Source organism: Sinorhizobium sp. M4_45 (assembly GCF_002885915.1).
In the GTDB taxonomy this organism is placed as follows: domain Bacteria; phylum Pseudomonadota; class Alphaproteobacteria; order Rhizobiales; family Rhizobiaceae; genus Sinorhizobium; species Sinorhizobium meliloti_A.
The window spans coordinates 55,578-166,808 of the sequence record NZ_NWVE01000007.1 but is presented as its reverse complement, the minus strand read 5'-3'; the positions used below and the strand labels follow the sequence as shown (position 1 = coordinate 166,808).

Sequence of the window (111,231 nt, the reverse complement as noted above, 5' to 3'; positions counted from 1 at the left end):
ACTGCCGGCCGTGCGCTTGCAGCCGCTGCAGGCGATGATCGGCTTCGAGACGCTCTCCGACGACGACATGGTGATGCTCCAACGCCGCCTGCTTATCGATCCAGCTTCGCCCAACCCGTCGGTCGAAGCCATCCTGCATGCGATCCTTCCCTTCAAACACATCGATCACACCCATGCGAATGCGATCGTTTCCCTCACCAATCAGCCGCATGGCGAAGAGTTGATCCGGGAGCTCTTTCCCGAGTCGATCATCGTTCCCTATGTGATGCCGGGCTTCGATCTGGCGAAGGCCTGCGATGCCGCCTTCAAGGCAAACCCGAAGGGCGATGGCATGATCCTGCTGAAGCACGGCATCTTCACCTGGTCGGACGAGCCGCGAGAGGCCTATGAGGACATGATCGCCAAAATAGACAAGGCCGAGCGGCGTCTTTCTGAGGGCAGGGCGAAGCCGTTCGCGGGCATCGTCCTCCCCGACAACCTGGCCTCCGCCGCGGAGGTTGCGCCGATCCTGCGCGGGGCTTTGGCGATCGAGACGGGCCTCGAAGGTACGCCGAAGCGGTTCGTTCTGGAGCACCGTACGGGCGAGAAGATCCTCGAATTCTGCAACGCCGAAAACGTCGACAGCCTGACGCGCCGCGGCAATGCGACACCGGAGCACGTGATCCACATCAAACGCTTCGGAGTGGCACTGCCGGCGCCGCAAAAGGACAGGCTTGGCGAATGGGCAGAGCAGGCGCGGGCGGCGGTTGCCGCCTTCGAGGCCGACTACAGGGACTATTTCGAGCGCAACAATGCCCGTGTCGGCGGTGGCAAGCGGATGCTCGACCCGAAGCCTCGGGTGTTTTATGTCGCCGGCATCGGACTCTTCGCCGCCGGCGCGGCGCGAAAGAATGCGATCGTCGGTGCGGACGTGGCGGAAGCAACCATCGACGTCATCACCAAAGCGGAAGGCATCGAGGCGTTCGAGGCGCTCTCTGAGGCCGATCTCTTCGACATCGAATACTGGTCGCTTGAGCAGGTGAAGCTGGCAAAGGTGCAGGAAAAGCCTTTGACCCGACAGGTGGCGATCGTTACCGGCGCAGCAAGCGGGCTGGGCCTCGCGGTGGCAGAGGCACTGAAGGCGGAGGGTGCCGAACTCGCGCTCTTCGACATTTCCGAGGACGCGCTGAACGCGGCTGCGAAAAAGCTCGGCGCGCTGCCGGTGCTGTGCGACGTGACCCATCCGGAGGCGGTAGACGCAGCCGTCGCCAAGGCCGTGGCGCATTATGGCGGTGTCGACATTCTGATCTCGAATGCCGGGGCCGCCTTCCAGGGAAAGCTGCTTGGCGTCGACGAGGCGACCTTCCGCAGAGCCTTCGACCTTAACTTCTGGAGCCATCACTATGTCGCGCGTGCCGTGGTACGCGTCATGGAGCAGCAGAAAACGGGCGGCGCGCTGGTGTTCAACGTCTCCAAACAAGCGGTGAATCCCGGCGCGGATTTCGGCCCCTACGGGACTTCAAAGGCGGCGCTGATGGCGCTGATGCGCCAATATGCGATCGAGCACGGCGGCTCCGGCATCACCTCGAACGCCGTCAATGCAGACCGTATCCGTACCGGTCTTATGACCGACAAGATGGTGGAGGAACGCTCGAAGGCGCGGGGCGTGACGCCTGAGGACTATATGCGAGGCAATATGCTTCGCCGCGAGGTGACAGGCGCCGACGTGGCGGCGGCCTTCGTGCATCTGGCCAAGGCACGGACCTCCACCGGCGCGGTCGTCACCGTCGACGGCGGCAATGTCGCCGCGATGATGCGCTGAACAGTCGCGGGGGGCACATATGGCAACGATCCTCGTTTTAGGGGCAGGCGTCATGGGTACTGCCCTTGCCGTGCCTGCCAGCGACAACGGCCACAGGGTACTGCTGGCCGGCACGCCGCTCGACACGCTGCCTGTCACCAGGATGAAGGCAGGTGAAATCCATCCGAAGCTCGACGCGACGCTTGCCGAAACGGTGACGATCCTCGCGGACGAGGAACTCCGGCCGGAACATGCCGACACGGCGGATCTCATCGTCGTCGGCGTCAGCAGCCCGGGTGTCGCCTGGGCGGCCGACCGGCTGAGCGGTCTGCTGCGCTCGAAAAAGCCGGTGGCTTTCGTGACGAAGGGTCTCGACCGCGAGGGTGAGCGGATCGTCACCTATGCCGAGACGCTGCCGCCGCGGATCGCCAATATGGAGAGCTTCATCGGCATCGGTGGGCCATGTATCGCGCGCGAGCTTGCCAACCGCTATCCGACGTCCAGCATCTATGCCAGCCGTGACAGGGCGGCCGCGGACTTCGCCGCGGGCTTGATGCGGACACCTTATTACCGGCTCGCGGTGGGTGAGGATGTGACCGGCGTCGAGGCCTGCGCGGCGCTCAAGAATTTCTTCGCAATCGGTGTCAGCGCCATGCAGACCCGCTATCCGGACGGGCTGCGCGCCGACGGCCAGTCAAAAAACCCGACTGCGGCGGCCTTCAATCAGGCGGCTCAGGAAATGGCTTTGCTCTGCGAACGGATCGGCGGCAACCGTGCTTCCGCCTTCGACCGCGCCGGCATCGGCGATCTGCACGTGACGGTGGGCGGCGGACGCAACAGCCGGCTCGGTCACGGCCTCGGGCTTGGCCGAACCGTTGCGGACGTGATGTCGGGCGAGCTCGGCGGCGAGACGGTCGAAGGCATCGACACCGCACGAATGGTCGGCTCGTTGCTGCGGCAAATCGACGATGCCGCCACCCTTCTGCCTCTCGCAACCGCCATTACGAACGCCATAGTCGAGGACGGCGTATTCGCCTTCGACTTCGGGAGGATTTAGGTCGCGGCGATTCCGGGTCGGGAATGGCGCTGTTCTACAACCAACCTTCCAGCTCGCGGCGCACGACGTGGTTGAGCACCGCGATGCCCTCGGGGCTGTCGTTCAGGCAGGGGATATGGGCGAATTTTTCGCCGCCATTGTGGTGGAAGCTCTCGGCCGCCTGCCCGGCGATCTCTTCGAGCGTCTCCAGACAGTCGGAAACAAAGCCCGGATTGATGACGGCGATCTTCTTCACACCCTCCTTGGCCAGCCGTTCCACGGTGGCGTCGGTATAGGGTTGCAGCCACTCCTCGGGGCCGAATCGCGACTGGAAGGTCACCTGCAGCTTTTCTTTCGCCCAGCCAAGTTTTTCGCGCAGAAGGCGTGCGGTCTTCTGACACTGGCAATAATAGGGATCTCCCTTTTCGAAATAGCTTTTCGGGATCCCGTGGAACGAGGCGAGCACCAGCTCCGGCTCCCAGTCGAGCGTCGCGAGATGCTTGGTGATCGAGGTGGCCAGGGCGTCGATGTAGACCGGGTCGTCGTGATAGGGCGGCACCGTTCTGAGCGCCGGCTGCCAGCGCATCTTGAGCAAGGCTTCGAAGGCCTTGTCGTTGACGGTGGCGGTGGTGGCGGCGGCATATTGCGGATAGAGCGGGAAGACGAGAATCCGCTCGCATCCGGCTTTCTGCAGCGCCTCTATGCGCGACGCGATGGAGGGCTGGCCATAGCGCATCGCCCAGTCGACGACGACCTGCGGCCGGCCGCCGAAGGCGTCCGCCATCAGTGCCGCCTGATTGCGCGTATAGGTTCTGAGCCAGCTTTCGTTCAGTTCCTTGTTCCAGATGAGCTCGTAGGCCTTGCCGACCTTGCGCGGACGTGTGTTGAGCACGATGCCGTAGAGGATCGGGTACCAGAAGAGACGCGACCATTCGATCACGCGGCGGTCGCTCAGAAACTCCCGCAGATAGCGGCGCATCGAGGCGACGTCGGTACCGTCCGGCGTGCCCAGATTGACGAGGAGCACGCCGACCTTTCCGTAGCTGACGGCGGGGTGATTGGTGTTCGGCTCGGCATCCATGGCGGTCATTTCGGTCCTCGTGAGGCGCGCACCTTTGCAAGGTGGTGGTCGCGCCGGCAGTTTCAAAGCCTTCTAAGAAGAAAAACCGGCGCGGGAAAGCCCGCGCCGGTCCCAAATGTCGAGGCAAATCGTCTTACTCGGCGGGGATGTCCAGCTCGCGGCCGATTTCAAGCGCTCGCGGCGCCGGATCCCCGTTGGCGGCCGATATTTTTCTCCATTCGGTGCCGCTGCCGTAAAAGGATTCCGCGAGGTCCCACAGCGTATCGCCGCGCGCTATGACGTGCTTGCGTGGGCCTTCGGCAGCGGCTGCCGCCGGGGGCGAAGCCTCGGGGGCAGTGGTGGCCGCTTCGCTTTCCGCCGGCTTTGCGGCGGCCTCCGGCTCCGGCGCGGCGGCTTCCGGCTCCGGTGCAGCGCTGGGCGCGGCCTCCGGGGCCGCGGCGGCCACTTCCGTGATACGGCCGTCGGTGTAGGGCTTGAAGGGCTGGTGGGCGGCGAGGTAGTCGGCGAGCACGGTTTCGAGGCCCGGACCGTAGTCATAGGCATTCTCGCCCTTGTCCTTGAAGACGGCGTAACCGTCGCCGCCGCCGCGCATGAAGTTGTTGCTGACCAGCGAATAGGTCTTTTCCGGATCGAGTGCCGCGAAGGCGTCACCCTCCTTGACCTCGACGCTGACGAGGCGGCTGCCGGCGGGCTTCGAACGGTCGAACGAATATTTGAGGCCCGCGACCTGCGGGAAGCGCCCGCCGCCCTCTTCGACCTGGCTGAGGCCGTTTTCAAGGGCTGCGCGGATGTCGGAGCCCTTCAGCTGGAAGGTGGAAAGCGTGTTCTGGAAGGGCAGGACGGTGATGACTTCGCCCATCGTCACGTCGCCGCCGTCGATCGAAGCGCGCAAGCCTCCGCCGTTGGTGATGGCGACCGTCACGCCCTGGCCCTTGACGCGATCGAGCATCGCGTCGGCCACGAGACTGCCCATCTCGCACTCCTTGGCGCGGCAGGTCTCGCGCGATCCGTCGATCGGCGCCTCGGTTTTGGCAATCACTTTCGATCGCAACTCTTCGATGGGCTTTGCGAGTTCCTTGATCCGTGCGGCCACGGCCTCGTCCGGTTTCACCGAGGAATCGACGAGGATCGGGTCGCCCTTGGCGGCCTTGACGACGCCGTTGTCGTCGAACGTCACCACGAGGTCGCCGAGATATTTGCTGTAGGAGCCGGCCTGTACCACCGGCACCTGGTAGCCGCCGGGGTTGTCGACCATGGTGGGATATGGCCCCTCGGCCTTCTCGTCGGTGTTGGACAGGAGACTGTGGGAATGGCCGCCGACCACCACGTCGACGTCCGGGATCTTGGCGATCGCCGCGAGGTCGCGCGGATAGCCGACATGGGTGAGCGCGATGATCTTGTCGACGCCCTGCTTCTTGATCTCTTCGATCGCGCTGGTGATCGTCGCCACGTCCTCGCCGATCAGAATGTCCGGCCCGACCGAGGAGAGCTCGGGCGTGTCATTTGCGACCGCGCCGACGATGCCGATCTTTTCGCCGCCGACATCCAGAACGATCGACGGCTTGATCCGATCGCCGATCTTCGATTTGTGACTCGGCAGGACATTGGCGGTGACGACGGGGAAGGTGACCTTGTCGAGGAAGCTCGCAAGGCCATCTTCGGCTTCGTCGAATTCGTGGTTGCCGACGGTCATCGCGTCGAACTTCATCAGGTTGAGGAACTCCGCTTCCGCGGTGCCCTTGTAGGTGGTGAAGAAGAGCGAGCCCTGGAAATTGTCGCCGGCGTTGAGCAGGAGCACGTTCTTGCCCGTCAGTTCCTGGCGCTTCTCGTCTATCAGCGTCTTGAGGCGGGCGACGCCTCCGAAGCACTCGTTCTTGCCCTCTTCCTCGGCCGAACAGGTCGAATCGAATTTGTTGATCGATTCGATGCGCGAATGAAGGTCGTTGATGTGCAGGATGTTCAGTTCATAATCGGCAAAAGCTGCGCCCGAAGAGAGCGCGAGAAGGGAAGCGGCAACGAGGCCGGTCCGCATGTGTCTGATCATGGTGTGCTCCTGTGTGCTGCCGGCCGAGTCGCAGGTAAGACCCGCCGCGCTGCAGCGGATGTTTTCACCAGTCGGGATCGACTTCAAGCCGCAAACGCATGCCGACGCCGCCGGATTTCAGACAAGGTTAAGCCGTCCCGGCAAGAAAAAGGGCCCGTCCAGGGCCCTCGTTCATCATCTGGCGCCGTGTCAGCCGCGGCGCGCCAGCGAGAACTGTGCGCCGGAGTCCGTCGTGCAGTTCAGTTGCGCCGGCGTTGCCAGCGCACAGTTGACCTTGGACTGGGTGTTGCGCACCAGCGAGGTCATGTTGATTTCCACCAGCGTCGGGCTGACGTTCACATAGTTGCCGGAGGCGAGAAGCTGGTTGGTGTCGGTCGTGCGCGTCGAGAAGGTGCCGCCTGCGAAAGTGGAGACGATGCCGTTCGGATCGACCCAGGAACCCTCGACACCCGTCGCCTGCGGCGCCGACGACATTGGCCGGAGTTCCCGAGGCTGAGACTGACAGGATGCCAGCGCGGCGGCAGTTGCCAGGAGGGTGAGGATGGCGAATGGCTTCATCGGCGTTTCTCCCGCGTCACGAGTTGAGCGGGATGCGAACGCAAAACCGCTTCATACTTTCCTGTCCCGCTCTACCGCATAATTCCGTGAATCGAAACCGATCGACGCACAATTGTGCGGCGTCTCACAGCACCGCAACGACCGTTGTGCGTCTTTTGAGACACGCGTGCGCGAAACATGCCGCGATCATGAGTTGAAAGCAAGAGCGGGCATGCGCGCGCCGCGCTAGGCATTCGAAAAGAAAAGGCCCGGAGCACTGCTCCGGGCCGATAGGGCGTGCTTCGTCGCGTGATCCTCAGCGGACGAGGATGTTCCTGAACTGCCAGGGGTCCTTCGTGTCGATGTCTTCCGGGAAAAGGCCCGGGCGCCCGTCGAGCGGCGTCCAGTCGGTGTAATGTCCTTCGACAGGGCCGAGATAAGGCATCTGCACTTCCAGGCAGCGCTTGTAGTCCATCTCGTCGGCTTCGACGATGCCGGCCTTCGGGTTCTCCAAAGCCCAGACCATGCCGGCAAGAACGGCGCTCGTGACCTGCAGGCCGGTGGCGTTCTGATAGGGCGCGATGCGGCGTGTCTCTTCCAGCGAGAGGCGGGAGCCGTACCAGTAGGCGTTCCTGGCATGACCGTAGAGCAGCACGCCGAGCTCGTCGACGCCGTCCACGAGCTCGTGCTCGTCGAGGACGTGCAGCTCCGGCTGCGCCGTGCCGCCGTTGCCGAACATCTCGTGCAGCGAGAGAACGGCGTCATTGGCCGGGTGATAGGCGTAATGGCAGGTCGGGCGGTAGGAAACGTCGCCGTCCTTATCGCGGACGGTGAAGAAGTCGGCGATCGAGATCGCTTCGTTGTGCGTGACCAGGAAGCCGTATTGCGGGCCGGGCGTCGGGCACCAGCTGCGCACGCGGGTGTTTGCACCCGGCTGCTCCAGGTAGATCGCCGCCTTGCAGCCCTTCTTGTGCTTCTTGGCGTTTTTCGGCATCCAGTTCTCGTGGGTGCCCCAGCCGAGCTCGGCCGGCTGCAGGCCTTCCGAAATGAAGCCTTCCACCGACCAGGTGTTCCAGAAAACGTTGAGCGGTTTCGGGTGCTTGGCGCGCTGGGTGTCGCGCTCGGCGATGTGAATGCCCTTGACGCCCGCTTTCTTCATCAGCTTCGCCCAGCCTTCCCGGTCGTCCTGATGCGGCTCTTCGTATTTCAGGCCGAGATCGTCGGCGAGATTGAGAAGGGCCTTCTTGACGAACCAGGAGACCATGCCGGGATTGGCGCCGCAGGTCGAAACCGCCGTGGTGCCGCCCGGGTTCTTTTCCTTCTCCCGGCGTACCGTTTCGCGCAGGGCGTAATTCGTGCGCTCGGAATTGTCCATTTCGGCATCGAAGTAGAAGCCGAGCCACGGTTCGACGACCGTGTCGACATAGAGGACGTCGAGCTTGCGGCAAAGCTTCATCAGGTCGAGCGACGAGGTGTCGACAGAGAGATTGACGCAGAAGCCCTGGCCGCCGCCTTCCGTCAGGAGCGGCTTCAGCAGTTCCTTGTAGTTGTCCTTGGTGACGGCCGCCCGCACGTGCCGCACGCCATGGCGCGCGAATATTTCCGCGTCCTTGGCGTCCTCACGGGGCTCCACCACGATCAACCGGTTCTTGTCATATTTGAAGTGGCGCTCGATCAGCGGCAAGGTGCCGTGGCCGATCGACCCAAAGCCGATCATCACGATCGGGCCGGCGATCTCGCCATAAACCGGATAGGTGGTGTCTGCCATTTTTGTCTTTCTCCTGAGAAAACATCCCTGTGCGATGCTTGGATGCGCGCGAGAAGCGAGCCTCGAATTCCTGATGAGGACTGCATGTCGGGCAGAACCACTCAGGCAAACTATAGAGTGCAGCGGACTTTCGTGCGTCTGGATAGATGCGCGGCGCTGTAGAGCACAGTTTCCTGTCACAATAAAGAGCGGTCCCGTCAAGGCGGCACCTGCGACTTTGCTTAACCGGCTATCTTCCAGGGGCAGCGATGCCGCGGCCGCACCGGCACGACTTCGGGTCGATTCCGAAATCATCGCGAATGCGGGCAGCTTGCCGCAAGCGCATCGTGCTATAGCTTCAACAGAGCCCATTGCCTCGCATCGCGACCGAAGTTCCTGGAGCAGACCAACGTGACTGGTGATCACCTCAAGGCCCTGATGGGCTTGCAAGCCGCAACGCCGGTGCTCATCGCGCTCTATGATCCGCAGGATCGGCTGCGCTACGCCAATGAAGCCTTTCGGTCGGCCTACCACGTCGGCGAGGGCGAAGCGCCGACCTGGGCGGAGATCATGCGCCGCAATCATGCCGCGGGCAGGGGCACCGTTCTCAAGACTGACGACCTCGAAGGCTGGATCGCCGCCACGGTCCACCGGCGCGGGAAGGTGCCTTTCCGCACGGTCGAGACCGACCTTCACGACGGCCGCTGGCTTTGGATGACGGAGACCGTGGACCAGAAAGGCTGGATGCTGTGCATCGCCGTCGACATTACGGAGGTGCGGGCGGGGGAGCGCAAGCTTCGCCAGGACCGGGATTTCGCGCTCAGGGCCTCACAGGTGGACGAACTCACCAGCGTGCCCAACCGGCGCTACACGATGGAAAGGCTCAACGAGTTCATCCGCAACTGCGCCGAGAACCCGCACATGTGGGGGTGCGTGGCAATCATAGACATCGACTATTTCAAGGCGATCAACGATCGCTATGGCCATCATCGCGGTGATGAGGTCTTGCTCGACTTCGCCCGGCAGATGCAGGAATTCGTGCGGCGCTCCGATTGCTTCGGGCGGATCGGCGGCGAAGAGTTCATGCTGATCCTGCCGGACACCACCGTCAGCGAAGCGAACCTCATCCTCGATCGGCTGCTGGACAGGGTCCGCAACGCCAGACCGCTTTCGAACATACCGGAGTTCTTCTACACCTGTTCGGTCGGACTTGCGGAGTATCGGGAGGGCGACAGCGTCAGGGACATTTATTCACGCGCGGACGATGCCCTTTACATCGCCAAGCGTGAAGGGCGCGATCGCGTCAAGCGTCATACGCTACCCGGATCAGACCGTGAGTTCAGCCCGGATCAGTCCCCTTAGGGAATTGCCGATGTAAAGACGGCCGCTTGCGAGATCGGCGGGAGCCAACCGCTCGACCCGTGCCCGCCGCTGGCAGATGAGCTCCGTGCGCAGAACGCCGGCGAGAAGGCCGCAGGCGATCGGCGGCGTCTTCAAGTACCCGCTGCCGTCATCGAGAAAGACCGAAGTTATCGTCCCCTCACAGACCTCCCCCTTTTCATTGAGCAGGATGACCTCGTCGGCCTCGGCCGTGGAAAACTCGCTGCGTGCCGCCTCGTAGCGGCTCCGGCGCGTGGTCTTCATCCGGAGGAGGCGGTCGCTGGAATCGAGCCGCGTCGAGGCGATCCGCACCCGCCACGCCGCGCCGTCGGCAAGCGGCACGAAGGGCGCCGTCGTCACGTCGATGCTGCCGTCGCGGTCGAGCGTGAGGCGCACGCGCAGCGGCGCTCGCGCGCCCGAAACGGCTCGCCCCAGCGTCGCCTCGGCTGCGGCCGCACCTGAAAAGCCGAGGCGTCTGGCGGAGCGCGTCAGTCGCGCCAGATGCAGCCGCAGCCTCGTAAAGCCATTCTCCGGTTCGTAGCGCAGCGTCTCGATCAGGGAAAAACCGGTCATCGGGCGATCTCGGCATCGCCGACGGCGAAGCGGGCCTTCAGCAGGCATTCCTCGTACTCTGCCTCGGCCTTGGAATCGAAGACGATGCCGCCGCCGACATTGAACACAGCCCGGCCCCCGGCAAAGAGCGATATGGTGCGGATCGCGACGTTGAAGCGCATGGTGCGGTTCGGGGCGATGTAGCCGATCGCGCCGCAATAGGCGTCACGCGCCCCGGGCTCCAGATCGTGGAGAATTTCCATCGCCCGAATCTTCGGGGCGCCGGTCACGGAGCCGCAGGGAAAGAGCGCGGCGAAAATGTCGGCGATGCCGATCTCGGGCAGAAGCTTCGCCCTGACGTGGCTCACCATCTGGTGGACCGTCGGATAGGTCTCGATGTCGAAGAGCTTCGGCACGTCGAGCGTGCCGACTTCGGTCACGCGGGAGATGTCGTTGCGCAGAAGGTCGACGATCATGCGGTTCTCGGCTTGCGTCTTCTCGTCGGCGCGCATCGCCGCGATGATCGCGTCATCCTCATCAGGGCTCGCGCCGCGCCGCGCCGTGCCCTTCATCGGATGCGTCTCGATCCAGCCGTCGGCGTCGACCCGGAAGAAAAGTTCCGGCGAGCGCGAGATCAGGACCGGGCCGTCGAGGGCGACGAGCGCGCCGTATTTCACCGGCTGACGCTCGATCAGCGACCAGAATGCGGCAAGCGGATCGCCGGACCAGCGCGCATGGATCGGCATGGTCAGGTTGGCCTGGTAGCAATCGCCCTGGCGCAGATGCCGGTGCAGCTTTTCGAAGCGCTGGCGATAAGCAGGAAAATCCCAGCCTGCACGAGGCTCCGCGAGGAGGGGCTCGTTTTCGATGCGCCGCTGCGGCACCGCAAGCGGATGGTCCTTTGCCGGCGCGTCGAAGACGCCGAAGGACATCAGCGGCGTTTCCCGGTTCTCCGGCGCGAAGGGGGCCAGTTTCTTCTCGAAAAGATGGCCCGCTTCGTAGGCCATGAAGCCCGCGATCCATTTGCCGGCACGATGGGCCGCCTCGATTTCGCCAAGGCCGCGGTGGAACTCAGCCCTCGTCCGTGCCGTGATGACGCGCAAAGGCTCGGCGAAAACCGTCGTGCGGTTCTCGCTGTCGTCCCGGAAGAGGACATAGGGCGCGTGTTCGATCATCGAGGTCGGTCGCTGTCAATTCGGTCCGACGGGGGCCGATACGGCCCGAGCGGGTCACGCCTTATCAAGCGCCTCCAGTTCGTCGATGAGCCCTTCAATCATCGACAGGCCCTGTGCCCAGAACGACGGATCGGTGGCGTCGAGCCCGAAGGGCGCGAGAAGTTCGGAATGATGCTTCGTTCCGCCCGCCTTCAGCATCTCGAAATATTTCTCCTGGAAGCCGCGCTCGGCGTTCTGATAGACGGCATAGAGGGAGTTCACCAGGCAATCGCCGAAGGCATAGGCATAGACGTAGAAGGGCGAATGGATGAAGTGGGGGATATAGGCCCAGTAGGTCTCATAGCTCTCAGAAAGCCGGATCGCCGGGCCGAGGCTTTCGCTCTGCACCGATAGCCATATCCGGCCCAGGTCCTCGGCCGTCAGCTCGCCTTCCTTGCGGGCCGTATGCACCTTGCGCTCGAAATCATAGAAGGCGATCTGCCGGACGACCGTGTTGATCATGTCCTCGACCTTCTGCGCAAGCATCGCCTTGCGTTCGCGCTTGTCCTTGGTCCGGTCGAGGAGCGCGCGGAAGGTCAGCATCTCGCCGAACACGGATGCGGTTTCCGCAAGCGTCAGCGGCGTCGAGGCCATCAGCGCGCCCTGGGCGCCGGCAAGGACCTGATGGACGCCATGGCCGAGCTCGTGAGCGAGCGTCATCACGTCGCGCGGCTTGCCCATGTAGTTGACCAGAACATAGGGGTGCACGGAAGGGACGGTCGGATGCGCGAAAGCGCCCGGCGCCTTGCCCGGTCGGACCGGCGCGTCGATCCAGCTATCGTCGAAGAAGCGCCGCGCGATCGCCGCCATTTCCGGGGCGAAGGCGTGATAGGCGGAAAGGACCGTATCCCTTGCTTCGTTCCAGGGAATAAGCGCGTTCGGCGTTTCCGGCAGAGGGGCGTTCCGATCCCAGAAATCCATCTGCTCCATGCCGAGCCACTTGGCCTTCATCGCATAATAGCGGTGCGAGAGCCGGGGGTAGGCGGCCTTCACCGATGCGGCCAGAGCGTCCACGACCTCACGCTCCACCCGGTTGGCGAGATGGCGGCTGTCGGCGATATCCTCGAAACCGCGCCAGCGGTCGGAGATTTCCTTGTCCTTCGCAAGCGTGTTGGTGACGAGGGTGAAGGTGCGGATATTCGCTTTGAAGGTTTCCGCGAGCGCAAGCGCGGCCTTCTTGCGCACTTCGACTGAAGGGTCCTGCAGAAGGTTGAGCGTCACTTCCAGCGGCTGCTCCTTGCCGTCCACCGAAAAGGTCAGCGATGCGATCGTCTCGTCGAAGAGCCGGTTGAAGGCGTTTGCGCCGGTCATGGACTTTTCGAGGAAAAGCTGCTCCAGCCTGTCGTCGAGCTGGAAGGGCTTGTCCTTGCGCAGGTCGAGGATCCAGGGCCGATAGTGGGCGGCAAGGCTGTCGGTCGCGAGGGCGGCGTCGATCACCTTGTCGTCGATGCGGTTGAGTTCCAGCGAGAAGAACAGGAGATGCGCCGATATGTCGGTAAGCTTCGACTGGACGTCGCCGTAGAGCTTTCCGTTCGCCGGATTGGACGTATCGGAGAAATAGGTAAGCCCCGCAAAGGAGGCGATGCGGCCCATGAGGTCCTCCAGCGCCTCGAATTCCTTCACGGCCGCGCCGATGCCCTGATCGCCGGTTCGGCCGGCGGCCTCCTTGAGCTTGCCCTTCCACTTCGCCTCGAAGGCGATCGCGTCGGTTTCCGCCTTCGCGAGGTCCGAGCGGAATTCCTCGGAAGAGGGCGAGAGGTAGAGGTCCGTGAGCCGCCAGGACGGCAGCTCGCCGAGCTCGTCCGGCGCTGCTGAAGCCTGTCCGGCCCCGGAATTCACCAGCGAGGCGCGCATGAGGGATTGCCCGGAGGCGGCAAGGCGTGGCGAGGCAAAATTCATCGTCGGTTCTCTCGTTTTGAACAGGCCTTAACCCTGAAGCGAGGCAACGGCATGGCGCCCATTGCTACCGCCCGCGATGGATAAAATGCAAGCATTTCTCAAAACAGGATGTTCAGCCGTTTGTGGGACGAATGGCCGGTATGATTTGGCACATGATGCTGGCCAAAGGTACCCCGCGTGTCCCAAGCAGGAGGCTTTCGTGACATCTCATATTCTTGTCATCGACGACGATCCGGTGCAGCGGCGGCTGTTGACGAACATGATCGAGCGGCTGGGCCATGTCGCGCATCTCGCCGATAACGGGCGCAGCGGGCTCGAACTCCTGCAACGCAAGGGGGGGATCATCAACGTCATCCTGCTCGATCTTCTGATGCCGGAAATGAACGGGCACGGCCTTCTCGAGGCGCTCGCCGAGCGTGGCATCGACATCCCGGTCATCGTTCAGACAGGGCAGGGCGGCATCGAAACGGTGGTCCAGGCGATGCAGGCCGGCGCCTTCGATTTTCTCGTAAAGCCGGTTTCGCCGGAGCGGCTGTCGATCGCCTTGGGCAACGCGCTGAAGATGGCGAGCCGCGACGGCAAGGTCAAAACCGCACGGCGTCCGCGCGGCGGGGCAGTCGGTTTCGACGATATCGTCTCGGCAAGCCCGGCGATGATCCGCGTCATCGATCTCGCGCGCCGCGCTGCCCAGTCGAACATTCCGATCGTGCTCGAGGGCGAGTCGGGCGTCGGCAAGGAAATGGTGGCCCGCGCCATCCAGGCGGCGAGCGACCGGGCGGCGAAGCCTTTCGTCACCGTCAATTGCGGCGCCATTCCCCACAACCTCGTCGAGAGCATTCTCTTCGGTCATGAGAAGGGAGCGTTTACGGGCGCAAGCGAAAAGCACAGCGGCAAGTTCGTCGATGCCGATGGTGGCACCCTCTTTCTCGACGAGATCGGCGATCTTCCGCTCGAGGTCCAGGTAAAACTGTTGCGCGCCGTCCAGCAGGGCGAGATCGAGACGATCGGGGCGCGTCAGCCGCAGAAGGTGAACGTGCGCCTCATCTCGGCCACCAACAAGGACCTCATCACCGAGGTTCGCGAGGGCCGGTTCCGCGAAGATCTCTACTATCGGCTGAACGTTTTCCCGATCACCATTCCGGCGCTACGCCGGCGCAAGGAGGATATCCCCGTTCTCGTACGCGCCTTCGTCGAGCGCTTCGCCGCCGAGCAGAGGCTGGATCAGAGGCTGACGGTATCGAGCGGCGCGATGGCGCTGCTGACGTCCTACGACTGGCCGGGCAATATCCGCCAGCTCGAAAACGCCATCTTCCGCGCCGTCGTCCTCGCCGAAGGTCACGAACTCACGGTCCGGGACTTTCCGCAGGTCGCCACCCAGATACCGGGATACATCGTTGCCGATCGCAGCGGTCTCTCGTGGGGCGAAGCCGGCCCGGAACGCCGTCCCGCTTCCGCTCAGCTCGCCGCCGCCCCGGCCGACGCGGGCCCGCGGGAACAACCGCATTCCGAAACGACTCCGGACGGCCGCCTGGAAAACGCCATCGCCAGCCTCAGCGAGGGCGGCGAGGTCAGGAAGCTCGCCGAGGTCGAGGAGGAGCTGATTCGCTTTGCCCTGAAATTCTACCGCGGCCAGATGAGCCAGGTGGCGCGCAAACTGGGAATCGGCCGCTCGACTCTCTATCGCAAACTCAAGGATTACGGCATCGATCCCGACAATCCCCTGCGTGAAGCGGCATAAAATCGACGCATTCACACCTCATTTGCCGTGCAAATCGTCCACCGCCGTTTAGACCTTGTTAGCAAACTGTTCACTATATTATAAGGGGCGGTGAACACTGTGGCATAATTGCCATGCTGTCACCTTATTTGACAGTCATCTGAGACAGCAAAGCACGGTTGTCCGTCGGACGGGGATTGAATGCCAAATTTGTTCGGTTTGGAGGAACCAGTCGGTTCCTTTGCGCGCAGACTCTGCTCGGCGGTCGCTCGAAAGGCGCCCCAGGTCCTGGCGTCCATCGCGCTGGTTTGCTCCCTCGTCACACCCGGGATGGCACCTCCGGTCGAGGCCGCCGGCCAGACACGCACCCTCAAGCTGTATTTCATCCACACCAAGGAAAAGGCGCAGATCACCTTCAAGCGCAACGGTCGCTACGATCAGAAGGGTTTGCAGCAGATCAATCGTTTCCTGCGCGACTGGCGGCGGAACGAGCCGACCAAAATGGATCCGCGCCTGCTCGATCTCGTCTGGGAAGTCTACCAGAAGAGCGGTTCGCGCGACTATATCCACGTCGTTTCCGCCTATCGCTCGCCGGCCACGAACGGCATGCTGAGGTCGCGGTCGAAGGGCGTGGCGAAGAAGAGCCAGCACATGCTCGGCAAGGCGATGGACTTCTATATACCGGACGTGAAGCTCAAGGCACTGCGCGAGATCGGCATGAAGTTCCAGGTCGGCGGCGTCGGCTATTACCCGACTTCCGGTTCGCCCTTCGTCCATATGGACGTCGGCGGGGTACGCGCCTGGCCGCGCATGACGCGCAACGAGCTCGCGCGGCTCTTCCCGGACGGCAAGACCATGCATATTCCCTCCGACGGAAAGCCGCTGCCGGGCTATGAGCAGGCTGTGGCCGATTACAAGCGCCGCGTCGGCGCATCGGCGATCCAGGTCGCAGGCGGCGGCGCCAAGGGGCCGGGCGATACCGGCAAGCGCCGCAACCTCTTCGCCGCGCTCTTCGGCGGAGGCGGCGACGAGGATGAAGAACCCGCGGCAATCGCTGCCGGCGGCGCCGAAGAGGAAGCTCCGGCCAGGGTTCAGACCGCATCGGCGCCGGCGGCACAGGATGCTCTTCCCGGTGTTGCAGGTTCCACTGCGGCGCCTGCCGGGCAGCAGGATATCAACGCACCGGTGCCGGCCGTGCGACCGGCATTCAAGGAAACCCCGGCTGATGGCGGCGTAGCGGTTGCACTCGTCGCGCCGGAAAAGAACAGTGCCCAGGAGGCGCTGGCAGCTGCCATGCCGCAGACAGCGGCCGTGCCGTCGGAATTCGCGGATCTGAGCACCCTCAAGGTTCCGGTTCCGCAAATGCTCGACCGTCGCGACATGAACGCCTTGATCGCCAACGAGACGCTCGTCGCCTCCGCCGACGGCCAGGCACAGGAGTTCGGCTTCGTGCCGGTGCCGGGAATGCGTCCGGCCGGCGAAGAGGCGCTCGCGGCCGTGGCTCACGCCGAGGTCACCATTCCCGCTTCTGCGGATGGGCCTGCGCTCGCTTCCGCGGCGCAGCCGCCGAGTGCCGCCGGTACGCGCGTTGCCCTCGCAGCGCCGACCAGCGAGGATCGGGCGCCTGCATTTTCTCCGGCGATCGAGGTCGCGGCCTATGCGCCGCAGTCGGGTTCCGCTTCACGTGAGGCGATCTTCGACAGCGTCTTCGACACGGAGGCCGATGCTCCCTCGAAGGGCGCCCGTCCCAAGAGGCAGGATGCCCAGGCGAAGAGCCGGTCTTCCGTACGCACGGAACCGAAACTGACGCAGAAGATCATTTCCGAGTGGGCACTCTCGGCGGGCCGTGTGGCTACCCTGTCGAAGCCGGTCAAGGCGCCGCGCTTCGTCAGCAAGTCGCTCCGCGTCGCGCCGACGACCGTTTATGCGGCCGGCTTCACCAGCAATAGCGGAGCGGTCGATACGGCGCGCTTCAGCGGCAGCGCGGTCAACTTCATGGAAGTGAAGAAGTTCAGCACAAACTGAGCCTTCGATTGCCGCTTGAATATAAAAAGCCCGCCAGGTCAGTCCGCCGGCGGGCTTTTTGCCGAGTTGTCAGGCAGCGTCCTCGGATTCGGCGGCAGGGATCATGCCCAGCGCCTGGAGGTAGGTGTCAAGGATCGCTTCCTGTTCCATGCGCTCGTCGGCGTCCTGCTTGCGGATCGAAATCACCTTGCGCAGGATCTTGGCATCGAAGCCCATCGATTTTGCCTCGCCATAGACATCCTTGATGTCGTCGGCGATGGTCTTCTTCTCTTCTTCCAGCCGTTCGATCCGTTCGATGAAAGCGCGAAGCTGGTCGCGGGCAATGCCGTGAGCATCCGACATGGTCGTCTCCTTGTGGGGATGAATTTTCCGGGTGCTGTGAACTGCCGTGAACGGCCGCCGAGGTCAAGGGCGATTGCGCAACAACACAGGCATTTCCCGCGCAGGTCTTACTCCTTCGGGCGATTGCGTTCGAACGCGGCTTTCTGTTCGGGCGAGGCCTCAGCCTGGTTCTGCGCCCGCCATTCCTCATAGGGCATGCCGTAGACGATCTCCCGGGACTCCTCCTTGCTCATCGGCACGCCGGAGGCCTCCGCCGCCTCGCGATACCAGTTCGACAGGCAATTGCGGCAGAAGCCGGCGAGGTTCATCAGGTCGATGTTCTGGACGTCGCTGCGTTCGCGCAGATGTTCGAGCAGCCGGCGGAAAGCCGCGGCCTCGAAAGCGGTGCGCTGTTCCGGGTTGATTTCGCTCATCGGGGTGGCCTCCTCTTCTTCAGTCGCTGTAAGCGCCCGTGCGGGACGGGTGGCGCTGGTAGGCATGAAGCTCCGGCAGGGCGTTGAGCGCCGCAAGGATGGGCGCCAGACGCTCCGCCCAGGCGGCGACACCCGCGGCATCGGCGATCAGGTCCTGTCGGACCTCGATCAGCGCATGCGCGATCCCGGGAGCCATGCAGTGCCGGTACATGGTATCGCCACGCAGCGCGCCGTCATAGGGCTCGTTGTTGCCGACGACGATGTCGCCGGCGGCCTCCAGCCGTTCGATCAGCGGAAATACGGCGCGCGGGTCGTTATCCCAGAGAACCGAGGCATGCCAGGGGCGTGCCACGCCCTTCCAGAAGGGCGTGAAGGAATGCAGGGAAATGACGAGAGGCGCTCTTCCGAAGGCCGCGGCGGACCGGGCGATGGTTTCGGATACGGCCTCGTGGTAGGGGCGGTGAAAGCGCCTTATGCGGTTCTGCCACTCCTCGTCCGAGATCGGGTGGTTGCCCGGAACGATCGCGCCATCGGAAATCTTCATGATCAGGGTGGGGTCGTCTTCGCCACGATTCGGATCGATCAGGAGGCGCGAGAAACAGCCGAGCACGGCCGGTGCGCCGAGTGCGTCCGACAATCGCCGCGTCAGCGGTTCGATGCCGATATCGTAGGCGATGTGACGCTCGAAGGCGCTTTCGGGCAGGCCGAGCCGGCCATATTCCGGCGGCAGCCGGTTCATTGCATGGTCGGCAACCAGCACGAGACCCTTTGCCGGATCGCCCCCGGTGATCTCGTAAGGAGAGTAATGGTGCATTCGGCTCCTGCCAGGCTAAAGGTACCCACCTGATTGCACGCAAAGCCGCCATTCGCAAGAAAAACGCGAAGCTCTTATGCCGTTCCGTCACAGGAATGACGATTATAATCGATTAGAGTTGCGTTGACTTTCAGGGCTGGGCGTCGCAAGAAAGTGCCACGCAAATCAAAACGGAGTTCCGTAGGAAGCCGTGTCTAGATATCCTTTTTCCAGAGTGAAGCCGGGGTCGATGACGTTTGGATCCATCCTCCTGTTTTCCTTGGCAATTTCCGCTTCATTTCTCTCTGCCGGCGATGCCCGCGCCGATTTTCGAGTCTGCAATGGGACGCAGACTCTGGTCGGCGTGGCGATCGGTTATCGGGCCAAGGAAGGCTGGGTGACCGAAGGCTGGTGGCAGGTTCCGGCGACGACCTGCGCCACGCTGATCGAAGGCGAACTTCAGTCCCGATATTATTATCTCTACGCGGAAGATGCGGCCAAGGGCGGCCGTTGGACCGGCGACGTCAACATGTGCGTGGCCGAAAACGAGTTCAAGATCGTCGGCGTGCAGGACTGCTTCGCCCGCGGCTTCCAGCGCATGGGATTCAAGGAATACGACACGGGGCGGCAGGGAAGCTGGATGGTTCAGCTTTCCGACACGCCCGGCACGCAGGAAAGCCAGAATTGATGAGACGGAACAGGAAAGTCAAAATCCTCGCGACACTCGGGCCGGCATCGGCCGACGAGCAGATGATTCAGAAGCTGCACGAGGCGGGGGCCGATCTGTTCCGAATCAACATGAGCCATGCAAGCCATGAGGTCATGCGCACGCTGATCGAACGGATCCGTGTGGTCGAGGCGCGCTGCGGCCGTCCGATCGGTATCCTCGCCGATCTGCAGGGGCCGAAGCTGCGCGTCGGAAAGTTCGCCGAAGGCAAGGTCGAACTCAAGATCGGCCAGACCTTCACGCTCGACAACCGCGATGTGCCCGGCGACAGCCGCCGCGTCTATCTTCCGCATCCGGAGATCCTCGAAGCGGTGAAGCCCGGCCATCGCTTGCTCATCGACGATGGCAAGCTGCATCTGCGCGCCGAAAAGTCCGATGGCAAGAGCATCGTCACCACGGTCGTTTCCGGCACGCGGATTTCGGACCGCAAGGGCGTCAGCCTGCCCGATACGCTGCTTGGCGTCGGCGCGCTGACCGACAAGGACCGCGTGGACCTCGACGCCGTGCTGGCGACAGGAGAGGTCGATTGGGTGGCGCTTTCCTTCATCCAGCGCCCTGAGGACCTTGCCGAGGTTCGCAAGATCGCCCGCGGTCGCGTTGGACTGATGTCGAAGATCGAGAAGCCGCAGGCGATCGAGCGGATCGACGAGATCATCGAGCTTTCGGATGCGCTGATGGTGGCACGCGGGGACCTCGGCGTCGAAATGCCGCTCGAATCCGTACCCGGGCTTCAGAAACAACTGACGCGTGCCTGCCGGCGCGCGGGCAAGCCGGTCGTCGTCGCCACGCAGATGCTCGAATCGATGATTTCCTCGCCGGTGCCGACGCGCGCAGAAGTGTCGGACGTGGCGACCGCCGTGTTCGAGGGGGCCGATGCGGTGATGCTTTCGGCCGAATCCGCCTCCGGCGAGTACCCTGTCGAGGCGGTTTCGACCATGGCGTCGATCGCCAGCAACGTCGAGCGCGATCCGCATTATCCGGGGATCATCTACGCTCAGCGCACGCCGCCGGAAGCAACGGGCGCGGACGCCATCTCGCTTGCCGCTCACCAGATCGCCGAGACGCTCAAGCTTGCCGCAATCGTGACCTACACCTCCTCCGGCACCACCGGGCTGCGCGCTGCGCGCGAGCGCCCCCAGGTGCCTGTCATCGCACTTTCGCCGATCGTCCAGACGGCTCGCCGGCTTTCCGTGGTGTGGGGGCTGCACTGCGTCGTCACAGGGGATGCGACCGATCTCGACGATATGGTCAACCGCGCCTGTCGAATCGTCTCGACGGAAGGCTTCGGGAAGCCGGGAGACCGAATCATCGTAACCGCCGGCGTGCCGCTCGGTACCCCCGGCGCCACCAACATGCTGCGCATCGCCTATATCGGCTCGGACGGCCAATCGGGCATCTGAGCCGCCGCCTGCTCGATCGAGCGCTTTTCGACGCAGCCCCTCATCCGCCTGCCGGCACCTTCTCCCCGCAAGCGGGGCGAAGGGGCTCGCGGCGCCGACTTCGTCCGCTCTCCACGTTCACAGCGCGTCTTAGAGCATTTCAACGCTTCATAGAAACACTGAAATGCTCTAACCATTTGATTCAACGCACTTCCGGACGGCCGGTGGCGACGCCTTGCGCCTGCGGCCGGACGAGGGGCATTCTCGCGTCCTCAGGTGCCGGTCACGTGCGGCTGCCTGCAAGCTTTTCCGCGAGTTCGCCAAGTTGCTCCTGCGCCTTCCGGTCTGAGGGGTAGATGTCGAGGAATTGCTGCCATGCGCGCATGGCAAGTTCATCCTTCCCGGCGGCCTCGAGCATGGTGGCCATGCCGGCGAGCGCGCCGAAATGGCGAGGCTCCAGGGCAAGGACATGATTTATGTCGGACATCGACTTGCGGAAGTTGCCCATCTGGTAGTGCAGCGTGGCGCGGCGGTTCCAGCCTTCGACATAGTCGGGGGCGAGGGCAAGCGCCTGGTCCAGAAGATCGAGTGCCGCCGACTGCTTCTCATCGGCAATCGCCTTGTTGGCCCATTGCATCAGGAGATTCACGGTCGCGCTACCGGAATCCTGCCATTCGAGACGGATGCGATCGGCCACCTGCCGGGCCTTGCCCTCATCGCCTTCCTTCTTGAGATCGGCGAAGAGGGCATCGACGCGCTCTTTCGGAGTGGTAAGCGCAGCGACCTCGGCCTGAGGCGAGGGTTCTGCCGCACTAAGCGGCGCGGCGGCCACTATCGCGGCGGCGGTCACGGCAAGAGATGCCAGTATCAGCTTCATGAAAACACGCATGGCGGACATCGTAGCCCGCCATGAAACAAGATCAAATCAATTTTGGGAAATCGGCGAGCAAGCCGCCGTGTTCCGGATTTTCCTTGAATCACGCCGATTCAGGAGACGTGCAGCAAGCCGAGTGCTACGACCTTTGCGCATCCGCCAAGACGCGCGGCGCTGCAGGCACGGCCTGCAGCAAGCATCAGCCCTGGCGTGCCTTGAAGCGCGGGTTCAGCTTGTTGATGATGTAGACGCGGCCCTTGCGACGAACCAGACGGTTTTCGCGGTGACGGGTCTTCAGGGACTTGAGCGAATTCTTGATCTTCATTTTTCCTGATCCGCAGGGTTTCGGGGAACGAAAATTCGCCCGGTAATTCCAACAATCAAAAGCGCGCCGTTCAGCGCGCTGTTCAAGTAGGCAGGCACATACCGTGTCGCCCCAATCGTGTCAACCGCATGACGGGGATTTTGCCGACTGTCCCCGCCTTCCATGACGTCCCGGTCAGAGCAGGCGGGTGAAGTGCCCCATCTTGCGGCCGGACCGCGCCTCGGCCTTGCCGTAGAGATGAAGGAGCACATTGCGTTCGGCAAGCAGGTCCGGAACGCGGGCGATGTCGTCGCCGACGAGGTTCTGCATCACGCAGTCCGAATGGCGCGACGGGTCGCCGAGGGGCAGGCCTGCAATCGCGCGGATATGCTGCTCGAACTGCGAAACGACGCAAGCGGCCTCCGTCCAGTGGCCGGAATTGTGTACGCGCGGCGCGATCTCGTTTGCGACGACGCCGCCGTCGGCCAGAACGAAGAACTCGACACCGATGACGCCGACATAGCCGAGCGCGTCGAGAATGGCGGTTGCCGCCTTGCGGGCGGCCTCCGTGGTCGACCCGCCGACGGATGCGGGCACGGTCGATGTGTGAAGAATGCCGTTGCGATGCACATTTTCGGCAGGATCGAAACAGGCGGTCGTGCCGTCGGGCGCGCGTGCGGCGATGACCGAGATCTCCCGGTCGAACGGCACGAAGCTTTCGAGGATCAGCGGGACCTGTCCGAGCGCGATATAGGCGCCGGCCGGATCGTCGGCAGCGGAACGGAAGACGCGCTGGCCCTTGCCGTCGTAGCCGAGCCGGCGGGTCTTGAGCACGCCGGCCCCGCCGAAGTCCGCAAGGGCGGCCTCCAGATCGGCCTGGCTGTCGACGGGATGGAATCCGGCGGTGGCGATGCCGCAGCCGTTGATGAAGCGTTTCTCGACGAGACGGTCCTGCGCCACTTCCAAGGCCTTCGGCGGCGGGAAGACCGGCCGCGAACGGGCGAGTTGCTCGGCGGCCGAGACCGGGACGTTCTCGAATTCGTAAGTGATGAGATCCGCCACCCGCGAAAGCTCGTCCAATGCGCGCGGATCATCATAGGCGGCAATGATCTGGTCGTTCGCCACCTGCGCCGCCGGACAGTCCGGCTGCGGCTCGAGCACCACGGTGCGGAAGTTCAGGCGGGCAGCGGCCATGGCCAGCATGCGGCCAAGCTGGCCGCCACCGATGATGCCGATGGTCTTCATGCCTCGTCTACCGGATATTCCGCGACCGATACGGTCTGCTGTTCGCGCCAGTCGTCGAGGCGGTCGGCAAGATCCTCGTCACCCAGCGCGAGCACGGCGGCGGCCAGAAGTGCCGCATTGATGGCGCCCGCCTTGCCGATCGCAAGCGTGCCGACCGGAATGCCGGCCGGCATCTGCACGATCGACAGCAGGCTGTCCTGGCCGGAAAGCGCTCTCGACTGGACCGGGACGCCGAAGACCGGAAGCGGCGTCATGGCCGCGCACATGCCGGGAAGATGCGCCGCACCGCCGGCGCCGGCGATGATCACCTGGAACCCCTCGTCGCGCGCGCCCTTGGCGAAGCGGACCAGGCGGTCGGGCGTGCGATGGGCGGAAACGATCCGGGCTTCGTAAGCGATGTCGAGCGCCTCGAGCGTGTCGGCCGCGTTCTTCATCGTCTCCCAGTCCGACTGGCTTCCCATGATGATGGCGACGGGCGGGGGCGTAGTGTCGGTCACGTCTCGATCCATTTCAGGCGATGATGTCGGGAATGATCTGGTCTTCGATCTTGGTGATCTTGTCCTTGATGGCCAGCTTCTTCTTTTTCATGCGCTGGACGCGCAAGGCGTCGCAACCCGTCTGGATCATCGCGTTGATTGCCGCGTCGTAGTCTTCGTGTTCCTGCCTCAGGCGCGCGATAGTCAGTCTGAGTTCGGCCTGGTCCTGGTCCGGCATGCAAAGCGATCCCCATAAGCCCGGCTTCGCCGATCCGCGATCCGGAAATTCCTGCGTCGCTCTACCACATCTTGGTTGGCGACGGGAAGTTACCACGCGTCATCATTTCGCCTTCGACAAATGAAAAATGGCATGGCACATTAAAAAGGTTTCAACCATGGAACATCCGGCATTTGCGTGCCGGATGCAAGCTAAAGGGAAGGGACTGCCAATGACCATTGAGGCTCATCTTGCAACGCTTGAGAAAAAACATGGCGTCCTTGAAGAGGAGCTACACGAGGCTCTGAACTCTCCGTCCTGCGAGGACGAACTGATCAGCGAACTCAAGCGACGGAAGCTGCGCATCAAGGACGAAATCGAAAGACTCCGTTCCTCGACGCACTGAGCGTGAACGGTACTCCCGATTGAATCGGGATGCATCGCCACGCGGAACTGCAGAGGCGATGCAACGATAGGGTCAAAACAATCCCGAAAAGATAGATTGCATTGCTTGACCGGACCAAGGTCCGGTCGGCTTTGCGCGGCCGGACGGAATGCATCAGGACCAGAATTGGTCCAGCCACAGGTTGAGCCGGTCGAAGCCCGGCTTGTTGATCGCGTAGATCCGCCGTGTGCCGCTGGTCGAAACTGATACCAGGCTGCTGTCAAGCAGGGCTTTCAGATGCTGGGAGACGGCGGGCCGGCTGATCGGCAGACCTTCGGCGAGCTCGTTGACGGTTCTTGGCGCGCGCCTGAGTTCCTCCAGCAGATGGCGCCGGTTCGGATCCGCAATGGCATCGAATGGGTCCGCGATCGTCATGCGCGGACGTTAGGCGAATTCCCCCGGAGCGGCAAGAAAATTGTGCGGTGCGGAATGTGCTTCGCACAGCAGCACCCGCTACACTCCTCCCGATACGATGCTCCGGAGCCCATCCCATACGAGCTTCGAGCCGGCGAGGAAGGCCATCGTGTACATGAAGGGATAAAAGACCTGCGGCTTCATCCGCCGGACGGTCCAGGCGCCGCAGGCGGTCGCGACCATGGCCAGCGGGAAGAGCGTTGCCGAGGTCTTGAGATTGCTGAGATCGAGTTGGCCAAGGGCGAAATAGGGGATGAGCTTCACCGCATTGAGGGTCGCAAAGAAGCGCACGATGGTGCCGGTATATTCGCGCGGCGCGAGCTTCAGCGGCAGTGCGTAAATCTGGAAGGGCGGACCGCCGGCATGGGCGACGAAGCTGCCGTAGCCGGCGAAGGAGCCCCAGAGTGCTGCCGGACCGGCGCGCTGCGGTTTCGGCTGGATGGGCGGACCATTGCGGCTGCGCCACAGGGTGTAGACATAGCGCAGTACGAAGACGACGGTGATGAGCCCGATGATCAGCCTCAGGGCGTCGCGGGGCACATAGGCGGACGTGGCCCAGCCGACCGCGATGCCGGCGAGGGCGCCCGGGAGGAGCATCACGAGGGTTTGCCGATCCCCGTGCTTGCGCCAGATCAAAAGGGAAACGATGTCCATGGCGATGAGGATCGGCAGGAGCAGCGCCGCGGCCTGTACGGGCGAAACGACCATGGACAGGATCGGGACGCCCATCAGCGACAGGGCCTCGCCCATGCCCCCCTTGGACAGGCCAACGAGCACGACGGCCGGAACGGCAACGAGATAGAAGTCGATGTCGGGAAGCATTGGCGGCGGTTGATCCTTTTGTCATCTCCGTCTATCGGTTTTCCGCAATGAAATCGAGTGCCGGCTTCCGGCCCGAAGCGAGATCGCCAGGATTGACCCATGAGCAACATTGAAGACCGCTGCCGCCTCGTGCTGGTCGTTCCGGATATCGCAGATAGCGCGGAACGCGCGAAACTCGTCGGCGAGGCGCTGAGGGGCGGCGACGTAGCGTCGGTGATCGTGCCGCAATACGCGCTCGGCGATGCGGATTTCCAGAAGCATGCGGAAGCGCTCGTACCGGTGATCCAGCAAGCCGGCGCCGCGGCCTTGATCGAGGGCGACACGCGGGTCGCCGGACGGGCGAAGGCGGACGGTCTCCACATCGCCGGCGGTCCGGATGCGCTTGCCGATGCGATCGAGCGGCACGCGCCGAAGTTGATCGTCGGCGGCGGCAACGCCACCGACCGTCACCATGCGCTCGAGATCGGCGAGCTGCGGCCCGATTACGTTTTCTTTGGCCGCACGGATGGCGACATAAAGCCGGAGGCGCATCCGAAGAACCTGGCACTCGCCGAATGGTGGGCGTCGATGATCGAAATTCCCTGCATCGTCATGGGCGGCACGGATCCGCAATCCGCGCTTGCGGCCGCCGAAACCGGTGCCGAGTTCGTGGCGCTCCGCCTTGCCGTCTTCGGCGAGGCCGGTCAGGCGCCGTCGGTGGTCGCGGCCGTCAACGCATTGCTTGACGAAAAAGCGCCACGGTTTGAAGGTTAAGACCTGCCGATGGTAGTCCGCTCTCTCCTGAAATCCAGCCGGCCCGCAGCCCTTGCCGCCGCGATGCTTCTTGCAGTCGCGCCCGCAGTGGCTCAGCAACCGGTCGCGCCTGCGACGGCCGACGAGGGCAGCGCGTCGAAGCGCGGGCGGATCACGCCTTTCAACGGCGCGGTACTGCCGGAGGATGCGGAGCGCAAACCGGCAACGGCCGCTCCGGAAAAGCCGAAGCCCGGCGACGGCAGTGCGCCTTCGAAGGGCGTCACCGTTTTCGATCGCATGGGAGCCGAATTGCCGGCTCTTCCCGAGGAAAAGCCCTTCACCGGCAAGATCGACGAAGCCTACGGCGCCTTCCAGCGAGGGTACTACCTGACGGCGATCGACCTTGCCTTGCCGCGGGCCCAGCTCGGCGACCCCGCCGCCCAGACGCTTGTCGCCGCGATCCTGGAACAGGGTCTCGGCGTTGCACGCGACGCCAAGGCGGCGGCCTTCTGGTACGGTCAGGCGGCGAACAATGGCGACCCGGCGGCCATGTTCAAATATGCGCTTATCCTGATGGAGGGCCGCTACGTCAAGCGCGACCGGAAGAAGGCCGACGAACTGATGAAGAAGGCTGCCGATCTCGGCAACGCCTCGGCCCAGTTCAACTACGGGCAAACGCTCGTGGCCGACATGCCCGGCGAGCGGGGGCTGAAGGCGGCGATGCCCTATTACGAGAAATCCGCCGAGCAGGGCATTGCGGATGCGCAGTATGCGCTCTCGCAGATCTATCTCAATGTCGACGGCATAGAGGAGAGCAAGCGGGCCCGTGCGCGCGAGTGGCTGCTCAGGGCGGCGCGGGCGGGCTATGATACCGCCCAGCTCGACATTGCCATCTGGCTGATCGAGGGTATTGCCGGCGACCGCAATCTGGAGGAGGGGTTTGCCTGGATGAAACGCGCCGCCGAAAGCGGCAACGTCGTCGCCCAGAACCGGCTTTCCCATCTCTACGTCAATGCCATTGGAACCCGTCCGAACCCGGTGGAGGCGGCAAAGTGGTACGTGCTCTCGCGCCGGGCCGGCCTCAAGGACGATGCGCTCGAGGATTTCTATCTCGGCCTCAACGAAACGCAGCAGAAATCGGCGCTGGCGGCGGCAAACAAATATCGCTCGACCTGACACGCGCCGGCAGACCCGATCTATTTCGCTTGAACTTCCGGGGTTTTTGTGGTCTTGAAGCCCCGGTTTTCTCCGCGGCCTTCCACCCCTGTGCCGCCGCGGACGGAGTGACATCTCACTCGGTTTTTTGACGACGGTTCTCCTGCCCGCGCTTCGAGCTGCGGCCCGCATGCGAACTGTCAGACAGGTTCAATGTCCGGTCGAGCGGTCTCGGCCGGCCTTCGCTAGAGGAATTGCCGTATGGCCCGCTCCGCCCTTCTTAATGTCATGGTCCAGGCCGTCTTCAAGGCCGGCAAGTCGCTGGCACGCGATTTCGGCGAAGTACAGAACCTGCAGGTTTCCTTGAAAGGACCGGCCGACTACGTTTCGCAGGCGGACCGCAAGGCCGAGCGGATCATCCGTGAGGAGCTCATGAAGGCTCGCCCGACCTACGGCTTCCTCGGCGAGGAGGGCGAGGAGATCAAGGGAACGGACGGCGCCCACCGCTGGATCGTCGATCCGCTCGACGGCACCACCAATTTCCTGCACGGCATTCCGCATTTCGCCATCTCCGTCGCGCTCGAGCGCCAGGGCGAGATCGTCGGCGCGGTCGTCTTCAATCCGGCGACGGACGAGCTCTACACCGCCGAGCGAGGCGGCGGCGCCTTCCTGAACGACCGCCGCCTGCGCGTCGGCGCGCGCAAGGCCCTCTCCGATGCCGTGATCGGGACCGGCACGCCCCATCTCGGCCGCGGCAATCACGGCAAGTATCTGGTCGAGCTGCGCCACGTCATGGGCGAGGTCGCCGGCATTCGCCGCATGGGCTCCGCCTCGCTCGATCTCGCCTATGTTGCGGCCGGCCGCTTCGACGGCTTCTGGGAACGGGACCTTGCCGCCTGGGACATGGCTGCCGGCCTCTTGCTCATCCGCGAGGCCGGCGGGTGGTCCACCGATGCCGAAGGCGGCAGCAAACCGCTGGAAGCAGGTTCGATCGTCTGCGGCAACGAGCATATCGCAAAGGCGCTTCGCGAGGTGATCCAGCGCCCGATTCCGTCCAAGTAACGGCAATATAGTTCACCCGGAACGGTGCAACGTTTCCGGGAGGGCAACATGCATAAAACAGCAAGCTGAAGCGCGCCGTATGAATTCGATTTGAATGCGACGCGCTTTAGTGCCGTGCCCTTTGTTTTCCCTTCAATTCGGCGCAAACTTCCACTAGTCTCCGGGCCAATACGGATGGCCTCAGGCCATCGGCAGCACTGCTCTTCGATCGTCTTCGATTTGGGAATGGTGTAGCAATTCAGAGTGATGCGGCCGCCCTCTTGTTCGTCGGACAGGCGCGGAAACTGCCGCAAAACCGGGAGACTGGCGAACTTATGGCGAAACTGAATCTGTCCGGCTGGCGCGATCGCGAAGACGTGGAGGAGGACTACGGTCCGCACAAGCTTTCGAGCCCGATGCCCTATTTCTGGACCATGGTCCTTTTCCTGATCATCGTCGGTTTCGTCGCTGCGATCCTCTTCCGCCAGGCAAGCGAGGCCTTCGCCGGCAATCCCGGCCTCAACGGGCTGATCCTGGGCGTGCTCGTGATCGGTATCCTGCTGGCGTTCAACCATGTCCTCAGTCTGAGACCCGAGGTTCGCTGGTTCAACTCCTTCCGTGCCGCCGGCAGCGCCGATAAGGTCGGGCGCGATCCGGTGCTGCTTGCGCCAATGCGTGCTCTCATCGGGGGCCGCCAAACGACGGCAATCTCGACGGCCGCGCTCCGGTCCATCCTGGATTCAATCGCTGCGCGCCTCGACGAGTCGCGCGACATCACCCGCTATCTCGCCGGACTTCTCGTTTTCCTCGGCCTGCTCGGCACGTTCTGGGGCCTGCTCGGCACCATCGGTTCCATCAACACCGTGATCCAGTCGCTGGATGCGGGAAGCGGCAGCACCGACGATCTCCTGGGCTCCCTCAAGAGCGGTCTTTCGGCACCTCTCACCGGCATGGGAACGGCGTTCTCCGCCTCGCTCTTCGGTCTTTCCGGTTCGCTCATCGTGGGCTTTCTCGACCTGCAGGCGGGACGCGCGCAGAATCGCTTCTATACGGAGCTCGAGAACTGGCTTTCGTCGGTAACCGACGTCGGCTCCGGTTTCTCCTCGCCGGGCGACATGACCGACGGCGCTCCGGTGGAAGAGCTGCGGCGGCTCACCGACCAGCTTACGCGCCTGACGCATGACGGCGGCGTGAACCAGCGCACCACCGCGGCCATGGCGAGCCTCGCCGAAGGCATCCAGGGCCTCGTCAAGAACATGCGCGGCGAGCAGCAGATGCTGCGCGACTGGATCGAGGCGCAGCAGGAGGAAGCCAAGGCGATGCGCAAGACGCTCGACCGGCTGACGGCGCGCATCGGCCAGGCCGACCGGATCACCGTGCAAAGCGATAAGGCCGCAGGACAGGCGAAGCTCAGCCGCATCGAAGACGGCGGAGGGGATTGAGCATGGCGCTTTCCCGACGCCGCGATCCGCGGGCGATCAACTACTGGCCGGGCTTCGTCGACGCGCTCTCGACGCTGCTCATGGCGATCATGTTCCTGCTCAGCGTTTTCGTCACCGCGCAGTTCCTGCTCGGCCGGGAGATCAGCGGCAAGGACGAGGTGCTGAACCGGCTGAACAGCCAGATCAACGAACTCACCCAGCTTCTGGCGCTCGAGAAAAGCGGCAAGCAGGATCTCGAGGATTCGCTCGCCAACCTGCAGGCGTCGCTTTCACAGTCGGAAGGCGAGCGGTCCCGCCTGCAGGCCCTGCTCGACCGGGGCGCCGGCAGTGCCGAAGTCGCCGACGAAAAGATCGGCCGGCTTGGGTCCGAGCTCGAAAACGAGCGGCAGGTCAGCGCCCGGGCCATGAGTCAGATCGAACTGTTGAACCAGCAGATCGCAGCGCTTCGCAGCCAGATCGCCGCCATCGAAGGCGCACTCCAGGCATCGGAGGCGAAGGACGACGCCTCGCAGGCCAAGATAGCCGATCTCGGCCGCAGGCTGAACGTCGCCTTGGCGCAGCGTGTCCAGGAGCTCAACCGCTACCGTTCGGACTTCTTCGGCCGGCTGAGGGAAATCCTGTCGGATCGGGAAAATATCCGCATCGTCGGCGACCGTTTCGTCTTCCAGTCGGAAGTGCTCTTTCCATCGGGCGGCAGCGACCTGAACCCGGAAGGGCAGGCCGAGATGGCGAAACTTGCGACAGCCCTTCTCGACCTTGCCAAGGAGATCCCGGCGGAGATCAACTGGGTACTGCGCGTGGACGGCCACACGGACGACGTTCAGCTGTCGGGGATAGGGCGCTTCCGGGACAATTGGGAACTGTCGTCCGCCCGCGCGACGTCCGTCGTCAAGTTCCTGATCTCGAAAGGCGTTCCGGCCGACCGGCTGGTGGCGGCCGGCTTCGGGGAGTATCAGCCCATCGCACCGGGCGAAAGCCAGGAAGCACGCGCGCAGAACCGCCGCATCGAGCTCAAGCTCACGGAGAAATAAGCTCCCCTGCGTGTTGGATAGACGTCGGCATGATGGTCGCACTGACTTCTCGCCGTCTGCCCTTCCTTGGACGCGGCAGGGCTGTCGATGCTCGCCGTGCGTGACGCTCCGTGCCGGGCGGCGGCGCTGTCGGCGGCTGCATCTTTTCCCGACTGACGCGGCGTGCTGCGCCGGCGGGAAGGTCGAGGGCCAAACGCCGAAGCATTTCCGAGTAAAGGGCGTCCGCTCGGATTCGGGCAGGGTACAAACCGTTGCAACGTTTCAGTTTTTCAACAAACCATCCGGGTGTCTTACCTTCGCTCTACTGACGCTTGTTTCCTGATGATTCAAACTTGACTCTTTGGATCATATTAAAATAAGGGGAACGAGATCAACTTCCGAGGGTATTCCATATGAGACTTTCCAGCCTGGTCCGATCCACAGCCGTTGGATTCGCGTTCGCTGTTGCCGCACTGCTCGATGTCGCGGGAGCCGCTGCCGAAGAAAAGACGTTCGTTGACGTCATCGGTCGAGAGGTGAAGGCTGACCTGCCCGCCAAGAGGGTTCTGCTCGGCTTCTATTTCGAAGACTACATGGCCGTGGGCCGCGAGGCTTCCTATGACAAGGTCGTCGGTATCTCCCGTGAGGCCTGGGAGGGTTGGCGGCCGACCAGCTGGGCCAAATACGTCGCCCATCGGCCGTCGCTCGACAAAATCCCCGATGTCGGAGAGGTCGAAGCCCAGACTTTTTCCATCGAGAAAGTTTTGGAGCTGAAGCCGGACATCGTCGTGCTGGCGGACTGGCAGTATAAGGGCCTTGGTCTAGATGCCGATCGCATCGAGGATGCGGGCATTCCGATTGCCGTTGTCGACTTCAATGCCCAGACGCTGGAGCGGCACCTCGATAGCGCCCGGATTCTAGGCCTGATCACCGGCGAAGAGCAGCGGGCTAGCACGATCGCAGCGGACTACAGGGCGACCGTCGACCTGATTGGTCAGCGGCTCGCCAAATCCGGCAAAAAGGAGCCGAAGATCTATGTGGAATTCGGCAATAAGGGGCCAGCTGAATACAGCTTCACCTATGGTAAGAATATGTGGGGCGCGATGGCGACGGCGGCCGGCGGTGACAATATCGCCGCCCCTTTCGTGGAGTGGTGGGGTCCGATCAATCCTGAGCAGGTTCTGGCGTCCAAACCGGATGTGATTGTCATATCGGGCACCGAATCCCGCAAGAATCCGACCGCAATGTTGATGGGTGAAGGCATTAGCAAAGCCGAGGCACTGGAGCGCCTGAAGGGCTTCACTGCCCGCGCAGGCTGGGACCAGATCCCTGCGGCCCGGCAAGGGCGGATCTTCGGAGTCTATCAGGGTGCATCGCGTACGCTGGCCGATCATGCGATGATGCAGTTCTTCGCCAAGGCGCTCTATCCCGATCTCTTCGCCGATCTTGACCCGGAGAAAACCTACAGGGACTTTTACAAAAAGTATCTGCCCGTCGTTCCGGAAGGCACCTTCACGGTGTCGCTTTCCGACAAGGCTGGTGGGTGATCCCACATGACTGGCGCCACATTGGTTGCTTCAGCCATGGCAGGCCAGCGTCGCCGGGAGCGGCGGCGCTGGCGCCTGCTTTTCGGCATGACGCTGTTCTGTTGTGTAACATTGGTGATCGACATCGGCACCGGACCATCCATGTTGTCGCCAGCCCAGGTGCTAGCCGCGCTTTTCCGCGCGGAAGCCGCCGACGATATGACGCTAGCCATCGTCAACGATCTCCGCTTGCCCATGGCCTTGATGGCTCTCGTCGTCGGCTGTGCGCTCGGTGCCGGGGGAGCGGAAATTCAGACGCTTCTCAACAATCCGATGGCCAGTCCCTATACACTCGGGCTCGCCGCCGCCGCCGGCTTCGGCGCGGCCATCAGCATCTTTACAGGCGGCTTCGGCCTGCATCCCGCAGTGTCCGTGCCGCTCGGCGCATTCGTCTTTGCGATGCTGGCCTCGGCCTTCCTGTTCCTGCTCGCCGGCTTTGCGAACATAACCTCGACCATGCTCGTGCTGGCTGGCATCGCGCTCCTCTTCTTTTTCCAATCCCTGCTCTCGCTCTTGCAATTCATCGCCTCGCCGGAAGTCGGCCAGCAGATCCTTTTCTGGCTGTTCGGCAGCCTCACCAAGACCACGTGGACGAACCTCTGGGTCACGCTCGGCGTGACGGTCTTCTGCATTACCTTGCTGTTTCGTGACGCCTGGAAGCTTACGGCGCTTCGCCTTGGCGAGGCACGCGCGCAAAGCCTCGGCGTCGATCTCACCCGTCTGCGTCTGACGACGCTGGTTCTTACCGGGCTAATGACGTCCACCGCGATCAGCTTCGTCGGAATCATCGGATTCGTCGGTCTCGTTGCGCCGCATGTCGCGCGATTGCTTGCAGGCGAGGATCAGCGCTTCTTCCTGCCGCTTTCCATGATTACGGGGGCGGCATTCCTGTCGATGGCGTCCATCATCTCGAAAGTCGTTATCCCCGGCGCCCTCTTTCCCGTCGGTATAGTCACTGCCATGGTCGGTGTGCCGTTCTTCTTCTGGATCATGCTGGCGCGACGCCGATGAGCGAACTCGTCCTGGATGATCTTACCCTGTATCGCGGCCGTCATTGCGTCGCCAAGGACCTATACCTGCGCTTCCTGCCTGGGCAGATGCATGTCATCCTCGGCCCAAACGGAGCGGGAAAATCGTCGCTCCTGCGCGCGCTCTTCGGCGAAATTCGGCCGGTTGCGGGCACGATCCGTCGCGGGAGTACCGCTCTGTCGCATCGCAACCTGCGCGCGTGGCGAAACGCTGTCGGCTACATGCCGCAAGATACAACCATCGATGCCTCGCTCACTGCCCTCGAGGTGGTGCTTCTCGGGCGCATGGGCGAACTCTCCTTCCACGTCGATGACGACACCCTGCGCGCGGCGGCCGAGGCCATGGAGTCGGCGGGTATCGCGCATCTGGCGGAACACGACATTCTGTCGCTCAGTGGCGGCCAGCGGCAGCTCGCCCTGTTCGCCCAAGTGCTGCTGCGGGATCCGGACATTCTTCTTTTGGACGAACCGGTGAGTGCGCTGGACATGCACCACCAGCAGAAACTCCTAGACCTCGCCCATAGGGAGACCCGCTCGCGCAACCGGATCAGCATCCTTGTCCTGCACGACCTCAGCCTCGCGGCTCAATACGCCGACCAGCTGATCCTCATCGGTGACGGCCAAGTGAAGGCGGTGGGACGTCCATCCGAAGTCCTCGACGCTGACCTCATCGGCCGCACCTATGGCGTGGAAGTGGAGATACTTACCGACAGTGCCGGCGCGCCCGTCGTGCGCCCCAAGCGATCCGTTCTCGCGTGAAATCCCTTCCCATGCCTCAGCCGGAGAAAACAATGCACCGCCTCGCCCAAGTCGCCCTGATCATGCTCGCAACCATTGCCGTGCCGCCTGTCTCCCAGGCGGCGGACCATGAAGTGAAAATGGTGAACTACGGCGCCGAAGGCAGCATGGTGTTCGAGCCTGGTTTTCTTGAAGTGGAGGTGGGTGATACAGTCACGTTTGTGCCCACCAACAGCGGCCACAATGTGCGTTCCTATGCGGTTCCAGAGGGGGTGGAAACCTGGAATACGCCGCTCGACGAAAGAGCCACCGTTAAGATCGAACGGCCTGGTGTCTATGTCTATTATTGCCCGCCCCATTTGATGATGAGCATGATCGGCGTGATCAAGGCCGGCGAGCCGGCCAATCTCGCAGCCGTCCTGCAGAAGGCGGGCAAACTGCGTTCCAAACTTGTCATGGAGGGCGAGAGGCTCGACAACTATCTTCGCCAGGTGAAGTAGGAGCGCGCGAATTCCGGACCACCTGCGGGAGGTTTGCCACGATCTTCCTTCCGGCAGTGCGTGGTTCAAAGAGGACGCCCACGCCTGCAGCTTTGCGAAGAAGGAGCAGCTATCAACGTCAGCTAAACTCGCGAGCCGACGAACAGTGCTTCTGCGCCGTGATCGAACTGGAGCCGCGCGAGCTTCGCATAAAGCCCGCCCTGGCGGATCAGCGACTCGTGGGTTCCTTCCTCGACGATACGGCCGTGCTCCATTACCAGAATGCGATCCGCCTTGAGCACGGTGGCGAGCCGATGGGCGATGACGAGCGTCGTGCGCTCCTGCATCAGGTTCTCAAGCGCCTTCTGCACCGCCGTTTCGCTCTCCGCATCGAGCGCCGAGGTCGCCTCGTCGAGGAGAAGGATCGGAGCGTTTTTGAGGATGGCGCGGGCGATCGCGATGCGCTGGCGCTGGCCGCCCGAAAGGGTCACCCCGCGCTCGCCGACCAGCGTGTCGTAGCCCTGATCCAGCCTGCCGATGAACTCTTCGGCCTGCGCCGCGACGGCGGCGGCGCGCACCGCTTCGCGGCTTGCCTCCGGCACGCCGAAGGCGATGTTGTCGTGCACCGAGGTGGCGAAGATGGTCACGTCCTGAGGCACGATCGCAAGTCTCTCCCGAAGATTCGCGGGATCGACGGCGCGTATGTCCGTACCGTCGACGCGGATGGTGCCTTTCGCCGGGTCGTAATAACGCAGGAGCATCGAGAAGACCGTGCTCTTGCCGGCGCCGGACGGGCCGACGATGGCCACCGTCTCGCCCGGTCTTACCGCAAAGGTCAAGCCCCGGAGGCTCTTATAGTCCGGCCGGGCGGGATAGGCGAAGTGGACACCGTCGAACTCCACCGCACCCGCGGCAGGGACGGGCATTGCGACCGGATGCTCGGGCGCCCCGATCTCCGGCACTTCGCTCAGAAGCTCGTTCAGACGCTCGGCGGCCCCCGCCGCCTGCGAGAGCTCTCCCCACACTTCCGAGAGTGCGCCGAGGCTGCCTGCCGCAAAAACGGAATAGAGCAGGAACTGACCGAGCGTCCCCGCGGAAAGCGAGCCCGCCAGGACGTCCCGCGCACCGAACCAGAGCACGGCGACGACGCTTCCGAAGATCATGGTGATGGCAAAGGCGGTCAGCACCGAGCGCGCTTTGGTCGCAGCGCGCGCGGCGCGATAGGCAGCCTCCACAGCGCTGCCGTAGCGCGAGCGCGCGCTCTCCTCACCGTTGAAGGCCTGCACGGTGCGGGTGGCGGCGATCGCTTCGCCGGCATAGGCGGAGGCGGCCGCGAGCATGTCCTGCGCTTCGCGGGAACGCCGGCGTACCGAGCGTCCGAAGCCGACGAGGGGGAAGACGATGAGGGGGATCGCCGCAAGCACGAGGCTCGAAAGCTTCGGGCTCGTATAGACCATCATGCCCATTGCGCCGAGACAGAGGATCAGGTTGCGCAGCGCCACCGATGCCGTCGCACCCACCGCCGACTTGATCTGCGTCGCGTCGGCCGTCAGCCGCGAGACGATTTCGCCGGACTGATTGACGTCGAAGAATGAGGCCGAGAGCTGCATGACGCGTGCGAAGACGTCGCGTCTGAGGTCGGCGACGATGCGCTCGCCGAGCGAGATTACGAAGTAATAGCGGGCGGCACTGGCAAGGGCGAGGACCACTGCAAGCACCATTAGCATGGAGAAATAGGTGTTGATGAAGCCGGAGTCGGAACTGGAGAAGCCGTGATCGATCATCCGTCGAACGGCCAGCGGCAAGGTCAGCGTGGTGGCCGCTGCAACGGTCAGAGAGACGGCGGCGCCGATGGCGAGGCCACGGTAACGCGAGAGATAAGGCAGCACGGTTGCGAGCGGGCGGATGGACCTGCGCGCCGGCGGTTGTTTTTCTTGTCTTGGCACGTAGCCCCCCGTTCGCCTGTCACGGGGCCACAGGCCTGTACGCCGCCGAGGCGCCAGAGCTGTGCGACTGCGATCTGCTGGCGCCCCGGACCGTGCCGATCCGACGAACCATGCAGAGATCACAAGTCTTCCGCGCGGCACTTGTTATCCCGCAGACCTTCATGTATAGGCACGGCATCGAATTGGGAAGCCGCGGCCCAAGAGCGGTCTGCGGCTTCATTTACGTGTTCGGTCCCAAAGTCGCAATGCCTTGCGACAATTGGACCCTGGAACTCTAGGAAGATTGTTATGAAGGCAGACATCCATCCCGACTACCACACGATCAAGGTTGTCATGACCGACGGCACCGAATACGAAACCCGCTCGACCTGGGGTACGGAAGGTGCGACCATGAACCTGGAAATCGACCCCAAGTCGCATCCGGCCTGGACCGGCGGCAACCAGCAGCTCGTCGACCGCGGCGGCCGCGTCTCCAAGTTCAAGAAGCGCTTCGAAGGCCTCGGCCTCTGATTCAGCCGCTCGACAGCGTGTTTCGAAGCCCGGCATTGCCGGGCTTTTTTGTTGGCTTTCACTCTTTCCTGCGGGCTTTGGGCAGGTGCTTTCTCGCTCAAGTCGTCCGTGCATGGATCCTCGGGCTTGACCCTGGGCTTGACGCGAGGATCCACCCGCAATCACGCCCGCGCCAACAAAAAACCCGGCACATGGCCGGGCTTTGGCTTACAGCGGCAGGGTTCTGCCTCGCTCAACTCGCTCCGAAGGCCGTCTGCAGCAGCTTGATCTGCGCCTTGACGCCGTTCTGGTTGTCCGGAACGAAGCTCGTTGCTTCCTGCGGCCGATAAATCTCGCGGTCGAGCAATGCGACCCGGTTCTGCAGCCGGAGCGACCGCTCGATGAGCTCGCGGAAGCTCTCCGGCAGATCGTTCCAGCCCGGCGCGCTGCGGTCGACGTTGAAGCTGTCCAGGCGCACCTTGCTCTTTTCAGACAGGACCTGCTCGCGGCTCATCTCGCCATTGTTGACGGCGCGCTGCAGCAGGAGCCATGACGCCATCTGCATCAGCCGGGTGGTGAGGCGCATCGACTCGGCAGCATAGAGAACGGATGCCATGCGCGGCAGCACCTTGGCGGCGGTGCGTCCAGGGCCATCGAGATAGCTTGCCGTTTCCTCGACCAGGCCCATCCCTTCAGCGTAGAGCGCCTTGAACTGCGCCGAAGACGCAGCGTGACCGGCGAAACTGACGGTATTCAATCCTCTTTCGGACATGCCTGTATTCCCTGGTTCCAACGCATCACAACTGTCAGGAAACGGGCGGCTCTGGGAAAAGTTTCCTGAGGCCCCTCCATGCTCGAAGAATGATCCCATACCGCATTCCGCGCAAGAGCATTCTTAAGAAAGGGTTAATCTCCACACTTCTTTGGAGGCCGCCCTGTCGCAAAGCAAAAAAAGAGCCGCGTGAAGCGGCTCTCAAGGTAAAACAGGGAGAAAAATCAGACCCATTCGCCAGTCGGTGAAATTGTCTGAGTCCGGAAGGACCGGATGCTCGGACAATCGCAGAAAATGCTTAATTTGCGGTTAAAGCCCAAGCATTCTTCTGGATTAAAAGTCCGCAATCATTCCAGCCCGCGCTCACCGGAAAAGGCTTTCGGCGGCCGAACGGCTCGCCGACTTGCGCTGTCTTTCCGCTTCGAGCCTTGCAATTTCCTCCGTCAGAAGCGCGATGCGCGCGGTCAGTTCGTCCACGGAGAGCAGCGAAAGATCGCTGCCGATCTCGTGCTCGGTCTTCTTTTTCGGTTGGTCATCGTCAAACAGGCTCATTCGATCTCTCCTCTTCCTGGGGATCGTCGGCGCCTTCGTCCGGCAGTTCCTCCAGCGGAGCCGCACGCGGCGAGAGCTGCAGGCTCTCCGGCGTCGTCGCCGTACCGGCATTGACCGGCGAGAAGTTTTCGCGCTCGGCCGCGGGCACCGGTGCGCGCCGGCGGCTGCGGACGATCGCATAGGCAGTGATGAGCATATGCGCACAGGCCGTGATCATGAAGAGGCCATAAGGCCCGCTGGCGGTCATTATCGGCCCGCCGATCGTCGGGCCGATAATCGTGCCGATGCCGTAGAGCAGCAGGAGCCCGCCCGAAACCTTCACGAAATCCTCGGGGGTCGCGAAGTCGTTGGCGTGGGAAACCGCGATCGGGTAGAGCGCATTGGCGGCTGCGCCGTAGATCGCGATCAACGTCAGAACGATCCAGACCTGGCCGGGCTCGACGAGGAAGATCAGGAGGCCGGCGAAAGCGCCGACCCCGGCGAGCGCGGCAAGCACATAGCGGCGGTCGATACGGTCGGAGATGCGGCCGGCCGGCAGTTGCATGACGGCGCCCGAGAAGATCGCCACGCTCATCATCGCCGCGACGGTGCTGTCCGACAGCCCGGCCTGGCGGCCGAAGACCGCGCCGAGCGTGCCGAAGGCGCCGTTGGCGATGCCGATGAGCAGGATGCCGAGGAAGGAAACCGGCGAATTGCGGTAGAGGCCGCGCAGGTCGAGGCGCACCTGTTTCAGCGGCTGCGGCGAGGCGGCCCTGGACAACAGCGTCGGCAGCATCGCTACGCAATAGAGAATGCCGCAGATCATGAAGAAGAAGGTCGTGGACGTCTCGCCGAAAGGAATCATCATCTGGCCGCCGACGACGCCGAAAAGGGTGATGGCGATATAGAGCGAGAAGATCACGCCGCGGCTCTCATTGGTGGCGCGCTCGTTCAGCCAGCTTTCGATGATCATCGACGTTCCGGCAGTGGAGAAACCCGTCACCGCGCGCAGCGCCAGCCACCAGACCGGGTCGATCAGAATGCCCGTCAGCAGGGAAACGATTGCGATCAGGGCCGTGAACACGCTGAAGGCGCGCACATGCCCGATGCGCTTGACGACATTCGGAGAGAAGAAGCAGCCAAGCACGAAACCGGTGGCCCAGAGCGTGCCGAACAGACCGAGGATGGTTGTCGGATAGCCCTCCGCGGTGCCGCGCACCGGCAGGAGCAGGCCCTGCAGACCGTTTCCGAGGAAGAGAAACAGGGTGCCAAGCAGCAGCGCGGCAACGGGAAGCAGGTTATTTCTCATCGTCCACCCGGAATTCGTTCGCCCTTCGGCGTGTCGTGACGAGGACCGCCGCTCTGCCGATGGAAATCAATACCACCGGTCATTGCAAATCGACGGCGAAAACAATAGCCCTCTATGCGACGAAAAGTGACGTCCGTATGACGTCGCTCCCATTGCAGCGGATCTTCCCGGAAATGAGCGAATGTCAAAGGCACTGACGGTTCTCCTGCTGCTGGCCATGTGCGTCCAGCTCATCAAGCCGCTCGGCTATCCGGGACTGAGGCAGCGCCGCGATTTCTGGAAGATTGCCGTCTTCGCCATCGTCGTGATGATGGTCACGGTGCTCGTGCGTCCCTGAGCCTCCTGCGGTGCCGCGCGAGATTTCGAAGTCCGGCGGCTTCGGCGTTCCTTGAGAAACAGCAACTTGGGAAAGGGCCGCGCTATTGTCGCGCTCAAGTTGCTCTATCTCCGCACGACATGACGACAGGAAAAGGTTAAATTACCGTGCTCGGCCACAAGATGAAGATCGAGGCTCTGTTGGAACGTCGTCTCACCGCCATTCTCGCAGCCGATGTCGTGGGCTACAGCCGCCTCATGGGAGCGGATGAGGCCGGCACGCTCGCGGCGCTGAAGCGCCATCGCCGCGAGCTGCTGGAACCAAAGATCGCCGAACATAAAGGCCGAATCGTCAAACTGGCGGGAGACAGCATGCTCGTCGAGTTTTCGAGCGTGGTGAACGCTGTTGCCTGTGCCGCCGCGATTCAGCGCGGCATGCTCGCCTGCAACGAAGGCTTGCCGAAGAGCAGGCGCATCGAACTCAGGATCGGCATCCATCTCGGCGACGTGATCGTCGAGGACGGCGACATCTTCGGCGATGGCGTCAATGTCGCGGCACGGCTCGAAGGGCTTGCCGATCCTTCCGGCATCGCCGTTTCTGCCTCCGTGCGGGACCATGTCGGCTCGAGACTCGATGTCGGTTTCATCGACAAGGGCGAATACAGCCTGAAGAACATCGCATCGACCGTCCGCGTCTATACGGTGTCGCTCGGCGGCAATTCGCTCGGCAAGCGTGGGGAGCCGTCCGGCGTCGTCGACCGCGGCTACGAATTATCGATCGCCGTCCTGCCCTTCACCAATATGAGCCATGATCCCGAGCAGGAATATTTCTCCGACGGCATCACAGAGGACGTCATCACCGACCTTTCGAAGATTTCGCGCCTGCACGTCGTCGCCCGCAACACCGTCTTCACTTACAAGGGCAAGTCGGTGAAGGTTAAGCAGATCGCCCATGAACTCGGCGTTCGCTTCATCCTCGAAGGCAGCGTGCGCAAGGCGGGCGGACGTGTGCGCATCACCGGCCAGTTGATCGACGCCCAGACCGGCGGGCATCTGTGGGCCGACCGCTACGACCGCGATCTGACGGATATTTTCGCTATTCAGGACGAGATCACTCATGCCATCGTCGACCAGCTCAAGATAAAGCTTCTGCCGGAGGAAAAGAGGGCGATCGAAAGCGACCCGACGACCTCGGTCGAGGCCTATACGTACTATCTCCGCGGTCGGCAGTTCTCCCATACGTGGACGCGGCCCTATCTGCTGCTCGCACGCCGCATGTTCCTGAAGGCCGTCGAACTCGACCCGAATTATGCGCGTGCCTATGCCGGCATCGCCGAGTGCGAATGTGCGATCAGGGACTGGCACGAAAAGGAGTTTCCGCTGGAGAGCATACTCGACATGAGCGCCAGGGCGCTCACGCTCGATCCGAACCTGGCGGAAGCGCATGCCTCGCGCGGGCTCGCATTGAACCACGACGGCCAGACGGAGGAGGCAAGTCGTGAGTTTCTGCAGGCCCTGGCGCTCGATCCTTCGCTCTATGAGGCGAATCTCTATTATGGCCGTTTTCTCTTCGCGCAGGGCCGCTTCCGGGAAGCGATCGGATTCTTCGAGCGTGCGGCGGAAATCCGGTCGGACGATTACTTTTCGCCGATCCATTTGATGGGTTGCCACCTGTCCCTTGGTATGGAGACCGAGCGCCAGCGCTGGGCGCGGATCGGTATCGAAAGAGCGCAAAGCGCGATGGAGCGGAACCCCGAGAATGCCAGCCCGGCGCATCGCGGTGCATTGGCGCTGGCGCATATGGGCGAGGCGGAACGTGCGAAGGAATGGGTTTCTCGTGCGCTGGCGATCGATCCGGACGATATCGTCGCGCGGTACAATGCAGCCTGCGTCCATTCGCTCCTTGGCGAGGGCGAGCGCGCGCTGGAACTGCTGGAAACCGTGGTGCCGCTGAGCTCCAGCTACCATGTCCAGTGGTTCAACCAGGATCCGGACCTGGACCTCATACGCGACGATCCGCGCTTCCGCGCGCTCCTCGACGCGCTCACAGAGTGCAAGGTCGGAAGGCGCTGAACATTACGGCGATCAGATCAAGATCTCCCCGCGCATCGCCGAAACGCAGTCGCCCGAGACGCTGACGTTGCGGACTGTGCCGTTCCTCTTGTCGACACCGACCGTGATGAGGCTGCGGCGGCCCATTTCCACGCCCTGTTCGATGACGAGTTCGGCCTTCGCGTCGGCCTCGGGAAGCAGCGAGACGAGGTAAGCGCCGAGCGCCGCCGAAGCGCTGCCGGTTGCCGGATCCTCGATGACGTTGTCGAGCGGAGCGAACATGCGTGCCCTTATATGGCCGGGCCGCTCGCGCGTATGGGCATAGAGAAACAGGCTGAAGCTGTCTTCCGCAAGCGGATAGCGGCTGTTCGCCTCCTCGAAGGCCGAGACGTTCGGCCGCGCTGTCGAAAGGGCATCGACGTCGCGCACCTCGGCGACCGCGAAGGGCAGGCCGACCGAAATGCGCACCGGCGGATGAGTTCGGTCGACGAGGTCGTCCTGGCGCAGCGATGCGCAGGCGGCAATCGTCGCGGCGTCTATGGCGGGTCCGATTTGCAGCGCCTGCGGGGCGACGATCCTTGCGCCCGTGACGATGCCGTCACTGCCGAGAAGAGTCACTTCGACAAGGCCCGCTTTTTCCTCGAAACGCAATGCGCCGCCCGGCTTGCGGCCGAAGACTTCCCGTTGCCGGCCGAGCACGAAGGCCGTGCCGACATTCGGGTGGCCGGCGAAAGGCACTTCGGTCGTCGGCGTGAAGATGCGCACGCGCGCGGTGTTCTCCGGATTTTCGGGCGGAAGGACGAAGGTGACTTCGGAATAGCCGAACTCCGTGGCGATCGCCTGCATCTGGGCGTCGCTCAAGACCCGTGCATCCGGGATGACGGCAAGCTGATTGCCGGCGAAACGGTCGGTCGTGAAGACGTCGACGGTAATGAAGGAGACGGTGTTCATGGGGCCCTCCGGTCGGTCGCAGATGGCGTAGATTTAAAGTCGTCGCCGGCGCCGCTGAACAGCGAACTTGTCTCCCTGACAATTGTCGAGGCAGCAAGGCGGCGCCATAAAAAAGGCCCGGCGGCATCGCTGTCACCGGGCCTCTCCTCGCTCCCTCGAACTATTCTGGCGTTCAGGCGGCTTTTTCGAAGTCCTTCGTCCAGCTTCCCTTGGCGGCGAGACTGCACATCTTGGCGCGATGGGCGAAGGCGCGCTGGCCGGCCGCGACGTTTTCCGACTTGCCGCCCCAGGCATTGAGCGCTTCCTGCTGCAGCGCCCGGCCATAGGAGAAGGTAAGCTTCCAGGGCAGGTCGTGCGCCGCGTTCATGGCTGAAAGGTGCGCCGTCGCCTCTTCGGTCGACTGGCCGCCGGAGAGGAAGGCGATGCCGGGAACAGCCGCCGGAACGGTGCGCTTCAGCACCTTGATGGTGCGTTCGGCGACCTCATCGACGGAAGCTTTGCGCGCCTTCTTGCCGTCGATCACCATGCTCGGTTTCAGGATCATGCCTTCGAGGCTGACGCGGAGTTCGCCAAGTTCCTCGAAGACGGTGCGCAGGACCCATTCGGTGACCTCTTCCGAGCGCTCGATCGAGTGATCGCCGGGGGCGCCATCCATCAGCACTTCCGGCTCCACGATCGGTACGATCTTCGCCTCCTGGCACAGCGCGGCATAGCGGGCGAGCGCATGGGCATTGGCCCTGATCGCGCCCCAGGTCGGAAGAGCGTCGGAAATCGCAATCACGCCCCGCCATTTGGCGAAGCGGGCGCCGGCTTCATGATATCTGGCAAGGCGGGCGGCGAGCCCGTCGAGGCCTTCGGTTACCGTTTCGTTCGGGAAATGGGCCATCGGCTTGGCACCGGTGTCGACCTTGATCCCCGGGATCGAGCCCGCATTGCGGATGACGTCGGTGAGGGGCGTGCCGTCTGCAGCCTTCTGGAACAGTGTTTCCTCATAGAGGATGACGCCGGAGATATACTCGCGCATCGCATCGTCCGAGCGCAGCAGCATCTCGCGATAATCGCGGCGCGACGTCTCGGTGGACTCCAGGCCGATGCTGTCGAAGCGCTTCTTGATCGTCGCGGTCGACTCGTCGGCCGCAAGCAGGCCGCGGCCGTTTGCCACCATGGCAACCGCAATGTCTTCCAGTCTTTCGCTCATATTCTTCTCCTACACACAGCGCTGATCAGCAATCGGAACAGCGAATGAAACCAATCTCGGAGCGAGGCGCAGAACCGTCTTTCGCGCCCCGGGAACAAAGCCGCGTTAACAGAAGATACCGTGCGGGAAAATGGCAGTAAAACGGGCAAAACGATTTAAATAATTTTAATCGTTTGAAAAATCGTAATTATTTTGGGTGGCTTAGTTCCGGCGCGAAGGTGCATGTCACCTGCACGACGAGGCGTTCGAATCTGGATCAACTTGTCGGGTTCAGCTATCGAGGCGATGGGCGCGTCGCATGAGTGATTTGAATGCGACGCACCTTGCATGCAGAGCACCGTAGCCGGGCTCAGTTCCGCTGTCGGAGAATATCGACACCCGGCAGGGGCTTGCCTTCCATCCATTCGAGGAAGGCGCCGCCGGCGGTCGAGACATAGGTGAAATCGTCGGCGACCTCGGCATGGTTGAGCGCTGCGACCGTGTCGCCGCCCCCGGCGACGGAGACGAGCGAGCCTGCGCGCGTGCGGGATGCCGCGTGTTTCGCGGCTGCCACGGTCGCCCTGTCGAACGGCGCGATCTCGAAGGCGCCGAGCGGGCCGTTCCACACGAGGGTTTCGGCGCGGGAGATCCATTCGTTGATGGCATCGATCGATTTCGGCCCGACGTCGAGCACCATGGCGTCGGCAGGGATGGCGTTGATATCGACGGCCTCGTTGTCCGCACCGGCCTTGAACTCACGGGCAACGACGCCGTCGACCGGAAGAACGATTGCGCATCCCGCTTCCGAGGCGGCCGCGAGGATGGCCTTGGCGGTCTCCGCAAGATCGTGCTCGCAGAGCGACTTTCCGACATCGACGCCTTGCGCCGCGAGGAAGGTGTTGGCCATGCCGCCCCCGATGACGAGCGCGTCGACCTTCTTCACGAGGTTCTGCAGAAGGTCGATCTTGGTCGAGACCTTGGCGCCGCCGACGATCGCAACCACCGGGCGCTTCGGATTGCCGAGTCCCTTTTCAAGCGCTTCGAGCTCCGTCTGCATGGTGCGGCCGGCATAGGCGGGAAGGTGATGAGCAAGCCCTTCGGTCGAGGCGTGGGCGCGATGGGCGGCGGAGAAGGCGTCGTTGACATAGATGTCGCCATTGGCGGCGAGCGCCGTCACGAAGTCCGGATCGTTCTTCTCCTCGCCTTTGTGGAAGCGGGTATTCTCGAGCAGCAGCACTTCGCCGTCGTTCAATTCGGCAATGGCGTTGGCGGCCTTGTCGCCGATGCAGTCGGCAGCGAAATAGACGCGCTGGTCGAGAATCTCCTCGACGGCGGGGGCGATCGCCTTCAGCGACATGCCGGCGACGGGCTCGCCCTTCGGCCGGCCGAAATGCGCGAGCAGAACGACTTTCGCGCCCTTCTCGGAGAGTTCGCGAATGGTCGGCGCCACGCGCTCGATGCGGGTGGTGTCGGTCACCTGATTGTCCTTGACAGGCACGTTCAGATCGACGCGCACGAGAACGCGCTTGCCGGCGATGTCGGTCAGATCGTCGAGAGTCTTGAAAGTCATCAGATGGTCTCCGGTGATAGTCTCTGGAATAGGGTAGGGTAGTCGATGACGAGGCCATCCTCGTCCACTGGCAGGTCCGCCGTGAAGCTGCCGTCCGCCGCCTCGTAACGGTAGAGCTTGCCGTCGTCGAGGCAGGTGTAATGCTGACCGTCGACGGTCGGTTCGAAGCTGTCGAAGGGCACGTAAAGCATGTCAAGCCTGGCGGTGCCGGATTGCCGGGTGAGGCCCAGGCGGCGGATCGGCAGCGTATTCGTGAAGGGCGTGCCGGCGAGGTCGATATCGACGCAACCGTCGAATTGCGGCAAGGCCGTTCCGTCTGCTTTGCGCCAATGGCCGTGCCCATCGGACATGAGGTGCAGCCTCAGCCCTTGGGTCGTCTCGATGAGAAAGGAAAAGACGCGCCAGCCGGCATCGCAGTCGATCCGGTAGCGGACGCCATAGGCCGTTGCGCCGCGTTCGCCGATGAGAACGCTTTCGGCGCGGATGGCCGCGCCGAGCGATGTGTCGAAAGTCCTGAGCGTCAGATGTTCGAGCCCTTCCCCTTCGAGCGGGCGCCAGCGCACCGTCGTTGAGGAAAGGGCCCGGAACATCGGTCTTAGAGGAGCTTGCTCAGGGCAACCGCCGTATCCGCCATGCGGTTCGAGAAGCCCCATTCATTGTCGTACCAGGACAGGATCGACACGAACTTGCCTTCCATCACCTTGGTCTGGTCCATGTGGAAGACCGAGGAATGCGGGTCGTGGTTGAAGTCGACCGAGACGTTCGGCTGAAGCGTGTAGCCGAGAACGCCCTTGAGCGGACCGTCGGCGGCAGCCTTGATGGCGGCGTTGATCTCTTCCTTGGTCGTCTCGCGCTTGGCGACGAATTTCAGGTCGACCACCGAGACGTTCGGGGTCGGCACGCGCACCGAGATACCGTCGAGCTTGCCCTTGAGTTCCGGCAGAACGAGGCCGACCGCCTTGGCCGCACCCGTGGAGGTCGGGATCATCGACAGCGCCGCGGCGCGGGCGCGGTAGAGATCCTTGTGCATCTGGTCGAGCGACGGCTGGTCGTTGGTGTAGGAGTGGATCGTGGTCATCATGCCGTGATCGATGCCGATGGCATCGTGCAGCACCTTGGCGACCGGTACCAGGCAGTTGGTCGTGCAGGATGCGTTGGAGATGACGAGATGATCCTTCGTCAGCTTGTCGTGGTTGACGCCGTAGACGACGGTCAGGTCCGCACCGTCGGCCGGGGCCGAGACGATGACGCGCTTGGCGCCGGCTTCCAGGTGAGCGGCTGCCTTGTCACGGGCGGTGAAGATGCCGGTGCACTCCATCGCGATGTCGACGCCGAGTTCCTTGTGCGGCAGTTCCGCCGGATTGCGGATGGCGGTCACCTTGATCGGCTTGCCGTTATTGATGACGATCGCGTCGCCGTCGACCTTCACGTCGGCCGGGAAGCGGCCGTGGATGGAATCGAAGCGCAGCAGGTGAGCATTGGTCTCGACCGGACCGAGGTCGTTGATGGCAACGACTTCAATGTCGGTGCGGCCGGATTCGACGATGGCGCGGAGAACGTTACGGCCGATGCGGCCAAAACCGTTAATGGCGACTTTCACTGTCATATCGGGTCTCTCCCTGTCAGAATGCGTGGGGTGGAAAGGAGGGCATCGGGGAATGTCCTCCTGGCTTGATCAGGACAGCTTGGCTTCGGCGGACGCAACCACGACTTCCGGCGTAATGCCGAAGTGCTTGTAGAGATCCTTGTAGGGGCCCGAAGCACCGAAGCTCGACATGCCGATGAAGATGCCGTCATTGCCGATGAAGTGGTCCCAGCCCTGGCGGATGCCGGCTTCGACGGCGATCTTGACCGGCGACGTGCCGATGATTGCCTGCTGGTAGTCCTCGCTCTGCTCGGCGAAAAGCTCGAAACAGGGGACGGAGACGACGCGCGTCGCAATGCCCTTTGCGGTCAGCGTCTGGCAGGCCTTGACGGCGATCTCGACTTCCGAGCCGGTGGCGAAGATCGTCACCTGCGCATCGCTTGCGGAGATCAGGTCGTAGGCGCCGCGGGCGCAGAGGTTCTGCTCCTCATATTCCGTGCGCACCGCCATCAGGTTCTGGCGGGTGAGCGCAAGACCGGAGGGGCGCTTGCGGTTTTCCAGGGCAAGCTGCCAGCATTCGGCGGTCTCCGTCGCATCCGCGGGGCGGAACATCAGAAGGTTGGGGATGGCCCGAAGCGCGGCCATGTGCTCGACCGGCTGGTGGGTCGGCCCGTCCTCGCCGAGACCGATGGAATCATGCGTGAGCACGTGGATGACGCGGATGCCCATGAGCGCGGCAAGGCGGATCGACGGGCGGCAGTAATCCGAGAAGATCAGGAAGCCACCGGAATAGGGGATGAGGCCGCCATGCAGCGCCATGCCGTTCATTGCGGCCGCCATGCCGTGCTCGCGCACGCCGTAGTGGATATAGCGGCCGGAGAAATCGTCCGGGGTGATGGAGTGCGTCTGGCTCGTCTTGGTATTGTTGGAGCCGGTCAGGTCGGCGGAGCCGCCGATCGTCTCGGCAAGTACGCCGTTGATGACTTCCAGCGCATCCTCCGAAGCCTTTCGCGTCGCCGGCGAGGGCTTGGTCTCGGCAAGCTTCTGCTTGTAGGCGCCGATCGCCGAGGCGAGGCTGCCTTCGAGCTCGCCGGAGAAGCGGCGGACGAACTGCGCCTTCTTCTCCGCCTCTGCGGCTTCGAGCCGCTCTTCCCATTCCTTGCGCGCCTTGGCCGACCGCAGGCCTGCGATGCGCCAGGCGTCGAGCACGTCGGAGGGAACCGTGAAAGCCTCGGCTTCCCAGCCGAGCGCCTTGCGGGTGGCGGCGATTTCCTCGGCGCCGAGCGGAGAACCGTGGACCTTGTGCGTGCCGGCCTTGTTCGGCGCACCGAAGCCGATCACGGTCTTGCAGGCGATCATGGTCGGTTTGTCGGACTTCTGGGCTTCCTCGATCGCGGCGGCGATCGCTTCGGGATCATGGCCGTCGATGGCGATCGTGTGCCATTTGCTGGCGCGGAAGCGGGCGTGCTGGTCGGTCGAGTCGGCAATGGAGATCGGACCGTCGATCGAGATGTTGTTGTCGTCCCAAAAGACGATCAGCTTGTTGAGCTTCAGGTGGCCGGCAAGCGCGATCGCTTCCTGACTGATGCCCTCCATCAGGCAGCCGTCGCCGGCCAGCACATAGGTATAATGCTCCATCAACTCGCTGCCGAACTCCTCGCGCAGCTTGCGCTCGGCGATCGCCATGCCGACCGAATTGGCAATGCCCTGGCCGAGCGGACCGGTGGTCGTCTCGATGCCGGCGGCGTGGCCGTATTCCGGATGGCCCGCCGTGCGCGAACCCAGCTGGCGGAAGTTCTTGATCTCGTCGATGGTGATGTCGTCGTAGCCCGTGAGGTAGAGCAGCGAATAGAGCAGCATGGACCCATGGCCGGCCGACAGGACGAAGCGGTCGCGGTTCGGCCAGGCGGGGTTTTTAGGGTCGAAGCTCAGATAGCGGGTGAACAGCACTGTTGCGATATCGGCGGCGCCCATCGGGAGGCCGGGGTGGCCGGAATTTGCCTTCTCGACGGCGTCCATGGAGAGGAAGCGGATTGCATTCGCCATCCGGTCGTGTTTTTCGCGAGAGATCATGACTGTTCCGTTTGCGTTCGGTGGTCAGGGGACGGTCTCTATCCTCCAAAGACCGCATGAGAAGCGGCAGACACATAGCAGGTGCGTGAGCCGAGTCAATAAATACGGGCCCTCCGCGACCAAATGCGGCGGCCCCCGCGCGGTCCCTCTCGAACGGCAGGAACGCCGCCGGCCGGTGGCCGGTTCGGGAAGCGAAATCGACCATCCACAGCTTCCGCAGTTCAATGCCGCGCTTGGCATTGTTGAGACTTGCGTAATAGGTTTAAAAAGAAAAGGGCCGAAGTGATGAAAGCTCTACGATTCGGCCTTGGAGCGAGGCCCGTCCAGGCAAGGTGCAAGCGCTCCGCACTTTGTTTTAGGGCAGGGCGAAGCCGCTCCCCCTAGAGAGGTATCGGAAGACATGCCGGCAAAGACGGTCAAGGCGGCGATCGACGAGTTGCGCAACGCGGTTCAGTCACTTGAAATCGCGATCGACGGCCGCTTCGACAAGGAAAAGGATGTGAGCGAGTTCGAAGGCGAGGTCAGGCGGGTCAATGAGGACCGGTCTCGCCTGGCGCAGGAACTCGACCAATCCCAATTCCGCGCCAACCGGTTGGAAGAGGTCAATCGCGAGGTATCCCGTCGTCTCGTGACGGCGATGGAGACCATTCGCGCGGTGCTGGATCGCTGAGGTTCTGAACGTATGGCGCAGGTGACGGTAACGATCGACGGCAAGGCCTATCGCATGGCCTGCGAGGAAGGGCAGGAAGAGCACCTCGGCGACCTCGCGACCAGGTTCGACCAGTATGTCGGCCATCTGAAGGCCCAGTTCGGCGAAATAGGCGACCTCAGGATCACCGTCATGGCAGGCATCATGGTCATGGACGAGTTGAGCGAGGTCAATCGCCGGCTGAAGAGTATCGAAGCCGAAGTGGACGATCTGAAGAGAGGCCGCGACACCGCGCTTTCGGATCACACGAGAAGCGAGGAGGCGCTTGCCTCGGCGCTCGGTGAAGTGACGGCGCAGATTCAGGACATTGCCGCCAAGCTCAACGGGCGGCCGACTCCCCCGACAAATTGAGTCCGGCCTGCGATTTCGCAGAAATTATGCAGCTCCACGACATCCGGCTCTGGTGAAAAGCCCCGGGACGCTCTATATCTGCCGGGCGATCTGCGCTTCCCGACAGGAACCACAATCCCCGGGGCCATACACGATCTCAAGGGAACTGTCCCTGGCCGGACCCGTGGGTCCGGGCATACGGTGCCCACCTACCTAGTAGGTACCCGGGATCGTAAACTCTCCATCGGTCGTCGTGGATCGCACTTCTTCCCTTTCCTTCTCGCTCGGTGCCCGGAAAGCGCGGCGGATTGCATCCGCCATCGCGTCCACCGTCGGCGACCGGTTCCCGCGCCTCGTCCGCAGCACGACATTCGACATATCGATGATGCCGAAGCCATCCGCCTCGGTGAGCTCGCGGCAGCCGGGCGGTATGGTGCTTCGCGACAGGGGCGCAATGGCGAGGCCTGAAACGACGGCGGCGATGAGCCCGCCGCTCGTGCGGCTCACATAGGCGACGCGGTTCTCGATATTCCGGGTCGTCAGGCTGCGCAGGGCCAGGTCGTCGCACCAGCCGCCTTCCGCATAGGTATAGGTCGCGATGGGCAGGGGCTGCCGCAAATGGGTGCCATGCTGCTCGGAGGTGGCCCAAACGGTTGGGTTTACCATCAGAACCTCGCTGCGGGTTCGTCCGCCCGGCTCGAAGACGACGGCGATGTCGAGTTCTCCGGCCGCGAGCGCCGCCGAGTTGGCCATGGAGGTTTCCTGACGCACCGTCACTTCGACGCCGGGATGAATGGCCGCGAAAGCGCCGAGCGCCTTCGGCAGGGTGGAGTTGACATATTCCTCGGAAATCCCGATCCGGACGGACCCGTCGAGCGCCGGTGAGCGCATCGCCGCAGCCGTATCGTCGAGGAGGGTAACGATACGGCGTGCATTGTCGACAAGGCGCCGGCCTTCACCGGTCAGTATCACGCCACGCGAATGGCGTTCGAAGAGCGCGGATCCGATGAGATCCTCAAGTCTGCGGATCTGCATGCTGACGGCCGATTGGGTTCGCCGCACCATGTCGGCAGCGCGTGTGACATTGCCGGTGTCGGCCACCGCCAGGAAGGTTCTGAGCAGGTCGCTGTCGAGCGGTGCTGTCATGTCGCTGCCATAAGAAACGCTGATGACAGGCATGGTTGCAATTCATTTGTCACATGTCAAGGACGGCGCAAAGATGGACCGGTTGCCATCCCTTCCGAGGTCCTCGCCATGCCCGTTCTGGTCGTCTCAGCACAGCCCGTCAGAAGCTCCTCCCCGCCGCTTGCGACGGCCCTTGCGCGCTGGCGGCTGTGGCTTTCGCTTCGCACGCAATGGGCGCTGGTGAGCCGCCGCGGCGACCGGCACCTTCTGGCAGACGCCGCTATCCCCGACACCTATCGCCTCGCATGCGAGGAAGACCGGCGCCACCGTGACGCAGTCCGGCATCTGCACTGGATGCTCTGAGGCAACTTCCTTCGAGAATTGGCATCCAAAGCCATTGTGACACACGCACGAGTCGCGAAGTATTGCGAAAGCGGCGCCCGCGTGGTTCCGCTTCGGGGTCGTTTTGCGCTATGGCATGGCGTTGAGGTTGGTCACCGCGGCAATATTTGCCCGCAGGGGAAGGTTGGATGTCACCCAAGGATCTGAAAGCAGCTTTGAGGAAGGAGCGCCTGGCGCTCCGCGATGCCATGCCGGCGGAAGCGCGTATCGAGGCGAGCCTTGCCATGGCCGATCATGCGGCCGAGGTCATCGCGCTCGATCCCGGACACGTCGTCTCGGGCTTCTGGCCGATCCGTTCGGAGGCCGACGTCCGGCCGCTGATGGTGCGGCTCAGGGATCGCGGTGCGCGCCTCTGCCTGCCGGTGATCCTGGACAGCAAGGCCATCGTTTTCCGGGAACTGCTCGACGGCATCGCGGTCGTCGAAACCGGTTTCGGCACCACTGGCCCTGGCCCCGATGCGCCGGAAGTCGATCCGGACATCATGCTGGTACCGCTCTCGGCCTTCGATGCCGTGGGCCATCGGATCGGCTATGGCGCCGGCTATTATGATCGGGCGATCGACCGGCTGCGCCGCAAAGGCCACATGCCGCGCCTGATCGGGATTGCATTCGACTGCCAGGAAGTGGCATCAGTGCCGGCTGAACCGCACGACGTGGCGCTGGACGCCGTATTGACGGAGAGCGGTTTTCGGCATTTCTGAGCGGGATGAGGATTTTGCGCGGATTCCGCCACATCCTGCTTAAAATTCATTGAACCGACCACGTGCATGAATTGGAGTCGATCCAGATTGCCTTGGTCCAAGCGGGATTGAACGGCATGCGACTTCTGTTTCTGGGGGATATGGTGGGCAAGACGGGCCGCATGGCCGTCTGGGAGCGCCTCCCGGGACTCGTGAGCGATCTCAAGCTCGACTTCGTCATCGTCAATGGCGAGAACGCTGCCGGCGGATTCGGCATCACCGAAGACATCTTTCTCGAGACGATCAGCGCCGGTGCCGACGTAGTGACCACCGGCAATCACGTTTGGGATCAGAAGGAGGCGGTGGTCTTCTGCGAGCGGCACGATCAGTTCCTGCGGCCGGCAAACTATCCTGCCGGGACTCCGGGTCGCGGTTCCAATCTCTTCTTCGCGCGAAACGGCGCCCGCGTTCTGGTTGCCAATGTCATGGGGCGCGTCTTCATGCATCCCGAGCTCGACGATCCCTTCAAGACGGCCGAGACGATCCTCGACGCCTGCCCGCTCGGCGAGCAGGCCGATGCAGTCGTCTTCGATTTTCACGCCGAGGCGACGAGCGAGAAGCAATGCTTCGGCCACTTCGTCGACGGGCGTGCCAGCCTGGTGGTCGGCACGCATACCCATGTGCCGACGGCGGACCATCAGATACTCAACGGTGGCACCGGCTATATGAGCGATGCCGGCATGTGCGGCGACTACGACTCGTCCTTGGGGATGGACAAGGAAGAGCCGCTCAACCGCTTCATCTCGAAGATGCCCAAGGGTCGCTTCGAAGCGGCATCCGGCCCGGCCACCATCTGCGGCGTCGGGATCGAGATTTCGGACCGGACGGGGTTGGCGGAGAAGATCGCGCCGCTCAGGATCGGCCCGCGCCTGGCCGAGACGATCCCGCAATTCTGGGTTTGAGCGGCAAAGCATCCTCCGTCTGCGCATCCATTTCCAGATGCGGGCGCTCTGTTCGGATCTCCTTTTTTCAAGGGTGACAGACCCGCCAAATGGTGGCAGGTTAGCGACCAAAATGAGAGCCGCACCGCACGCGGCCGCTATTCGTAAGTTTCCATGCCAATAATTGAAACGGGATGCGGGCGGAAGCGCTCATATTTTCCCTCATCCCGCCGTACAGCGCCGCGCGTTCCTCAGACGCGCAGAGGTCGCTGCAGCATTTTGATTGCTGCATGTGTCTTCCTTTGACCGAAAACGATCAAGGGAAACATGCAGGTAATGCAGCCGGAGTTCCATAGCGTCGCAGCTCGGTCGGGCGCACAGAGTCGCTGTGGCGCTCCGGTATTCAAAGGCGCCGCACCAATTGCAGTCCCGGTGCCGGCGATCTGACGTTCAGATATCTGGAGAGCGTGCATGTTGCGAAAGTGGCGTCTGCCGGCCATCGCCGGCTTTTTCGTCTCCCTTCTCGTCTCGGTCCCGGCTGGCGCGCAGGATGCGCAGTTGCCGACGGTGACCGTCGCCAAACCGGTCGTGCGCGATGTCGTCGACGCCGACGAATTCATCGGCCGCTTCGAAGCGGTCGACCAGGTCGCGATCCGCGCACGGGTCGGCGGCTATCTCGATCAGGTCTTCTTCACCGACGGCGCCATGGTGAAGAAGGGCGACAAGCTCTTCGTCATAGACCAGCGGCCGTTCCGCACCGCCCTTTCCCAGGCGGAAGCCTCGCTCGAGGCTGCGCGATCGACCCTTGTCTTCGCGGAGACCACGTTCAAGCGAACGGAATCGCTCGCGGAATCGGGCACGCTCTCGGTGTCCAGGCTTGACGACGACCGCCGTGCGCTGCTCGCGGCCCAGGCGAATGTGCGCGGCGCCGAGGCGGCCGTCGAGCGCGCGAAGCTGGATCTGGATTACACGACCATCACAGCGCCGCTGAGCGGACGCGTCGACCGGCGTCTGATTTCCCCCGGCAATCTGGTACAAGCGGACCAGACGGTGCTGACGACGATCGTCTCGCTCGACCCGATCGATTTCTATTTCGACGTCGACGAGCGCCGGCTACTCTCCTATGCGCGTACGGCTCGGGACCGCGGCAGCGCTTTGCAGGAGGGGGCGGGCTCCATTCCGGTGCTGGTTACGATCGCCGACGCCAACGAGCCGCCGTTCGAGGGCAAGCTCGACTTCGCGGAGAACCGGGTCGACAACCAGACGGGTACGATGCGGGTGCGCGCGCGCCTCGCAAACCCCAAACTGATCCTGCAGCCCGGCCTGTTCGGGCGCGTAGAAGTGGAGGGGTCGAACACCTACCGGGCGGTTCTGGTGCCGGACGAGGCAATCGCCGCCGATCAGAACGAACGCATCGTCTACACGGTAGGCGAGGATGGCAGCGTCGCAACCAAACCGGTGCGTCTTGGTCCCAGGCTCCACGGTTACAGGGTCATCCGCAGTGGCTTGACGGGGGACGAGACGATCGTCGTCAACGGTCTCATGCGCGTCCGTCCGGGCGTGAAGGTCAAGCCCGAGCTCATCGTCCTGCCCCCCGAGGCCGCGCAATCGGCGGAGAATGCCCAATGAGGTTCGCGCATTTCTTTGTCGACAGACCGATCTTCGCGTCGGTGCTTTCGATCGTTCTGCTGATCGTCGGCAGCATCGCCTATTTCCAGCTTCCGGTGGCGCAGTATCCGGAGATCGCGCCGCCTACCATCGTCGTGCGCGCCTCCTATCCGGGCGCGGATGCGGAGACCGTCGCCAATACCGTTGCCACCCCGCTCGAGCAGGAGATCAACGGCGTGGAGAACATGCTCTACATGTCCTCCTATGCCACCGCTGATGGCTCGATGGCGCTGACGATCACCTTCAAGCTCGGGACCGATCTCGATCAGGCGCAGGTGCTGGTGCAGAACCGTGTTTCGATCGCCGAGCCCCGGCTTCCCGAGGAAGTCCGGCGCATCGGCGTAACCACGACGAAGAGCTCGCCGGACCTGATGATGGTCGTTCATCTGCTTTCGCCGAACGACCGCTATGACCAGCTTTATGTTTCCAACTACGCCCGCACGCGCATCCGCGACATATTGGTCCGGCTGGACGGAGTCGGCGACGTTCTTCTGTTCGGCGAGCGTGAATATGCGCTGCGCATCTGGCTCGACCCGCAGAAGCTCTCCGCCTACGGCATGACCGCAGGCGATGTCGTCTCCGCGCTGCGCGAGCAGAACGTCCAGGTCTCGGGCGGATCCATCGGCGGTCCGCCGATGTCGAGCGACAGCGCCTTCCAGTATACGGTGACCACCGACGGCCGCTTCAGCGACGCTCGCCAGTTCCGCTACGTCATCGTCAAAGCGACCGAAGAAGGCAGGCTCGTCCAGTTGCAGGACGTCGCCCGCATCGAACTCGGTGCGCGCGAATACGTGACCAACAGCTATCTCAACGGCAGCCCCGCCGTCGCGCTCGGCATCTTCTCCCGCCCCGGCAGCAATGCGCTCGCTGCGGCCGACGCGATCCAGGCGACGATGACCGAACTTTCGCGAGATTTTCCCGAAGGGCTCGAATACAGGATCATCTACAATCCGACGGAATTCATCTCGGAATCCATCGACGAGGTCTACAAGACGATCGGGGAGGCCGCGCTCCTCGTCGCTCTGGTCGTGATCGTGTTCCTGCAGTCGTGGCGCACGGCGATCATTCCGATCGTCGCCATCCCCGTTTCGCTCGTCGGCACATTCGCGCTTCTCTATGCCTTCGGCTTTTCGCTGAACATGCTGACGCTGTTCGGCCTGGTTCTCGCGATCGGCATCGTGGTCGACGACGCGATCGTCGTTGTCGAGAACGTCGAGCGCAACCTCGCGCGCGGGATGACGCCGCGCGAGGCGGCGCATGTGACGATGGACGAGGTGGGCGCCGCGGTCATCGCGATCTCGCTCGTCCTGACGGCAGTGTTCGTGCCGACCGCGTTCATTCCGGGTATTGCCGGGCAGTTCTACCTGCAATTTGCGGTGACGATCGCAGTTGCGACGGTGATCTCCGCGGTCAATTCCCTGACGCTCTCGCCGGCGCTTGCCGCAATCCTGTTGCGGCCGCACGAGAACCACGAGCATGAGAGCCGCAATCCCCTGACGCGGATCGGCCGCGGTTTTGCCAACGGCTTCAACCGCGGCTTCGACCGCATGGCCGATGGCTATGCATGGACGGTGCGCCACCTCGTCAGGACGCGGATCGCCTTAGCCGGGGCGCTCGTCGTCTTCGTCGCCCTGCTCGGAGCCACCTGGTACATGGCGCAGGTCGTGCCTCGCGGCTTCATACCCACGATGGACCAGGGCTATGCCATCGTCGTCATTCAGCTTCCGGACGGTGCCTCTCTCGATCGCACCGATAAGGTCGTCCGGCGGGCCTCGGAGATTATCCGGGAGGTACCCGGCGTAAAGGATGCGGTCGCCTTTGCCGGTTTCAACGGCGCGACCTTCACCAATGCATCCAATTCCGGCGTGATATTCACGCCCTTCGACAGTTTCGAAGAACGCCTCGAGCAAAAGCAGAGTGCGGAACAGATCATCGGCCAGATCTTCGGTGCGATGCAAGGCATTCAGGAGGCTTTCATCATCGCCGTTCCGCCACCCTCCGTGCGAGGCATCGGCAATTCGGGCGGCTTCAAGATGCAGATCATGGACCGCCAGAGCGCCGACATGCGCCGGGCGCTCGGGCTCGCCCATCAGATGATGGGAGCGGCCAACCAGACGGAGGGGCTGACCGGCGTCTTCACCACCTTCACGGCCTCCAGCCCGCAATTCTTCCTGGCGATCGATCGCGACAAGGCGCGGGCGCTGAACGTGCCGATTCCCAATATTTTCGAGACACTCTCGATCAATCTGGGGACGTCCTACGTCAACGATTTCAACGCCTTCGGCCGCGTCTATCAGGTCCGTGCCCAGGCCGACCAGCAATTCCGGCTGGAGCGGGAGGACATACTTGCGCTTAAGGTACGCTCCGCCTCGGGCGCCCTGGTGCCGCTCGGCACGCTCGTCGAGATCCGCGATACGAGCGGACCGGCGCTCGTCCAGCGCTACAACATGTATGTCTCGGTCCCCGTTCAGGGCAATCCGGCGCCGGGCGTTTCGACGGGCAGCGCCCTGGACAAGATGGAAGCGCTTGCAGGTCAGATCCTGCCGCAGGGCACCACCTTCGAATGGACGGAACTCGCTTTGCAGGAGCGCCAGACCGGCAACACTGCGGTCTTCATCTTCGCGCTTTCGGTGGTCTTCGTTTTCCTGGCGCTCTCTGCGCAATACGAAAGCTGGGTGCTGCCGCTGGCCATCATCCTGATCGTGCCGCTTGCCGTGCTCGCTGCGCTTCTCGGCGTTTCGATCCGTGGCTTCGACAACAATGTGCTGACCCAGATCGGGCTTATCGTCCTGATCGGTCTTGCCGCGAAGAACGCGATCCTCATCGTGGAATTCGCCCGCCAGGGCGAGGAGGAGGGCAAGACGCCGATCGAGGCGGCGATCGATGCGAGCCGGCTCAGGCTGCGGCCGATCCTGATGACCGCTTTCGCCTTCATCCTCGGCGTCGTGCCGCTGGTCATCGCCACGGGGCCCGGCGCCGAAATGCGCCAGTCGCTCGGTACGGCGGTCTTTGCCGGCATGCTCGGGGTCACCGTCCTCGGCCTGTTCCTGACGCCGGTCTTCTATGTGGCCCTGCGCTCATTGCGGCGCAAGCGTGCACCGGCGGCCGCGCCGGCGCCGGCGCCGGGGGAGTGAAGAGACCGGTGCATCGGCAATGACGCAATTGTGAGCGGCCGTCGGTCGTTAGACGCTGGACGCGATCGCGGCCTTGAATGATCCTGCGTGCCGCCCGGCATGAGCAGCAATGCGCTATGCGGGCGGAGTACCAGAGCAAGTTTTTCTTCCCGCACATGCGAGAGGTGAAGGATGCTGCTGCGATACCTTGCCTACACCGTGACCGTCATCTGGATTATCCATGCGCTCTGGCCGACACCGGCGCACGCGCAGCAGGCGGAAGCCCATGTGAGCCAATGCCAGGCGATCGCGGCAGCCACGCCGGCGGCGACGTTCGCCAGCTTCTCGGTCCCCGCCGCCACTCCCGTGGCCTCTGCCGACACAAGCGAGGTGACGATCACCTTTCTCGGTCATTCGACCTTCCTGATCGAAACGCCGGGCGGAGTTTCGATCGCCACCGACTACAACGGCTGGTTCCGCACGCCGTCGCCGCCAACGGTGGTGACGATGAACAGGGCCCATTCCAGTCATTACACCCTGGCGCCGGATCCGGCGATCCGGCATGTCCTGCACGGCTGGGGCGACAACGGCGAGCCGGCGGATCATGATCTCGTCGTCGGCGACGCCTATATCCGCAATGTGACGACGGATATCCGTTCAGGCTTCGAGGGCATGGAACGGGACGGCAATTCGATCTTCATTTTCGAGATTGCCGGGCTCTGCATCGGCCATCTCGGCCATCTGCACCACGAGCTCGACGAAAGCCATTACCGGCAAATCGGCCGCCTCGACGTACTCATGGTGCCGGTGGACGGCGGTCTGACGATGGGAGCGGAGAGCATGAGCCGCGTCGTCTCGCGGCTGCGCTCGGCGCTGATCCTGCCGATGCACAGGCCGATGACCAACAACTTTCTGGCGATGTTCGGAGACGACTTCGACAAGCGCTTCGCCACGGAGCCTTCCGTGAAGGTGTCGCTGCGCTCCCTGCCGAGGAGACCGCTCATCTATGTCCTGCAGGGTGTTTGAGGACGGCGGCAACGCATTTCCGTCTCCTGAAAACACGACGCGCCTGCTGGACTGGGCGCGGCAATGAAACTATAAGGCGCCCGATCTCACCAAAATCACGCATGCAGAGGGCGTCATGGCTGGCCATTCACAGTTCAAGAACATCATGCACCGCAAGGGCCGTCAGGATGCGGTGCGCTCCAAAATGTTTTCCAAGCTCGCGCGCGAAATCACCGTCGCAGCAAAAACCGGCCTTCCCGACCCGACGATGAACCCGCGCCTGCGTCTGGCGATCCAGAACGCCAAGGCGCAGTCGATGCCGAAGGACAATATCGAGCGCGCGGTCAAGAAGGCTGCGGGCGGCGATGCCGAGAATTACGAAGAAGTCCGCTACGAGGGCTACGGCCCGGGCGGCGTCGCAGTCATCGTCGAGGCGTTGACGGACAACCGCAACCGCACCGCCTCCAACGTACGCTCCACCTTCACCAAGGCGGGCGGGGCGCTCGGCGAAACCGGTTCGGTTTCCTTCTCCTTCGATCGGGTCGGTGAAATCACCTACAAGCTTTCCGCCGGCGACGCCGACAAGGTGATGGAAGCGGCAATCGAAGCGGGTGCCGACGACGTCGAGACCGACGAGGAAGGCCACACCATCACCTGCGGCTTCGAGGATATCGGCGAAGTATCGAAGGCGCTCGAAGGCGCGCTCGGCGAGGCGGAGACCGTAAAGGCCGTCTGGAAGCCGCAGAATACCGTGCCGGTGGATGAGGAAAAGGCACAGTCGCTGATGAAGCTCATCGACAATCTCGAAGATGACGACGACGTCCAGAACGTCTATTCGAACTTCGAGGTCTCCGACGAGGTTCTGGCGAAGCTTTCCGCCTGAGCGTTCGGAACATCCCAATGCAATTGACCCGCATCGCTCCGAGCGATGCGGGTCTTTGCTGTTCGCGTCAGGCGGCGGCGAGATCGCGTTGCGCTTGGGCAAACAGCTTCACCGACCGCAACCGCGCTTCCATGTCGAAGATCGGCATTGAGACGATCAGCTCGTCCGCCCTGGTGAGATCCACGAATGCCTCGATCTTGCGGCGGATCGTCTCGGGGCCGCCGACCACCGCGTAGCTCATTGCATGGTCGACGAAAATCTTCTCGTCCTGGCTCCAGAGGCCGTCCATCGATTTGACCGGCGGCGGAAAGCGCCCGCGGGCATTGCGGCGAAGCGCGACGAAGGATTGCTGCATGGAGGTGAAGAGGTGGTTCGCCTCATCGTCGGTGTCCGCGGCGACACCCATGACGCCCACCATGACATGCGGCTTGTCGAGCTGGGGCGACGGGGTGAAGCGCTCGCGATATATTTCGAGCGCGGAAAGCAGCATGTCCGGCGCGAAATGCGAGGCGAAGGCGAAGGGAAGGCCGAGCATGCCGGCGAGATGGGCGCTGAAATGGCTCGAACCGAGCAGCCAGATCGGCACGTTCGAATCCGCGCCCGGAACGGCGATGATCTTCTGGTCTTCGGTCGCCGGGCCGAGCAACGCCTGCAGTTCGACGACATCGTTCGGGAAGTTGTTGGCGCTCGCCTCCATGTTGCGGCGGAGCGCCTGCGCCGTTCTCATGTCCGTGCCGGGCGCGCGGCCGAGGCCGAGATCGATGCGGCCGGGGTAAAGCGCCGCAAGCGTGCCGAATTGCTCGGCAATGACGAGCGGTGAATGATTGGGCAGCATGATGCCGCCCGAGCCGACGCGGATCGTTCGCGTGGCCGAAGCCACATGCGAAATCACGAGAGACGTCGCGGCGCTGGCAATGCCTTTCATGCCATGGTGTTCGGCCAGCCAGAAGCGCTCATAGCCGTTCTCCTCCGCGGCGATTGCCAGCCGCCGCGAATTTTCGAGCGACTCTGCGATGCTGCCCCCTTCGGTGATCGGCGACAGGTCGAGAATGGAGAAGGGGATCATGGCGGGGCTTTCAATTAAGAGAAATTGATCTTCCGCAATGTAGGTTCAAGTTTCCTTACGCCAAGGGTGCGCCGGCGCTTTTAGGCAAGGCGCGACCATTTCTGTGCAATGTTTTTGTTTTGTTCACTTTTTGCTGGCAGCGTCCCGCCGACCGAAATAGGGTGAAGCATGCAGACTACGATTCGCATCATCGGCATCGATCCGGGCTTGAGGCGCACCGGCTGGGGGGTCATCGAAACGCTTGGCAATTCGCTGCGATTCGTCGCTTCCGGCACCGTCACCTCCGATGGCGAGATGGATCTTGCCTCCCGTCTCTGCCAGTTGCATGACGGACTTGCCGAGGTGGTGCACGGCTATCAGCCGCACGAGGCCGCTGTCGAACAGACCTTCGTCAACAAGGATGCGACGGCGACGCTGAAGCTCGGCCAGGCGCGCGGCATCGCCATGCTGGTGCCGGCCCGGGCGGGCTTGAGGGTCGCGGAATATGCGCCAAACGCCGTCAAGAAGGCCGTGATCGGCGTCGGCCACGGCGAAAAGCAGCAAATACACATGATGCTGAAGGTGCTGATGCCCAAGGCCGAGTTCAAAGGCAACGATGCCGCCGACGCGCTCGCCATCGCCATCTGCCATGCCCATAACAGGCAGGCGGTGACGAGCCGCCTTGCGGCGCTTGCGGGCTAGGCCTGGCAACGGCATTTCTTCAAAAGACGACGGACCAACACCATCCAGAGAGACCAGATGATCGGCAAGCTCAAGGGCACGATAGACGAGATCGGCGAGGATCACGTGGTTCTCGACGTGCATGGGGTCGGGTATGTCGCCCATTGTTCGGCGCGCACGCTCGGAAAGCTCGGAAGCGCCGGAGAGGCGGCCGTTCTCTTCATCGAGACCTATGTGCGCGAGGATCAGCTGAAGCTGTTCGGGTTCCTGAGCGCGTTGGAACGCGAATGGTTCCGACTGCTTCAGAGCGTTCAGGGTGTGGGATCCAAGGTGGCGCTGGCGGTGCTCTCTACGCTGACCCCCGGGGAACTCGCCAACGCGATCGCCTTGCAGGACAAGACGTCGATCTCGCGCGCGCCGGGCGTGGGTCCGAAAGTTGCCGTGCGTATCGTCACCGAACTGAAGAACAAGGCTCCGGCCTTCGCCGGCGAGATGGCACCGTCGATCGGCCTGAAGCAGGAGCTCGGCGAAGGCGTTGCCGCGGCGCCGGTTGCGGACGCGGTCTCGGCGCTCACCAATCTCGGCTATTCGCGAGACCAGGCGGCCAATGCCGTTGCGGCTGCGCTGAAAAACGGCGGGGAGGGCGGCGACAGCGCCAAGCTGATCCGCCTCGGCTTGAAGGAGCTGTCGCGGTGAGGAAGCCACGAGCCTTCCTGCGGCCACAAAAGCATTGGAATAGAGGGACGCTGGCCGTTCTCGCTGGATTGATCCGGGCGCCGCTATTATGGTTGAGCGCGGCAGCGACGGTGACCGGCCTCGACGCCGGTGCCCCTATGGCCGCGGACAGCCCGAAACGGAAGCAGTGACATGAGCGAAGCCGCACGTCTGATCGCGCCGGAAAAGGGAGGCGAAGACCTCGATGCGACCATGCGCCCGCAGACGCTCGACGACTTCACCGGCCAGGCTGAAGCGCGCGCCAATCTGAAGATCTTCATCGAGGCGGCGCGCAATCGCGGCGAAGCGCTCGACCACGTGCTCTTCGTCGGTCCGCCCGGGCTCGGCAAGACGACGCTGGCGCAGATCATGGCGAAGGAGCTCGGCGTCAATTTTCGCTCGACTTCCGGGCCGGTGATCGCCAAGGCCGGTGACCTTGCGGCGCTGCTCACCAACCTCGAAGAGCGCGACGTGCTCTTCATCGATGAAATCCACCGCCTCAATCCGGCCGTCGAGGAAATTCTCTATCCGGCCATGGAGGATTTCCAGCTCGACCTCATCATCGGCGAGGGGCCGGCGGCCCGTTCGGTGAAGATCGATCTCGCGAAGTTCACCCTGGTGGCGGCGACGACGCGCCTCGGACTGCTTACGACGCCGCTGCGCGATCGCTTCGGCATCCCCGTGCGGCTCAATTTCTATACGGTCGAGGAGTTGGAGCTGATCGTCCGGCGTGGCGCGCGGCTGATGGGTCTCGGCATGACCGACGAAGGCGCGCGCGAGATTGCCCGCCGGGCGCGCGGCACGCCTCGCATCGCCGGCCGTCTCCTGCGCCGGGTGCGCGACTTCGCCGAGGTCGCACGGGCGGAGGCCGTGACGCGGAAGATTGCCGACGAGGCGCTGACCCGGCTGCTCGTCGACAGCATGGGTCTCGACCAGCTCGACCGGCGGTATCTGACGATGATCGCCCAGAATTTCGGCGGCGGGCCGGTGGGGATCGAGACCATCGCCGCCGGGCTTTCCGAGCCGCGCGACGCGATCGAAGACATCATCGAGCCCTATCTGATCCAGCAGGGCTTCATCCAGCGCACGCCGCGTGGTCGCGTGCTCACGGCGAATGCCTGGAAGCATCTCGGCCTCAATCCGCCACGGGATGTCGAGGCAAGCCAATTCCGGCTGACGCTCGAGGACGACTGAAATGATCACCCGGCGGGGCTTCATGAAGGTCCTCGGCGGTGGATTGGCGAGCGCCGTGGCCCTCGGCAGCTACGCCTTCGCCATCGAACCGCTTGCGCGTCTGAGGGTGGCCCGCTACGCCCTGACGCCACCGGGCTGGACGCCCGGCCTGAAGCTCCGCCTGGTCGCGCTCGCGGATATTCACGCCTGCGAGCCCTGGATGTCCGCGCGCCGCATCGCATCCATCTGCGAGCGCGCCAACGACCTCGGCGGCGACGTGACAGTCCTTCTCGGCGACTACGCTTCCGGCATGAATCTCGTGACGCGGTATGTCCATGCGAGCGAGTGGTCGAAGGCGCTTGCCACCCTCACGGCGCCCCTCGGCGTCCATGCCATCATGGGAAATCATGATTGGTGGGAAGACATGACGGCCCAGAAGAACGGCGGCGGCGATACCTTCGGCCATCGGGCATTGGCCGGGGTCGGCATTCAGGTGCACAGCAATCGCGCGGTCCGCCTTGAGAAGAGCGGCTTCCCTTTCTGGCTCGCAGGGCTCGAGGACCAGCTTGCGCTCCTGCCGGGACGGAAATGGAAACGCGCGTGGATGGGTGGGCTCGACGATCTCGATGGCACGCTTGCACAGGTGACGGACGAGGCGCCAGTGATCCTGCTCGCGCACGAGCCGGACATTTTTCCGAAGGTGCCCTCGCGGGTCGCATTGACGCTATCCGGTCACACCCATGGCGGACAGGTGCGCTTTGCCGGCCACTCGCCCGTCGTGCCGTCGCGTTTCGGTGACCGGTACGCTTATGGTCATATTGTCGAGCATGATCGCAACCTCATCGTCTCGGGCGGCCTCGGCTGCTCCATCGCGCCGATCCGTTTCGGCGTGCCGCCGGAGATTGTGGTCGTCGATCTCGGATAAGTGGGAAATCGCCCCTCATCCGCCTGCCGATCACCGTCTCCCCGCAAGTTCCCGGATCGTCGCAGCCAGTCTTTCCCTTCCGCCCGGCACCCAGCCGAGAGCGCGCAGCTTCTCCGTCGACATCGTCTTGAATTCGGCGGCTTCCGCTGCCGGCGGCAGCGGGTGCGGACAGCCGGTTGCGGCCTGGAGAAAGGAGAGAATCTCGCGGTTGTCGGTCAGCACGTCGGAGACGTTGAACACCTGACCGGATATTCTCGCCGGTTCGGTATCGAGCATGAGGCGGACGGCCTGGGCGACATCGTCGCCGTGGACTTCCGTGCCGATGCGCCATGGTACCGGCCGGCCGGCAATGTAATCGGAAAAGAGATCGCTCCACTTGTGTTTTCGTCCCGGGCCCGCGGGACCATAGACACCGGTGACGCGCAGGCTCGTCGTGACGAAACTGTGGTCGGCCATCGACTTCAAGGCGTTCTCGGTGGCGAGCTTTACCTGTCCGTAGAGCGTGTCCGGAGCGGCAGGTGAGGTCTCTGCGACAAGGGGCGGCGCGGTGTCGCCGTAGACCGCGCGGCTCGACAGGAAAACGCAGCGGCGTACGCCGGCGGCGCGCGCTTCCTCGAAAAGGCGAACGGAGCCGTCGATATTGGCGCGGCGGAACCCCCGGGGGTCATCACCCTCTCCTCCGCGATATCTGCCCTCGACATGCTCAAAGGCGGCATGGACGAAATAATAGATATCGTCGAACGCGCCGGTCTGGTCCGCATCCGCATCGAGACACAGAGGCACATGGGACACCCGTTGCGAATACAAGTCAGCAGGGGGCGGAGAGCGCCCGCCGACGGTGACTTCATAGCCGTTTGCCAGCAGGTGCTCGACGATGAAGCGGCCGACGAATCCGGTGCCGCCGGAGACGAGAACGCGGGTCATGGCGACGTCGGACCCGCCTGCGGCGGATTGGCAAGACCGGCAGTATCCGGAATCTCCCTGCCGGTCAGATAGGCGTGCCAGAGATCGATCAGCGGGCGCAGCGCGTCCGCGCGCGGATGATCCTTCTCCCACGGCTTTTCATACTGGTAGTGAAGCACCCCGATCGAGCGCCAGTCCCAGAGCTCAGGCAGGTTGAACCACACATATTGCAGCATGTTAATCGTCACCGGCAGTCCATGCCAATCGGGGAAGAAGCTTTGCAGAAAGGTCTGGTCCGTGCGCGGCCAGAAGGCGTCCGGCGCATCGAGGGCCGCGAGCATCTTCTCGAAGGTCGCGACGGCCGGCTCGGCGACGAAGACGCCGGAGTTCAGGCGGTGGAAGTCCGCGAGACTCTCATAGACGTTCGGCGCTGCGGCAAATTCCGGATAGAGAAACAGCTTGTCGATGTTGCGCAACACGATCGCGTCGGCATCGATGAAGATGCAGCGTTCGTATTCCACGAGTTGCCACAGCCTTATCTTGCAGAAATTGTCGAGCGGCGAATGGAAATCGGGCTTGCGTCCTTTGGTGAAGGGTGCCTGCTCATGCACGTTGCGGCGTTGATGCCGGGCGTTGAATCCGTCCGAGAGCGGCAGCAGGTCGGTGTGGATCAGGCGGCAGTCGAATTCGCGCAGCGGCTCGAGAGCGGCGGCATCCACCCCGCCGGTGTGGAGCACGACGATATCGGCGGGCGTCCGGGTGAGGCGGATCGATCTGAGCAGGGCCCGCGCACCGAGCGCGTAGTCGCTATTGGTGACGAGCGTCACGAAAGCGTGGCGCGCAGTCACCGTAGAGGAGGGGCTGAGCCCCTCCGGACTGGCGAAGACGCGGCTCATGAAACGGATTTCAGCCGTTTGCCCTCCGGATCGTGGTTGATCAAGGGGGCGATGTCCTTCGTCCAGGCGGAAACGGCCGGCACGCGCGAGCGATCGACGCGATAGGCGAATTTCTTCGCCACATCGACGATCTCCGAAAGCAGCCCGTCTTCGAGCCGAACCGGATTGAGGCCGAGCGCGAGGAATTTCTCGTTTTGCACCACGAGCTCGTTCTCGGCCGCTTCCTTGCGCGGATTGGGAAGCCAGGCGATTTTCGCGCCGGTCATGCGTGCGACCATCTCGGCGAGATCGCGGATGCGATGCGTTTCCGTCATCTGGTTGAATATCTCCACACGGCTGCCGCGCGCCGGCGGGTTCTTGAGCGCGAGTTCGATGCAGCGCACCGAGTCCTGAATATGGATGAAGGCACGCGTCTGGCCCCCGGTTCCGTGAACCGTCAGCGGATAGTCGATTGCTGCCTGGATCAGGAAACGGTTGAGGACGGTTCCGTAATCGCCGTCGTAGTCGAAGCGGTTGATGAGCTGCGGATGACGCCGCGTCTGTTCCGTATGCGTGCCCCAGACGATGCCCTGATGCAGATCGGTGATCCTGAGGCCGTCATTCTTCGCATAAAACTGGAAAAGCAGCTGATCCAGGCACTTGGTCATGTGATAGACGGAGCCCGGGTTGGAAGGATAGAGGATTTCCTGGTTCACCGTCTCTCCGCCCATGGTCTCGATGCCGACGGGCAGGTAGCCTTCAGGGATCGCGGCCCCGATCGTGGAATAGCCGTAAACGCCCATCGTACCGAGATGCACGAGATGCGCATCGAGGTCGAGTTCGACCAGTGCGTTGAGGAGGTTGTGGGTCGCGTTGACGTTGTTGTTGACCGTGTAATTCTTGTGCCTGTCGCTCTTCATCGAATAGGGAGCGGCCCGCTGCTCGGCGAAGTGGACCACCGCATCGGGCCGATGCTCCGCCAGCCAATTCTTCAGGAGTTCGTAGTCGCGGGCGAGATCGATCAGATTGAAGTGGATACGCCGGCCGGTTTCGGCGTGCCAGATGCGCGTGCGCTCCTGGATGGAATCCATCGGCGTCAGAGATTGAACGCCGAGTTCCGTGTCGATCCAGCGGCGGGAGAGATTGTCGAGGATGTGAACGTCGTGGCCCGCATCCGACAAATGCAGGGCGGTGGGCCAGCCGACGAAACCATCACCGCCGAGGACTGCAATCTTCATGCACGATTCTCCTGCTCGGGAAGAGGACAGGGTCCTGATAGGATAGGATTGTGACAAAGCTGCAGTGCTTGCAAATGTCTTTTTGTTCCTGCACAGGAAAACGCAAAAAATCCTCCCGGAGAATGCCATGTCACTGATTTCGCTTGCCGGCGAGCTGACCGAGACCGGCCACCGACTGATCCAGCGGGTCTATTACGAGGACACCGATTTTTCCGGCGTCGTCTACCATGCCCGCTATCTGCATTTCATGGAGCGCGCCCGGACCGACTATCTGCGGCTTCTCGGCGTCGAGCAGGCGTCGCTGGCGATCGAAGGCGACGTGGAAGGCCTCGTCTTCGTCGTCCATCGTCTGGAAATCGACTTCAAGGCGCCGGCGCGCATGGACGACGTCCTCACCATCGAGACCGCGACCGAAAAGGCCGGCGGCGCAAAAATGATCCTGCAGCAGCAGATCAGGCGCGACGACGCGCTGCTGATCGCGGCCAAGGTAATCATTGCGGTCATCAACGGTCAGGGGCGGCCGAGGCGTCTGCCGGAGGCACTGGCAACGAAATTCCTTGCTGCGCAGGCGGCTTCCGGGTGAGCGGCCGGCTCACTCGACCGAGTTCAATATCTTCTTCGTCAGCGACTGACTGATCTTGCCGATCTCCCGCCACGGATCGGTTCCGGATTCTATCCGCTCGACAATGTCCGGAATGTGAAACCCGTTGGCGGCCTCGAGCCCTTGGAGTTCGTCCCAGCCGACCGGAGTGGCCACCGGTCCGCCGGATCGCGCGCGGGTGGAATAGGGTGCGATAGCCGTGGCGCCGCGATCGTTTCTCAGCCAGTCTATGAAAATCCTTCCCTTGCGCTTCGCCTTCGACATGGTGGCGACGAAATTATCCGGATCGCGCTCGGCAATAGATCGCGCGAGCGCTTTGGCGAAGCCTTTGGCCTCCTCCCATTCGGCATGGGGGCGGAGCGGAACGATGACGTGGACGCCCTTGCCGCCGGTCACCATGGGCACTGTCTTCAGGCCGATCTCGGCGAGTTCGTCGCGAAGCTTGACGGCTGCCGCCTTGACCGTCTCGAAGTCGACGCTCGGATCGGGGTCGAGATCGAAGACCAGACGGTCGGGTTTCTCCAGTCGATCGATGCCTGAACCCCAGATGTGAAACTCGAGCGTTCCCATCTGCACGGCGGCGACGAGGCCCTTGGCATCGTGGATGTACATATAGTTCTCGGTGTCGCCCGATGACTCGGTGATAGGCACTTCCCGGATCGCCTCGGGGAAGCCGTCGCTCGCGTGTTTCTGAAAGAAGCAGTGCCGGTCGCCGCCTTGCGGGCAGCGCACCAGCGAAACGGGGTGATCGGCGGCAAAGGGGAGCATCCTCTCGGCGACGACGGCATAATAGCGGGCGAGATCGATCTTGGTGATGCCCTGGCCTTCGAAGAGCACCCGGTCCGGATGCGAGATGCGGATACCGAGGACATCGCCGTCTCCTTGCACAGCCGGCGTCTTGCGCGGCTTGGCCGAGGTTTTGCTTTTGGCGGTCTCCGGCTCCGCTTCCGACGGCTTCGCTGTCTCCAGTTTCACGGCCCTGGCCTCCTTGTCCTCGCGCAATCCCTCGAATGAACCGTGGCGGACATGTCCGTCAGCCGTGAACTCGGCGAAATCCACCTCCGCCACCAGGTCCGGCTCAAGCCATACCGAATTTCGCATTCTCTCTCGCGGCACGCTGTCGAAGGGCGACGTGTCGCGTCTGCGCTTCGCGAAGGCCGCAGCGAGTTCCTTCATCGTCTTTCCGCTGAATCCGGTGCCGACGCCGCCACGGTAGATCAGCTTCCGGCCTTCGAACGTCCCGACAAGAAGCGAGGCAAAGGCGCGTCCTTTCTTCGAAGATGGGGTATAGCCACCGATGACGAACTCCTGGCGCTTCGTGCATTTCACCTTCAGCCAGCTTCGGCTGCGCCCGCTGCGATAGGGGGCATCCGCCTCCTTGGCGATTATACCCTCCTGGCCGGCCTTGCATATCGCGGAAAGCACGTGCTCGCCATTGCCGCGGACATGCTCGCTGAATTGTATGGTCGAGTTGGTGCCGAGCGATTGGAGCAGAGCTTCGAGCCGTTCCTTGCGTTCCACGAGCGGCTTACGGCTCAAATCCTTGCCGTCGAGCTCAACGAGGTCGAAAGCGTAAAGCCGTGTGCTGGCCCCCGTTCTAAGCGCTTTCTGCAAGGCCGAGAACGTCGATCCGCCTTCCGACAGCGCCACCACTTCGCCATCGATGAGGGCGGACCTGCAGTCGAGTTCGGCAAGGGCGGCGGCAATTGCCGGGAACTTCTCGGTCCAGTCGAGGCCGTTGCGCGTGTAGCAGCGCACGGTGCCGGCGCCGACGGCGCAGACAAGACGGTAGCCGTCGAACTTGGCTTCGTTCAGCCATGCATCGCCGGCAGGCACCTTGGTCACCAGGGTCGCCAGCTGCGGTGCCTTGAAGGCGGGCAGCTTACCGGAGGCTTTTCGCGTCACAGACTTGCCCGCATTGCCGGTGTCGGCGATCGCGCCGGCCTTGAGATTGGCCGCGATGCTCTCGTTGGAATGCCAGACCCGTGCCTGCTTCTCGCCTTTGCCGTTGGCGATCTCCTCCATTGTCCGGCCGGTGACGATGCTGGTGATGTTCTCGTTGATGAGACTCTCGCCGTCTTCGGAGGCGATCTCGTCCGTTTCCTTGACGAGCAGCCAGTTCTCGCGCTTTTCGCCTTCGCGTGGCCGCATGCGCACCAGCGCCCAGCCGCCCTTCATTCGGCTGCCATGCAGCTTGAAGGAGAGCTTGCCCTTCTTCAAGGCCTTCGACGGGTCATCCTCCGGCTCCCACCAGCCGGTATCCCAGAGCATCACGGTACCGCCGCCGTACTCTCCTTTCGGTATCGTTCCTTCGAAATCGCCATAGGCAAGCGGGTGGTCTTCGGTACGCACGGCCAGGCGCTTGTCTTCGGGGTTGAGGCTCGGGCCGCGGGTCACCGCCCAGCTCTTCAGCACACCCTCCCATTCCAGGCGGAAGTCGTAATGCAGGCGGGTCGCAGCGTGCTTCTGGACCAGAAACCGCATCCTGTTGTCCCCGCTGCGCCGCGCGACCGCACCCTTGGGTTCGCTGGTCCGCGTGAAATCGCGGCGCCGGTTGTATTCCGAAAGCGGTTGATTGCGAGCGGCCATGGATCGTCAGCCCGATTTCGGCTGGAAGGCTATATGTTTCGGGGGCCAGGGGCTCATGGCACCGAAACGTGCGACCCGGTGCGAAGTTCCGTGTCGCTCAAGCTCAGTCGAACTGCGCGCGCGGTAATACTCCCTTAACCATAATGGTGTCTTAATCCGTGTATCAGGATTTGTGCAGTGCACGTCATCCTTTGACCAAAATTGACGGCAAGAAGGCAGGCTGACGCGAGTAGATCGCAATGCCGCGATCGGTGGCAATACCGGGGCATTCCTGCTGCAGGACGTTTGGGCGACCCGGTCTCGAGCATGAGTTGCTCTGCCGGGTGTTTGGATTCGGGGACTGAAATCGATGGAACAGGTTGGATTGGCCGCGACGAGCGACGTGACCCTCTGGTCGCTCTTCATGCAAGCGGGCTTGGTCGTGAAGCTGGTCATGCTGGGGCTCATCGCCGCCTCGGTCTGGACCTGGGCGATCGTCGTCGACAAGAGCCTCAATTACGGGCGCGTCCGCCGGCAGCTCGACAATTTCGAGCAGGTATTCTGGTCGGGTCAATCGCTGGAGGAGCTCTATCGGACCCTCTCGGACAGGCAGACGAGCGGAATGGGCGCGATCTTCGTTTCGGCCATGCGCGAATGGAAGAAAAGCTTCGAGCGCGGCGCGCGCGCGCCGATCGGCCTGCAGATGCGTATCGACCGCGCCATGGACGTGACGCTCGCCCGGGAATCCGAAGCGCTCGAGGCAAGGCTCGGCTCGCTGGCGACGATCGGCTCGGCTGCACCCTTCATCGGCCTTTTCGGTACCGTCGTCGGTATCATGACCTCGTTCCAGGCCATCGCCGGTTCCAAGTCCACCAACCTCGCCGTCGTTGCGCCCGGTATCGCCGAAGCGCTGCTGGCGACCGCCATCGGTCTGCTCGCCGCTATTCCTGCCGTTATCGCCTACAACAAGTTCACCGCGGATGCCGGCAAGCTGACGGCACGCATGGAAGCCTTTGCCGACGAGTTCTCCGCCATCCTGTCGCGGCAGATCGACGAGAAGCTGCAGCCTTCTCGTCAGGCCGCGCAATAACGACCTCAAAGCACGGAGACTACGCTGATGGGTATGGCAGTTGGCGGAGCCAAGGGGTCGGGCGGCGGGCGCCGCCGCCGTGGCGGCAGAAGAAGCGCGATCAGCGAGATCAACGTCACGCCGCTCGTCGACGTCATGCTGGTTCTCCTCATCATCTTCATGGTGGCCGCGCCGATGATGACGGTGGGCGTGCCGATCGATCTGCCGGAAACGCAGGCGAAGGCCATGAACGCCGATACCCAGCCGATCACCGTTTCGGTCAACCCGGCGGGCGAGATCTTCCTGCAGGAGACTCCGATCGCGATCGACGAGGTCGTGCCGAAGCTCGAGGCGATTGCCACGACCGGCTACAATGAGCGCATCTATGTGCGCGGCGACACCAGTGCCGACTACGGCACCGTGATGAAGGTGATGGCACGCATCTCCGCGGCAGGCTTCAAGAACCTGGGTCTCGTAACGCTTCAAGAACAAGAGAAGTGATCGTCCGAATGAAGGGCAGTATCGCTACATCTGCTGTCCTCCACGCTCTGGTTCTCACCTGGGCGCTGGTGTCGCTTGGCAGCCCGGCCGATTTCGAGGTCGCGGATGTCGAGGCGCTGCCGGTCGACATCGTACCGGTCGAGTCGATCACGCAGATCCAACAGGGCGACAAGAAGGCCCCGGCCAAGGAAAAGGCATCGCCCGTTCCGACCAAGAAGCCGACGCCTGTCGAAAACGCCGAGAATGTCGGCGAGAACGACGTCGACCTGAAGACGCCGCCCACGCCTAATGTCAAGCCGGTCGAAAACGAGTCGGCCGCAGCGCCGCAGAAGACCGAAAAGGCACCGCCGACGCCCGATCCGGTGAAGGAAGCGATCGAGAACGTCGAGGAGAAGCCGGCGGCCGAGCCGGCGACGGAAGTGGCCGCGCTCCCCGAGCCCAAGCAGGAAGTAAAGCCGGATACCAAGCCCGAACCCGCGCCGGCGGAAGAACAGCCTGCGGAAAATCCCGAGGCCGAGGCGCTGCCGGACAGGGTGCCGACGCCGCAGTCGAAGCCCAAGGTCGAAAAGCCCGCGCAAACGGCCAAGACGCCCGAACGCAAGAAGGACGAAGCCAAGAAGGAGCAGAAGAAGGCGTCCTCCCAGAAGGAGAGCGACTTCAATGCCGACGAGATCGCGGCGCTGCTCAACAAGCAGGAATCCTCCGGCGGCGGCGCCAAACGCGCGACCGAGGAGGCGGCCCTCGGCGGCAAGAAGACGACGAGCGGCAATACGCTTTCGCAGAGCGAAATGGACGCGCTTCGCGGCCAGATCCAGAACAACTGGTCGATCATTCCCGGCATGGCCGACGCGGCGGATGTCCGCATCAAGGTAACGATGCGGCTCGACCCGAACGGCGGCCTGATCGGCGAACCGGAAGTGGAAGCCAGCGGCGGCTCGGATGCGGCGCGGCGGGCACTCATGGGTGGTGCACGCCGGGCCATTCTGAAGTCTGCTCCCTTCAAGGGGCTGCCGGCCGACAAATACGATTCGTGGAGCGAGGTCGTGGTCAACTTCGACCCGAGCTCGATGCTCTAGACAGGTTGGGCTGGTTGTGGGCGGAACATTGCGCCTCATCCTGCTCGGAACACGAAAGGCTGAAAGGCTTTATGGAAATGCTGAGACGCAATTTTTTCCGCCTCCTGATGGTGCTGGTCGCCGGCTGCGGGCTCATTGCCTCGCCGGCAAATGCGCTCGTCGAGATCAACATCAACAAGGGTAACGTCGAGCCGCTGCCGATCGCGATCACGGACTTCCTGCAGGGCGACCTCGCCCGGAAGATCTCCGACGTCGTTGCCGCAGACCTCAAGCGCTCCGGGCTTTTCGCGCCGATCGACAAGGGCGCCTTCATCGAGAAGATCTCCAATCCCGATGCCGCACCGCGTTTCGAGGACTGGAAAGTGATCAACGCGCAGGCGCTCGTCATCGGCCGCGTCACGCAGGAAGGCGACGGCAGGCTGAAGGCGGAGTTCCGCCTCTGGGATACCTTTGCCGGCCAGCAGATGCTCGGTCAGCAGTTCTACACCCAGCCGGAGAACTGGCGCCGGGTCGCCCACATCATCGCCGACGCGATCTATGAGAGGATCACCGGCGAGAAGGGCTATTTCGACACGCGCATCGTTTACGTCGCCGAAAGCGGGCCGAAGAACGCGCGCAAGCGCCAACTCGCCATCATGGACCAGGACGGGGCCAATTCCCGGGCGCTCACCAATGCCAACGACATCGTGCTGACGCCGCGCTTCTCGCCGAACCGTCAGGAAATCACCTATATGTCGTTCGAGAACCAGCAGCCGCGCGTCTATCTGCTGCAGCTCGAAACGGGGCAGCGCGAGGTGGTCGGCAATTTCCCGGGCATGACCTTCGCCCCGCGTTTCTCGCCGGATGGCCAGCGGGTGATCATGAGCCTGCAGCAGGAAGGCAACGCCAATATCTATACGATGGATCTGCGCTCGCGCACGACGACGCGGCTCACCAACACCGCGGCGATCGACACCTCTCCTTCCTATTCGCCCGACGGTAGCCGGATCGTCTTCGAAAGCGACCGCGGCGGCAGACAACAGCTCTACGTCATGGGCGCCGACGGCTCCGGCCAGACGCGCATTTCCTTCGGCGACGGCTCCTATTCGACGCCCGTCTGGTCTCCACGCGGCGACCTCATCGCCTTCACCAAGCAGTCCGGGGGCAAGTTCTCGATCGGCGTCATGAAGCCGGACGGCTCGGGCGAACGCATTCTGACCACCGGCTTCCACAATGAAGGCCCGACCTGGGCGCCGAACGGCCGCGTTCTCATGTTCTTCCGCCAGAACGCCGGTGCGGGCGGTCCGCAGCTCTATTCGATCGATCTGACGGGCTACAACGAACAGCTCGTCCAGACGCAGGGCTTCGCCTCGGACCCGGCCTGGTCGCCGCTGATGGAATAGGGCCGCCGGCGGGCCCCATCGAGAGAATTGATGAGATTCAAAGATTTCGGGCCGATACGGCCCGAAATTCTTCGTGATCGCGCGTCCACAGTTATGGCAGGGAATGAGGCGAATGTGCCGCTTTCTCGCCGCAAAGTGCTGGTGTAGCAGGCGCCCTGACGCACATTGTCGATTTGTTAACCATATCCGTTGAAAAGCAATTAACCGCTTCCGGTTACAGTCTGGCAACCGTGAATTTGACACTTCTCAAGGAGACCCGGCCCATGAGCCGAATTGACACCCCGGCAGCAAGCCGCATGCAGACCATCGCCCGCAATCCGGTCATGATCGCGCTCGTCATGACGCTTGCCCTTGCTGGCTGCGCTTCCAAGAAGAACCTCCCGAACGATGCTGCCGGCCTCGGACTCGGCGCAGGCGCGGCGACCCCGGGCTCACAGCAGGACTTCACCGTGAACGTCGGCGACCGCATCTTCTTCGATACCGACTCGACATCGATCCGAGCCGACGCACAGGCGACGCTCGACCGCCAGGCCCAGTGGCTGGCAAAATATCCGAACTACGCAATCACCATCGAAGGCCATGCCGACGAGCGCGGCACCCGCGAATACAACCTCGCGCTCGGCGCCCGCCGTGCTGCCGCGACCCGCGACTATCTCGTCAGCCGCGGCGTCCCTGGAAACCGCATGCGCACGATCTCCTACGGCAAGGAAAAGCCGGTCGCCGTTTGCGACGACATCTCCTGCTGGTCGCAGAACCGCCGCGCCGTTACCGTTCTCGGCGGCGCCGGCAGCTGATTATTCGGCAACGAGGGGGATTCGAAGGGGCGGCCTGCGGGCCGCCCTTTCTTTTTTACCACACTTTGGCCGAACTCCGTTGCTTTTTCACGGGAGTTGGAAAACTGTGCGGCACCCCACCTCGGATTCGACGAATGTACTGCGCAAAGCGATTCAGGGGTGGGATAATCGGTTACGAACAGGACAAATGAAATGAAGAAATTTGTCGTGGCAGGACTGCTTGGCCTCGTGACCCTTGCGGGTCTCGGCTCTACAGCAGATGCCATGCCGCTTTCCGGGCTCTTTGCCCGTACGACGCAGACCGATGCCGGCAGCAAGGGCGACCTTCCGGTAATAAAGGTGCAGTCATCCGATATCGCACGGGTCGGTCAACTCGAGGAACAGATCCGCTCTCTCAACGGGCGTATCGAGGAAATGAGCTTCCAGCTCCTGCAGATGCAGGAGCAGATCCGGAAGTTCCAGGAGGACAACGAGTTCCGCTTCCAGGACCTGGAAAACGGCAGGTCCTCCTCCAAGAAGAGCGGCGCGCTTGAAACGCCGAAATCCAATGATCAGGCGTCCGTCACCCCCGGGGTGACGGATAGCCGGTCCTCGGGCGCTCAGGTTGCCGGCGGCGCCGACAGGGCGGGTGTCGATCCCAGCGGGCCAGGCGCAGCGCCCGCGCCGACGACGCTGGGGCAGATCATCTTCGACGAGAACGGCAATCCCGTCTCTGCAACGGCGGGCGTAGAGCCCGGTGCCAACGCCACTCTGCCCGGCGTCGACACAGGACTTGCGACCCAGGGCGGCGGCCTCAACGACAATCCGGGAAGCGTGCCGGACAGCGGACAGGCGACCGCGTCTCTCAGCGATCCGGGCGATCTTTACCAAGCAGGCTACAGCCACGTGCTTTCCGGTGATTACAGCATCGCAGAGCAGGAATTCCGCGATTATCTCGATGCCTTTCCAGGCGGCGACAAGGCGGCGGATGCAAGCTTCTGGATGGGCGAGGCACAGTATTCGCAAGGCAAGTACAGCGACGCGGCCAAGACCTTCCTCAACGCGCATCAGAGCCACGGCAAGTCACCGAAGGCTCCCGAAATGCTCTTGAAGCTGGGCATGTCCCTCGGCGCCCTCGACAACAAGGAGACCGCCTGCGCCACGCTGCGCGAGGTCAACAAGCGCTATCCGAAAGCATCACCCGCCGTGAAGGCGAAGGTGGCGAGCGAGCAGAGCCGTTTCGGCTGCTGAGGCGGGCCAGGATGCCCCATGCCGTCGTCGATACGGCCCGAAATTTTCTCCGATCCTTTATCAGGCCCTGCAGGATTCTGGTTGCCGTCTCCGGTGGCAGCGACTCGATGGGCTTGCTTGTAGCCCTGCATTCGGCGATCGCCGCAGATGAGCGCCGCGGATTTTCCCTTGCCGCCTGCACTGTCGACCATGCGCTGAGGCCGCAGTCGGCTCGCGAAGCAGAAGATGTGGCGGCTTTTTGTGCCGCGCTCGGTATTGCCCACCGCGTGCATCGCTGGGAGGGCGCGAAGCCGTCGACCGGCATTCAGGCGGCGGCTCGGAACAAACGCTACGAATTGCTGGCCGAGGCCGCGGGGGCGCTTGGCGCCGATTGCATCGCGACCGGTCATACGCGTGACGACCAGCAGGAGACCGTCGCCATGCGCGTTGCCCGCGGCAGAAGCGATGGCGCGGGAGACGGCGGGCAGGGCGAGGGGCATGGCGGCGCCGGGATGGCCGCGGCCATGTTGTACGGACGGCGGATCTGGGTGTTGCGGCCGTTTCTCGGCTTGGCGCGCGCCGACATCCGCAGCTTTCTCCAGGCATGCGGCGTCTCCTGGACCGACGATCCGAGCAATGCCAACCCCGCCTTCGAGCGGGTCCGGGTGCGTGCCCGGATAGCGACATCCCAGGGGATGCCGGCGCCCTTGTGCAACGGGCGCCAGCGCGCCGCCTCTTCCGCCAGAGCCGCCGCCCTGATCGAGAAGCGCATCCGCGTTCACGAGGCGCTCGTCGCGGAGGTCTCGGCACGGCATGCCGGGGAGATCGACGATGCGGACTGGCGCCGTGCGCTCCTGATGGTCGCGTCGGTTCTCGGCGGGCGCGACCACATGCCCGCTCGCGCCACGGTGCAGCGGCTTTCGCAGTTCCTGCGATCGGGTGAGCCCGGCCGCATGACGGCGGGACGGGTCGTCTTCGACCGGCGAGCAAGCGGTCTCTATCTCTATCGAGAGGCGCGCAACCTGCCGGGGCTCGCCGTCGGACCGGGCGGGCAGGGTATTTGGGATGGGCGGTTCACGGTAAAGAGCGGCGGGTCAGCGGTTACGGTCGCCGCGGACGCGTCGGGGAGGCTGTGGACTCAGAGGCTTATTGACGCAGGGCTGCCGACGGGGATTGCCAAGCGCGGATCCATGGTGGCACCAGAAATCGCGTCGGCGGACGGCGCGGGGCTCGCCTTCGGCGAGGCTCCGGCGAAAGTCGAGTACCACATCGCGCTTTACGACACCTTTTTGCCGGGTTTCGACAGGATCATGGCGGATGCGGTCGCCGTGTCGTTTGGGCGTGATCGATACCCCGCGCCGCCGGTGCACGATGTTTTGATAGAAATGGAAACGTAACCGGCGGTTTTCCTTGGCAAGGTCACCCCGGACACCTATGTTAGGACCAACAATACAGTCCGGCGAATGCGCGGGCTGCGACAGGTTCCGGGGAGTTCGATGAACCCTAATTTTCGAAATTTTGCCCTTTGGGCAATCATAGCGCTTCTCCTGATAGCGCTATTCAGCATGTTCCAGCAGCCGACCGAACGAGCAGGCTCGCGTGAAATTCCATTCTCGCAGTTCCTCAAGGACGTAGACGCGAGCCGTGTGAAGGACGTGGTGATCACCGGTTCGAAGGTGATCGGCAGCTACACCGAAAGCGGGGCGACTTTCCAGACCTATGCGCCCGCCGTCGACACGGCGCTGACGGAGCGGCTGGAAGCCAAGGACGTCACGGTCACGGTTCGGCCGGAGACGGACGGCTCGTCGGGCTTCCTCAGCTATATCGGAACGCTGTTGCCGATGCTCCTGATCCTAGGCGTCTGGCTGTTCTTCATGCGGCAGATGCAAGGTGGCTCGCGCGGCGCGATGGGTTTCGGAAAGTCCAAGGCAAAGCTTTTGACGGAAGCGCATGGCCGCGTGACCTTCGACGACGTCGCTGGTGTCGACGAGGCCAAGCAGGATCTCGAGGAAATAGTCGAATTCCTGCGCGACCCGCAGAAGTTCCAGCGCCTCGGTGGCCGCATCCCGCGCGGCGTGCTGCTGGTCGGACCGCCCGGCACCGGTAAGACGCTGCTTGCCCGCTCGGTCGCCGGCGAGGCGAACGTCCCCTTCTTCACGATCTCGGGTTCGGACTTCGTCGAAATGTTCGTCGGTGTCGGCGCATCGCGCGTCCGCGACATGTTCGAACAGGCGAAGAAGAACGCACCCTGCATCATCTTCATCGACGAAATCGATGCGGTCGGCCGCCATCGCGGCGCCGGTCTCGGCGGCGGCAACGACGAGCGCGAGCAGACGCTGAACCAGCTGCTGGTGGAGATGGACGGCTTCGAGGCGAACGAGGGCATCATCCTCATCGCCGCCACGAACCGGCCGGACGTGCTCGACCCGGCGCTTCTGCGTCCGGGCCGCTTCGACCGCCAGGTCGTCGTACCGAACCCGGACATCAACGGCCGCGAGCGGATCCTGAAAGTGCATGTCCGCAACGTGCCGCTCGCACCGAACGTGGACCTCAAGGTGCTGGCGCGCGGCACGCCGGGCTTCTCCGGCGCCGATCTCATGAATCTCGTCAACGAGTCGGCGCTGATGGCGGCGCGGCGCAACAAGCGCCTCGTGACCATGCAGGAGTTCGAGGACGCCAAGGACAAGATCATGATGGGCGCCGAGCGCCGCTCTTCGGCCATGACCGAAGCCGAGAAGAAGCTGACCGCCTATCACGAGGCGGGCCATGCGATCCTCGCGCTCAACGTCCCCTCGGCCGATCCGTTGCACAAGGCGACGATCATCCCCCGGGGCCGTGCGCTCGGCATGGTGATGCAGCTTCCCGAGGGCGACCGCTACTCGATGAGCTACAAGTGGATGATCTCGCGGCTTGCGATCATGATGGGCGGGCGCGTTGCCGAGGAACTGACCTTCGGCAAGGAGAACATCACCTCCGGCGCATCCTCCGATATCGAGCAGGCGACGAAGCTTGCCCGGGCGATGGTGACGCAATGGGGCTTCTCCGACCAGCTCGGTCAGGTCGCCTATGGCGAGAATCAGCAGGAGGTTTTCCTCGGCCATTCCGTCGCGCAGCAGAAGAACGTTTCGGAATCGACCGCCCAGAAAATCGACAACGAAATCCGCCGGCTGATCGACGAGGCCTATGAGACGGCGCGCCGCATCCTCATCGAAAAGAACCATGAATTCGTGGCTCTCGCGGAAGGATTGCTCGAATACGAAACGCTGACCGGCGACGAGATCAAGGCTCTGATCCGCGGCGAGAAGCCGGCGCGCGATCTCGGCGACGACACACCACCGCATCGCGGCTCTGCAGTGCCTTCAGCCGGCACGAAGAAGGAAGCCGGCACCAAGGGCGAGGAGCCCGAAGGCGGCTTCGAACCGCAGCCGCAATAGGTTCCCACACATGCGCAAATCCAATGCCGCCGCTCCGGAAGGGGCGGCGGCATTTTTGGATGTTCGCGTTTCAGTGGAACAGTGGTGCGCCCAAGCATTGCTCAGGGAAAGATCCGGTTGTAACGCGCTGTAATGATTTCTGATGTTATGATCGGTGCCGTATATTGCGGTTTTATGGCAAATATGGCGCAGATTTGCGGGCGGGTCGCGGAACTATGAAAACCAAAAGCGGAACACGCAGGCGCACGCGGCCGGCACAAGAGGCGACGCCGAAGCAGGACAATGGAGTTTTTATGAAGCGCAGATATTTCGGCACCGACGGCATTCGCGGCCAGTCCAATATATTTCCGATGACGCCGGACCTCGCCATGCGGGTGGGCATTGCAGTAGGAACGATTTTCAGAAACGGCGCTCACCGCCACCGGGTGGTGATCGGCAAGGACACGCGCCTGTCCGGCTATATGCTCGAGAACGCGATGGTCGCGGGCTTCACGGCAGCGGGGCTCGACGTCTTTCTGCTCGGCCCGATCCCGACGCCCGGCGTTGCCATGCTGACGCGGTCGCTGAGGGCCGATATCGGCGTGATGATCTCCGCCTCGCACAATGCGTTCCGCGACAACGGCATCAAGCTCTTCGGACCCGATGGCTACAAGCTCTCGGATGACATCGAACAGAAGATCGAAGAACTGTTGGAGCAGGATATGTCCGGGCAGCTCGCCAAGCCGGAGGATATCGGCCGGGCCAAGCGCGTCGACGGTGACATCTACCGGTATATCGAGCAAGCCAAGCGGACGCTGCCGCGCGACGTCACGCTGAAAGGTCTTCGGATCGCCATCGATTGCGCAAACGGTGCCGCCTACAAGGTCGCGCCCTCCGCCCTTTGGGAACTGGGCGCAGAAGTCGTTACGATCGGAACCGAGCCGAACGGCGTCAACATCAACCTTGAGTGCGGATCGACGCATCCGGCGGCGCTTCAGAAGAAGGTGCACGAGGTAAGGGCGGATATCGGCATCGCGCTCGACGGAGACGCCGACCGTGTTCTGATCGTCGACGAGGAGGGGGCGGTCATCGACGGCGACCAGCTCATGGCGGTCATCGCCGACAGCTGGGCGGCAGATGGCATGCTCAAGGGCGGCGGCATTGCCGCGACCGTCATGTCGAATCTCGGCCTCGAACGCTACCTTCAGGCGCGCCGGCTCAAGCTCCACCGAACCAAGGTGGGCGATCGCTACGTCGTCGAGCAGATGCGTCAGGACGGCCTGAACGTCGGTGGCGAACAATCGGGCCACATCGTGCTTTCCGATTTCGGCACCACCGGCGACGGCCTCGTCGCGGCGCTGCAGATCCTCGCGGTCGTAAAGCGCCAGGGCAAGACTGTGAGCGAAATCTGCCGTCGTTTCGAGCCCGTGCCGCAGGTCCTGAAGAACGTTCGCGTTGCGGCCGGCAAGCCCCTGGAGGATGCCGGCGTGCAGCAGGCGATCGCCGATGCGGAGGCGCAGCTCGCCAAGAACGGGCGGCTGCTCATCCGGCCCTCCGGCACCGAACCGCTGATCCGCGTCATGGCGGAGGGCGACGACCGCGGGCAGGTCGAGCGCATCGTCGAAGAACTCGTCAACGTGATCGGCGGCGTGCGCAACGCTGCCTGATTAAGAAGCAGCCGCTGCCCCCTCATCGCTGGCCGATGAGGGGGCAGTCACTGTACGTGAATATAGCGACCGAATACTTCCAAAAGTTAATATTCAAGGTAAATTTTTGTAGTTAATCAGGGATTAACCTTTCCCCTTCATCATGCGTTGAAGCATACGAAACGGCTGCGACTATGATCCGTCAGCCATTCAAGAATACACTAATGTATTGGGGTTGGGGCATGAAGAAGATTCTTAGGGGCGTTGCTGCGGCTCTGCTGAGCGGCACGCCGGTTTATGCAGCGGACGTCTATCAGCCGCCCGTAGAAGCACCGTTCGTCGAGCAGCCGGTGGAGGTGGTCGAAGCCAGCGGCTGGTATTTGCGTGGCGACGTCGGTTACGCGTGGAGCGATTTGCGCGGGGCCCACTATTTCCAGGGCTCGAACAGCAACCTGGTCGATTTCGACCGCGCCGATGTGGATGACTCCTACGTCCTTGGCGGCGGTGTCGGATACCAGATCAACAGCTATCTGCGTGCCGACGTCACGCTCGACTATCTCGGCGAGTCCGACTTCAAGGGCTCTACCAGCGGCGGTTGCGGGGTTGCCGTCAATTGCGTCTCGAACGATGTCGCATCGATGTCCGCCTGGAGCCTGCTGGCCAATGCCTATGTGGACCTCGGGACCTACGGCGCCTTCACGCCCTATGTCGGTGCGGGTATCGGTGGCACCCGGGTAAAGTGGGGAACCCTGCGCAACACGAGTTGCGACGTTACGGATCCCGGCAACTGCGACCCGACGATCGAGCACAAGGGCGAAAGCGATTGGCGCTTCACCTATGCGCTGATGGCCGGTACCGCCGTGGATCTCACCTGCAATCTCAAGGCCGATGTCGGCTACCGCTTCCGCCATATCAACGGCGGAAACATGTTCGGCTACAATCTCAACAGCGGTCCGGCCTACGACAAGGACATCTATGTGCACGAGGCGCGCGCCGGCCTGCGCTATTCCTTCGGCAACAATTGCGAAGCGGCCTATGTGCCGCCGGCCGAGCCGATCGTATATAAGTGATCCGGGCTAAGGCCCGTTGAGATTCGGGCCACCGCCGCCGCTTGTTTGATCGCCTCATCCCTGTGACAAGCACAGGGACGAGGCAGAGGCCAGATTGCAGTCCTGCGAAAAGTTGCCTACAGCGCCGCGCGTCTTATGAGACGCGTAAACGGCGCTGTAGCCCTTTGAGCTGCTGCATGTTTTTGTCCATTGACCGCTTTCCACCTTCCTAAGAGACATGGTTAACCCGTAGTTAACCCGTGCCTGCAATAGTTAACGCGAATGGCCAGCTTCATGCTGTAGCGCCTTGCGTCTCCCCATATATGCGCAAGCCCGCAGCACCTGGCCGAGCGAAAGGGCATGGCATGAATTGGCGACGGGGATTTTGCAGCATGGCACTCTGCGCCGGCCTGTTGGCGCCGTTCTCTGCACAGGCCGCCGACGAAGAACTGCTCGACGCGCCCGAGATCACGATTTCGCCGGAAGCGACCGGCGGCGGCCTTTATCTGCGTGGCGACATCGGCTACGCAGCCTGGCTGGACGAGGGCGATCCCTTCTACCGCTCCTCTGGCGGCACGGGAGCCGTTTCCTTCGACGACGCGCGCTTCGACAAGCCGGCCTCCGCCACCATCGGCCTGGGCTATCAATTCACCGACGTCATTCGCGCCGATCTAACGGCCGAATATTTCGAGGGCCGCTTCGACGGGGCGTCGCTGTCGGCCAGTCCGTGCGCGGGCGAGGGCGCGGGGACGAGGTGCGCGCTTTCCCATAGCGCCAATTTTTCCGCGCTCGGCCTGATGGCAAACGGTTATGTCGATCTGGCGACGCTTGCTGGGTTCACGCCGTATCTCGGTGCCGGTATCGGAGCGACCCGGATCGACTGGAAAACGACCCATGAGACCTCGACCTGCGTCGGGGCAGGCGGGGCCTGCTCCGGGGCGGCGGGCGGTGCTTCCTATGGCGGGCGGGACAGCTGGCGCTTTACCTATGCCCTCATGGCGGGCGCCTCCTACGACGTCACGGATCGGCTGAAGTTCGATGCCGGCTATCGCTATTCGCAGATTGCGGATGGCGACATGTTTGGCTCCGGGGGCGCGAAGGGCTATGACGATGGACTGTCGCGTCATGAGTTCCGCGTCGGCTTGCGTTTCGCGCTTTGGTGATGCGGTGCCGGTTTGCTCGAAACGGCAAAAGTTTCTTCAAACGCGACGCGACCGCTTGACTTCCTCTCCGAGCCGCAATATTCCCGGCGGCGGGACACCCCTCCCCAACGAGGGGCTTCTATCTGAGAGGATAGCATATGACGAAGCCTGCCAAGCCGGCCATGCGCCCGGCCAATACTCATTTTTCTTCTGGTCCTTGCGCCAAGCGTCCCGGTTGGACGCTCGAAGCTCTCTCCGATGCCCCGCTCGGTCGCTCGCACCGAGCCAAGATCGGAAAGACAAAGCTCAAGCAAGCGATAGACCTCACCCGCGAAATTCTCGAAGTTCCGGCCGATTACCGTATCGGTATCGTGCCCGCTTCGGACACCGGTGCCGTTGAGATGGCGCTTTGGTCGCTCCTCGGCGCCCGCGGCGTCGACATGCTGGCCTGGGAGAGCTTTGGTGCCGGCTGGGTGACCGACGTCGTCAAGCAGTTGAAGCTTTCCGATGTCCGCCGCCTGGAGGCCGATTACGGCGCGCTCCCGGACCTGTCCAAGGTCGATTTCGATCGCGACGTGGTCTTCACCTGGAACGGCACGACCTCCGGCGTGCGGGTCCCGAATGCCGATTTCATTCCCGCGGATCGCAAGGGCCTGACCATCTGCGATGCGACCTCCGCCGCCTTCGCGCAGGCGCTCGATTTCGCCAAGCTCGACGTCGTGACCTTCTCCTGGCAGAAGGTGCTCGGCGGAGAGGGCGCCCATGGCGTGCTGATCCTCAGCCCCCGCGCAGTCGAACGGCTGGAGACCTATGTCCCCGCCTGGCCGCTGCCGAAGATCTTCCGCATGACCAAGGGCGGCAAGCTGATCGAGGGTATCTTCACCGGCGAGACGATCAATACGCCGTCCATGCTCTGCGTCGAGGACTATATCGACGCGCTTCTCTGGGCGAAGTCGGTCGGTGGCCTCGAGGGTCTGATGGCCCGCGCCGATGCCAATGCCGAGGTCATTCACCGTTTCGTTGCGGCCAATGACTGGATCGCCAACCTCGCGGTGAAGCCCGAAACCCGCTCCAATACGTCGGTCTGCCTGAAGATCGCCGACAATGATGTGTCGGCGCTCGACGCGGACGCACAGGCCGCCTTCGCCAAGGGGGTCGTGGCCCTCCTCGAAAAGGAAGGCGTCGCATTCGACATCGGCCATTATCGCGATGCGCCGTCCGGGCTTCGCATATGGGCGGGCGCGACGATCGAGACGTCCGACATGGAAGCGTTGATGCCTTGGCTCGCCTGGGCTTTCGAGACCCAGAAGGCGACGCTTTCGCAGGCTGCCGCCTGATCCGATGCGATCCGCTTCGCTCTCCCTGAGGGCGAAGCCTAATCCCCAATGGTTCAGACCTGTTTTTCAAGGAGGCCTTCATGGCACCTCGCGTTCTCGTATCCGATGAACTGTCGGAAACCGCTGTCCAGATATTCCGCGACCATGGCGTGGAAGTGGATTTCCAGCCGAAGCTTGGCAAGGACAAGGAGAAGCTTGCCGAGATCATCGGCAATTACGACGGCCTTGCCATCCGCTCCGCCACCAAGGTGACCGAAAAGCTAATCGCCGCCGCGACCAATCTCAAGGTCGTCGGCCGCGCCGGCATCGGCGTCGACAATGTCGACATTCCCGCCGCTTCGCGCCGCGGCATCATCGTCATGAACACGCCCTTCGGCAACTCGATCACCACCGCCGAGCATGCCATCGCGTTGATGTTCGCCGTTGCAAGGCAGCTTCCCGCCGCCGACGGCTCGACCCAGGCCGGCAAGTGGGAAAAGTCGAAGTTCATGGGTGTCGAGATCACCGGCAAGGTGCTCGGGGTCATCGGCGCCGGCAATATCGGCTCGATCGTCTGCGCCCGCGCGATCGGTCTCAAGATGCACGTCATCGCCTATGATCCGTTCCTGTCGAAGGAGCGGGCAGAGGAAATGGGCGTCGTCAAGGTCGAGCTCGACGAACTCCTCGCCCAGGCAGACTTCATCAGCCTGCACGTGCCGCTGACGGACAAGACCCGCAACATCCTGAACGCGGAGGCGATTGCGAAGACCAAGCCGGGCGTGCGTATCATCAACTGCGCCCGCGGCGGTCTCGTCGATGAAAAGGCGCTTGCCGAGGCCCTCAAGTCCGGCCAGGTCGCCGGCGCAGGCTTCGACGTCTTCGAGGTCGAGCCCGCCACCGAGAGCCCGCTCTTCGGCCTGCCGAACGTCGTCTGCACGCCGCATCTCGGCGCATCGACGACCGAGGCGCAGGAGAACGTCGCTCTGCAGGTCGCCGAGCAGATGTCGGAATATCTCGTCAAGGGTGCGGTCACGAACGCCATCAACATGCCGTCGATCACGGCGGAAGAGGCGCCGATCCTGAAGCCCTTCATCCGGCTCGCGGACGTTCTGGGTGCCTTTGTCGGGCAGGTCACCGAAAGCGCGATCAAGGAGATCGAGATCCTCTACGACGGCTCGACCGCGGCGATGAACACCAAGGCGCTCACGAGCGCGGCGCTCGCCGGGCTGATCCGCCCGCAGGTGGCCGACGTCAACATGGTTTCGGCGCCGGTCATGGTCAAGGAAAAGGGTGTGATCCTTTCCGAGGTCAAGCGCGACAAGACCGGTGTCTTCGACGGCTACATCAAGCTGACTGTCAAGACGGCGAACCAGACCCGCTCCGTCGCAGGGACCGTCTTCTCCGACGGCAAGCCGCGCTTCATCCAGATCAAGGGCATCAATCTCGATGCGGATGTCGGCAATCACATGGTCTACATAACCAACACCGACGTTCCCGGCATGATCGGCTTCATCGGATCGACCCTTGGCGACGCGGGCGTCAACATCGCCAATTTCCAGCTCGGCCGTGAGAAGCAGGGCGGCGATGCGATCGCGCTGCTTTACGTCGATGGCCCGGTTTCGGAGACCGTGCTCGACAAGCTGCGGGCGAACGAAGCGATCCGCCAGGCAAAGCCGCTGGTGTTCAATATCGACTGAGCCGCACTCGGGCTTTCAAATTGCCCCTTCCCGCAGGCGTCCGCAGGGGAGGGGCTTTACGATATAGGTCACCGCGGCAGCTTCGGCCGGCCGCGTTCGGCAATGGCGATGCCGCCGAGGACGAGTGCCAAAGCCGCGAGATGAAACGGGTGGAATATCTCGCCGACCAGAAGGACGGAGAGAAGGGTCCCGAACACGGGAATGGCGTTGATGAACAGGCCGGCACGATTGGCGCCGATCATCTCGACGCCGCGGACATAGAGAACCTGCGACATCAGCGAGGGGAAGATCGCCGCATAGATCACGATCGCCCAGCCGGTCGCATCCGGCATGATTGCCGTGCCTTTCCCGATCTCCCACAAGAGGAGCGGTATGGCGCTCAGCAGCGCCCCGAAGGCCGGGGCGGCTATGAAGCTCTGCCAATGCATTGCCGGTTTCCACCGCAGCGCAACCGTATATGCGGCATAGACGATGCAGGCGAGGATCATCAGCGCGTCACCGAAATTGAAGCTCAGGCGCATGAGGCTTCCGAGATCGCCATGGGCGGCGGTAATGAGCACGCCGATCAACGTCACGGTAAAGCCGATGACCTGGGCGAGCGACGCCTTCATCTTGAAAAGCGCGAAATTGAAGATGAAGATCAGCATCGGAATGCCGGCCTGAAGGATGACGGCATTGATGGCGCTGGTGTATTGCACCGCGGAATACAGGAACGCATTGAACATGGTGAAGCCGACGGCGCCATAGGCAAGCAGCTGCAGCCAGTGCTGGCGGATCTTTTGCCAGTCGCGGCGGATCTGCGGCGTCATCAGGGCCAGGATGACCGCAAGCGCGAGCAACCAGCGCAAGGTCGTCAGCATCATCGGGCTGACGTGCCCGACCGCCATCTTGCCCGCCACTGAATTGCCGCCCCAAAAGAGCGCGGTAATACCGAGATAGAAATAGGCTCTGGCGTTCACGATGATACGGTCCGTGCGGGATGGAGGAGGATTGCCGGAATGGCACGAGAGTTCGAGATATAGGCGTTAAATCCGCGGTTTGTCATTCAAAAAGGGCTGGCCACCGCTCATAACGGGGTCGCTTTCCGAAAGACAACACAGTATAGATGCGCGGGTTTGAGAACAGCGCAACGTCCGCATGCGCGCGTAAACAGGAAGAGAATTATGACGAATGTCGTGGTGGTCGGATCCCAGTGGGGCGACGAAGGCAAAGGCAAGATCGTGGATTGGCTCTCGGAACGCGCCGACATCGTGGTGCGCTTCCAGGGCGGCCACAATGCCGGCCACACGCTGGTGATCGACGGCGTCAGCTACAAGCTGTCGCTGCTGCCTTCGGGTGTCGTCCGCCCCGGCAAGCTCGCCGTCATCGGCAATGGCGTGGTGATCGACCCTCATGCATTGCTCGCCGAGATCGACAAGCTTGCGGCCCAGGGCGTCAAGGTCACGCCCGAGAACCTGCGCATCGCCGACAATGCCACGCTCATTCTCTCGCTCCACCGCGAGCTCGACGGCATACGCGAGGACGCGGCTTCAAACAGCGGCACGAAGATCGGCACGACCCGTCGCGGCATCGGTCCGGCCTACGAGGACAAGGTCGGCCGCCGCGCGATCCGCGTCATGGATCTCGCCGATCTCGACACGCTGCCGGCAAAGGTCGATCGGCTGCTGACGCATCACAACGCGTTGCGGCGCGGCCTCGGCGAGGCCGAAATCAGCCATCAGGCGATCATGGACGAGTTGTCGTCGGTTGCCGAGCGCGTGCTGCCGTTCATGGACACGATTTGGCTGCTGCTGGACCGGCAGCGCCGCAAGGGCGCACGGATTCTCTTCGAAGGCGCGCAGGGCACGCTGCTCGATATCGATCACGGCACCTATCCCTTCGTGACCTCGTCGAATACGGTCGCCGGTCAGGCCGCCGCCGGCTCGGGCATGGGCCCCGGCGCGCTCGGCTATATCCTCGGCATCACGAAGGCCTATACGACGCGGGTCGGCGAAGGGCCGTTCCCCACCGAACTCGACGATGAGATCGGCCGCTTCCTGGGAGAGCGCGGCCATGAATTCGGAACGGTGACGGGGCGCAAGCGCCGTTGCGGCTGGTTCGATGCTGCGCTGGTGCGCCAGTCGGTGGCCGCTAACGGCATCACGGGCATAGCGCTCACCAAGCTCGACGTGCTCGACGGACTGGACGAGTTGAAGATTTGCGTGGGCTATACTCTGGATGGACAGCAGATCGACCATCTTCCCGCAAGTCAGGCACAGCAAGCTTCGGCAAAGCCGGTCTATATCACGCTCGAGGGATGGAAAGAATCGACGGTGGGCGCCCGCAGTTGGGCCGATCTTCCGGCGCAGGCGATCAAGTATGTTCGCCAGGTCGAGGAACTGATCGGCGCGCCGGTCGCGCTACTTTCGACCAGCCCGGAACGGGACGACACGATACTTGTGACGGACCCTTTTGAGGACTAGTGTCGGCGCAAGGAAAGCGGCGACGCGGCAATTGCCGCGGGTCTGGAAATTGAGAAAGTACTGATGGCGGATTTTGTTGCAGTTATTCGCAGGACGGTCGACGGCCTGTCGGAAAACACACTGGAAATGCGAGGCAGGGTCTACGAGAAGGCGCGCGGTGCCGTGCGCCGCCAGCTCGAGAGCATGAACCCCCGGCCGTCGGACGACATGATCAACCGCCAGCTCAACAAGCTGGAACAGGCAATCTCCGAGGTTGAAAGCGAGCACGCCGAAGCCCTGCCGCCGGTCGAGGAGACCGAAGCTCTCGAGCCGGATACGGTCGAAGCACCGCCGGGCGAGGAGGCCGCCACACCGGTAACACAGCAGGCGGAGCCCGAGGCACTGCCGGCCGCATCCGTCAAAGCGGAGCAGACCGCCCCAACGCCGGCCGAAGAGCCTGCTTCTGACGCCGCCCCCGAAGAGCCCGAAGGTCCGGTGCAAGCGGCCCCCGATGAGGAGCCGCCCGCACCGGTTGCCGAGGCACCCACGGTCGACATGCGCGAAGAGGCACCGCTTCACGAAGAGGAGCCGGCCGACGCTGCCCCCGCCGTTCCGCAACGGGATGAGCCGGCCGAGGAACAGCAGCCGGCCGCCGAAGCCGATGCGCGGCAGGAACATCCTGCCCAAGACGTGACGGCCGCAGAGCCCGATCCGGAGGATGTCAGCCGCGATGAGGCTGAGGTCGAATCATATCCGGCCGAGCCGGCACCGGACGAGGCGACGCCGGTGGAGGTCCAGGCCGATGGTGTGCCGGACAGGCGGGGACCATCCGAGTGGGCTTTGCCCGAATGGGAGGATACCACCCCCTCGCCACGGCCGAGCGAGGCCCCGGCCAAGCCGGAAGACGATAGGCAGGACGAGACGTCGCCGGCCGAGCCCGAGCGGCTGGGGATACATCCGGTCGAGCCGGAAAAGGCCGAAACGGAACAGCATAGCGGCGAGGCGGATGCAGCGCGCTCCTGGTCATTCGACGACAGCGATCCCTTCGCCCAAGGTACCGAAGGCAAGAAGGACCGGCCGGCAGACGAGCCGGAAATTTCCGAATGGTCGTGGCCCGTCGAGAAGGCTCCGGCCGCCGCGAACCAGGAAGAGCGTGCCGGCACTGCCTGGGATCATGTCGACGATCTGCTCGGTTTCGAGGACGACGGCCGGACGGCGAATGGTTCGGCGAGCAACAAGGACAAAGACAGCAGCCTTGCCGCGCCGCCTGCGGTTCCCGCTCGCCCCGCGTCCTATCGCGCCACGCCCAAGCCCAGCCGGTTCAGCATCAAACGCCTGGCGATCGGCGGGGCGGTCGTGCTTCTCCTCGGCGCCGGCGGCTACGCCTACTGGCAGAATAGAGAGGCGGGCAATGCCTGGCTCACGGGCATGGTCGCGAAGATCATGCCGAGCGATCCCGCCGAGACGCCGGCACCGGCGACACCCGGTGGCGAGGCCGAGCCGGCGAACCAACCGGCCGAACAGTCCGGCACCGAGGAAAATACGGCGCTTTCCGATGCTGCTTCCACCAAGTTCACCCAGCGGCTGCTTGCCGATGGAACGGAAAGGGACGAGGGACCTGCCGTCGCGACCGAGACGGCCGCTTCTCAGGAAGGCAAATCCGTCGCTGCACGGACGCATGCGGTAGAGCCGCCGAACGCCAATGCCGGCGTGCAACAGGCGGCAGCGGACCAGACGGCCTCGCCGGTGCCCGGCCAGACCGCCAGCGAGGCAGCAGCGCAGCCCGAGGTTTCCGTCGCCGATGGCGAGAAGATGTTCCTCTATGAAGAGAGGCTCGGCCAGTCCTCGCCGACCGCGATCCCCGGCACCGTCGCCTGGTCGATCAAGGAGGAGTCGCCAGGCGGCGATGCCAAGCCCGAGCCCGCCATCCAGGCGCAGATCACGGTTCCCGATCGTGGCCTCACGGCTCTGATGACCATCAAGCGCAATGCCGATCCGTCCTTGCCGGCAAGCCACGTGATCGAATTCGTGTTTTCGCTGCCCGAGAGCTTCGAGGGCGGCGCCATAGACGGCGTCCAGCGCGTCTCGATGAAGCGAACCGAGCAGGACCGCGGCGATCCGCTGATCGCCGTTCCGGCGAAGATCACCGACGACTTCCACATGATCGCACTCAACGATTTTGCCGAAGCGGTCAGCAACAACACCGAGCTTCTGCGCAGCCGCAGCTGGATCGATATCCCGATCACCTACCGCAACGGCCGCCGCGCTCTCCTCACCCTGGAGAAAGGGCAGGGCGGAGCGGACGCCTTCAACAAGGCCTTGCAGGCTTGGGGAAGTCCCGGCAGCACAGCTTCCAGCGGGCAATAGTCTAAGGCCTGTTGAGATCCGGGCCACCCGCCGCCGCCTGTTTGATCGCCTCATTCCTGTGACGAGCACAGAGATGGGGGTTGAGAGGGTGCGGTCCCTCGGCGCGCTTCATAAACCGTGAAGATGGTGAGGCGGCGCGGAAGGCGGGTCACGCCCGTGTAAAGCGTCCCGCTTCGCTTCGATGCGAGAATGTAGGAGCCGCACATCCCGGTCCCTCATTCCTGTGCTCGTCACAGGAATCCAGCCAGGCCAAGTCCTTGGGCTGAAAGAAAGCTTCCCGCGCCGCAGACGCGGCGCTGCTGGATCTCTGTGACAAGCACAGAGAGATGAGGATGAGGAGAGATTGCAGCCCTCCGAAAAGTGTCCTACAGCGCCGCGCGTCTTACGAGACGCGCAAAGGTCGCTGTAGCACTTGAGCTGCTGCTCGCTCGGTACTCATGGAATTCAAGCGCATCGCCATCCGTGGCCGACAAAACCGACCAGAGCTTCAACGCCATTATCATCTCGCGGCCGCCGCCCATCCGGAAGTGCGCAGTGTCAGAACACATGAAGACATGAAAAATCCCGGCTGGATCTCCAGCCGGGAATTTCGTTGTGGGGGTGAATGTGTGGGCTTTAAGCGCCTTCAACCACGCGCAGCGCACTGGCTCTTTCCAGCGCGGCCTTGCGAACTGCCTCCTGCACCTTTTCGAAGGCCCGAACCTCGATCTGCCGCACGCGCTCGCGGCTGATGTCGAACTCGGTCGAGAGATCCTCCAGCGTGATCGGCTCCTCGGTGAGGCGGCGGGCCTCGAAAATCCGGCGCTCACGGTCGTTCAGAACCTTCATGGCATTGGCCAGCAGTGCGCGGCGGCTCTCGAGCTCGTCCTGTTCGATCAGGATTTGTTCCTGATTGTCGTGGTCGTCCACCAGCCAATCCTGCCACTGGCCGGAATCGCCTTCGCTCGCCTTGATCGGCGCATTGAGCGAAGCGTCGCCCGAAAGGCGACGGTTCATCGAGACGACCTCTTCCTCACTGACCTTCAGGGTCGTGGCGATCTCCTTCACCTGTTCCGGCTTGAGATCGCCTTCATCGAGGGCCTGGATGCGGCCTTTCAGCCGTCTCAGGTTGAAGAACAGGCGCTTCTGGTTGGCCGTCGTGCCCATTTTGACCAGAGACCACGAACGCAGGATATATTCCTGGATGGCAGCCTTGATCCACCACATGGCGTAGGTCGCGAGGCGGAAGCCGCGATCGGGCTCGAACTTCTTGACCGCCTGCATCAGGCCGACATTGCCTTCGGAAATGACTTCGCCGATCGGCAGACCGTAGCCGCGATAACCCATCGCGATCTTGGCAACGAGGCGAAGATGGCTCGTTACGAGCTTGTGCGCGGCCTTGCGGTCGTCATGCTCCTGGTACCGCTTGGCGAGCATGTACTCTTCCTGCGGCTCGAGCATGGGAAATTTGCGAATTTCGTCGAGATAGCGGTTGAGACCGCCCTCTCCAGCAGCAATGGTCGGCAAGGTATTGCGGGCCATGAAGCACCCCCTTTGTGCGTCGCCGGCCTCCGGGACGGCAGGCCGGGCCTGTGGGTCTTCATCCAAGACCCCACGAGGCTAATAGATAAGTGCGGCGAAAGCATGATTCAAGGAATCCAGTTTCACGCTGTCGTGAAACTGGAGAAAGAAATCGGCGGGTTGAAACGCCTATAAGATTGGAATCTTCACACGCAAATTCAAGGGGCTCCGACCCGCAGCGCCGCGATCAATTCCTGCATGTCCGCCGGCACGGGCGTTTCGAAATGCATGGTTTCGCCAGTCGCGGGGTGTTCGAACTGCAGCATGAAGGCGTGCAGGGCCTGTCGTGGAAAGCGGTTGACGGCGGCTCTCGCCGGTTCCGGCAGCAGATTGGCCTTGGTGCGGAAGGCCGCGCCGTAATCCGGATCGCCGATCAGCGGATGACCGATATGGGCCATGTGCACGCGGATCTGGTGGGTACGCCCGGTCTCCAGATGGCACTCGACCGTGGAGGCGAGAGAGGTGCCGTCCGGTTTCTCGTGATAGCGCTCGACCACCTCGTAATGTGTGATCGCCTCGCGTGCATCGTCGCTGTCTTCGCGTTTGACGGCCCGTTTCGTCCGGTCGCCGGCCCGCCCCAGCGGCGCGTCGATCTTGCCCTTCAATTGGCGCGGCCGGCCCCAGACTACGGCGCGATAGGCGCGCTCGAGCGGCCCGCTGCGGCCGTGGTCGGCGAACTGATCCGAAAGGTGGCGGTGTGCGGCATCGTTCTTCGCGACCACCATGACGCCGCTCGTGTCCTTGTCGAGGCGATGCACGATACCGGGGCGCTTGACGCCGCCGATGCCGGAAAGGCTGTCGCCGCAATGGTGGATGAGCGCGTTGACGAGAGTTCCCGTCCAATTGCCGGCCCCGGGATGCACGACCAGGCCGGCCGGCTTGACCAGTACGATCAGGTCGGCATCCTCGTAAAGCACGTCGAGCGGGATCGCCTCACCCTTGGGTTCGGGATCCTCCGGCTCGGGCAGGGCAATCCGGAAAGAGTCGCCGGGGTGAACCTTTCGCTTCGGTTCGGTGACGGTCGCGCCGTTGATCGAGACGGCTCCTTGTTCGATCAGGCCCTTGATGCGATTGCGGGAAAACTCGCCCGCAAGCGCTTCCGTCAGGAAGGCGTCGAGGCGCCCGGCCGCGTCATCGCCTGCCGTCAGGACTTTCCTATTGCCGGGCGCTTGTTTAAAGGGATCGTTCATTCCGTTCCAATTCCGATAGAAAGCCGACCATGACCGCAATCGAGCCTGAAGAACAGGAAGACAAGCCGCTTGATCCAGCGATGGAGAACGTCCGTCGCAAGATGGTGCGCCTGCAACTCGTCTCGGCCGGCGTGATGCTGGTGATGCTTATGGCCGTCCTCGGAGCCATTGTCTACAAGCTGACCCGCACCGACGGAAGGGCCGAGGCGGCGCAGCCGGCCTTGAGCGTGCCCGGCGATGCCCCGGTAAGCGCCATTGCGGCGCTGCCGGCCGGCTTCTCGGTGAGCAATGTGGCGCTTTCCGGCTCGCAGCTCGTTTTCTACGGCAGCCTGCCCGGTGCGGAGCCGCGTGCGATCGTTTTCGACATCAGGGCCGGCCGCATCGTCGCCGACGTCACTGTCAGGACCAACTGACGATATGACTGAACCTCTCCTTCGCATCGACGATCCGGCGGACCCGCGCATAGCCGGGTTCCTGTCGATCAAGGAGCGCGATCTGACGGGACGGCAGGGCCGCTTCATCGCCGAGGGGACCGTCGTGCTCAGGATGCTTGCGGCCGCGCATCGCGAAAGGCGCGGCATCGCAGCCGAGGCGATCCTGCTCCTCGAGAGCCGGGTGGCCGGTATCGCTGACCTGCTCGCGCAGTTTCCGCCGGACGTTCCGGTCTATGTGGCGACCGGCCGCGTCTTCGACGCGATCGCCGGGTTCAACATGCATCGCGGCGTGCTGGCGCTCGGCCGGCGCGATGCTGCGCCCGGCAGCGATGCGCTGATTGCAGGATTACCGCAGTCGAGCCTCGTGCTCGCCGCCTGCGGCATATCGAACCACGACAATATGGGGTCGCTCTTTCGCAACGCTGCGGCCTTCGGGGTCGATGCGGTGCTGATGGACTCGATGAGTTGCGATCCGATGTACCGCAAGGCAATCCGCGTATCCGTGGGGTCGGTGCTCACGCTGCCCTTCGCGCGCGAGGGCACAGCGGCGGAGATGATCGAACGTCTTCAGACGGCAGGTTTCGTCCTCTGGGGTCTGTCCCCGCGCGGCACCGCCGACATTACCGCCATCCCGCCGGCGCCGCGCACCGCATTGCTGGTCGGCACCGAGGGCGAGGGGCTGCCCGAAACGATACTTTCGGAAATTCGCACGGCCCGCATCCGGCAACGGCCCGGCCTGGACAGCCTCAACGTGGCGATGGCGGCCGGCATCGCGCTTCATCAGGTTGCAAGCATCAACGGCAGGGTTTGAGCGGAACGGCGAGCGTTTCGGCACGATCGGTGCGGATGTTGCCGCCGGCATCCCCGGCCTGATCTCATTCGGGCTCCAGCATCTCCTTCACCCGCCGCGCCAGGCTCCTTCGGCCTGCCCGCCCTTCGGCATCTTCGCCGGCAAGAAGGCCGTGTATGGGCGAGGTGTTGCCCTCGCGCGTCGCCGTCAGGGTGACCATGCCTGCTGCGATTTCGGCCATCTCCTCGCGGAGCGCCTCATCGTGAGCAGCCGATTTGGAGCCGACAAGGCGTTCGGAAAGCGCTGTCGCCCGGTTTCTGAGATCGTCGGAAAGCGCGGCCGTGTCGAGGCCATCCGTCGTAGCGTCGTGCTCGTCCGCATGCTTCGAACGCTTCGCACCGCGCGTTTTGACCTGCGACCTCAAATGGGCGATCTCTGCCGCGCGTTGTTCGAGGGCACTCTCGCGATCGGCGTTGGCCGCCGTTTCGCGGGCGAGGCGGTTTTCGAGTTGATGCATGCGTGTCTCGTCCTGGGTGAGGCGCTGCTCCATTTCCCCGGCGCGGGCGGTTTCCGCCTCCAGGTTGGCGCGCAAAGTCTCGCGCTCGTCGTGGATCGCTCGCATCCGGCTCTTCAGGTGCTCGATTTCGGTGTCGCGCGCCGCAAGGTCTATCTTGAGGCCATCGAGGTCCGCGCTCTGCTTGTCGATCCGGCTCTGCAGCGCGCGGACGGTCTCGGAATGCGCGCCGTTTTCTCGTGCCGAGCTTTTGGCAGCCGCTTCCATGCTTTCCAGGCGTTGTTCCAGCCGACGGATCGTAGAGCGCATGGTGGCCGCCTCGACGTTCATATCCGCCAGTTGCGCTTGAAGTTCAGTGTTTTCGCTCACCAGATGGCGCGTGTCCCTCAGGGTCCTTTCGTGCTGCACCATCAGCGCGACAGCCTTGTCGCGCTCGCGGCGCAGCGCCTGAAGCGTCTTGGCGTTTTCGACGGCATAGGTCGCGCGCGCCGCATCCCGTTGCGCGCGCACTTCCTGCGGGCTCAGAGGCATCGTTGCCTTCAGCCTGTCCTCCGCAAAGCGCACGATGCGCCTTTGGATGGCAGGGGCGACGAGAAGGCCGATGACGACCGCCGTCAGGAAGCCCAGGGCAAAGAGGAGCGCATATTCAATCACGTGCTGGCCGTTTCAGTGTGGACCGGGTCTGCAGCAGGCAGTCATTCGCGTTCATGCAGTAAGCATGATGCAGGAAATGCTGCAACAATTACCGCAAGCTTGCACGTCTTTTCGGGCAGGGTTCATCATCGCCGTGTCGCGGGCGCTTCAGAAGGGGTTCCAGGTCGGCTGCTGCGTCAGCTTGAGATAGCCGACATTGATGCCGAGCCTCGCGCCGATGCCGGTGCGGATCGGCACCACCACGACATGTTCGTCCGTCAGCACCGTCATGCCGACGCCGGCGACCACGTAAGCCGAACCGGAGACGCCGCCAAAGCGCTTGTAGAGAGCCGGCACGCTCGGCAGATTGTAGACGAGCATCATGGCGCGGCTGCCCTGGCCGCCCCAGTCGAGCCCGAGCGACGGGCCCTGCCAGAAGACGCTGTGCTGCCCCACATTCTTGGTATGGAGCTCGCCCTCGCCATAGGTGACGCCGGCGATGAAGGCACCGGATCCTTCCTGGCCGAGGATATAGCCGTTCGGCAGACCATAGCGCTCGAAGGCGCGCTCGACGACCTTGGCAAGGCCCCCGGACGTTTCGCCGAAGAAACCGTGACCGGCGTCGACGATCTCCTGCATCGTGTACTGGCTGGAGTTTTGGGATTGCGCCTGTGCGCCAGAGGTGCCGGCGATCAGGGTGCTGGCCACCACGGCCATCATGGTCACAATAGCGCGGACAGCCATCAGGGTGGTCTTCATCATCGGCTGCATCGTTTCCTCCGTCGGGGCGCGAAAGCGGCTCGCGCGCCGGCCGTCATGACCGGCTCTTCCATCGGCTGCGCCGTCGGTGCCGGCACGGGCCATTTTTCACAAGCATGCGCGCGGAACGCACTAGCATTTGGAACGAGTGCACCTTATCGGCTTCCAGGAACCCACCTGAAATCGGGGTGCTCCAACAATTTGAACGGATCATCTTAACAATCGGTTTACCAAATGTGATGTCATTATGGCTTATCGACATATGGCACGACCGCCCGCCTCATGATCTTACTCACGACCGTGCGGGAGCTGCGTCGGGCTTATGCGCGCCCGGCGCCGCGACAGCCCGTGATCCGGTTTGAAGCGAGCAAGGAAGAATGATGGCAAAGAATCCGAATCTGACGTTGACGGGACACGATCTGGCCGCGCTGCTGTGCAGCCGCGTCTGCCACGACATCATCTCGCCGGTCGGCGCCATCAACAACGGTCTCGAACTCCTCGACGAGGGCGGCGCCGATGCGGATGCGATGGACCTGATTCGCACCAGCGCGCTCAATGCTTCCGTACGGCTGAAATTCGCGCGCCTTGCCTTCGGGGCCTCGGGCTCGGTCGGCGCCTCGATCGACACCGGCGAGGCCGAGAAGGCCGCCAAGGACTTTGCCGCTTCGGAGAAGAAGACCGAGGTCAACTGGAACGGACCGCGCGCGATCATCGCCAAGAACCGCGTCAAGCTGCTCCTGAACCTGTTCCTGATCGCTTATGGCTCGATCCCGCGTGGCGGCGTCATCGACATCACTCTGGAAAATCCGGAGTTCGACGCGATATTCACCCTCAGTGCCAAGGGGCGGATGATGCGCGTGCCGCCGAAGCTGGTGGAGCTCATCTCCGGCACGCCGGAGGAGGCGGTCGACGCCCATTCGATCCAGCCCTATTACACGGTGCTTCTGGCGGAAGAGGCCGGCATGGAGATCGACGTCGTATCGACCGGCGAAGCGATCGTCTTCACCGCTCGCGTGGTAGCGCCCGAAACGGTGAGCGCCTGAGGCGGAACCGAGCGCGGCTTTCGGCACATCTGGCCAATTCCATCGTCTCATTGCTCTGGTGACGGGAGGACTCACGCGCCTCCCGCATGCTTCACGACCGCATCGCTCCAACCGACGGGAAGCACCGGCGGATTTCAGCGCGGCGGGTGATGCCGCGTCACCGCGGTAACTGTTTCTTTGCCAAATCCGTATAGGGTTGCTTGATGGAGATGGTTTCGCGTGTGGCGAAGCGGGAAGGAGATGGACGTGCGGCGCTTGATGATTGCTGACGGATCGGATGTTGTGCGCAAGGTCGGGAAGCGCATCCTGTCGGGAATGGGATTCCTGGTTTCCGAGGCGCCGAGCAGCCTTGAAGCGCTGGTGCGATGCGAGGCCGAACTGCCGAACATCCTTATCGTCGACGCGGGCCTCGACGGTGCGCTCGACCTGATCGGCAATATCCGTCGCCTGCCTGAGGGCGCTTCGGTGCGGATCTATTACTGTGTCGTCCAGGCGGATCTCAAGAAGATGATGGCCGGCAAGCGGGCCGGTGCCGACGATTTCCTGCTGAAGCCCTTCGACCGCAAGATACTGACGAGTGTTTTCGCCGGTCAGTCCATGGCAGCCTGATACAGAGCCCGCAAGCATTCATCTGCGCGGGGTCTACCCTTGATCCCCGTTTGTGCCGGAATTTCGGCCAGCCCAAGGCTTTGACCTGAGTGGCGGCCCCCGAAGGGCAGCCACACTCAACCGGCTTTCTCTAAGATCTCGACCATCTTTGCCCGCCAATCCGGGTCCTGCTTTCATCTTTCGAGCACAGAGCGGGGCAGGCGAAGGGTAACAACAAAAAACCCGCCCAGACTAGGCGGGTTCGGCTGCTTTTGGGGGCAGGGGGCGGATGCGGGGTTTTCGCGGCCCGGTAAATGCCGGAAATCAGGCGGTTTCCAGGTAATCGCTGCCTTCCGGCTCGCGCAGCACATAGCCGCGGCCCCAGACGGTTTCGATGTAATTGGCGCCGCCGGCGGCATTGGCGAGTTTCTTGCGCAGCTTACAGATGAAGACGTCGATGATCTTCAGCTCCGGCTCGTCCATGCCGCCGTAAAGGTGGTTCAGGAACATTTCCTTGGTGAGCGTCGTGCCCTTGCGCAGCGAGAGCAGCTCCAGCATCTGGTATTCCTTGCCCGTCAGATGCACGCGCTGGCCGCCGACCTCCACGGTCTTGGCGTCCAGGTTGACGATCAGCTCGCCCGTCGAGATGACCGACTGGGCATGGCCCTTGGAGCGGCGCACGATCGCGTGGATACGAGCCACCAGCTCGTCCTTGTGGAAAGGCTTGGTCATATAGTCGTCGGCGCCGAAGCCGAGGCCGCGGACCTTGTCCTCGATGCCCGCCATACCCGAAAGGATGAGAATCGGTGTTTTGACTTTCGACAGACGCAGCGTTCGCAGAACTTCGTAACCGGACATGTCCGGCAGGTTCAGGTCGAGGAGAATGATGTCGTAGTCGTAAAGCTTGCCGAGATCGACGCCTTCTTCACCGAGATCGGTGGTGTAGACGTTGAAACTTTCGGACTTGAGCATGAGCTCGATGCTCTGAGCCGTCGCGCTGTCGTCTTCGATCAGTAGAACCCGCATAGTCTTCCCCTTTTCCGCCGCCCAAGGTTGTCGTGGCATCCTTACGCGATACGGATCCAGTCGTTGCCTGATTTGGAGGCTGCCACCAAATGGTTAACAAATTCTGATTCACTCTGGCAAGGTGTATCGAAAATGTTAAATATTTTTAGCAGTCCCCTGATTCAAAACGTAAATCTGAAATTGCGCTCCTCATGTGATATATGAGGGAATGCCGTTAACTGACTCTACCGACTCGTAAATGCTCGAAAGTCCACATTTCATGCATCAGCATTTACGGAGCCTTAAATCATCGCACCTATGATTAACGATGCCCGTAAACGAAAGGTTACCAGCGGTAGGCATTTGTTAAGGCCGCGGTCGATTTTTGTTTCCGGCTCGGTTGGGCCGGCACAACGGGCCGCAGATCGCGACGATTCCGGAGTCCGGGATCTGAATGTGGTCGGCTAGAAGGAGTTAGAGCGGGATGCGGGCGGAGATCTTCGTCACACCTTTCCCTTATTCCGCTCGGGAACAGTAACCGGGGTCTCGGTATCCACGGGAGTATTGCGTATGAAAGCACGTGAGAGCCTAGTCCGACTGAAGGAATTTCAGGTTCGGGAAAAGCAGCGCCAGCTCAGTCAGCTTCAGATGATGATGGCCGAGTTCGAGCGCATGACCAAGGATCTGGAAAACCAGATCGTCTTCGAGGAGAAGAAGTCGGGAATTTCCGACCCTTCGCACTTCGCCTACCCCACCTTCGCCAAGGCTGCGCGCCAGCGGGCCGATAATCTCCAGGTTTCCATTCGCGAGCTGAAGATGCAGCAGGATGCGGCCGAGCTCGCGCTCGAGGAGGTGCAGGCGGAATATGCGAGGGCAGCAGCGCTCGAGGAGCGGGATACGGGCGCGCGGCTGCGCGCCTGAGAGAGCAGCTACGGCACCGCGTATCTGATGAGACGCGCGGTGTCTTGGAGCGCCGTGCGTCGGAATGCACGCACAAAGAACGCTACAACTATTAAACCGACGCAGCGTCCTTCGGAAAATCGATTCCGATTTTCGGGCCGATGGGGTAGGACAAGGGGGTCCCTTGCAACATCAGCCCTGGATTACATCCCGCCACTCCGGATGGCGCATGACCTGGGCGCGCATGAACGGGCAGAGCGGGATGATCTTCCAGCTGCCCTTGCGGGCCTCTTCGATCGCGTGGAGGGCCAGCGCCTGGCCGACGCCCTTGCCGCGCAAGGCGTCCGGAACGAAGGTGTGGTCCACGATTATGAGATGCGGCGACGACCTGGAATAGGTCATCTCCCCGGTGTGGCCGTCGAGCGTCGCCGTGTAGCGGCCTTTAGTATCCGTTTCTTCCTGGGCGATGTCCATCGGGCGTCCTTCGTTGCCTATGCGTTGGTGGCGATACCGTAGCTGCAGCATGATGTGCTGGATGGTTTTATCGTCAAATCGGCAAAAACGAAACCGGCGGCTCGGGAACACCCCAGCCGCCGGCTCGAATTATGGCCCTGCAGGGATTGATCAGTGGCGATATTGCTGGATGCGCGTCGTGCGCAGGCCGGCGAGACCATGGTCATTTATCGAGGATTGCCAGGAGAGGAATTCCTCTACGGTCAGCGTGTAACGCTCACATGCCTCTTCGAGGCTCAACAGGCCACCACGCACGGCGGCGACGACTTCAGCCTTCCTGCGGATGACCCAGCGCCGGGTATTGGCCGGCGGCAGGTCCGCGATCGTCAAAGGACTGCCATCGGGGCCGATGACATATTTCACGCGTGGACGCATCATTTCGGTCATGGGACTCTCTACACAAACTCAAGACCATATGGCTGTGACCTTAGCTTGCCACATTTAATAATTGCCTAAACCGTCGATAACCATTTGATCATCATTTGAGCGGCCACGGCCACGGATGGTCGCAAGGGCGGCTGTCCGTGACGCAAGGGAACGGCGGGCGTTCAACGACTTTTCGCCATGCAGGCCATGCAATCACCACATTTCGCTTCGACTGGAGCGATGGCAGGGCGCCGGATCAACCGCGTCCGCGTGGACGCTCCCGGAATAAACCCGGGCGTCACGCAGTTTGCGGGCGGCGCGGCTCATGTCCGCGGCGCGGGCAGGGCGACGCTCTCACCCCCACCGGGCCAAAACCGCCTTAGTCTCCATAGCGGCGGCAACGCCGGCAGCACGGTGACCGGAATGAAGGATTCGAACGAACCGGCCTCGCGGCGTGAGGCCGAAACGAACATGCCTTTCGAGATCGACCCCGCCTCGGTACGCACGGAGTACGAGCTCCTGCATCTGCTGCGGCGGCTGATCTCGCGCTACGGCTTCGCGCATTTCATGATTGCGCGCCTGCCTCTCGCCGACGAGCAACGCTTTTCCGAGCGCCTCGTGCTGAGCAATTGGCCCGCCGAGTTGGTGCAGCAGTATGATGCCGGCGAGACGTTCCAGACGAGCGAGCTGGTCGAGCGGCTGCGTCAGACGAAGCTGCCCGTCACCGGCGGCCCTGAACTCATGGAGCCCGCGGGCAAGGGGGGCGGCAAGGCCGCGGTTTTCCGCCTCCCGCCCCATGCCGGTATGGGTCACTTCGCGGTGCTGCTGCACACGACCTATGGCGAGCCTTTTGTGGCAGTGCTTTCCGGCACGCGGGACGAGCCGGCCGGCGCCGAGCGTGCGACGCTCTATCTCGCGCTATTGCAGCTTTTCGAATGCCTCGAGCGCACCTTCGATGCCGGCAGCGGCGCCCGCGAGAAGCTCTCGAGCCGGGAGGTCGAATGTCTGCGCTGGGCGGCGGCGGGAAAGAGCAGCGACGAGATCGCCATCATTCTCGGAATATCCGCCTATACGGTGAGCAGCTATTTCAAGAGCGCGACCCGTAAGCTCGACGCCGTCAACCGCATGCAGGCGATCGCCCGGGCGATGCGGATGAAGCTGATCTGACGGATCGAGCGCTCGGCGGACGTTCCGCGTCCGCTCTTGCCGTGACGGGCGCAAGTTTCTATATGTCGCGGCACGGAAAAGTCTGATGCATGCCGCCCGGCACCGAGAGCGGTTTTGGGTGACGATATGCACGAAGAAAATACCGCAAGGGCGTAAACCCTTCAGAAAATGCCGCGCCGCCCTCATGTGTCGCCGTGCGGCCTCAAGCGTGAAACAGGGTGCCGGCACAGGAGCCGCCCCCGGATGTCGGATTGGATCCCGTGAACAGTCTCGATTTTGACCGCAAGCCCGAAGATACGCGCGTCGTCGTCGCCATGTCCGGCGGCGTCGATTCTTCCGTCGTGGCGGGGCTTCTCAAACGCGAGGGCTACGACGTTCTCGGTATCACGCTGCAGCTTTACGACCATGGCGCGGCGGTGCACAGGGCCGGCTCCTGCTGCGCCGGTCAGGATATCGACGACGCCCGGCGCGTCTGCGAGACGATCGGCATTCCCCATTATGTCCTCGATTACGAGGCGCGTTTCCGCGAGACGGTGATCAACCCCTTCGCCGAAAGCTATATCGCCGGCGAGACGCCGATCCCGTGTGTCGCCTGCAACCAGACGGTCAAGTTCGCCGACCTGCTCGCGACCGCCAAGGAACTCGGCGCCGATGCGCTCGCCACCGGCCATTACATCCGTTCGCGGCCGAGCCCGAAGCCGCGTTATGCCGGCCAGCGCGCGCTCTATCGGCCGGCCGACGCCGAGCGCGACCAGAGCTATTTCCTCTTTGCGACAACGCAGGAGCAGATCGACTATCTGCGCTTCCCGCTCGGCGGTCTTCCGAAGAGCGAGACCCGGGCGCTCGCCGAGGAGATGGGCCTTGTCGTCGCCAAGAAGGCCGACAGCCAGGACATCTGTTTCGTGCCCCAGGGCAAATACAGCGACATCGTCTCGAAGCTGAAGCCGAACGCGGCGCTTGCCGGCGAAATCGTCCATCTCGACGGTCGCGTGCTGGGCGCGCACGAGGGCATCCTGCATTACACGATCGGCCAGCGCCGCGGCATCGGTGTCGCGACCGGCGAGCCGCTCTATGTCGTCTATCTCGACGCCCGCTCGCGCCGCGTGATCGTCGGCCCGAAGGAGGCTCTGGAGACGCGCCGCGTCTACCTGCGCGACGTCAACTGGCTTGGTGACGCGGAACTGGAGGCGGCAGCCGGGCAGGGCTTCGAATGCTTTGCCAAGGTGCGCTCCACCCGCCGCCCCGCCCCGGCGGTGCTCAAGAGCGATGCCGAAGGGCTCTATGTCGAGCTCGTCGAAGGCGAGGCGGGTGTCGCGCCCGGCCAGGCCTGCGCGCTCTATTCCGGCACCGGCGAGGATGCGCGCGTCTATGGCGGCGGCTTCATCCGCAGGTCCGAGCGCGAGCCGGCCGCGGAAGCGGCGCTGAAGGCGATTTTGCAGGCGCCGGCGGCAGCGTAAAGCGGGGGATTCCGGTGTGGCGGGAAAACATCGCTTTTTCCCGAAGACATTGCTTGACACTAGCCGGAACAGCGCCTTATAAGCCGCCCGACCAGCCAAGACGGGCTTCGCTCAGAAGCTTCACGGCACCGGCGGCGGAGTAGCTCAGTAGGTTAGAGCAGAGGAATCATAATCCTTGTGTCGGGGGTTCGAATCCCTCCTCCGCTACCAATCAGACATTTGTCCAGCCCGAAGACATAGGTAACAGAATGTACCTAAGACAAGGGTGACAATCTCGTGCCGAACGGATTGTCGATGGTTTGCAAAGTCCTCTGCTCCAGGTCGATATATCCAGATCATTCCGCATGAAGATGGCGAGCCAAATGCCATTGATGGGCGGAACCAATCCGCTCCCCTGCCGTTCAAATATGAGTTTAAGCAAACTCTCAAATGAGAGCATGGAGGAGAAGTCATGAACATCGGCAGGCTTTTCGCGGCCGGGTTGATTTTGGGCGGCGCGGCGGCTGCTGTACCTTCTGCTTCGTCAGCCCAGTCCTTCGACCTGTATATCGGTCCGGACGGTCCGCAGCTGCGTGATCGCAGATACGACGATGACGACTATGATTATCGTCGGTCTCGCGGCTGCAGCGAGCGTCAGGCCATCCGTCGCGCCTATCGACTTGGAATCCGCGATCCGGATATCCGGTCGATCACGCGCCGCGAGGTTGCGGTCGACGGTGTCGGCCGGCGCGGTCGGCTTACGACCGTCTATTTCGCAAATCGGCCGGGATGTCCTCGCATAGGTTGAGCCTCTTCTGCTAGTATAGCCGAACGGCCGCCAGCATATGGTGCCGCGCGTTTCCGGACGCACGGCGCCGTTCAGCACGCTGCAACGAACGGCAACGCTCGGTCAACGCGGCTGCATTGTCTGTACGAATGAGCCGCGACGGAACTTCCCGGCGCCGGCTTTGTTCGAGCAATTCCGGGAAAGTGCGCAGACGTCTTCCGTTCGGAATTGTGGCAACGAAAGGTTAGAGCATTGGCGGAGCGGAAATGCTCCAGATCACGATGTTTTCAGGTCTGGTTGACCCAAAAACACAACCGTGATCGATTCCAAGAAGTTGGAGCGGATGCGGGTTGAAAATCGCACACACTTTTCCTCATCCCGCTCCGGGTCGGTCAGGAGGATCGCATGCCGGCGCCGAAAGAGATGGATTCCGCATTGACCAGTCTTCCCTTGAGAATCGGGGCCTATATCCCCGACGATCTCCTGGAGGACTGGTTCGCCCCGGGAACGGGAATGAACCCGCCCTCGGAAACGGCTTTAGCCGAGGCAGCCGCATACGGGCGGCGGTTCGAGTGCGAATTCAAATATTATCCCGAGCGAAAGGAAGGGGTCTTCTGGAAATGGGTACCAGCCATCTGAACGAAGGCAATCTGGAGGCGAAGGCCATCAATGCCGTTATCGAAGAACTTCAGCGGCAGGCGGCAGAAAACCCTTCGAAGCTTCAGGTCCGCCAGGCGGGAGACAAGCTCGCGGTCAACGGAGAAATCGACGTCGACGCGGTGGTGATGGTGGTCGTGGGGTCGATGGCAGGAGGCCCTTGAGGTCCTTGAGCCGCTTCCGGCCTTTCGGCCCCATGCCCTTGCGCCGAGCCGGTCCGCTCCGGCCTCGTGCGGGCGCGTGCCATTCGAGCCCCGCGCGAGGCGCGAGGGGAAGGGCTCACGAAGGGTTATCCTTGTCGCCCGTGGCGCTCGGCGGATTTTCGTCGATGGTTTCGATGCCGTCGGCATTGACCTTGGTGTCCTCGATCCTGGTGGAATTGGTCGAGGGGAAGCGGTCGACATAGACGTAGAAAATCGCACTGGCGATTATGATGACGGCGGCGCCGATCAGCGCCAGTCGCTCCCAGGTTCGGGTCATGACATTACCTCCGGTAGGTCATGGTCGAAACCGCGGCCGCGCGCAAAGGTTCCGGCCCCGGGAGCGTCCGCCGGACTTAACGCGATGCGGAACCATTTGTGCCCGTCCGGCGTTAGTACCAACGCAGTTGGGAGGCGCAGGATGAAACACGCGGAAATTGGAAAGCTCGACAAATCCCAGGCTAGGCATGTCTGGGATGTGGCGGAGTATTGCAGGCGCACCGGCATCCACAAGGCCGAGGAACGCCGCCTGATCAGGGTTCTCGGGCGATTTGCATCCAGCCACGAGCTTCAGATGAACATCGTGCGTCCTCAGACGCGCATGCGCTGACATCTCCGCGTTTCCATTGCCGTCTAATCGTTCGCTGTTCCGTCGAAACGGCGATACACGCAGCAGCAGCCGCAGGAGGCGCACGTGTGGGCAACTCTCACCGGTGCAGTTCTTTTTATCAGCGGGCTTCTCTACATGGCCTGGGAGGCGCTCGGGCGGCGGCGGTTGAGCCAGCCGCCGCAAGGCAATCCCAAGCAGACGCTTGAGCCGCGCGGGCAAGGGCTGCGCTTTCTGAGCCCGCTGCGCAACTGGCTGGGCGTCGTGCTCATGGTTGTCGGCGGCATTCTCCTGCTCTTCGGCATGCGCTGAAACAGCGTGCCTCCCTGTTCCGGACGAGACAAAAACGGATGATGGCGCGGCGTTCAGGCCGGGCCGATCTCGATCAGGAAAACTTCCGATGCGATGTCGGCCGAGAGCGTGAGCGTGGCCGGCTGGACGAGAACCGCCGCGTCGAGCCCGTGCAGGGTTGCGGAAACGCCTTCGGTCACGAGCGCAACGCTGCCGCGATGACAGAAGAGAACGAGATCGCGGGCGCTCGTAGCCACCGGCTGCGAGCCCTCGACATGAATCCTGCGCACGCGGTGCTTCAATGCCTGGCGGCGTGTCATCACATTGAGATCGGTGACCGGGCCATCCGCGAGGGTCGCGGATGTCGGCAGATCGGCAGGAAAGGTGAGGGGGGCGTCCGAGGCGGTCAGCAGTTTCGGTTGCCGGCCCTCGATCGCGAGCGTCATCCCGCTACCCTCCAGGATCGACAGGGTGCGGTCGATGCCGGGAAAGATCGAGAAGGCGCCATTGGTGGCGACGGTCGCCATGCTTATGCGCCAGTCGAAATCGGCAATGGTGGCACGGTCCGGAGAGACGGCGATTTCCACCGTCTCTCCGCCGCCGTTCTTCCACGGCATATGCCTGTACTCGCTCGAGCGCAGAATTCGCATCATCGTCAGCCGAGCCATCCCATCGACGTTCCGATCCAAATGATCGGCGCCGTCACCAGTATGCTCAATACGACGCGAATATACCAGATCACCAGAAGATCGCGAAAGCTGAGCGGGATCGAGGTCGCCAGCACGCAAGGGACCGAGGCGGACAGGAACAGAACCTGGCTGACCGATACCACCGCGGCCAGGAACTTCACCTCGGGCACTGCCTCCTTGAGCAGGATGGCGGGCAGGAACATCTCGGCGAGACCGGAGGCGAGCGCCTTTGCCGCCTGCATCGGCTGGCCGAATTGCGCGAGCCAGGTGAAGGGGTAGAGCGTCAGGCCGAGAATGTCGAAGATCGGCGTGAACTTGGCGGCGAGAAGTCCGATGAGCCCGACTGCCATGATGCTCGGCAGGATCATCGCCGCCATGCGCAGTCCATCCAGGAAGCTTTCGCGCAGCAGCGCCGGTAGGCTCTTGGCGATTGCCGCCTGCTCAAGGCCGGTCTCCGCGGCGACGCTCAGGCGGCTGCGCCCCGGGGGCAACGGCTGGTCCCGATCGCCCTCGTGCGCAAGGCGGGAAAGCGGCCAGATCCGGGCGGTGATGGCAGAAACGATGAACGTGACGACGAGCGTCGTCCAGAAGTAGAAATTCCAGATATCCATGAGCCCCAGCGTCTTCGCCACGATGATCATGAACGTGGCCGACACGGTGGAAAAGCCTGTCGCGATGATCGCCGCTTCGCGCACCGTGTACTTGCCTTCGCGGAACACGCGGTCGGTGATGAGGAGCGCAAGGGAGTAGCTGCCGACGAAGGAAGCGACGGCGTCGATGGCGGACCAGCCCGGCGTACGCCAGATCGGCCGCATCACGGGCTGGACGAGCACGCCGGTGAATTCGAGAAGGCCGTAGCCGATCAGAAAGGCGAGTGCCAAAGCGCCGATGGGTACGATCAGCCCGACCGACAGCACCAGCTTATCGAAGAGGAAGGGCAGCATGTCGGGCGCGAAGAGGATCGCGGGCCCTATGCCGGCGAGATAAAGGCCGGCAAGCACCAGTCCGAGGACGCGCAGGACCGAAAAGACGGCGTCGGTCGTCGTCTTGCGCCAGGTCCCCTTCACGATGGGTCCGAAGGCGCCGTACGCCATCAGCAGCAATACGAAGCCGATCGCCACCGGCCGTGCATGGGTCGATATGGCCGTTGCCGCATGGTCGAGCAGGATCGTCGACTTGCCGGCGATTTCGACCGGCACGAAGAACAGAAATATGCCGATGAGGCTGAAAAGAATGAGCCGCAAGGCTGCGCCGCCGCGCGAGCCCCCTGCCTCGGTGGTGATGTGCGTCATGTCGTCTCCTCCCTTCCCGTTCAGAGCGGGGTTACAGGCTGGCCTTCGACGGCGCGGCTCGCATCAACAGCCGCATCCGGTCGAAGTCTTCGTTCATCGGGCGATCGTCGCGATAGGCGGGAATCTCCGAGCGTATGCGCCCGTAAAGGGCAGCAGTGCGTTGCGCCTTGCCAGGTCCCTGCGGCTGCAGCTCATAGGCCTGAGCGGACGCAAGCAGTTCGATCGCCAGGATCCGCTCGAGATTGTCGACGATCGAGAGCGCTTTCCAGGCCGCCGGTGTCGCGTGGGTGAGCATGTCTTCCTGAAGCGCGGAGGTGATGCCGCCGTCGAGGCTGGCCGGCGCTGCGAGCCGCCGGTTCTCCGCCACGAGCGCGGCAGCCGTGTACTGCGCGATCATGAAACCCGAGCACACGCCGCTATCGCCGGCGAGGAAGGCAGGCAAACCGCTCACCAGAGGGTTCACCAGCCGGTCGATGCGGCGCTCGGAAATTGCTGCGACCTCCGCCACCGCGACGGCGAGGCTGTCCATTGCGAGGCCGAGCGCGGCACCGACGGCATGGGCCTGCGAATGCACCTCGGGTGACTCCGGCGCACCGGCAACGGCCGGGTTGTCGGTAACGCTTGCAAGTTCGCGATCGACGATTTCGGCTACCTGGCCGAAGGCGTCGCGGGCGGCGCCATGCACCTGCGGCACGGCCCTGAGACTCAGCGGATCCTGGGTGCGGGTGCCGGCCGTACCTGCCAGCATCGGGCTATCCGCCAGCCAGTCGCGCAGGCTTTCGCCGACTGCGTTCAGGCCAGGGGATCGGCGCAGAGCCAAGGGCAATTCGGCAAAGGCATTGGCCTGGCTGCCGAGGTTTTCGTAAGTCATCGCCGCGGCTGCATCGGCCCAGGCGAAGAGCCTTTCCGTGCGTGCGAGCGCCAGTGCCGCCAGACCGGTGGCGCACGGGGTTCCGTTGACGAGGCTGAGACCTTCTTTCGCTTCGAGCCGCAACGGCACAAGCCCCAGACGGGCGAGGGCATCGCCGCCGCTCAGTCTTTCAGTCCCCAGCATGGCCGAGCCGTGACCGATCAGCACGAGGCCGATCGCGGCGGCGTGGGTCAGATATCCAACCGAACCACGCGACGGAATGAGAGGGATGATGTCGGCGTTGAGCAGCGCCAAGAGTGTTTCGACCGTCTCGATCCGCACGCCGGAATAGCCGTGGGCGAAGTTGGCTATCTGTGCTGCCATGACGGCCCGGGCTTCCACTCGACCTAGCGGATCTCCGACGCCGCAAGCGTGGCTCAGGATGATGTTGCGCGAGAGCGCCTGCTGGTTCTCACGGCTGATGACGACATCGCAAAGGGCGCCGACGCCGGTGTTGATGCCGTAGCCACGGATGCCGCGGTCCACCAATGCGTCGACGATCCGGCGGGCATGGGCGATCCGCCGGCGCGCAGGCTCCGACAGGTCGAGGCGGACGCCCTCGGCGATCGAAGCGATCTCGCGCCAGGTAAGCGGCCCATCGATCGAAATCATCTCACCCATGGGTCTCCGGCCTTTCGTGCCTGCGCTGGACGAACCGGGCAACATAGTCGTTGGCAGGGTTGTCGAGGATGTCGCCCGGTGTGCCGACCTGAACGACCTGACCGTCCTTCAGGATCGCGATCTCCGACCCGATGCGTAGGGCCTCGTCGAGATC

106 protein-coding genes, 1 tRNA gene, 1 other RNA gene and 1 pseudogene (2 of these 109 running past the window's edge) are annotated in these 111,231 nt (G+C 63.1%); 63 read left to right on the top strand and 46 right to left on the bottom strand.

The window, feature by feature from the left end:
- Both CN933_RS19915 and CN933_RS19910 read left to right on the top strand, forming a co-directional pair.
- Positions 1 to 1,801: the 3' portion of a bifunctional aldolase/short-chain dehydrogenase gene (locus CN933_RS19915; RefSeq protein WP_018096785.1), read on the top strand. 248 nt of this gene lie to the left of the window's left edge; only the last 1,801 of its 2,049 coding nucleotides appear in the window; the start codon falls outside the window, past its left edge; the stop codon is at positions 1,799 to 1,801.
- A 19-nt stretch (positions 1,802 to 1,820) separates the two neighbouring features.
- Positions 1,821 to 2,837, top strand: coding sequence for an NAD-dependent glycerol-3-phosphate dehydrogenase (locus CN933_RS19910; RefSeq protein WP_018096786.1), 1,017 nt, complete (start codon positions 1,821 to 1,823; stop codon positions 2,835 to 2,837).
- 34 nt (positions 2,838 to 2,871) lie between these two features.
- On the opposite strand, the gene hemH is transcribed toward CN933_RS19910, so the two are convergent.
- The 4 genes from hemH to CN933_RS19890 all read right to left on the bottom strand — a co-directional run bounded on the left by hemH (position 2,872) and on the right by CN933_RS19890 (position 8,246).
- Complete coding sequence (hemH, locus tag CN933_RS19905; protein ID WP_018096787.1) at positions 2,872 to 3,906, bottom strand: ferrochelatase; 1,035 nt, start codon at positions 3,904 to 3,906, stop codon at positions 2,872 to 2,874.
- A gap of 124 nt (positions 3,907 to 4,030) precedes the next feature.
- Positions 4,031 to 5,941, bottom strand: a complete 1,911-nt coding sequence (locus CN933_RS19900; protein ID WP_018096788.1) for a bifunctional metallophosphatase/5'-nucleotidase — start codon at positions 5,939 to 5,941, stop codon at positions 4,031 to 4,033.
- A 189-nt stretch (positions 5,942 to 6,130) separates the two neighbouring features.
- On the bottom strand, positions 6,131 to 6,499 hold the full coding sequence (omp10, locus tag CN933_RS19895) for an outer membrane lipoprotein Omp10 (protein ID WP_003531074.1): 369 nt from the start codon (positions 6,497 to 6,499) through the stop codon (positions 6,131 to 6,133).
- 295 nt (positions 6,500 to 6,794) lie between these two features.
- Entirely contained in the window at positions 6,795 to 8,246 is a 1,452-nt protein-coding gene (locus tag CN933_RS19890; RefSeq protein ID WP_018096789.1) for a homospermidine synthase, read from the bottom strand.
- A 390-nt stretch (positions 8,247 to 8,636) separates the two neighbouring features.
- Between CN933_RS19890 and CN933_RS19885 the strand changes: the two genes are divergently transcribed.
- Positions 8,637 to 9,587, top strand: coding sequence for a sensor domain-containing diguanylate cyclase (locus CN933_RS19885; protein WP_018096790.1), 951 nt, complete (start codon positions 8,637 to 8,639; stop codon positions 9,585 to 9,587).
- Here the strand turns inward: CN933_RS19885 and CN933_RS19880 are convergent.
- The 3 genes from CN933_RS19880 to CN933_RS19870 are packed head-to-tail and all read right to left on the bottom strand — an operon-like array spanning position 9,552 to position 13,270.
- Complete coding sequence (locus CN933_RS19880) at positions 9,552 to 10,178, bottom strand: aminotransferase class IV family protein (protein WP_018096791.1); 627 nt, start codon at positions 10,176 to 10,178, stop codon at positions 9,552 to 9,554. The genes CN933_RS19885 and CN933_RS19880 overlap by 36 nt on opposite strands.
- Positions 10,175 to 11,332, bottom strand: coding sequence for an aminodeoxychorismate synthase component I (locus tag CN933_RS19875; protein ID WP_018096792.1), 1,158 nt, complete (start codon positions 11,330 to 11,332; stop codon positions 10,175 to 10,177). Before CN933_RS19875 ends, CN933_RS19880 begins: the two co-directional genes overlap by 4 nt.
- 54 nt (positions 11,333 to 11,386) lie before the next feature.
- Positions 11,387 to 13,270, bottom strand: coding sequence for a M3 family oligoendopeptidase (locus tag CN933_RS19870; RefSeq protein WP_018096793.1), 1,884 nt, complete (start codon positions 13,268 to 13,270; stop codon positions 11,387 to 11,389).
- Between the two features lie 199 nt (positions 13,271 to 13,469).
- Here CN933_RS19870 and CN933_RS19865 point away from each other — a divergent pair, with 199 nt between their 5' ends.
- Positions 13,470 to 15,008, top strand: coding sequence for a sigma-54-dependent transcriptional regulator (locus tag CN933_RS19865; RefSeq protein WP_018096794.1), 1,539 nt, complete (start codon positions 13,470 to 13,472; stop codon positions 15,006 to 15,008).
- Positions 15,009 to 15,188: 180 nt separating this feature from the next.
- Positions 15,189 to 17,012, top strand: a complete 1,824-nt coding sequence (locus CN933_RS19860; RefSeq protein WP_018096795.1) for a peptidoglycan L,D-endopeptidase MepK — start codon at positions 15,189 to 15,191, stop codon at positions 17,010 to 17,012.
- 69 nt (positions 17,013 to 17,081) lie between these two features.
- Here CN933_RS19860 and CN933_RS19855 read toward each other — a convergent pair whose 3' ends face one another.
- The 3 genes from CN933_RS19855 to CN933_RS19845 all read right to left on the bottom strand — a co-directional run bounded on the left by CN933_RS19855 (position 17,082) and on the right by CN933_RS19845 (position 18,581).
- A complete protein-coding gene (locus CN933_RS19855; RefSeq protein ID WP_018096796.1) occupies positions 17,082 to 17,354 on the bottom strand; it encodes a DUF2312 domain-containing protein in 273 nt (90 codons plus the stop codon).
- 107 nt (positions 17,355 to 17,461) lie between these two features.
- Entirely contained in the window at positions 17,462 to 17,767 is a 306-nt protein-coding gene (locus CN933_RS19850; RefSeq protein WP_018096797.1) for a DUF1244 domain-containing protein, read from the bottom strand.
- 19 nt (positions 17,768 to 17,786) lie between these two features.
- Positions 17,787 to 18,581 carry an N-formylglutamate amidohydrolase gene (locus tag CN933_RS19845; RefSeq protein ID WP_018096798.1) on the bottom strand — a complete coding sequence of 265 codons (795 nt, stop codon included), beginning with the start codon at positions 18,579 to 18,581 and terminating at the stop codon, positions 17,787 to 17,789.
- A 229-nt stretch (positions 18,582 to 18,810) separates the two neighbouring features.
- Between CN933_RS19845 and CN933_RS19840 the strand changes: the two genes are divergently transcribed.
- Both CN933_RS19840 and pyk read left to right on the top strand, forming a co-directional pair.
- Positions 18,811 to 19,248 carry a DUF1036 domain-containing protein gene (locus CN933_RS19840; RefSeq protein WP_003531042.1) on the top strand — a complete coding sequence of 146 codons (438 nt, stop codon included), beginning with the start codon at positions 18,811 to 18,813 and terminating at the stop codon, positions 19,246 to 19,248.
- Positions 19,248 to 20,687 (top strand): pyruvate kinase, encoded by a 1,440-nt coding sequence (pyk, locus tag CN933_RS19835; protein ID WP_018096799.1) that lies wholly within the window; start codon positions 19,248 to 19,250, stop codon positions 20,685 to 20,687. Before CN933_RS19840 ends, pyk begins: the two co-directional genes overlap by 1 nt.
- A 262-nt stretch (positions 20,688 to 20,949) precedes the next feature.
- On the opposite strand, the gene CN933_RS19830 is transcribed toward pyk, so the two are convergent.
- From CN933_RS19830 to CN933_RS19810, 5 genes are all read right to left on the bottom strand, one after another.
- Positions 20,950 to 21,564: a tetratricopeptide repeat protein gene (locus CN933_RS19830; RefSeq protein WP_018096800.1), complete on the bottom strand. Its 615-nt coding sequence runs from the start codon at positions 21,562 to 21,564 to the stop codon at positions 20,950 to 20,952.
- A 175-nt stretch (positions 21,565 to 21,739) separates the two neighbouring features.
- The gene (ykgO, locus tag CN933_RS19825) at positions 21,740 to 21,865 is read right to left on the bottom strand and encodes a type B 50S ribosomal protein L36 (protein WP_010970191.1); all 126 of its coding nucleotides are present in this window, start codon (positions 21,863 to 21,865) and stop codon (positions 21,740 to 21,742) included.
- A gap of 174 nt (positions 21,866 to 22,039) precedes the next feature.
- Positions 22,040 to 23,089: a 5-(carboxyamino)imidazole ribonucleotide synthase gene (locus CN933_RS19820; RefSeq protein ID WP_018096801.1), complete on the bottom strand. Its 1,050-nt coding sequence runs from the start codon at positions 23,087 to 23,089 to the stop codon at positions 22,040 to 22,042.
- The gene (gene purE / locus CN933_RS19815; RefSeq protein WP_018096802.1) at positions 23,086 to 23,598 is read right to left on the bottom strand and encodes a 5-(carboxyamino)imidazole ribonucleotide mutase; all 513 of its coding nucleotides are present in this window, start codon (positions 23,596 to 23,598) and stop codon (positions 23,086 to 23,088) included. The genes CN933_RS19820 and purE overlap by 4 nt, the downstream gene beginning before the upstream one ends.
- Before the next feature lies 1 nt (position 23,599).
- Positions 23,600 to 23,803: a YdcH family protein gene (locus tag CN933_RS19810; protein ID WP_003536028.1), complete on the bottom strand. Its 204-nt coding sequence runs from the start codon at positions 23,801 to 23,803 to the stop codon at positions 23,600 to 23,602.
- Between the two features lie 211 nt (positions 23,804 to 24,014).
- Between CN933_RS19810 and CN933_RS19805 the strand changes: the two genes are divergently transcribed.
- On the top strand, positions 24,015 to 24,188 hold the full coding sequence (locus CN933_RS19805; protein WP_003536026.1) for a YdcH family protein: 174 nt from the start codon (positions 24,015 to 24,017) through the stop codon (positions 24,186 to 24,188).
- Positions 24,189 to 24,341: 153 nt separating this feature from the next.
- On the opposite strand, the gene CN933_RS19800 is transcribed toward CN933_RS19805, so the two are convergent.
- Both CN933_RS19800 and CN933_RS19795 read right to left on the bottom strand, forming a co-directional pair.
- Complete coding sequence (locus CN933_RS19800; protein ID WP_018096803.1) at positions 24,342 to 24,602, bottom strand: ArsR/SmtB family transcription factor; 261 nt, start codon at positions 24,600 to 24,602, stop codon at positions 24,342 to 24,344.
- A gap of 78 nt (positions 24,603 to 24,680) precedes the next feature.
- Positions 24,681 to 25,463 (bottom strand): sulfite exporter TauE/SafE family protein, encoded by a 783-nt coding sequence (locus CN933_RS19795; protein ID WP_018096804.1) that lies wholly within the window; start codon positions 25,461 to 25,463, stop codon positions 24,681 to 24,683.
- 99 nt (positions 25,464 to 25,562) lie between these two features.
- On the opposite strand from CN933_RS19795, the gene CN933_RS19790 reads away from it, so the two are divergent.
- The 9 genes from CN933_RS19790 (at position 25,563) to CN933_RS19750 (ending at position 34,695) form a co-directional block, all read left to right on the top strand.
- On the top strand, positions 25,563 to 26,216 hold the full coding sequence (locus CN933_RS19790; protein WP_018096805.1) for a thiamine phosphate synthase: 654 nt from the start codon (positions 25,563 to 25,565) through the stop codon (positions 26,214 to 26,216).
- Between the two features lie 9 nt (positions 26,217 to 26,225).
- Positions 26,226 to 27,371 (top strand): tetratricopeptide repeat protein, encoded by a 1,146-nt coding sequence (locus CN933_RS19785; protein ID WP_018096806.1) that lies wholly within the window; start codon positions 26,226 to 26,228, stop codon positions 27,369 to 27,371.
- 240 nt (positions 27,372 to 27,611) lie between these two features.
- Positions 27,612 to 28,412, top strand: a complete 801-nt coding sequence (locus tag CN933_RS19780; protein ID WP_018096807.1) for an inositol monophosphatase family protein — start codon at positions 27,612 to 27,614, stop codon at positions 28,410 to 28,412.
- A gap of 314 nt (positions 28,413 to 28,726) precedes the next feature.
- Positions 28,727 to 29,833 carry a MotA/TolQ/ExbB proton channel family protein gene (locus tag CN933_RS19775; RefSeq protein ID WP_018096808.1) on the top strand — a complete coding sequence of 369 codons (1,107 nt, stop codon included), beginning with the start codon at positions 28,727 to 28,729 and terminating at the stop codon, positions 29,831 to 29,833.
- A 2-nt stretch (positions 29,834 to 29,835) separates the two neighbouring features.
- Positions 29,836 to 30,864: a peptidoglycan -binding protein gene (locus CN933_RS19770; RefSeq protein WP_018096809.1), complete on the top strand. Its 1,029-nt coding sequence runs from the start codon at positions 29,836 to 29,838 to the stop codon at positions 30,862 to 30,864.
- 392 nt (positions 30,865 to 31,256) lie between these two features.
- Positions 31,257 to 32,390: an ABC transporter substrate-binding protein gene (locus tag CN933_RS19765; RefSeq protein ID WP_018096810.1), complete on the top strand. Its 1,134-nt coding sequence runs from the start codon at positions 31,257 to 31,259 to the stop codon at positions 32,388 to 32,390.
- Positions 32,391 to 32,396: 6 nt separating this feature from the next.
- Positions 32,397 to 33,440 (top strand): FecCD family ABC transporter permease, encoded by a 1,044-nt coding sequence (locus CN933_RS19760; protein WP_026168794.1) that lies wholly within the window; start codon positions 32,397 to 32,399, stop codon positions 33,438 to 33,440.
- On the top strand, positions 33,437 to 34,216 hold the full coding sequence (locus CN933_RS19755) for an ABC transporter ATP-binding protein (protein ID WP_102762210.1): 780 nt from the start codon (positions 33,437 to 33,439) through the stop codon (positions 34,214 to 34,216). The genes CN933_RS19760 and CN933_RS19755 overlap by 4 nt, the downstream gene beginning before the upstream one ends.
- 32 nt (positions 34,217 to 34,248) lie before the next feature.
- Complete coding sequence (locus CN933_RS19750; protein ID WP_018096813.1) at positions 34,249 to 34,695, top strand: pseudoazurin; 447 nt, start codon at positions 34,249 to 34,251, stop codon at positions 34,693 to 34,695.
- A gap of 122 nt (positions 34,696 to 34,817) precedes the next feature.
- Here the strand turns inward: CN933_RS19750 and CN933_RS19745 are convergent, their stop codons facing one another.
- A complete protein-coding gene (locus tag CN933_RS19745; RefSeq protein WP_018096814.1) occupies positions 34,818 to 36,620 on the bottom strand; it encodes an ABC transporter transmembrane domain-containing protein in 1,803 nt (600 codons plus the stop codon).
- A gap of 288 nt (positions 36,621 to 36,908) precedes the next feature.
- Here CN933_RS19745 and rpmE point away from each other — a divergent pair, with 288 nt between their 5' ends.
- Positions 36,909 to 37,130 carry a 50S ribosomal protein L31 gene (rpmE, locus tag CN933_RS19740; RefSeq protein WP_010970183.1) on the top strand — a complete coding sequence of 74 codons (222 nt, stop codon included), beginning with the start codon at positions 36,909 to 36,911 and terminating at the stop codon, positions 37,128 to 37,130.
- A gap of 232 nt (positions 37,131 to 37,362) precedes the next feature.
- Here the strand turns inward: rpmE and rcdA are convergent, their stop codons facing one another.
- The 3 genes from rcdA to CN933_RS19725 form a co-directional block, all read right to left on the bottom strand.
- Complete coding sequence (rcdA, locus tag CN933_RS19735; RefSeq protein ID WP_018096815.1) at positions 37,363 to 37,881, bottom strand: protease adaptor protein RcdA; 519 nt, start codon at positions 37,879 to 37,881, stop codon at positions 37,363 to 37,365.
- 363 nt (positions 37,882 to 38,244) lie between these two features.
- Entirely contained in the window at positions 38,245 to 38,433 is a 189-nt protein-coding gene (locus CN933_RS19730; protein ID WP_018096816.1) for a DUF1192 domain-containing protein, read from the bottom strand.
- Positions 38,420 to 39,721, bottom strand: a complete 1,302-nt coding sequence (locus CN933_RS19725) for an MFS transporter (RefSeq protein WP_018096817.1) — start codon at positions 39,719 to 39,721, stop codon at positions 38,420 to 38,422. The genes CN933_RS19730 and CN933_RS19725 overlap by 14 nt, the downstream gene beginning before the upstream one ends.
- A 181-nt stretch (positions 39,722 to 39,902) precedes the next feature.
- Between CN933_RS19725 and CN933_RS19720 the strand changes: the two genes are divergently transcribed.
- A complete protein-coding gene (locus CN933_RS19720) occupies positions 39,903 to 40,058 on the top strand; it encodes a hypothetical protein (protein WP_018096818.1) in 156 nt (51 codons plus the stop codon).
- 146 nt (positions 40,059 to 40,204) lie between these two features.
- Complete coding sequence (locus CN933_RS19715; protein ID WP_018096819.1) at positions 40,205 to 42,109, top strand: TPR end-of-group domain-containing protein; 1,905 nt, start codon at positions 40,205 to 40,207, stop codon at positions 42,107 to 42,109.
- A 12-nt stretch (positions 42,110 to 42,121) separates the two neighbouring features.
- Here CN933_RS19715 and CN933_RS19710 read toward each other — a convergent pair whose 3' ends face one another.
- The 6 genes from CN933_RS19710 to tkt form a co-directional block, all read right to left on the bottom strand.
- Entirely contained in the window at positions 42,122 to 43,039 is a 918-nt protein-coding gene (locus CN933_RS19710; protein WP_018096820.1) for a PhzF family protein, read from the bottom strand.
- Between the two features lie 172 nt (positions 43,040 to 43,211).
- The gene (locus CN933_RS19705) at positions 43,212 to 44,237 is read right to left on the bottom strand and encodes a class I fructose-bisphosphate aldolase (protein ID WP_018096821.1); all 1,026 of its coding nucleotides are present in this window, start codon (positions 44,235 to 44,237) and stop codon (positions 43,212 to 43,214) included.
- A 349-nt stretch (positions 44,238 to 44,586) separates the two neighbouring features.
- Positions 44,587 to 45,786, bottom strand: a complete 1,200-nt coding sequence (locus CN933_RS19700; RefSeq protein ID WP_018096822.1) for a phosphoglycerate kinase — start codon at positions 45,784 to 45,786, stop codon at positions 44,587 to 44,589.
- Entirely contained in the window at positions 45,786 to 46,376 is a 591-nt protein-coding gene (locus CN933_RS19695; RefSeq protein WP_018096823.1) for a putative glycolipid-binding domain-containing protein, read from the bottom strand. Before CN933_RS19695 ends, CN933_RS19700 begins: the two co-directional genes overlap by 1 nt.
- Before the next feature lie 5 nt (positions 46,377 to 46,381).
- A complete protein-coding gene (gap, locus tag CN933_RS19690) occupies positions 46,382 to 47,392 on the bottom strand; it encodes a type I glyceraldehyde-3-phosphate dehydrogenase (protein WP_018096824.1) in 1,011 nt (336 codons plus the stop codon).
- Between the two features lie 69 nt (positions 47,393 to 47,461).
- Positions 47,462 to 49,444, bottom strand: coding sequence for a transketolase (tkt, locus tag CN933_RS19685; RefSeq protein WP_018096825.1), 1,983 nt, complete (start codon positions 49,442 to 49,444; stop codon positions 47,462 to 47,464).
- Positions 49,445 to 49,844: 400 nt separating this feature from the next.
- Between tkt and CN933_RS19680 the strand changes: the two genes are divergently transcribed.
- From CN933_RS19680 to ssrS, 3 genes are all read left to right on the top strand, one after another.
- Entirely contained in the window at positions 49,845 to 50,114 is a 270-nt protein-coding gene (locus tag CN933_RS19680; protein WP_018096826.1) for a DUF4164 domain-containing protein, read from the top strand.
- 12 nt (positions 50,115 to 50,126) lie between these two features.
- A complete protein-coding gene (locus tag CN933_RS19675; protein WP_018096827.1) occupies positions 50,127 to 50,504 on the top strand; it encodes a cell division protein ZapA in 378 nt (125 codons plus the stop codon).
- Positions 50,505 to 50,588: 84 nt separating this feature from the next.
- Positions 50,589 to 50,747: non-coding RNA, 6S RNA (gene ssrS, locus CN933_RS19670), on the top strand.
- A gap of 90 nt (positions 50,748 to 50,837) precedes the next feature.
- Here ssrS and CN933_RS19665 read toward each other — a convergent pair.
- A pseudogene (locus tag CN933_RS19665) lies at positions 50,838 to 51,548 on the bottom strand (LysR family transcriptional regulator); the annotation flags it as partial.
- Positions 51,549 to 51,737: 189 nt separating this feature from the next.
- Between CN933_RS19665 and CN933_RS19660 the strand changes: the two are divergent.
- The 7 genes from CN933_RS19660 to CN933_RS19630 all read left to right on the top strand — a co-directional run bounded on the left by CN933_RS19660 (position 51,738) and on the right by CN933_RS19630 (position 60,300).
- Entirely contained in the window at positions 51,738 to 51,971 is a 234-nt protein-coding gene (locus CN933_RS19660; RefSeq protein WP_018096829.1) for a hypothetical protein, read from the top strand.
- Between the two features lie 167 nt (positions 51,972 to 52,138).
- A complete protein-coding gene (locus CN933_RS19655) occupies positions 52,139 to 52,711 on the top strand; it encodes a 5-formyltetrahydrofolate cyclo-ligase (protein ID WP_026168795.1) in 573 nt (190 codons plus the stop codon).
- 116 nt (positions 52,712 to 52,827) lie between these two features.
- Positions 52,828 to 53,652, top strand: coding sequence for a TIGR00282 family metallophosphoesterase (locus tag CN933_RS19650; protein ID WP_026168796.1), 825 nt, complete (start codon positions 52,828 to 52,830; stop codon positions 53,650 to 53,652).
- 450 nt (positions 53,653 to 54,102) lie between these two features.
- Positions 54,103 to 55,260 carry an efflux RND transporter periplasmic adaptor subunit gene (locus tag CN933_RS19645; RefSeq protein ID WP_018096831.1) on the top strand — a complete coding sequence of 386 codons (1,158 nt, stop codon included), beginning with the start codon at positions 54,103 to 54,105 and terminating at the stop codon, positions 55,258 to 55,260.
- Entirely contained in the window at positions 55,257 to 58,433 is a 3,177-nt protein-coding gene (locus tag CN933_RS19640) for an efflux RND transporter permease subunit (RefSeq protein ID WP_018096832.1), read from the top strand. The genes CN933_RS19645 and CN933_RS19640 overlap by 4 nt, the downstream gene beginning before the upstream one ends.
- Positions 58,434 to 58,604: 171 nt before the next feature.
- A complete protein-coding gene (locus CN933_RS19635) occupies positions 58,605 to 59,438 on the top strand; it encodes an MBL fold metallo-hydrolase (RefSeq protein ID WP_018096833.1) in 834 nt (277 codons plus the stop codon).
- A 115-nt stretch (positions 59,439 to 59,553) separates the two neighbouring features.
- The gene (locus CN933_RS19630) at positions 59,554 to 60,300 is read left to right on the top strand and encodes a YebC/PmpR family DNA-binding transcriptional regulator (RefSeq protein WP_010970171.1); all 747 of its coding nucleotides are present in this window, start codon (positions 59,554 to 59,556) and stop codon (positions 60,298 to 60,300) included.
- A 67-nt stretch (positions 60,301 to 60,367) separates the two neighbouring features.
- On the opposite strand, the gene CN933_RS19625 is transcribed toward CN933_RS19630, so the two are convergent.
- Positions 60,368 to 61,366, bottom strand: coding sequence for an LLM class flavin-dependent oxidoreductase (locus CN933_RS19625; RefSeq protein ID WP_018096834.1), 999 nt, complete (start codon positions 61,364 to 61,366; stop codon positions 60,368 to 60,370).
- A gap of 168 nt (positions 61,367 to 61,534) precedes the next feature.
- Here CN933_RS19625 and ruvC point away from each other — a divergent pair, with 168 nt between their 5' ends.
- From ruvC to CN933_RS19605, 4 genes are all read left to right on the top strand, one after another.
- Positions 61,535 to 62,047 carry a crossover junction endodeoxyribonuclease RuvC gene (gene ruvC / locus CN933_RS19620; RefSeq protein WP_018096835.1) on the top strand — a complete coding sequence of 171 codons (513 nt, stop codon included), beginning with the start codon at positions 61,535 to 61,537 and terminating at the stop codon, positions 62,045 to 62,047.
- Between the two features lie 57 nt (positions 62,048 to 62,104).
- Positions 62,105 to 62,722: a Holliday junction branch migration protein RuvA gene (gene ruvA, locus CN933_RS19615; protein WP_003535964.1), complete on the top strand. Its 618-nt coding sequence runs from the start codon at positions 62,105 to 62,107 to the stop codon at positions 62,720 to 62,722.
- A gap of 171 nt (positions 62,723 to 62,893) precedes the next feature.
- Positions 62,894 to 63,934 (top strand): Holliday junction branch migration DNA helicase RuvB, encoded by a 1,041-nt coding sequence (gene ruvB / locus CN933_RS19610; protein WP_018096836.1) that lies wholly within the window; start codon positions 62,894 to 62,896, stop codon positions 63,932 to 63,934.
- Position 63,935: 1 nt separating this feature from the next.
- Positions 63,936 to 64,838 (top strand): metallophosphoesterase, encoded by a 903-nt coding sequence (locus CN933_RS19605; RefSeq protein WP_018096837.1) that lies wholly within the window; start codon positions 63,936 to 63,938, stop codon positions 64,836 to 64,838.
- Between the two features lie 30 nt (positions 64,839 to 64,868).
- On the opposite strand, the gene CN933_RS19600 is transcribed toward CN933_RS19605, so the two are convergent.
- Genes CN933_RS19600 through CN933_RS19590 form a run of 3 tightly spaced genes read right to left on the bottom strand, consistent with a single transcriptional unit; the run spans position 64,869 to position 67,854 of the window.
- Positions 64,869 to 65,762 carry an NAD-dependent epimerase/dehydratase family protein gene (locus CN933_RS19600; RefSeq protein WP_018096838.1) on the bottom strand — a complete coding sequence of 298 codons (894 nt, stop codon included), beginning with the start codon at positions 65,760 to 65,762 and terminating at the stop codon, positions 64,869 to 64,871.
- Entirely contained in the window at positions 65,759 to 66,637 is an 879-nt protein-coding gene (locus CN933_RS19595) for a glycosyltransferase (RefSeq protein ID WP_018096839.1), read from the bottom strand. Before CN933_RS19595 ends, CN933_RS19600 begins: the two co-directional genes overlap by 4 nt.
- The gene (locus tag CN933_RS19590) at positions 66,634 to 67,854 is read right to left on the bottom strand and encodes an NAD-dependent epimerase/dehydratase family protein (RefSeq protein ID WP_018096840.1); all 1,221 of its coding nucleotides are present in this window, start codon (positions 67,852 to 67,854) and stop codon (positions 66,634 to 66,636) included. Before CN933_RS19590 ends, CN933_RS19595 begins: the two co-directional genes overlap by 4 nt.
- Positions 67,855 to 67,981: 127 nt before the next feature.
- Between CN933_RS19590 and ybgC the strand changes: the two genes are divergently transcribed.
- Positions 67,982 to 68,437 (top strand): tol-pal system-associated acyl-CoA thioesterase, encoded by a 456-nt coding sequence (gene ybgC, locus CN933_RS19585; RefSeq protein ID WP_018096841.1) that lies wholly within the window; start codon positions 67,982 to 67,984, stop codon positions 68,435 to 68,437.
- Positions 68,438 to 68,446: 9 nt separating this feature from the next.
- Here the strand turns inward: ybgC and ligD are convergent, their stop codons facing one another.
- Positions 68,447 to 71,044, bottom strand: a complete 2,598-nt coding sequence (gene ligD / locus CN933_RS19580; RefSeq protein ID WP_018096842.1) for a DNA ligase D — start codon at positions 71,042 to 71,044, stop codon at positions 68,447 to 68,449.
- Between the two features lie 349 nt (positions 71,045 to 71,393).
- On the opposite strand from ligD, the gene tolQ reads away from it, so the two are divergent.
- From tolQ to serA, 13 genes are all read left to right on the top strand, one after another.
- On the top strand, positions 71,394 to 72,113 hold the full coding sequence (tolQ, locus tag CN933_RS19575) for a protein TolQ (protein ID WP_003527594.1): 720 nt from the start codon (positions 71,394 to 71,396) through the stop codon (positions 72,111 to 72,113).
- 27 nt (positions 72,114 to 72,140) lie between these two features.
- Positions 72,141 to 72,593, top strand: coding sequence for a protein TolR (gene tolR / locus CN933_RS19570; protein WP_018096843.1), 453 nt, complete (start codon positions 72,141 to 72,143; stop codon positions 72,591 to 72,593).
- Between the two features lie 8 nt (positions 72,594 to 72,601).
- The gene (gene tolA, locus CN933_RS19565; protein ID WP_020487500.1) at positions 72,602 to 73,669 is read left to right on the top strand and encodes a cell envelope integrity protein TolA; all 1,068 of its coding nucleotides are present in this window, start codon (positions 72,602 to 72,604) and stop codon (positions 73,667 to 73,669) included.
- A 71-nt stretch (positions 73,670 to 73,740) separates the two neighbouring features.
- Positions 73,741 to 75,051: a Tol-Pal system beta propeller repeat protein TolB gene (gene tolB / locus CN933_RS19560; protein ID WP_018096845.1), complete on the top strand. Its 1,311-nt coding sequence runs from the start codon at positions 73,741 to 73,743 to the stop codon at positions 75,049 to 75,051.
- A 263-nt stretch (positions 75,052 to 75,314) separates the two neighbouring features.
- Positions 75,315 to 75,845, top strand: coding sequence for a peptidoglycan-associated lipoprotein Pal (pal, locus tag CN933_RS19555; protein ID WP_018096846.1), 531 nt, complete (start codon positions 75,315 to 75,317; stop codon positions 75,843 to 75,845).
- A gap of 192 nt (positions 75,846 to 76,037) precedes the next feature.
- On the top strand, positions 76,038 to 77,075 hold the full coding sequence (ybgF, locus tag CN933_RS19550) for a tol-pal system protein YbgF (protein ID WP_018096847.1): 1,038 nt from the start codon (positions 76,038 to 76,040) through the stop codon (positions 77,073 to 77,075).
- Positions 77,076 to 77,086: 11 nt separating this feature from the next.
- Entirely contained in the window at positions 77,087 to 78,451 is a 1,365-nt protein-coding gene (tilS, locus tag CN933_RS19545) for a tRNA lysidine(34) synthetase TilS (protein ID WP_018096848.1), read from the top strand.
- A gap of 99 nt (positions 78,452 to 78,550) precedes the next feature.
- Complete coding sequence (gene ftsH, locus CN933_RS19540; RefSeq protein WP_018096849.1) at positions 78,551 to 80,488, top strand: ATP-dependent zinc metalloprotease FtsH; 1,938 nt, start codon at positions 78,551 to 78,553, stop codon at positions 80,486 to 80,488.
- A 293-nt stretch (positions 80,489 to 80,781) separates the two neighbouring features.
- Positions 80,782 to 82,134: a phosphoglucosamine mutase gene (glmM, locus tag CN933_RS19535; RefSeq protein WP_026168797.1), complete on the top strand. Its 1,353-nt coding sequence runs from the start codon at positions 80,782 to 80,784 to the stop codon at positions 82,132 to 82,134.
- 173 nt (positions 82,135 to 82,307) lie between these two features.
- Entirely contained in the window at positions 82,308 to 83,183 is an 876-nt protein-coding gene (locus CN933_RS19530; protein WP_180980760.1) for an outer membrane beta-barrel protein, read from the top strand.
- A gap of 344 nt (positions 83,184 to 83,527) precedes the next feature.
- Positions 83,528 to 84,325, top strand: coding sequence for an outer membrane protein (locus tag CN933_RS19525; RefSeq protein ID WP_102762209.1), 798 nt, complete (start codon positions 83,528 to 83,530; stop codon positions 84,323 to 84,325).
- Between the two features lie 137 nt (positions 84,326 to 84,462).
- On the top strand, positions 84,463 to 85,641 hold the full coding sequence (locus tag CN933_RS19520) for a phosphoserine transaminase (RefSeq protein WP_018096853.1): 1,179 nt from the start codon (positions 84,463 to 84,465) through the stop codon (positions 85,639 to 85,641).
- 80 nt (positions 85,642 to 85,721) lie between these two features.
- On the top strand, positions 85,722 to 87,317 hold the full coding sequence (gene serA / locus CN933_RS19515; protein WP_018096854.1) for a phosphoglycerate dehydrogenase: 1,596 nt from the start codon (positions 85,722 to 85,724) through the stop codon (positions 87,315 to 87,317).
- Positions 87,318 to 87,385: 68 nt separating this feature from the next.
- On the opposite strand, the gene CN933_RS19510 is transcribed toward serA, so the two are convergent.
- Positions 87,386 to 88,276 carry a DMT family transporter gene (locus CN933_RS19510; protein WP_018096855.1) on the bottom strand — a complete coding sequence of 297 codons (891 nt, stop codon included), beginning with the start codon at positions 88,274 to 88,276 and terminating at the stop codon, positions 87,386 to 87,388.
- A gap of 204 nt (positions 88,277 to 88,480) precedes the next feature.
- On the opposite strand from CN933_RS19510, the gene CN933_RS19505 reads away from it, so the two are divergent.
- Positions 88,481 to 89,779, top strand: coding sequence for an adenylosuccinate synthase (locus CN933_RS19505; protein ID WP_018096856.1), 1,299 nt, complete (start codon positions 88,481 to 88,483; stop codon positions 89,777 to 89,779).
- Between the two features lie 63 nt (positions 89,780 to 89,842).
- Positions 89,843 to 92,125 carry a membrane protein gene (locus CN933_RS19500; protein ID WP_018096857.1) on the top strand — a complete coding sequence of 761 codons (2,283 nt, stop codon included), beginning with the start codon at positions 89,843 to 89,845 and terminating at the stop codon, positions 92,123 to 92,125.
- 615 nt (positions 92,126 to 92,740) lie between these two features.
- Here the strand turns inward: CN933_RS19500 and rpoH are convergent.
- A complete protein-coding gene (rpoH, locus tag CN933_RS19490) occupies positions 92,741 to 93,646 on the bottom strand; it encodes an RNA polymerase sigma factor RpoH (RefSeq protein ID WP_003527567.1) in 906 nt (301 codons plus the stop codon).
- Positions 93,647 to 93,843: 197 nt separating this feature from the next.
- Positions 93,844 to 94,875, bottom strand: a complete 1,032-nt coding sequence (locus CN933_RS19485) for an RluA family pseudouridine synthase (RefSeq protein ID WP_018096860.1) — start codon at positions 94,873 to 94,875, stop codon at positions 93,844 to 93,846.
- Between the two features lie 29 nt (positions 94,876 to 94,904).
- On the opposite strand from CN933_RS19485, the gene CN933_RS19480 reads away from it, so the two are divergent.
- Together CN933_RS19480 and CN933_RS19475 are read left to right on the top strand one after the other, a co-directional pair.
- Positions 94,905 to 95,288, top strand: coding sequence for a hypothetical protein (locus CN933_RS19480; protein ID WP_018096861.1), 384 nt, complete (start codon positions 94,905 to 94,907; stop codon positions 95,286 to 95,288).
- A gap of 4 nt (positions 95,289 to 95,292) precedes the next feature.
- Positions 95,293 to 96,120 (top strand): TrmH family RNA methyltransferase, encoded by an 828-nt coding sequence (locus CN933_RS19475; protein WP_018096862.1) that lies wholly within the window; start codon positions 95,293 to 95,295, stop codon positions 96,118 to 96,120.
- A 64-nt stretch (positions 96,121 to 96,184) separates the two neighbouring features.
- Here the strand turns inward: CN933_RS19475 and CN933_RS19470 are convergent, their stop codons facing one another.
- Together CN933_RS19470 and CN933_RS19465 are read right to left on the bottom strand one after the other, a co-directional pair.
- Positions 96,185 to 97,267 carry a coiled-coil domain-containing protein gene (locus CN933_RS19470; protein ID WP_018096863.1) on the bottom strand — a complete coding sequence of 361 codons (1,083 nt, stop codon included), beginning with the start codon at positions 97,265 to 97,267 and terminating at the stop codon, positions 96,185 to 96,187.
- A gap of 147 nt (positions 97,268 to 97,414) precedes the next feature.
- Entirely contained in the window at positions 97,415 to 98,017 is a 603-nt protein-coding gene (locus CN933_RS19465; protein WP_026168799.1) for a DUF1134 domain-containing protein, read from the bottom strand.
- 368 nt (positions 98,018 to 98,385) lie between these two features.
- Between CN933_RS19465 and chpT the strand changes: the two genes are divergently transcribed.
- Together chpT and CN933_RS19455 are read left to right on the top strand one after the other, a co-directional pair.
- Positions 98,386 to 99,048, top strand: coding sequence for a histidine phosphotransferase ChpT (chpT, locus tag CN933_RS19460; protein WP_018096865.1), 663 nt, complete (start codon positions 98,386 to 98,388; stop codon positions 99,046 to 99,048).
- A 240-nt stretch (positions 99,049 to 99,288) separates the two neighbouring features.
- Positions 99,289 to 99,657: a response regulator gene (locus tag CN933_RS19455; protein ID WP_010970151.1), complete on the top strand. Its 369-nt coding sequence runs from the start codon at positions 99,289 to 99,291 to the stop codon at positions 99,655 to 99,657.
- A gap of 303 nt (positions 99,658 to 99,960) precedes the next feature.
- Here the strand turns inward: CN933_RS19455 and ctrA are convergent, their stop codons facing one another.
- On the bottom strand, positions 99,961 to 100,662 hold the full coding sequence (ctrA, locus tag CN933_RS19450; RefSeq protein WP_003527557.1) for a response regulator transcription factor CtrA: 702 nt from the start codon (positions 100,660 to 100,662) through the stop codon (positions 99,961 to 99,963).
- A 549-nt stretch (positions 100,663 to 101,211) separates the two neighbouring features.
- Here ctrA and CN933_RS19445 point away from each other — a divergent pair.
- Positions 101,212 to 101,562, top strand: a complete 351-nt coding sequence (locus tag CN933_RS19445) for a hypothetical protein (protein ID WP_003527555.1) — start codon at positions 101,212 to 101,214, stop codon at positions 101,560 to 101,562.
- Between the two features lie 171 nt (positions 101,563 to 101,733).
- Here the strand turns inward: CN933_RS19445 and CN933_RS19440 are convergent, their stop codons facing one another.
- A complete protein-coding gene (locus CN933_RS19440) occupies positions 101,734 to 102,015 on the bottom strand; it encodes a GNAT family N-acetyltransferase (RefSeq protein ID WP_018096866.1) in 282 nt (93 codons plus the stop codon).
- Positions 102,016 to 102,165: 150 nt separating this feature from the next.
- Positions 102,166 to 102,441 carry a CtrA inhibitor SciP gene (gene sciP, locus CN933_RS19435; protein WP_003527546.1) on the bottom strand — a complete coding sequence of 92 codons (276 nt, stop codon included), beginning with the start codon at positions 102,439 to 102,441 and terminating at the stop codon, positions 102,166 to 102,168.
- Positions 102,442 to 102,627: 186 nt separating this feature from the next.
- Here sciP and CN933_RS19430 point away from each other — a divergent pair, with 186 nt between their 5' ends.
- The 6 genes from CN933_RS19430 to CN933_RS19405 all read left to right on the top strand — a co-directional run bounded on the left by CN933_RS19430 (position 102,628) and on the right by CN933_RS19405 (position 106,631).
- Positions 102,628 to 103,587 (top strand): helix-turn-helix transcriptional regulator, encoded by a 960-nt coding sequence (locus tag CN933_RS19430; RefSeq protein WP_026168800.1) that lies wholly within the window; start codon positions 102,628 to 102,630, stop codon positions 103,585 to 103,587.
- Between the two features lie 260 nt (positions 103,588 to 103,847).
- Positions 103,848 to 105,044, top strand: coding sequence for a tRNA 2-thiouridine(34) synthase MnmA (gene mnmA, locus CN933_RS19425; RefSeq protein ID WP_026168801.1), 1,197 nt, complete (start codon positions 103,848 to 103,850; stop codon positions 105,042 to 105,044).
- Positions 105,045 to 105,177: 133 nt separating this feature from the next.
- A tRNA-Met gene (locus tag CN933_RS19420) sits at positions 105,178 to 105,254 on the top strand.
- Positions 105,255 to 105,495: 241 nt separating this feature from the next.
- On the top strand, positions 105,496 to 105,831 hold the full coding sequence (locus CN933_RS19415) for a hypothetical protein (protein ID WP_018096869.1): 336 nt from the start codon (positions 105,496 to 105,498) through the stop codon (positions 105,829 to 105,831).
- A gap of 384 nt (positions 105,832 to 106,215) precedes the next feature.
- The gene (locus tag CN933_RS19410; protein ID WP_018096870.1) at positions 106,216 to 106,449 is read left to right on the top strand and encodes a hypothetical protein; all 234 of its coding nucleotides are present in this window, start codon (positions 106,216 to 106,218) and stop codon (positions 106,447 to 106,449) included.
- Positions 106,431 to 106,631, top strand: coding sequence for a hypothetical protein (locus CN933_RS19405; RefSeq protein ID WP_018096871.1), 201 nt, complete (start codon positions 106,431 to 106,433; stop codon positions 106,629 to 106,631). Before CN933_RS19410 ends, CN933_RS19405 begins: the two co-directional genes overlap by 19 nt.
- Positions 106,632 to 106,746: 115 nt before the next feature.
- On the opposite strand, the gene CN933_RS19400 is transcribed toward CN933_RS19405, so the two are convergent.
- A complete protein-coding gene (locus tag CN933_RS19400; protein ID WP_018096872.1) occupies positions 106,747 to 106,947 on the bottom strand; it encodes a hypothetical protein in 201 nt (66 codons plus the stop codon).
- Between the two features lie 141 nt (positions 106,948 to 107,088).
- Between CN933_RS19400 and CN933_RS19395 the strand changes: the two genes are divergently transcribed.
- Positions 107,089 to 107,277, top strand: coding sequence for a hypothetical protein (locus CN933_RS19395; RefSeq protein ID WP_018096873.1), 189 nt, complete (start codon positions 107,089 to 107,091; stop codon positions 107,275 to 107,277).
- A gap of 84 nt (positions 107,278 to 107,361) precedes the next feature.
- Positions 107,362 to 107,586 (top strand): membrane protein, encoded by a 225-nt coding sequence (locus tag CN933_RS19390; protein ID WP_018096874.1) that lies wholly within the window; start codon positions 107,362 to 107,364, stop codon positions 107,584 to 107,586.
- Positions 107,587 to 107,639: 53 nt separating this feature from the next.
- Here the strand turns inward: CN933_RS19390 and CN933_RS19385 are convergent, their stop codons facing one another.
- The 4 genes in view from CN933_RS19385 to CN933_RS19370 are tightly spaced (at most 31 nt apart) and all read right to left on the bottom strand, a layout consistent with a single transcriptional unit that may run on beyond the window.
- Positions 107,640 to 108,233, bottom strand: coding sequence for a HutD/Ves family protein (locus CN933_RS19385; RefSeq protein ID WP_018096875.1), 594 nt, complete (start codon positions 108,231 to 108,233; stop codon positions 107,640 to 107,642).
- On the bottom strand, positions 108,221 to 109,546 hold the full coding sequence (locus CN933_RS19380; RefSeq protein ID WP_018096876.1) for a YjiH family protein: 1,326 nt from the start codon (positions 109,544 to 109,546) through the stop codon (positions 108,221 to 108,223). The genes CN933_RS19385 and CN933_RS19380 overlap by 13 nt, the downstream gene beginning before the upstream one ends.
- A gap of 31 nt (positions 109,547 to 109,577) precedes the next feature.
- On the bottom strand, positions 109,578 to 111,077 hold the full coding sequence (locus CN933_RS19375) for an HAL/PAL/TAL family ammonia-lyase (RefSeq protein WP_018096877.1): 1,500 nt from the start codon (positions 111,075 to 111,077) through the stop codon (positions 109,578 to 109,580).
- On the bottom strand, positions 111,070 to 111,231 hold the 3' end of the coding sequence (locus CN933_RS19370; RefSeq protein WP_018096878.1) for a quaternary amine ABC transporter ATP-binding protein. 666 nt of this gene lie beyond the right edge of the window; only the last 162 of its 828 coding nucleotides appear in the window; the start codon falls outside the window, past its right edge; the stop codon is at positions 111,070 to 111,072. The genes CN933_RS19375 and CN933_RS19370 overlap by 8 nt, the downstream gene beginning before the upstream one ends.

What these genes read in the sequence shown, in the direction of transcription:
- CN933_RS19910 (WP_018096786.1), top strand. Translation starts at nt 1,821, where the DNA reads ATGGCAACGATCCTCGTTTTAGGGGCAGGCGTCATGGGTACTGCCCTT.
- hemH (WP_018096787.1), bottom strand. Translation starts at nt 3,906, where the DNA reads ATGACCGCCATGGATGCCGAGCCGAACACCAATCACCCCGCCGTCAGC.
- CN933_RS19900 (WP_018096788.1), bottom strand. Translation starts at nt 5,941, where the DNA reads ATGATCAGACACATGCGGACCGGCCTCGTTGCCGCTTCCCTTCTCGCG.
- omp10 (WP_003531074.1), bottom strand. Translation starts at nt 6,499, where the DNA reads ATGAAGCCATTCGCCATCCTCACCCTCCTGGCAACTGCCGCCGCGCTG.
- CN933_RS19890 (WP_018096789.1), bottom strand. Translation starts at nt 8,246, where the DNA reads ATGGCAGACACCACCTATCCGGTTTATGGCGAGATCGCCGGCCCGATC.
- CN933_RS19880 (WP_018096791.1), bottom strand. Translation starts at nt 10,178, where the DNA reads ATGACCGGTTTTTCCCTGATCGAGACGCTGCGCTACGAACCGGAGAAT.
- CN933_RS19875 (WP_018096792.1), bottom strand. Translation starts at nt 11,332, where the DNA reads ATGATCGAACACGCGCCCTATGTCCTCTTCCGGGACGACAGCGAGAAC.
- CN933_RS19870 (WP_018096793.1), bottom strand. Translation starts at nt 13,270, where the DNA reads ATGAATTTTGCCTCGCCACGCCTTGCCGCCTCCGGGCAATCCCTCATG.
- CN933_RS19860 (WP_018096795.1), top strand. Translation starts at nt 15,189, where the DNA reads ATGCCAAATTTGTTCGGTTTGGAGGAACCAGTCGGTTCCTTTGCGCGC.
- CN933_RS19855 (WP_018096796.1), bottom strand. Translation starts at nt 17,354, where the DNA reads ATGTCGGATGCTCACGGCATTGCCCGCGACCAGCTTCGCGCTTTCATC.
- CN933_RS19850 (WP_018096797.1), bottom strand. Translation starts at nt 17,767, where the DNA reads ATGAGCGAAATCAACCCGGAACAGCGCACCGCTTTCGAGGCCGCGGCT.
- CN933_RS19845 (WP_018096798.1), bottom strand. Translation starts at nt 18,581, where the DNA reads ATGCACCATTACTCTCCTTACGAGATCACCGGGGGCGATCCGGCAAAG.
- CN933_RS19840 (WP_003531042.1), top strand. Translation starts at nt 18,811, where the DNA reads ATGACGTTTGGATCCATCCTCCTGTTTTCCTTGGCAATTTCCGCTTCA.
- pyk (WP_018096799.1), top strand. Translation starts at nt 19,248, where the DNA reads ATGAGACGGAACAGGAAAGTCAAAATCCTCGCGACACTCGGGCCGGCA.
- CN933_RS19830 (WP_018096800.1), bottom strand. Translation starts at nt 21,564, where the DNA reads ATGTCCGCCATGCGTGTTTTCATGAAGCTGATACTGGCATCTCTTGCC.
- ykgO (WP_010970191.1), bottom strand. Translation starts at nt 21,865, where the DNA reads ATGAAGATCAAGAATTCGCTCAAGTCCCTGAAGACCCGTCACCGCGAA.
- CN933_RS19820 (WP_018096801.1), bottom strand. Translation starts at nt 23,089, where the DNA reads ATGAAGACCATCGGCATCATCGGTGGCGGCCAGCTTGGCCGCATGCTG.
- purE (WP_018096802.1), bottom strand. Translation starts at nt 23,598, where the DNA reads ATGGATCGAGACGTGACCGACACTACGCCCCCGCCCGTCGCCATCATC.
- CN933_RS19810 (WP_003536028.1), bottom strand. Translation starts at nt 23,803, where the DNA reads ATGCCGGACCAGGACCAGGCCGAACTCAGACTGACTATCGCGCGCCTG.
- CN933_RS19805 (WP_003536026.1), top strand. Translation starts at nt 24,015, where the DNA reads ATGACCATTGAGGCTCATCTTGCAACGCTTGAGAAAAAACATGGCGTC.
- CN933_RS19800 (WP_018096803.1), bottom strand. Translation starts at nt 24,602, where the DNA reads ATGACGATCGCGGACCCATTCGATGCCATTGCGGATCCGAACCGGCGC.
- CN933_RS19795 (WP_018096804.1), bottom strand. Translation starts at nt 25,463, where the DNA reads ATGCTTCCCGACATCGACTTCTATCTCGTTGCCGTTCCGGCCGTCGTG.
- CN933_RS19790 (WP_018096805.1), top strand. Translation starts at nt 25,563, where the DNA reads ATGAGCAACATTGAAGACCGCTGCCGCCTCGTGCTGGTCGTTCCGGAT.
- CN933_RS19785 (WP_018096806.1), top strand. Translation starts at nt 26,226, where the DNA reads ATGGTAGTCCGCTCTCTCCTGAAATCCAGCCGGCCCGCAGCCCTTGCC.
- CN933_RS19780 (WP_018096807.1), top strand. Translation starts at nt 27,612, where the DNA reads ATGGCCCGCTCCGCCCTTCTTAATGTCATGGTCCAGGCCGTCTTCAAG.
- CN933_RS19775 (WP_018096808.1), top strand. Translation starts at nt 28,727, where the DNA reads ATGGCGAAACTGAATCTGTCCGGCTGGCGCGATCGCGAAGACGTGGAG.
- CN933_RS19770 (WP_018096809.1), top strand. Translation starts at nt 29,836, where the DNA reads ATGGCGCTTTCCCGACGCCGCGATCCGCGGGCGATCAACTACTGGCCG.
- CN933_RS19765 (WP_018096810.1), top strand. Translation starts at nt 31,257, where the DNA reads ATGAGACTTTCCAGCCTGGTCCGATCCACAGCCGTTGGATTCGCGTTC.
- CN933_RS19760 (WP_026168794.1), top strand. Translation starts at nt 32,397, where the DNA reads ATGACTGGCGCCACATTGGTTGCTTCAGCCATGGCAGGCCAGCGTCGC.
- CN933_RS19755 (WP_102762210.1), top strand. Translation starts at nt 33,437, where the DNA reads ATGAGCGAACTCGTCCTGGATGATCTTACCCTGTATCGCGGCCGTCAT.
- CN933_RS19750 (WP_018096813.1), top strand. Translation starts at nt 34,249, where the DNA reads ATGCACCGCCTCGCCCAAGTCGCCCTGATCATGCTCGCAACCATTGCC.
- rpmE (WP_010970183.1), top strand. Translation starts at nt 36,909, where the DNA reads ATGAAGGCAGACATCCATCCCGACTACCACACGATCAAGGTTGTCATG.
- rcdA (WP_018096815.1), bottom strand. Translation starts at nt 37,881, where the DNA reads ATGTCCGAAAGAGGATTGAATACCGTCAGTTTCGCCGGTCACGCTGCG.
- CN933_RS19730 (WP_018096816.1), bottom strand. Translation starts at nt 38,433, where the DNA reads ATGAGCCTGTTTGACGATGACCAACCGAAAAAGAAGACCGAGCACGAG.
- CN933_RS19725 (WP_018096817.1), bottom strand. Translation starts at nt 39,721, where the DNA reads ATGAGAAATAACCTGCTTCCCGTTGCCGCGCTGCTGCTTGGCACCCTG.
- CN933_RS19720 (WP_018096818.1), top strand. Translation starts at nt 39,903, where the DNA reads ATGTCAAAGGCACTGACGGTTCTCCTGCTGCTGGCCATGTGCGTCCAG.
- CN933_RS19710 (WP_018096820.1), bottom strand. Translation starts at nt 43,039, where the DNA reads ATGAACACCGTCTCCTTCATTACCGTCGACGTCTTCACGACCGACCGT.
- CN933_RS19705 (WP_018096821.1), bottom strand. Translation starts at nt 44,237, where the DNA reads ATGAGCGAAAGACTGGAAGACATTGCGGTTGCCATGGTGGCAAACGGC.
- CN933_RS19700 (WP_018096822.1), bottom strand. Translation starts at nt 45,786, where the DNA reads ATGACTTTCAAGACTCTCGACGATCTGACCGACATCGCCGGCAAGCGC.
- CN933_RS19695 (WP_018096823.1), bottom strand. Translation starts at nt 46,376, where the DNA reads ATGTTCCGGGCCCTTTCCTCAACGACGGTGCGCTGGCGCCCGCTCGAA.
- gap (WP_018096824.1), bottom strand. Translation starts at nt 47,392, where the DNA reads ATGACAGTGAAAGTCGCCATTAACGGTTTTGGCCGCATCGGCCGTAAC.
- tkt (WP_018096825.1), bottom strand. Translation starts at nt 49,444, where the DNA reads ATGATCTCTCGCGAAAAACACGACCGGATGGCGAATGCAATCCGCTTC.
- CN933_RS19680 (WP_018096826.1), top strand. Translation starts at nt 49,845, where the DNA reads ATGCCGGCAAAGACGGTCAAGGCGGCGATCGACGAGTTGCGCAACGCG.
- CN933_RS19675 (WP_018096827.1), top strand. Translation starts at nt 50,127, where the DNA reads ATGGCGCAGGTGACGGTAACGATCGACGGCAAGGCCTATCGCATGGCC.
- CN933_RS19660 (WP_018096829.1), top strand. Translation starts at nt 51,738, where the DNA reads ATGCCCGTTCTGGTCGTCTCAGCACAGCCCGTCAGAAGCTCCTCCCCG.
- CN933_RS19655 (WP_026168795.1), top strand. Translation starts at nt 52,139, where the DNA reads ATGTCACCCAAGGATCTGAAAGCAGCTTTGAGGAAGGAGCGCCTGGCG.
- CN933_RS19650 (WP_026168796.1), top strand. Translation starts at nt 52,828, where the DNA reads ATGCGACTTCTGTTTCTGGGGGATATGGTGGGCAAGACGGGCCGCATG.
- CN933_RS19645 (WP_018096831.1), top strand. Translation starts at nt 54,103, where the DNA reads ATGTTGCGAAAGTGGCGTCTGCCGGCCATCGCCGGCTTTTTCGTCTCC.
- CN933_RS19640 (WP_018096832.1), top strand. Translation starts at nt 55,257, where the DNA reads ATGAGGTTCGCGCATTTCTTTGTCGACAGACCGATCTTCGCGTCGGTG.
- CN933_RS19635 (WP_018096833.1), top strand. Translation starts at nt 58,605, where the DNA reads ATGCTGCTGCGATACCTTGCCTACACCGTGACCGTCATCTGGATTATC.
- CN933_RS19630 (WP_010970171.1), top strand. Translation starts at nt 59,554, where the DNA reads ATGGCTGGCCATTCACAGTTCAAGAACATCATGCACCGCAAGGGCCGT.
- CN933_RS19625 (WP_018096834.1), bottom strand. Translation starts at nt 61,366, where the DNA reads ATGATCCCCTTCTCCATTCTCGACCTGTCGCCGATCACCGAAGGGGGC.
- ruvC (WP_018096835.1), top strand. Translation starts at nt 61,535, where the DNA reads ATGCAGACTACGATTCGCATCATCGGCATCGATCCGGGCTTGAGGCGC.
- ruvA (WP_003535964.1), top strand. Translation starts at nt 62,105, where the DNA reads ATGATCGGCAAGCTCAAGGGCACGATAGACGAGATCGGCGAGGATCAC.
- ruvB (WP_018096836.1), top strand. Translation starts at nt 62,894, where the DNA reads ATGAGCGAAGCCGCACGTCTGATCGCGCCGGAAAAGGGAGGCGAAGAC.
- CN933_RS19605 (WP_018096837.1), top strand. Translation starts at nt 63,936, where the DNA reads ATGATCACCCGGCGGGGCTTCATGAAGGTCCTCGGCGGTGGATTGGCG.
- CN933_RS19600 (WP_018096838.1), bottom strand. Translation starts at nt 65,762, where the DNA reads ATGACCCGCGTTCTCGTCTCCGGCGGCACCGGATTCGTCGGCCGCTTC.
- CN933_RS19595 (WP_018096839.1), bottom strand. Translation starts at nt 66,637, where the DNA reads ATGAGCCGCGTCTTCGCCAGTCCGGAGGGGCTCAGCCCCTCCTCTACG.
- CN933_RS19590 (WP_018096840.1), bottom strand. Translation starts at nt 67,854, where the DNA reads ATGAAGATTGCAGTCCTCGGCGGTGATGGTTTCGTCGGCTGGCCCACC.
- ybgC (WP_018096841.1), top strand. Translation starts at nt 67,982, where the DNA reads ATGTCACTGATTTCGCTTGCCGGCGAGCTGACCGAGACCGGCCACCGA.
- ligD (WP_018096842.1), bottom strand. Translation starts at nt 71,044, where the DNA reads ATGGCCGCTCGCAATCAACCGCTTTCGGAATACAACCGGCGCCGCGAT.
- tolQ (WP_003527594.1), top strand. Translation starts at nt 71,394, where the DNA reads ATGGAACAGGTTGGATTGGCCGCGACGAGCGACGTGACCCTCTGGTCG.
- tolR (WP_018096843.1), top strand. Translation starts at nt 72,141, where the DNA reads ATGGGTATGGCAGTTGGCGGAGCCAAGGGGTCGGGCGGCGGGCGCCGC.
- tolA (WP_020487500.1), top strand. Translation starts at nt 72,602, where the DNA reads ATGAAGGGCAGTATCGCTACATCTGCTGTCCTCCACGCTCTGGTTCTC.
- tolB (WP_018096845.1), top strand. Translation starts at nt 73,741, where the DNA reads ATGGAAATGCTGAGACGCAATTTTTTCCGCCTCCTGATGGTGCTGGTC.
- pal (WP_018096846.1), top strand. Translation starts at nt 75,315, where the DNA reads ATGAGCCGAATTGACACCCCGGCAGCAAGCCGCATGCAGACCATCGCC.
- ybgF (WP_018096847.1), top strand. Translation starts at nt 76,038, where the DNA reads ATGAAGAAATTTGTCGTGGCAGGACTGCTTGGCCTCGTGACCCTTGCG.
- tilS (WP_018096848.1), top strand. Translation starts at nt 77,087, where the DNA reads ATGCCCCATGCCGTCGTCGATACGGCCCGAAATTTTCTCCGATCCTTT.
- ftsH (WP_018096849.1), top strand. Translation starts at nt 78,551, where the DNA reads ATGAACCCTAATTTTCGAAATTTTGCCCTTTGGGCAATCATAGCGCTT.
- glmM (WP_026168797.1), top strand. Translation starts at nt 80,782, where the DNA reads ATGAAGCGCAGATATTTCGGCACCGACGGCATTCGCGGCCAGTCCAAT.
- CN933_RS19530 (WP_180980760.1), top strand. Translation starts at nt 82,308, where the DNA reads ATGATCCGTCAGCCATTCAAGAATACACTAATGTATTGGGGTTGGGGC.
- CN933_RS19525 (WP_102762209.1), top strand. Translation starts at nt 83,528, where the DNA reads ATGAATTGGCGACGGGGATTTTGCAGCATGGCACTCTGCGCCGGCCTG.
- CN933_RS19520 (WP_018096853.1), top strand. Translation starts at nt 84,463, where the DNA reads ATGACGAAGCCTGCCAAGCCGGCCATGCGCCCGGCCAATACTCATTTT.
- serA (WP_018096854.1), top strand. Translation starts at nt 85,722, where the DNA reads ATGGCACCTCGCGTTCTCGTATCCGATGAACTGTCGGAAACCGCTGTC.
- CN933_RS19505 (WP_018096856.1), top strand. Translation starts at nt 88,481, where the DNA reads ATGACGAATGTCGTGGTGGTCGGATCCCAGTGGGGCGACGAAGGCAAA.
- CN933_RS19500 (WP_018096857.1), top strand. Translation starts at nt 89,843, where the DNA reads ATGGCGGATTTTGTTGCAGTTATTCGCAGGACGGTCGACGGCCTGTCG.
- rpoH (WP_003527567.1), bottom strand. Translation starts at nt 93,646, where the DNA reads ATGGCCCGCAATACCTTGCCGACCATTGCTGCTGGAGAGGGCGGTCTC.
- CN933_RS19485 (WP_018096860.1), bottom strand. Translation starts at nt 94,875, where the DNA reads ATGAACGATCCCTTTAAACAAGCGCCCGGCAATAGGAAAGTCCTGACG.
- CN933_RS19480 (WP_018096861.1), top strand. Translation starts at nt 94,905, where the DNA reads ATGACCGCAATCGAGCCTGAAGAACAGGAAGACAAGCCGCTTGATCCA.
- CN933_RS19475 (WP_018096862.1), top strand. Translation starts at nt 95,293, where the DNA reads ATGACTGAACCTCTCCTTCGCATCGACGATCCGGCGGACCCGCGCATA.
- CN933_RS19465 (WP_026168799.1), bottom strand. Translation starts at nt 98,017, where the DNA reads ATGCAGCCGATGATGAAGACCACCCTGATGGCTGTCCGCGCTATTGTG.
- chpT (WP_018096865.1), top strand. Translation starts at nt 98,386, where the DNA reads ATGGCAAAGAATCCGAATCTGACGTTGACGGGACACGATCTGGCCGCG.
- CN933_RS19455 (WP_010970151.1), top strand. Translation starts at nt 99,289, where the DNA reads ATGGACGTGCGGCGCTTGATGATTGCTGACGGATCGGATGTTGTGCGC.
- ctrA (WP_003527557.1), bottom strand. Translation starts at nt 100,662, where the DNA reads ATGCGGGTTCTACTGATCGAAGACGACAGCGCGACGGCTCAGAGCATC.
- CN933_RS19445 (WP_003527555.1), top strand. Translation starts at nt 101,212, where the DNA reads ATGAAAGCACGTGAGAGCCTAGTCCGACTGAAGGAATTTCAGGTTCGG.
- CN933_RS19440 (WP_018096866.1), bottom strand. Translation starts at nt 102,015, where the DNA reads ATGGACATCGCCCAGGAAGAAACGGATACTAAAGGCCGCTACACGGCG.
- sciP (WP_003527546.1), bottom strand. Translation starts at nt 102,441, where the DNA reads ATGACCGAAATGATGCGTCCACGCGTGAAATATGTCATCGGCCCCGAT.
- CN933_RS19430 (WP_026168800.1), top strand. Translation starts at nt 102,628, where the DNA reads ATGCAATCACCACATTTCGCTTCGACTGGAGCGATGGCAGGGCGCCGG.
- CN933_RS19415 (WP_018096869.1), top strand. Translation starts at nt 105,496, where the DNA reads ATGAACATCGGCAGGCTTTTCGCGGCCGGGTTGATTTTGGGCGGCGCG.
- CN933_RS19410 (WP_018096870.1), top strand. Translation starts at nt 106,216, where the DNA reads ATGCCGGCGCCGAAAGAGATGGATTCCGCATTGACCAGTCTTCCCTTG.
- CN933_RS19405 (WP_018096871.1), top strand. Translation starts at nt 106,431, where the DNA reads ATGGGTACCAGCCATCTGAACGAAGGCAATCTGGAGGCGAAGGCCATC.
- CN933_RS19400 (WP_018096872.1), bottom strand. Translation starts at nt 106,947, where the DNA reads ATGACCCGAACCTGGGAGCGACTGGCGCTGATCGGCGCCGCCGTCATC.
- CN933_RS19395 (WP_018096873.1), top strand. Translation starts at nt 107,089, where the DNA reads ATGAAACACGCGGAAATTGGAAAGCTCGACAAATCCCAGGCTAGGCAT.
- CN933_RS19385 (WP_018096875.1), bottom strand. Translation starts at nt 108,233, where the DNA reads ATGGCTCGGCTGACGATGATGCGAATTCTGCGCTCGAGCGAGTACAGG.
- CN933_RS19380 (WP_018096876.1), bottom strand. Translation starts at nt 109,546, where the DNA reads ATGACGCACATCACCACCGAGGCAGGGGGCTCGCGCGGCGGCGCAGCC.
- CN933_RS19375 (WP_018096877.1), bottom strand. Translation starts at nt 111,077, where the DNA reads ATGGGTGAGATGATTTCGATCGATGGGCCGCTTACCTGGCGCGAGATC.